101 protein-coding genes, 1 pseudogene and 3 riboswitches (1 of these 105 only partly in view) are annotated in these 114,530 nt (G+C 64.7%); of the genes and pseudogenes, 63 read left to right on the top strand and 39 right to left on the bottom strand.

Annotation, left to right across the window (positions count from 1 at the left end; genetic code table 11):
• Positions 1-114 precede the first annotated feature (114 nt).
• From P6U29_RS27100 to P6U29_RS27085, 4 genes are all read right to left on the bottom strand, one after another.
• Positions 115-1,467 carry a transposase gene (locus P6U29_RS27100; protein WP_407113144.1) on the bottom strand — a complete coding sequence of 451 codons (1,353 nt, stop codon included), beginning with the start codon at positions 1,465-1,467 and terminating at the stop codon, positions 115-117.
• 147 nt (positions 1,468-1,614) lie between these two features.
• The gene (locus P6U29_RS27095; protein WP_407113142.1) at positions 1,615-3,387 is read right to left on the bottom strand and encodes an adenylate/guanylate cyclase domain-containing protein; all 1,773 of its coding nucleotides are present in this window, start codon (positions 3,385-3,387) and stop codon (positions 1,615-1,617) included.
• A 395-nt stretch (positions 3,388-3,782) separates the two neighbouring features.
• Positions 3,783-4,373, bottom strand: coding sequence for a GNAT family N-acetyltransferase (locus tag P6U29_RS27090; protein ID WP_407113141.1), 591 nt, complete (start codon positions 4,371-4,373; stop codon positions 3,783-3,785).
• Positions 4,374-4,541: 168 nt separating this feature from the next.
• Positions 4,542-4,964, bottom strand: a complete 423-nt coding sequence (locus tag P6U29_RS27085) for a hypothetical protein (protein WP_407113140.1) — start codon at positions 4,962-4,964, stop codon at positions 4,542-4,544.
• Positions 4,965-5,147: 183 nt separating this feature from the next.
• Here P6U29_RS27085 and P6U29_RS27080 point away from each other — a divergent pair, with 183 nt between their 5' ends.
• From P6U29_RS27080 to P6U29_RS27060, 5 genes are all read left to right on the top strand, one after another.
• Complete coding sequence (locus P6U29_RS27080) at positions 5,148-5,357, top strand: hypothetical protein (RefSeq protein ID WP_407113139.1); 210 nt, start codon at positions 5,148-5,150, stop codon at positions 5,355-5,357.
• Between the two features lie 295 nt (positions 5,358-5,652).
• The gene (locus P6U29_RS27075; RefSeq protein ID WP_407112507.1) at positions 5,653-6,528 is read left to right on the top strand and encodes a tyrosine-type recombinase/integrase; all 876 of its coding nucleotides are present in this window, start codon (positions 5,653-5,655) and stop codon (positions 6,526-6,528) included.
• Between the two features lie 10 nt (positions 6,529-6,538).
• Positions 6,539-7,732: an IS91 family transposase gene (locus P6U29_RS27070; RefSeq protein WP_407112508.1), complete on the top strand. Its 1,194-nt coding sequence runs from the start codon at positions 6,539-6,541 to the stop codon at positions 7,730-7,732.
• 558 nt (positions 7,733-8,290) lie between these two features.
• Positions 8,291-9,181 (top strand): tyrosine-type recombinase/integrase, encoded by an 891-nt coding sequence (locus tag P6U29_RS27065; protein WP_407112448.1) that lies wholly within the window; start codon positions 8,291-8,293, stop codon positions 9,179-9,181.
• 11 nt (positions 9,182-9,192) lie between these two features.
• Positions 9,193-10,389 (top strand): IS91 family transposase, encoded by a 1,197-nt coding sequence (locus P6U29_RS27060; protein ID WP_407112447.1) that lies wholly within the window; start codon positions 9,193-9,195, stop codon positions 10,387-10,389.
• Between the two features lie 797 nt (positions 10,390-11,186).
• On the opposite strand, the gene P6U29_RS27055 is transcribed toward P6U29_RS27060, so the two are convergent.
• From P6U29_RS27055 to P6U29_RS27045, 3 genes and pseudogenes are all read right to left on the bottom strand, one after another.
• Complete coding sequence (locus P6U29_RS27055; protein WP_407113138.1) at positions 11,187-11,318, bottom strand: hypothetical protein; 132 nt, start codon at positions 11,316-11,318, stop codon at positions 11,187-11,189.
• 131 nt (positions 11,319-11,449) lie between these two features.
• A pseudogene (locus tag P6U29_RS27050) lies at positions 11,450-11,551 on the bottom strand (IS5/IS1182 family transposase); the annotation flags it as partial.
• A gap of 437 nt (positions 11,552-11,988) precedes the next feature.
• Positions 11,989-12,234: a nuclear transport factor 2 family protein gene (locus P6U29_RS27045; protein WP_407113136.1), complete on the bottom strand. Its 246-nt coding sequence runs from the start codon at positions 12,232-12,234 to the stop codon at positions 11,989-11,991.
• A gap of 151 nt (positions 12,235-12,385) precedes the next feature.
• Between P6U29_RS27045 and P6U29_RS27040 the strand changes: the two genes are divergently transcribed.
• On the top strand, positions 12,386-16,549 hold the full coding sequence (locus tag P6U29_RS27040; protein WP_407113135.1) for a LuxR C-terminal-related transcriptional regulator: 4,164 nt from the start codon (positions 12,386-12,388) through the stop codon (positions 16,547-16,549).
• Positions 16,550-16,597: 48 nt separating this feature from the next.
• On the opposite strand, the gene P6U29_RS27035 is transcribed toward P6U29_RS27040, so the two are convergent.
• A complete protein-coding gene (locus tag P6U29_RS27035) occupies positions 16,598-17,224 on the bottom strand; it encodes an alpha/beta hydrolase (RefSeq protein WP_407113133.1) in 627 nt (208 codons plus the stop codon).
• Entirely contained in the window at positions 17,221-18,159 is a 939-nt protein-coding gene (locus P6U29_RS27030) for a ring-cleaving dioxygenase (protein WP_407113132.1), read from the bottom strand. Before P6U29_RS27030 ends, P6U29_RS27035 begins: the two co-directional genes overlap by 4 nt.
• Positions 18,160-18,286: 127 nt before the next feature.
• Between P6U29_RS27030 and P6U29_RS27025 the strand changes: the two genes are divergently transcribed.
• Positions 18,287-19,210, top strand: a complete 924-nt coding sequence (locus P6U29_RS27025; protein WP_407113131.1) for a LysR substrate-binding domain-containing protein — start codon at positions 18,287-18,289, stop codon at positions 19,208-19,210.
• 353 nt (positions 19,211-19,563) lie between these two features.
• Entirely contained in the window at positions 19,564-20,040 is a 477-nt protein-coding gene (locus tag P6U29_RS27020; protein ID WP_407113130.1) for a hypothetical protein, read from the top strand.
• 145 nt (positions 20,041-20,185) lie between these two features.
• Here the strand turns inward: P6U29_RS27020 and P6U29_RS27015 are convergent, their stop codons facing one another.
• The 7 genes from P6U29_RS27015 to cobU all read right to left on the bottom strand — a co-directional run bounded on the left by P6U29_RS27015 (position 20,186) and on the right by cobU (position 27,487).
• Positions 20,186-21,145, bottom strand: coding sequence for a c-type cytochrome (locus P6U29_RS27015; protein ID WP_407113129.1), 960 nt, complete (start codon positions 21,143-21,145; stop codon positions 20,186-20,188).
• 177 nt (positions 21,146-21,322) lie between these two features.
• A complete protein-coding gene (locus P6U29_RS27010; RefSeq protein ID WP_407113128.1) occupies positions 21,323-21,481 on the bottom strand; it encodes a hypothetical protein in 159 nt (52 codons plus the stop codon).
• A 267-nt stretch (positions 21,482-21,748) separates the two neighbouring features.
• On the bottom strand, positions 21,749-24,388 hold the full coding sequence (locus P6U29_RS27005; RefSeq protein ID WP_407113127.1) for an ATP-binding protein: 2,640 nt from the start codon (positions 24,386-24,388) through the stop codon (positions 21,749-21,751).
• Positions 24,385-25,416 carry an ABC transporter substrate-binding protein gene (locus P6U29_RS27000; RefSeq protein ID WP_407119430.1) on the bottom strand — a complete coding sequence of 344 codons (1,032 nt, stop codon included), beginning with the start codon at positions 25,414-25,416 and terminating at the stop codon, positions 24,385-24,387. Before P6U29_RS27000 ends, P6U29_RS27005 begins: the two co-directional genes overlap by 4 nt.
• Positions 25,417-25,567: 151 nt before the next feature.
• Entirely contained in the window at positions 25,568-26,200 is a 633-nt protein-coding gene (bluB, locus tag P6U29_RS26995) for a 5,6-dimethylbenzimidazole synthase (protein ID WP_407113125.1), read from the bottom strand.
• A gap of 4 nt (positions 26,201-26,204) precedes the next feature.
• Positions 26,205-26,987 (bottom strand): adenosylcobinamide-GDP ribazoletransferase, encoded by a 783-nt coding sequence (gene cobS / locus P6U29_RS26990; protein ID WP_407113124.1) that lies wholly within the window; start codon positions 26,985-26,987, stop codon positions 26,205-26,207.
• Positions 26,984-27,487 (bottom strand): bifunctional adenosylcobinamide kinase/adenosylcobinamide-phosphate guanylyltransferase, encoded by a 504-nt coding sequence (gene cobU, locus P6U29_RS26985; RefSeq protein ID WP_407113123.1) that lies wholly within the window; start codon positions 27,485-27,487, stop codon positions 26,984-26,986. Before cobU ends, cobS begins: the two co-directional genes overlap by 4 nt.
• Positions 27,488-27,607: 120 nt before the next feature.
• Here cobU and cbiB point away from each other — a divergent pair, with 120 nt between their 5' ends.
• Both cbiB and cobD read left to right on the top strand, forming a co-directional pair.
• Positions 27,608-28,549 (top strand): adenosylcobinamide-phosphate synthase CbiB, encoded by a 942-nt coding sequence (gene cbiB / locus P6U29_RS26980; protein ID WP_407113121.1) that lies wholly within the window; start codon positions 27,608-27,610, stop codon positions 28,547-28,549.
• An 11-nt stretch (positions 28,550-28,560) separates the two neighbouring features.
• Positions 28,561-29,529 (top strand): threonine-phosphate decarboxylase CobD, encoded by a 969-nt coding sequence (gene cobD, locus P6U29_RS26975; RefSeq protein WP_407113120.1) that lies wholly within the window; start codon positions 28,561-28,563, stop codon positions 29,527-29,529.
• A 192-nt stretch (positions 29,530-29,721) separates the two neighbouring features.
• On the opposite strand, the gene P6U29_RS26970 is transcribed toward cobD, so the two are convergent.
• Positions 29,722-31,170, bottom strand: coding sequence for a cobyric acid synthase (locus P6U29_RS26970; RefSeq protein WP_407113119.1), 1,449 nt, complete (start codon positions 31,168-31,170; stop codon positions 29,722-29,724).
• Between the two features lie 7 nt (positions 31,171-31,177).
• Positions 31,178-31,813, bottom strand: a complete 636-nt coding sequence (cobO, locus tag P6U29_RS26965; RefSeq protein WP_407113117.1) for a cob(I)yrinic acid a,c-diamide adenosyltransferase — start codon at positions 31,811-31,813, stop codon at positions 31,178-31,180.
• Positions 31,814-31,851: 38 nt separating this feature from the next.
• Positions 31,852-32,074: riboswitch (cobalamin riboswitch) on the top strand.
• Between the two features lie 93 nt (positions 32,075-32,167).
• Between cobO and P6U29_RS26960 the strand changes: the two genes are divergently transcribed.
• The 7 genes from P6U29_RS26960 to cobJ are packed head-to-tail and all read left to right on the top strand — an operon-like array spanning position 32,168 to position 40,090.
• The gene (locus tag P6U29_RS26960) at positions 32,168-32,542 is read left to right on the top strand and encodes a DUF1636 family protein (RefSeq protein WP_407113116.1); all 375 of its coding nucleotides are present in this window, start codon (positions 32,168-32,170) and stop codon (positions 32,540-32,542) included.
• Positions 32,539-33,588 carry a cobalamin biosynthesis protein CobW gene (cobW, locus tag P6U29_RS26955; protein WP_407113114.1) on the top strand — a complete coding sequence of 350 codons (1,050 nt, stop codon included), beginning with the start codon at positions 32,539-32,541 and terminating at the stop codon, positions 33,586-33,588. Before P6U29_RS26960 ends, cobW begins: the two co-directional genes overlap by 4 nt.
• Positions 33,588-36,836, top strand: a complete 3,249-nt coding sequence (gene cobN / locus P6U29_RS26950; RefSeq protein ID WP_407113113.1) for a cobaltochelatase subunit CobN — start codon at positions 33,588-33,590, stop codon at positions 36,834-36,836. The genes cobW and cobN overlap by 1 nt, the downstream gene beginning before the upstream one ends.
• Positions 36,833-37,996, top strand: a complete 1,164-nt coding sequence (gene cobG / locus P6U29_RS26945) for a precorrin-3B synthase (RefSeq protein ID WP_407113111.1) — start codon at positions 36,833-36,835, stop codon at positions 37,994-37,996. The genes cobN and cobG overlap by 4 nt, the downstream gene beginning before the upstream one ends.
• Complete coding sequence (locus tag P6U29_RS26940; protein ID WP_407113110.1) at positions 37,996-38,625, top strand: precorrin-8X methylmutase; 630 nt, start codon at positions 37,996-37,998, stop codon at positions 38,623-38,625. The genes cobG and P6U29_RS26940 overlap by 1 nt, the downstream gene beginning before the upstream one ends.
• A gap of 2 nt (positions 38,626-38,627) precedes the next feature.
• Positions 38,628-39,359 (top strand): precorrin-2 C(20)-methyltransferase, encoded by a 732-nt coding sequence (locus P6U29_RS26935; RefSeq protein WP_407113109.1) that lies wholly within the window; start codon positions 38,628-38,630, stop codon positions 39,357-39,359.
• Positions 39,356-40,090: a precorrin-3B C(17)-methyltransferase gene (cobJ, locus tag P6U29_RS26930; protein WP_407113108.1), complete on the top strand. Its 735-nt coding sequence runs from the start codon at positions 39,356-39,358 to the stop codon at positions 40,088-40,090. Before P6U29_RS26935 ends, cobJ begins: the two co-directional genes overlap by 4 nt.
• On the opposite strand, the gene P6U29_RS26925 is transcribed toward cobJ, so the two are convergent.
• Positions 40,066-40,812: a cobalt-precorrin-6A reductase gene (locus tag P6U29_RS26925; RefSeq protein WP_407113107.1), complete on the bottom strand. Its 747-nt coding sequence runs from the start codon at positions 40,810-40,812 to the stop codon at positions 40,066-40,068. The two genes, cobJ and P6U29_RS26925, sit on opposite strands and share 25 nt — an antisense overlap.
• Between P6U29_RS26925 and cbiE the strand changes: the two genes are divergently transcribed.
• From cbiE to cobT, 8 genes are all read left to right on the top strand, one after another.
• Entirely contained in the window at positions 40,811-41,992 is a 1,182-nt protein-coding gene (gene cbiE / locus P6U29_RS26920) for a precorrin-6y C5,15-methyltransferase (decarboxylating) subunit CbiE (protein ID WP_407113106.1), read from the top strand. The genes P6U29_RS26925 and cbiE overlap by 2 nt on opposite strands.
• Positions 41,989-42,357: a cobalamin biosynthesis protein gene (locus tag P6U29_RS26915; RefSeq protein ID WP_407113105.1), complete on the top strand. Its 369-nt coding sequence runs from the start codon at positions 41,989-41,991 to the stop codon at positions 42,355-42,357. The genes cbiE and P6U29_RS26915 overlap by 4 nt, the downstream gene beginning before the upstream one ends.
• Complete coding sequence (gene cobM / locus P6U29_RS26910) at positions 42,354-43,136, top strand: precorrin-4 C(11)-methyltransferase (RefSeq protein ID WP_407113104.1); 783 nt, start codon at positions 42,354-42,356, stop codon at positions 43,134-43,136. The genes P6U29_RS26915 and cobM overlap by 4 nt, the downstream gene beginning before the upstream one ends.
• The gene (locus P6U29_RS26905) at positions 43,136-44,446 is read left to right on the top strand and encodes a cobyrinate a,c-diamide synthase (RefSeq protein WP_407113103.1); all 1,311 of its coding nucleotides are present in this window, start codon (positions 43,136-43,138) and stop codon (positions 44,444-44,446) included. Before cobM ends, P6U29_RS26905 begins: the two co-directional genes overlap by 1 nt.
• Positions 44,443-45,174: a uroporphyrinogen-III C-methyltransferase gene (gene cobA, locus P6U29_RS26900; protein ID WP_407113102.1), complete on the top strand. Its 732-nt coding sequence runs from the start codon at positions 44,443-44,445 to the stop codon at positions 45,172-45,174. Before P6U29_RS26905 ends, cobA begins: the two co-directional genes overlap by 4 nt.
• A 45-nt stretch (positions 45,175-45,219) precedes the next feature.
• Positions 45,220-45,440: riboswitch (cobalamin riboswitch) on the top strand.
• Positions 45,441-45,476: 36 nt separating this feature from the next.
• Positions 45,477-46,154, top strand: coding sequence for an energy-coupling factor ABC transporter permease (locus P6U29_RS26895; protein WP_407113101.1), 678 nt, complete (start codon positions 45,477-45,479; stop codon positions 46,152-46,154).
• A 46-nt stretch (positions 46,155-46,200) separates the two neighbouring features.
• Positions 46,201-46,950 carry a precorrin-6A synthase (deacetylating) gene (gene cobF, locus P6U29_RS26890; RefSeq protein WP_407113100.1) on the top strand — a complete coding sequence of 250 codons (750 nt, stop codon included), beginning with the start codon at positions 46,201-46,203 and terminating at the stop codon, positions 46,948-46,950.
• 6 nt (positions 46,951-46,956) lie between these two features.
• Positions 46,957-48,009, top strand: coding sequence for a nicotinate-nucleotide--dimethylbenzimidazole phosphoribosyltransferase (gene cobT / locus P6U29_RS26885; RefSeq protein ID WP_407113099.1), 1,053 nt, complete (start codon positions 46,957-46,959; stop codon positions 48,007-48,009).
• Here the strand turns inward: cobT and P6U29_RS26880 are convergent.
• Complete coding sequence (locus P6U29_RS26880) at positions 48,002-48,574, bottom strand: histidine phosphatase family protein (protein ID WP_407113098.1); 573 nt, start codon at positions 48,572-48,574, stop codon at positions 48,002-48,004. The genes cobT and P6U29_RS26880 overlap by 8 nt on opposite strands.
• Positions 48,575-48,646: 72 nt before the next feature.
• A riboswitch (cobalamin riboswitch) is annotated at positions 48,647-48,848 on the top strand.
• Between the two features lie 112 nt (positions 48,849-48,960).
• On the opposite strand from P6U29_RS26880, the gene P6U29_RS26875 reads away from it, so the two are divergent.
• The 9 genes from P6U29_RS26875 to P6U29_RS26835 all read left to right on the top strand — a co-directional run bounded on the left by P6U29_RS26875 (position 48,961) and on the right by P6U29_RS26835 (position 63,232).
• Positions 48,961-51,318 carry a TonB-dependent receptor gene (locus P6U29_RS26875; RefSeq protein ID WP_407113097.1) on the top strand — a complete coding sequence of 786 codons (2,358 nt, stop codon included), beginning with the start codon at positions 48,961-48,963 and terminating at the stop codon, positions 51,316-51,318.
• Positions 51,319-51,330: 12 nt separating this feature from the next.
• The gene (locus tag P6U29_RS26870; RefSeq protein WP_407113096.1) at positions 51,331-52,764 is read left to right on the top strand and encodes a PepSY domain-containing protein; all 1,434 of its coding nucleotides are present in this window, start codon (positions 51,331-51,333) and stop codon (positions 52,762-52,764) included.
• Between the two features lie 172 nt (positions 52,765-52,936).
• The gene (locus P6U29_RS26865) at positions 52,937-54,370 is read left to right on the top strand and encodes an NAD-dependent succinate-semialdehyde dehydrogenase (RefSeq protein WP_407113095.1); all 1,434 of its coding nucleotides are present in this window, start codon (positions 52,937-52,939) and stop codon (positions 54,368-54,370) included.
• Between the two features lie 243 nt (positions 54,371-54,613).
• The gene (locus tag P6U29_RS26860) at positions 54,614-56,140 is read left to right on the top strand and encodes a PLP-dependent aminotransferase family protein (RefSeq protein WP_407113094.1); all 1,527 of its coding nucleotides are present in this window, start codon (positions 54,614-54,616) and stop codon (positions 56,138-56,140) included.
• Between the two features lie 448 nt (positions 56,141-56,588).
• Positions 56,589-58,598 carry a hydantoinase/oxoprolinase family protein gene (locus P6U29_RS26855; protein ID WP_407113093.1) on the top strand — a complete coding sequence of 670 codons (2,010 nt, stop codon included), beginning with the start codon at positions 56,589-56,591 and terminating at the stop codon, positions 58,596-58,598.
• Positions 58,595-60,175: a hydantoinase B/oxoprolinase family protein gene (locus P6U29_RS26850; RefSeq protein ID WP_407113092.1), complete on the top strand. Its 1,581-nt coding sequence runs from the start codon at positions 58,595-58,597 to the stop codon at positions 60,173-60,175. Before P6U29_RS26855 ends, P6U29_RS26850 begins: the two co-directional genes overlap by 4 nt.
• Positions 60,176-60,186: 11 nt before the next feature.
• A complete protein-coding gene (locus P6U29_RS26845; protein WP_407113091.1) occupies positions 60,187-61,482 on the top strand; it encodes an aminotransferase class III-fold pyridoxal phosphate-dependent enzyme in 1,296 nt (431 codons plus the stop codon).
• A 152-nt stretch (positions 61,483-61,634) separates the two neighbouring features.
• The gene (locus P6U29_RS26840; RefSeq protein WP_407113090.1) at positions 61,635-62,567 is read left to right on the top strand and encodes an N-carbamoyl-D-amino-acid hydrolase; all 933 of its coding nucleotides are present in this window, start codon (positions 61,635-61,637) and stop codon (positions 62,565-62,567) included.
• A complete protein-coding gene (locus tag P6U29_RS26835; protein ID WP_407113089.1) occupies positions 62,567-63,232 on the top strand; it encodes a flavin reductase family protein in 666 nt (221 codons plus the stop codon). The genes P6U29_RS26840 and P6U29_RS26835 overlap by 1 nt, the downstream gene beginning before the upstream one ends.
• Here P6U29_RS26835 and P6U29_RS26830 read toward each other — a convergent pair.
• Complete coding sequence (locus tag P6U29_RS26830) at positions 63,229-63,891, bottom strand: aspartate/glutamate racemase family protein (protein ID WP_407113088.1); 663 nt, start codon at positions 63,889-63,891, stop codon at positions 63,229-63,231. The two genes, P6U29_RS26835 and P6U29_RS26830, sit on opposite strands and share 4 nt — an antisense overlap.
• 56 nt (positions 63,892-63,947) lie before the next feature.
• Between P6U29_RS26830 and hydA the strand changes: the two genes are divergently transcribed.
• From hydA to P6U29_RS26765, 13 genes are all read left to right on the top strand, one after another.
• Positions 63,948-65,417, top strand: coding sequence for a dihydropyrimidinase (gene hydA, locus P6U29_RS26825; protein WP_407113087.1), 1,470 nt, complete (start codon positions 63,948-63,950; stop codon positions 65,415-65,417).
• A gap of 16 nt (positions 65,418-65,433) precedes the next feature.
• Positions 65,434-66,408 carry an NAD-dependent epimerase/dehydratase family protein gene (locus P6U29_RS26820; protein WP_407113086.1) on the top strand — a complete coding sequence of 325 codons (975 nt, stop codon included), beginning with the start codon at positions 65,434-65,436 and terminating at the stop codon, positions 66,406-66,408.
• 1 nt (position 66,409) lies between these two features.
• Positions 66,410-67,159, top strand: a complete 750-nt coding sequence (locus tag P6U29_RS26815; protein ID WP_407113085.1) for an SDR family oxidoreductase — start codon at positions 66,410-66,412, stop codon at positions 67,157-67,159.
• Positions 67,156-68,592 (top strand): NAD(P)-binding domain-containing protein, encoded by a 1,437-nt coding sequence (locus P6U29_RS26810; RefSeq protein ID WP_407113084.1) that lies wholly within the window; start codon positions 67,156-67,158, stop codon positions 68,590-68,592. The genes P6U29_RS26815 and P6U29_RS26810 overlap by 4 nt, the downstream gene beginning before the upstream one ends.
• A 120-nt stretch (positions 68,593-68,712) precedes the next feature.
• A complete protein-coding gene (locus tag P6U29_RS26805) occupies positions 68,713-70,332 on the top strand; it encodes an ABC transporter substrate-binding protein (protein ID WP_407113083.1) in 1,620 nt (539 codons plus the stop codon).
• Positions 70,333-70,351: 19 nt separating this feature from the next.
• Positions 70,352-71,386 carry an ABC transporter permease gene (locus P6U29_RS26800; RefSeq protein WP_407113082.1) on the top strand — a complete coding sequence of 345 codons (1,035 nt, stop codon included), beginning with the start codon at positions 70,352-70,354 and terminating at the stop codon, positions 71,384-71,386.
• Positions 71,383-72,231 (top strand): ABC transporter permease, encoded by an 849-nt coding sequence (locus tag P6U29_RS26795; RefSeq protein WP_407113081.1) that lies wholly within the window; start codon positions 71,383-71,385, stop codon positions 72,229-72,231. The genes P6U29_RS26800 and P6U29_RS26795 overlap by 4 nt, the downstream gene beginning before the upstream one ends.
• Entirely contained in the window at positions 72,228-73,898 is a 1,671-nt protein-coding gene (gene nikE, locus P6U29_RS26790) for a nickel ABC transporter ATP-binding protein NikE (RefSeq protein ID WP_407113080.1), read from the top strand. Before P6U29_RS26795 ends, nikE begins: the two co-directional genes overlap by 4 nt.
• A gap of 141 nt (positions 73,899-74,039) precedes the next feature.
• Positions 74,040-75,644 (top strand): ABC transporter substrate-binding protein, encoded by a 1,605-nt coding sequence (locus P6U29_RS26785; RefSeq protein WP_407113079.1) that lies wholly within the window; start codon positions 74,040-74,042, stop codon positions 75,642-75,644.
• Between the two features lie 17 nt (positions 75,645-75,661).
• On the top strand, positions 75,662-76,603 hold the full coding sequence (locus P6U29_RS26780) for an ABC transporter permease (RefSeq protein WP_407113078.1): 942 nt from the start codon (positions 75,662-75,664) through the stop codon (positions 76,601-76,603).
• Positions 76,600-77,523 (top strand): ABC transporter permease, encoded by a 924-nt coding sequence (locus tag P6U29_RS26775; RefSeq protein ID WP_407113077.1) that lies wholly within the window; start codon positions 76,600-76,602, stop codon positions 77,521-77,523. The genes P6U29_RS26780 and P6U29_RS26775 overlap by 4 nt, the downstream gene beginning before the upstream one ends.
• 18 nt (positions 77,524-77,541) lie before the next feature.
• Positions 77,542-78,531: an ABC transporter ATP-binding protein gene (locus tag P6U29_RS26770; protein ID WP_407113076.1), complete on the top strand. Its 990-nt coding sequence runs from the start codon at positions 77,542-77,544 to the stop codon at positions 78,529-78,531.
• Positions 78,528-79,505: an ABC transporter ATP-binding protein gene (locus tag P6U29_RS26765; protein ID WP_407113075.1), complete on the top strand. Its 978-nt coding sequence runs from the start codon at positions 78,528-78,530 to the stop codon at positions 79,503-79,505. Before P6U29_RS26770 ends, P6U29_RS26765 begins: the two co-directional genes overlap by 4 nt.
• Before the next feature lie 4 nt (positions 79,506-79,509).
• On the opposite strand, the gene P6U29_RS26760 is transcribed toward P6U29_RS26765, so the two are convergent.
• From P6U29_RS26760 to P6U29_RS26710, 11 genes are all read right to left on the bottom strand, one after another.
• Positions 79,510-79,797 (bottom strand): YciI family protein, encoded by a 288-nt coding sequence (locus P6U29_RS26760; protein ID WP_129144264.1) that lies wholly within the window; start codon positions 79,795-79,797, stop codon positions 79,510-79,512.
• A 71-nt stretch (positions 79,798-79,868) separates the two neighbouring features.
• Positions 79,869-80,843, bottom strand: a complete 975-nt coding sequence (locus P6U29_RS26755; protein WP_407113074.1) for a sugar ABC transporter substrate-binding protein — start codon at positions 80,841-80,843, stop codon at positions 79,869-79,871.
• 41 nt (positions 80,844-80,884) lie between these two features.
• On the bottom strand, positions 80,885-81,862 hold the full coding sequence (locus tag P6U29_RS26750) for an ABC transporter permease (protein WP_407113073.1): 978 nt from the start codon (positions 81,860-81,862) through the stop codon (positions 80,885-80,887).
• Positions 81,859-82,809 carry an ABC transporter permease gene (locus tag P6U29_RS26745; protein ID WP_407113072.1) on the bottom strand — a complete coding sequence of 317 codons (951 nt, stop codon included), beginning with the start codon at positions 82,807-82,809 and terminating at the stop codon, positions 81,859-81,861. Before P6U29_RS26745 ends, P6U29_RS26750 begins: the two co-directional genes overlap by 4 nt.
• Positions 82,802-84,325 (bottom strand): sugar ABC transporter ATP-binding protein, encoded by a 1,524-nt coding sequence (locus P6U29_RS26740; protein ID WP_407113071.1) that lies wholly within the window; start codon positions 84,323-84,325, stop codon positions 82,802-82,804. The genes P6U29_RS26745 and P6U29_RS26740 overlap by 8 nt, the downstream gene beginning before the upstream one ends.
• Positions 84,322-85,716 (bottom strand): FAD-linked oxidase C-terminal domain-containing protein, encoded by a 1,395-nt coding sequence (locus P6U29_RS26735; RefSeq protein WP_407113070.1) that lies wholly within the window; start codon positions 85,714-85,716, stop codon positions 84,322-84,324. The genes P6U29_RS26740 and P6U29_RS26735 overlap by 4 nt, the downstream gene beginning before the upstream one ends.
• 57 nt (positions 85,717-85,773) lie before the next feature.
• Positions 85,774-86,658, bottom strand: a complete 885-nt coding sequence (locus tag P6U29_RS26730) for an intradiol ring-cleavage dioxygenase (RefSeq protein WP_407113069.1) — start codon at positions 86,656-86,658, stop codon at positions 85,774-85,776.
• Positions 86,659-86,673: 15 nt separating this feature from the next.
• Complete coding sequence (locus tag P6U29_RS26725; protein ID WP_407113068.1) at positions 86,674-87,576, bottom strand: NAD(P)-dependent oxidoreductase; 903 nt, start codon at positions 87,574-87,576, stop codon at positions 86,674-86,676.
• A 21-nt stretch (positions 87,577-87,597) separates the two neighbouring features.
• Positions 87,598-88,971: an amidohydrolase family protein gene (locus P6U29_RS26720; protein ID WP_407113067.1), complete on the bottom strand. Its 1,374-nt coding sequence runs from the start codon at positions 88,969-88,971 to the stop codon at positions 87,598-87,600.
• Between the two features lie 4 nt (positions 88,972-88,975).
• The gene (locus P6U29_RS26715; protein WP_407113066.1) at positions 88,976-90,055 is read right to left on the bottom strand and encodes a maleylacetate reductase; all 1,080 of its coding nucleotides are present in this window, start codon (positions 90,053-90,055) and stop codon (positions 88,976-88,978) included.
• Complete coding sequence (locus tag P6U29_RS26710) at positions 90,052-90,375, bottom strand: Dabb family protein (protein ID WP_407113065.1); 324 nt, start codon at positions 90,373-90,375, stop codon at positions 90,052-90,054. The genes P6U29_RS26715 and P6U29_RS26710 overlap by 4 nt, the downstream gene beginning before the upstream one ends.
• Positions 90,376-90,482: 107 nt before the next feature.
• On the opposite strand from P6U29_RS26710, the gene P6U29_RS26705 reads away from it, so the two are divergent.
• From P6U29_RS26705 to P6U29_RS26685, 5 genes are all read left to right on the top strand, one after another.
• The gene (locus P6U29_RS26705; protein WP_407113064.1) at positions 90,483-91,406 is read left to right on the top strand and encodes a LysR family transcriptional regulator; all 924 of its coding nucleotides are present in this window, start codon (positions 90,483-90,485) and stop codon (positions 91,404-91,406) included.
• A gap of 13 nt (positions 91,407-91,419) precedes the next feature.
• Positions 91,420-92,865 carry a xylulokinase gene (xylB, locus tag P6U29_RS26700; protein ID WP_407113063.1) on the top strand — a complete coding sequence of 482 codons (1,446 nt, stop codon included), beginning with the start codon at positions 91,420-91,422 and terminating at the stop codon, positions 92,863-92,865.
• Between the two features lie 140 nt (positions 92,866-93,005).
• Complete coding sequence (locus P6U29_RS26695) at positions 93,006-94,529, top strand: sugar ABC transporter ATP-binding protein (RefSeq protein WP_407113062.1); 1,524 nt, start codon at positions 93,006-93,008, stop codon at positions 94,527-94,529.
• A complete protein-coding gene (locus P6U29_RS26690; RefSeq protein WP_407113061.1) occupies positions 94,522-95,562 on the top strand; it encodes an ABC transporter permease subunit in 1,041 nt (346 codons plus the stop codon). Before P6U29_RS26695 ends, P6U29_RS26690 begins: the two co-directional genes overlap by 8 nt.
• 85 nt (positions 95,563-95,647) lie before the next feature.
• Positions 95,648-96,595 (top strand): ABC transporter substrate-binding protein, encoded by a 948-nt coding sequence (locus tag P6U29_RS26685; RefSeq protein WP_407113060.1) that lies wholly within the window; start codon positions 95,648-95,650, stop codon positions 96,593-96,595.
• A gap of 295 nt (positions 96,596-96,890) precedes the next feature.
• Here the strand turns inward: P6U29_RS26685 and P6U29_RS26680 are convergent, their stop codons facing one another.
• The 3 genes from P6U29_RS26680 to P6U29_RS26670 all read right to left on the bottom strand — a co-directional run bounded on the left by P6U29_RS26680 (position 96,891) and on the right by P6U29_RS26670 (position 101,204).
• Positions 96,891-98,426: a hypothetical protein gene (locus P6U29_RS26680; RefSeq protein WP_407113059.1), complete on the bottom strand. Its 1,536-nt coding sequence runs from the start codon at positions 98,424-98,426 to the stop codon at positions 96,891-96,893.
• A 29-nt stretch (positions 98,427-98,455) separates the two neighbouring features.
• A complete protein-coding gene (locus tag P6U29_RS26675) occupies positions 98,456-99,622 on the bottom strand; it encodes a glycosyltransferase family 4 protein (RefSeq protein WP_407113058.1) in 1,167 nt (388 codons plus the stop codon).
• A gap of 235 nt (positions 99,623-99,857) precedes the next feature.
• Positions 99,858-101,204, bottom strand: coding sequence for a polysaccharide biosynthesis C-terminal domain-containing protein (locus P6U29_RS26670; protein WP_407113057.1), 1,347 nt, complete (start codon positions 101,202-101,204; stop codon positions 99,858-99,860).
• 437 nt (positions 101,205-101,641) lie between these two features.
• On the opposite strand from P6U29_RS26670, the gene P6U29_RS26665 reads away from it, so the two are divergent.
• Complete coding sequence (locus P6U29_RS26665) at positions 101,642-102,859, top strand: FAD-dependent oxidoreductase (RefSeq protein WP_407113056.1); 1,218 nt, start codon at positions 101,642-101,644, stop codon at positions 102,857-102,859.
• 27 nt (positions 102,860-102,886) lie between these two features.
• On the opposite strand, the gene P6U29_RS26660 is transcribed toward P6U29_RS26665, so the two are convergent.
• Positions 102,887-104,023, bottom strand: a complete 1,137-nt coding sequence (locus P6U29_RS26660; RefSeq protein WP_407113055.1) for a GNAT family N-acetyltransferase — start codon at positions 104,021-104,023, stop codon at positions 102,887-102,889.
• 353 nt (positions 104,024-104,376) lie between these two features.
• Here P6U29_RS26660 and P6U29_RS26655 point away from each other — a divergent pair, with 353 nt between their 5' ends.
• Positions 104,377-105,369, top strand: a complete 993-nt coding sequence (locus tag P6U29_RS26655; protein WP_407113054.1) for a Bug family tripartite tricarboxylate transporter substrate binding protein — start codon at positions 104,377-104,379, stop codon at positions 105,367-105,369.
• Positions 105,370-105,376: 7 nt separating this feature from the next.
• Here the strand turns inward: P6U29_RS26655 and P6U29_RS26650 are convergent, their stop codons facing one another.
• Positions 105,377-105,499 (bottom strand): hypothetical protein, encoded by a 123-nt coding sequence (locus P6U29_RS26650; protein ID WP_407113053.1) that lies wholly within the window; start codon positions 105,497-105,499, stop codon positions 105,377-105,379.
• Positions 105,500-105,588: 89 nt separating this feature from the next.
• Positions 105,589-105,825 (bottom strand): hypothetical protein, encoded by a 237-nt coding sequence (locus P6U29_RS26645; RefSeq protein WP_407113052.1) that lies wholly within the window; start codon positions 105,823-105,825, stop codon positions 105,589-105,591.
• Between the two features lie 490 nt (positions 105,826-106,315).
• On the opposite strand from P6U29_RS26645, the gene P6U29_RS26640 reads away from it, so the two are divergent.
• Positions 106,316-107,605 (top strand): c-type cytochrome, encoded by a 1,290-nt coding sequence (locus tag P6U29_RS26640; RefSeq protein ID WP_407113051.1) that lies wholly within the window; start codon positions 106,316-106,318, stop codon positions 107,603-107,605.
• A 40-nt stretch (positions 107,606-107,645) separates the two neighbouring features.
• On the opposite strand, the gene P6U29_RS26635 is transcribed toward P6U29_RS26640, so the two are convergent.
• The gene (locus P6U29_RS26635) at positions 107,646-109,616 is read right to left on the bottom strand and encodes a 4Fe-4S binding protein (RefSeq protein WP_407113050.1); all 1,971 of its coding nucleotides are present in this window, start codon (positions 109,614-109,616) and stop codon (positions 107,646-107,648) included.
• A 179-nt stretch (positions 109,617-109,795) separates the two neighbouring features.
• Between P6U29_RS26635 and P6U29_RS26630 the strand changes: the two genes are divergently transcribed.
• The 8 genes from P6U29_RS26630 to P6U29_RS26595 form a co-directional block, all read left to right on the top strand.
• Complete coding sequence (locus P6U29_RS26630) at positions 109,796-110,521, top strand: biotin/lipoate--protein ligase family protein (RefSeq protein ID WP_407113049.1); 726 nt, start codon at positions 109,796-109,798, stop codon at positions 110,519-110,521.
• Positions 110,518-111,057 (top strand): DUF6505 family protein, encoded by a 540-nt coding sequence (locus P6U29_RS26625; protein ID WP_407113048.1) that lies wholly within the window; start codon positions 110,518-110,520, stop codon positions 111,055-111,057. Before P6U29_RS26630 ends, P6U29_RS26625 begins: the two co-directional genes overlap by 4 nt.
• On the top strand, positions 111,054-112,061 hold the full coding sequence (locus P6U29_RS26620) for a DUF6352 family protein (protein WP_407113047.1): 1,008 nt from the start codon (positions 111,054-111,056) through the stop codon (positions 112,059-112,061). The genes P6U29_RS26625 and P6U29_RS26620 overlap by 4 nt, the downstream gene beginning before the upstream one ends.
• Positions 112,058-112,573 carry a DUF3305 domain-containing protein gene (locus P6U29_RS26615; protein WP_407113046.1) on the top strand — a complete coding sequence of 172 codons (516 nt, stop codon included), beginning with the start codon at positions 112,058-112,060 and terminating at the stop codon, positions 112,571-112,573. Before P6U29_RS26620 ends, P6U29_RS26615 begins: the two co-directional genes overlap by 4 nt.
• A complete protein-coding gene (locus P6U29_RS26610; protein WP_407113045.1) occupies positions 112,570-113,181 on the top strand; it encodes a DUF3306 domain-containing protein in 612 nt (203 codons plus the stop codon). The genes P6U29_RS26615 and P6U29_RS26610 overlap by 4 nt, the downstream gene beginning before the upstream one ends.
• A 131-nt stretch (positions 113,182-113,312) precedes the next feature.
• Complete coding sequence (locus tag P6U29_RS26605; protein WP_407113044.1) at positions 113,313-114,092, top strand: molecular chaperone TorD family protein; 780 nt, start codon at positions 113,313-113,315, stop codon at positions 114,090-114,092.
• Positions 114,093-114,121: 29 nt separating this feature from the next.
• Positions 114,122-114,340, top strand: coding sequence for a twin-arginine translocation signal domain-containing protein (locus P6U29_RS26600; RefSeq protein ID WP_407113043.1), 219 nt, complete (start codon positions 114,122-114,124; stop codon positions 114,338-114,340).
• 2 nt (positions 114,341-114,342) lie between these two features.
• A protein-coding gene (locus P6U29_RS26595; protein ID WP_407113042.1) for a formate dehydrogenase subunit alpha crosses the window boundary here: on the top strand, positions 114,343-114,530 show its 5' portion. 2,755 nt of this gene lie beyond the right edge of the window; only the first 188 of its 2,943 coding nucleotides appear in the window; it begins with the start codon at positions 114,343-114,345; the stop codon falls past the right edge of the window.

Below are 114,530 nucleotides of genomic sequence, written 5' to 3'. Positions count from 1 at the left end.
GCTCCAGCGACCGGACAACCCAAGGGGCGGTCTCGAATTCGCGTGCGGGCCGATTCCGTTGAAAAAGGCCGCAGTAATTCATTGTATTGGCGCGCGCACCAGTTTTGCCAGCTTCTATGATGGCCTTAGAGTTGGCATCGGGATCAGCTTGGCCATCTTACGAAGGTTCTGGGCGGTGGCTGCGAGGGTGAACTCGTCGCGCGCGCCGTTTGGGCCTCGTAACCGTAAACGGTCGAGCTTGAGAATGCGCTTGAGATGCGCAAACAGCATCTCGATCTTTTTGCGGAGCCGACGCGAAGTACGGCCCTCCCAGGACCTTGCGATCTGGCGCGCCATGTCGCGAGCGCCTTCGTAGATTGAGCGCGGTACCCTCCGTGAAGGCTGCTTGGGGCAACACCGGGACTTCAATGCGCATCGATCACAATCGCGCTTGCTGGCGAGGTAAAGCATCGTGGCGCCATCGTTCACCAGCGCTCCGGTCGTGGTAAGAACCTTGCCGCTGGGACACCGGTAGACGTCACCTGCACGGTCATAGGTGAAGTCCTCGCGCGAGAAGATCCCATCTGTGCGGGCCGACTTGTCGAACACCGTAACGTGTGGCTCGATCCCGTGCTCGTAGACCAACCAGCCGAGCATCTCGGCCGAACCATAAGCGCTGTCGCCGAGAAGGCGGCTCGGATAAAGATCGAACCGTTCGAGCGAGCGCTCAATCATGCGCTTGGCGGCCAACACTTCCGCCTGACGGATCGCCGTGGTCGCCTCGACATCGACGATGATCGCGTTCTCGACATCGACCAGGTAGTTCGTCGAATACGCAAAGTAGGCTTGTCCGCCGTGCGCTCCCGTCCAACGCGCGGCAGGGTCGGAGGGCGACACGAACTTCGGGGTAACCTCAGTCGCCGCTCCGAAGGCGGCATCATCAAGGACAGCCAGATACTCATCGATCGCTCGGCCCGCGGCCTCGGGTGGAAGCCCCTTGTCGCCTTCGATCCCCTTCTGCCGATTGGCGTCGGCCTTGATCAAACTCGCATCGACTGCGAAGCCTTCACCGCCGACCAGCCGCTCCTCGATGCAGCGACGCAAGACACTCTCGAAGACGCGACGGAAGAGATCGCTCTGCCGGAAGCGGCCATGCCTGTTCTTGGAAAATGTCGAGTGATCCGGCACCGCCCCGTCCAGACCGAGCCGACAGAACCACCTGTAGGCCAAATTGAGGTGAACCTCATCGCACAGGCGTCGCTCCGATCGGATGCCGAAGCAGTAACCGATCAGGAGCATCCGGATCGTCAGCTCGGGATCGATCGAAGGCCGACCGATGCTACTGTAGAAAGGCGCCAAGTCCTGCCTGACCTGTTCAAGGTCGACAAACCTGTCGATCGACCGGAGCAAGTGGTCGGCGGGGATATGCCTTTCCAGCGAGAACTCATAGAACAACGCAGCCTGGTCGACTTGCCGATGCCCCATCATGATCTTCAGTCCTGCCAACTAGACAGACTGAATCACTGATATCTCTGCGTCGCAACAGCCGCCTTTTTCAACAAAATCGGCCAGCAACAGACATTAAGAACCAACGAAATCCGGTCCCACGTTCACGAACCGTGAGAAGATAGACGATCACTCTGGCAAGCCCGCCTTTCGCAGAGCCTCGACAAACTTCGCGAAATCTTCTGGAGGATACGGACCGATCCGATCCTTGAGGTTAGAGATGCGTTGCCCGGGATCGAGATGAAGCGCACGAGCAATGAAGCGTCGTGCTTCGTTCAGGCGCCCGGTGAGGACGTTGCATGCCGCGGCCATTCGCAAACTGGCCACCCAATTCGGCCGTTCGCGGCATATCTTTTCAGCCAACAGCCGGGCTTCGTCATATCGGTCAGCACGGAAATGAGCCACTACGGTAAGGGCCCGCATGAAAAACATCGGATCGAGAGGGCTCAGCCGCATGGCGCGTTCCAGGTGCTCGATAGCCACATCCGGAGCGTCGAAATATGCTCGTAGGCCTCCGCTGGCGTACCAAGCGACCGCTAGGTTTGGATTGAGCGCGAGTGCGCGATCGACGAGCGCAACACCGCCTTCGAGGTCACCGGCGACGAGACCGAGCGCTATCCCTCCGAAAGAGAGCGCGACCGCATCCTCGTTCCCGAGCTGCGCAACCTTACCTGCCAATCGATTAACCTCTGAGACCTCCTCCTGACGGCCGGTCGTCCAACCGTTTGTCATGCGCCAGTAGTAGCACCAGGCGGCGATGCCGTACGGCGACGCGAAATCGGGGTCAAGCTCGATCGCTTTGTGGAATAGCTGCAACGCTTCGCCGACATCTTCCTTGGCCCCGCGATAGGTGCTCGCCATCCCTCGCAGGTAGTAGTCGTAGGCGTCGAGGTCTTTGGTCGGCTTCCGCTTGGCGCGCTCGATCTCCGCATGCTCCAACTTCGGCGCGATGGCACCGACCACGCTCGAAGTCACCTGGTCTTGCAGCTCGAATACATCTTCGAGGGCGCCGTCGAAACGGTCCGCCCAGAGATGGGCACCCGTCAAGGCGTCAATGAGCTGGCCCGTGATGCGTAAACGATTCGCCGCCCTGCGCACGCTACCTTCGAGCACGTAGCGCACGCCCAACTCGCGGCCGACCTGCTTCACGTCGACTGTTCGACCTTTGTAGGTGAACGAGGAATTGCGGGCGATCACGAACAGCCATCGCATGCGAGAGAGCGCCGTGATGATCTCCTCGACGACGCCATCGCTGAAATATTCCTGTTCGGGGTCACCGCCCATGTTCTGAAATGGCAGAACCGCGATCGACGGTCTGTCCGGTAGGGCGAGCGCCCGCTCTTGGGGCCGCGGCATCCCTTGCCGTCGGCGGGGATCAATAATGATGCTGTAAACGTGGACGGGTCGGGCAATGTTCTTCAGCGCTCGTTCGCCTGCGTCTTCAACCTCGAAAGACACCCTATCACGCGCGTGGTCTAGGACCGTCCCGGAGATACAGATCCCGCCGGGCTCCGCAAGTGCCTCGAGCCTCGCCGCGATGTTGACGCCGTCGCCGTAGAGATCGCGGCCCTCGACTATTACGTCGCCGAGGTTGATCCCAACACGAAATTCGATCCGCTTGTCCTCTGGTACCTCTGCATTACGCTCAAGCATGCCCTGCTGCACCTCGATTGCAAAGCGCACCGCTTCCACCACGCTCGGAAACTCGATCAGGATTCCATCACCCGTCGTCTTCACGATGCGGCCGCGGTGCTGTTTGTTTTTGGGGTCGATCAGCTCGCGGCGATGGGCCTTGAGGCGGGCGAGCGTGCCTTCTTCGTCTGCGCCCATCAGCCGGCTATAGCCGGCGATGTCGGCGGCAAGAATGGCGGCAAGCCTGCGTTTGACCGGTTCCGAAGCCATTGGGGTGGGTTTCCGCTCAAGACGCATCCTCCCTGGATCACCCCAGATGCAGCAAAGACTATATCACATCCGGGCGTCCGCGGCAGGAAGGTTCCGAGTCCGGCGGCTACAGGCGATGATCCGGTAACGCCGTGTCCAATGAGACTTTTCGTCGAAAGGCCCAAGCGTCGGCTTCCCGACTTTCTGCGACCTCGACACACTGCGCCGGAAATGACCGCTCTGGGTCAAAATGCGAAGAACTCAGCGTGAGCAAATCTAGTCAGCTATGCCCCACTAATCTGACTTCAAGTAGGGGCATCGCCACTTCGCTGACGGGCCACCTGCGGACGCAGTCAGTTTGAAGCGAAGGTTATGCCGATATATCCTGTTGGAAGGAGAACCGGCCGCCATTCCGCTCAAGAAACCGTCCGCAACATTGGCGTCATCATCGGCGAAGAACCGTGTTGTATCTCACCGATGATCCTGAAGCCGTGGCGCTCATAAAGGGAAATGTTTCGCGGATTCGAACTTTCAAGGTAGGCGGCGATGCCCTCCTCGTCACATCGCCGAAGAGCGTGTTTCATCAGCAATGTGCCGAGGCCTTGGCCGATCCAGTTCGGATCGGCGGCAATGAGGGGCAGATACCAATGTGGCTCGTGGGGATGATGTTCGGCCATTCCTCGGAGCAGGTGTGGAATATCGTCGGCGATCTCCGGACGCAGGGACTGCGCCATGATTGCGCCCATGGCCGCTTCATCAGGCTCGACGCCGGGCGGCAGCCACAGGGCGGCCGCGCGAGCCCCGTCCGTGATGTAAGCTGTGCCATGCTCGAATGCCCGTCCGCCAAATGCGTTAACGAACTCAGGCATAATCCTGAGATATTCGGATGAGTCGGGCCAAACCCAACGGGCCATTGGATCGGCTGCAAAGCCGAGCACAATGGTGCTGATCGTGCTTGCCTGAATGTTTGCGCCCGCAGATTTGACTTCCGACTCAGCTGCCATCATGCCGTCTCCCAGTCGGCCAAATTTATCAGATGCCTGTTTCCAAACAGAGCAGAACGGCTGTACCAACGAGCCTTCGCGGCTGCGACCCAATGTCCATTCCGGGTTCAAAAGGTGCTATCGCGGGCCTCGCCGACATCGCTCCAATCAAGCGGCGATACTTGTCATTCCTTAGCGGCCGTAGGGGAAGCAGCGGTTGCGATCGAGTGTGAGACCGAAATGCGCTCCCAGTGCAGCGATGGCCGCGTCCTGCTGAGGATAAGGATCGGCATTGGATGCGGCAACGATGATGATCCGGAACCCGGCGCGGTCCTTGCCGCCCGGTGGCAGCATCGCTGTAGTCAGTGCATTGCCCTCCCTGTCGCGCAGCGTGAGGAAAAGCGGCATCTCTCGCTGTACATGGGCCTCGAGGCCGATGTCGCGCTCGATCGCGTTGGGCCGCTCCGGACGCCAGGACTGGACTGCCTTCTCCCGCTCGCGGCGGAAATATTTCTCAACTGTGTGGCCCATCAGGCGCGACTCATGCACCGCTTCACCTTCCGTCTCGATACGGAACCACGTTTTGCCCTTCGGCGCGTCGCAAACATACTGCATTTCGCCCGTCCTGCGATCGCCGCAATTCTAGGGCGGCGGGCCTGCAAAGCCAATATGAGACTCGCTCCCGTGTATAGCGCTGCACGATCAGAGGGGCTAAGAGTTCTTGATTGGACGTTGAAGTTCTAGTGAGCCCAAACAATACTAGGTCGACCGGAATAATCCTCTTCAAGGAGCGTCCCGATGCCTGACGTAAGGGAAAACCAACGCGAAGCCCGCCGGAAGATCATTCGCCAATGGGCGAAGCTTCCGAAGGATAAACGGCAGTCTATGGAGGGGATTTCTGAATTCGCCAGGACCGCCGCTCAGCAGAACGAGAACGCATTCGTCCGCAGTCGTCGCGATCCGTATCAGAAGATCATGGGATGGCTATTGCCGCGTGCTCATCTCTGAACGACCGAGTCCTCTGCACATCCTTCGAAGGCGACACCGGGTTCTTCAGCTTGACCCCATGTGGCGAACGGCCCGCGCGATTTAGGGAGCAAACCACGCACCTTGTCGCAAACCACATTGAGCGGGATTTTGTGAATCCGATCAGGCGACGCCCGATTTCCGTTTAGGGTCACAGGACTAAACCGCTCGCGCGGTAGGGCCCGGGGCTGGCGACACAGCCAAGACGATAGCGCGACGGGGCGTCCTGTCTTGAGATGAGGGGTTCGCAACCTTCACCCAAGACAGGAGCATCCCCATGACCGACGAGGCAATGAGCCCGTTGCGCCGGCGCATGATCGAAGACATGACGATCCGCAAGCTCGCGCCGAAGACCCAACATGACTACGTGCAAAGAATCAAGAACTTCGCCGCGTTTCTCGGGCGATCACCGGATACGGCGACCTTCGAGGACGTGCGCCGCTATCAGCTACATCTGACGGCAAGCGGCGTTGGCGTGCCGACCATCAACCAGACCGTCTCGACGCTGCGGTTCTTCTTTCGGGTCACACTCAAGCGCCACGAGATCGTCGAGCATACCCATGTCATTCACGAGCCGCGCAAGCTGCCGGTGGTGCTCAGCGTCGAGGAGGTGGCGCGACTGCTCGATGCTGCGCCGGGGCTGAAGTACAAGGCGGCCTTGAGCGTGGCCTACGGCGCCGGCCTGCGCGCCACCGAGGTGGTCTCGCTCAAGGTCTCCGACATCGACAGCCAGCGCATGATCATCCGCATCGAACAGGGCAAGGGCGGCAAGGATCGTAACGTCATGCTCTCCCCATACCTGCTCGACCTGCTGCGGACCTGGTGGAAGGCGGCGCGCCCCCAGGGCTGGCTGTTCCCGGGCCGCGATCCGGCCCAGCCGATGACCACGCGCCAGCTCAACCGCGCCTGTCATGCCGCTGCGCAAATGGCGGAGATTAACAAGCGCGTCTCGCTGCACACCTTGCGGCATAGCTTCGCCACCCACCTCTTGGAGCAGAACATCGATGTCCGCGTGATCCAGGTGCTGCTCGGTCATGCCAAGCTCGACACCACGGCGCTGTATACCCGCGTCGCTACCAAGACGATCAGCGAGGTCATGAGCCCGCTGGAGCACATCGCGCTCAAGCTCAAGGAGATCCGGCCGCCCGGCTGACGCCAAAGCGGTGTCGCGCCCGGCTTTGGAGGTTGCGGATATCTTCCACGACCATGGCCCGGCATGGCGCAAGGCCCATGCCGGCCATGTCAGCCTCCACCAGCTCAAGGTGATGTCGGCGATCGAGCGCTGCCGCACGGCAGCCCTCGGCGGCCATGTCGCGCGCTGTGAGGACTGCGCCTATACGACCATCGCCTACAACTCCTGCCGCAACCGGCACTGCCCGAAGTGCCAGGGCGCCGCCGCGAAGGACTGGCTTGCCGACCGCGAGGCCGAGCTGTTGCCCGTGCCGTACTATCATGTGGTGTTCACGCTCCCAGGAGCGATCGCCGACATCGCCTACCAGAACAAGGCCGTCCTCTACGACCTGCTGTTCAAGGTCTCGGCCGAGACCATGCTGACGATCGCCGCCGACCCCAAGCATCTGGGCGCCAGGATCGGCATCACCTCGGTGCTGCACACCTGGGGCTCGGCGCTGACCCATCATCCCCACGTGCACATGATCGTGCCGGGCGGTGGCATCTCGCCCGACGGCCAGCACTGGGTGTCCTGCCGGCCGGGCTTCTTCCTCCCCGTGCGCGTGCTCTCCCGCCTGTTCCGGCGGCTGTTCCTGGAGAAGCTCGTCGCCGCCCATCAAGCGGGCCGCCTGACCTTCTTTGGCGATGACGCTCATCTCGCCGAGGTGCAATCCTTCGCAGCCTTCCTGGCGCCGCTGCGCAAAGCCGAGTGGGTCGTCTACGCCAAGCGTCCGTTCGGCGGGCCCGAGGCCGTGCTGGCCTATCTGTCGCGCTACACCCACCGTGTTGCCATCGCCAACAGCCGCCTGATTGCCTGCGACCAGCGTGGCGTCACCTTCAGGTGGAAGGACTACCGCATCGAGGGCCGCGATCGCTACAAGCAGATGACGCTCGGGACCTTCGAGTTCATCCGCCGCTTCCTCATCCACGTGCTGCCACGCGGCTTGCATCGCATCCGCCACTACGGCCTGTTCGCCAAAACCTCCTGCGCCGACAACATCGCCCGCGCGCGGCAGCTGCTCGCCGTTGCAAGACCTGAAGGCAAGCCTGCCGCCGTCGATCAAAGCAAGCCGACGTGTCCATGCTGCGGCGGCCGCATGATCATCATCGAGGTGTTCGCGCGCGGTGCAACGCCGCGGCATCGGGCGACAGCTCCAACGAACCGCACCAGGATCGACACCTCATGACCGCGTCTCAATCCTGCAAATCAGCTCATCGCGCTCGCCGCCTCTCGACCGGCCACGGTGGAGCGCGCTCAGACATCCGCCTGCCGACGCAAATCCTCGGGCGACCTGTCGAGTTCGATGCCATTCGTCGCGCATTCGTCAGCCGCTTCACCGTCGCACAACTCGTTGCAACGGCTCCATCCAAATCAGCCAGCTCGCCCGCGGCGCTCAAATCCCCATAGCGCCCGCCGCAACGCCTTACGTTCCCTCAAGCGCGGTTTCCTCCTTGGAGGCTTTCGGACGCCGACCGCCGAATACGCGGCGCCGTCCCTCATGCGGCCGGCATCCGAAACCCTTCACAACATCCGAAGAACTCGCATTGAGCAAAACGAGTCCGCTCTTGCCTTGAATGCAGACGTGTGAGCAGACATGAATTTCGGTCGCTGAGGGCCAAAGGACTAAACCGCTCGCGCGGTAGGGCGCTACGGCAGGCGGGGCAGCCAACAGGATAGCGCAACGGGGCGTCCTGTCTTGAGATCGAGGGGTTCGACAACCTCACTCAAGACAGGAGCATCCCCAATGACCAAGCAGGCCATCAGCCCGTTGCGCCAGCGCATGATCGAAGACATGGCGATCCGCAAGTTCGCTCCGAAGACCCAACATGACTACGTGCAAAGGGTCAAGGATTTCGCGGCGTTCCTCGGCCGCTCGCCCGACCAGGCCCAGCCGGAGGACGTGCGCCGCTTTCGGCTTCATCTGGCGTCGATCGGCGCCCACGCGCCAAAGATCAACGCCACGGTCTCGGCGCTGCGCTTCTTCTTCAATGTGACGCTCGATCGGCCCGAGCTTGCCAAGCACCTGTCGTTCATGCACGAGCCGCGCAAGGTTCCGGTTGTGTTAAGCCCGGAAGAGGTTACGCGCTTTCTGGAGGCAGCGCCAAGCATCAAATACAAAGCTGCGCTCAGCGTCGCTTACGGTGCGGGACTGCGCGTCTCTGAGGTCGTTGCGTTGAAGGTGTCCGACATCGATTCCGAACGCATGATGTTGCGCGTCGAGCAGGGCAAAGGCCGCAAGGATCGCCACGCCATGCTGTCTCCGGTGCTGCTCGCGCTCTTGCGCGACTGGTATCGCATCGGCCGCCCGCAAGGCTGGCTGTTTCCGGGACTGAAGCCGGCCAGCCCGATGACGACACGCCAGCTCACGCGTGCCTGCCATGCTGCGGCGGACATGGCCGAGATTGCCAAGCGGGTGACGCCGCACACCTTGCGCCACAGCTTCGCGACCCACCTGCTCGAGCAGAACATCGATATCAGAGTGATTCAGGTCCTGCTGGGCCACGCTAAACTCGAGACGACGGCGCTCTACACCCGCGTCGCCACCAACACCATCCGCGAGGTCATGAGCCCGCTGGATCGCCTCACGCCGCTGACGTCCAAGAAGAATGAGTCCAGGGACACGCCACCGGCCTAAGCGGAAGGCACGTGGCGCGTCCAAGATTGGAGGTCGCGGACATCTTCCGCGGCCATGGTCCGGCGTGGCGTCAGGCCAACGCCGGCCATGTGAGCCTCCAGCAGTTGAAGGTGATGTCGGCGATCGAGCACTGCCGCACGGCGGAACTCGGCGGCCATGTCGCGCGCTGCGCGGATTGCGCCTATACGACCATCGCTTACAACTCTTGTCGCAACCGCCACTGCCCGAAGTGCCAAGGCGCCGCCGCGAAGCAATGGCTCGCCGAACGCGAAGCCGAGCTGTTGCCGGTGCCGTACTATCACATCGTGTTCACACTGCCGGCGGCCATCGCCGACATCGCCTACCAGAACAAGGCCGTCGTCTACGACCTGCTGTTCAAGGTCTCGGCCGAGACCATGCTGACGATTGCCGCCGACCCGAAGCATCTCGGTGCCAGGATCGGCATCACCTCCGTGCTGCACACCTGGGGCTCGGCACTGACCCATCACCCGCACGTGCACATGATCGTGCCGGGTGGCGGCATCTCACCAGATGGCCAGCGCTGGGTATCATGCCGACCGGGCTTCTTCCTTCCGGTGCGCGTGCTCTCCCACCTGTTCCGACGGCTGTTCCTGGAGAAGCTCATCGCGACCCACCGAGCCCGTCGCCTGAGTTTCTTCGGCGATTACGCGCATCTGGCTGACGCACAGTCCTTCGCAGCCCATCTCGCGCCGCTGCGTAAAGCCGAGTGGGTCGTCTACGCCAAGCGTCCATTCGGTGGCCCCGAGGCGGTGCTGGCCTATCTGTCACGCTATACTCATCGCGTTGCCATCGCCAACAGCCGCTTGATCGCCTTTGACGAACAGCTCGTCACCTTCAAATGGAAGGACTACCGCATCGAGGGCCGCGACCGATACAAGCAGATGACGCTCGCCATCGCCGAGTTCATCCGCCGCTTTCTCATCCACGTGCTGCCGAAGGGCTTGCACCGCATCCGCCACTACGGCCTCTTCGCCAAGAGTGCTTGCGCTGACAACGTCGCCCACGCGCGTGAACTGCTCGCCGTCGCAAGACCTGAAGGCCAGCCCACTGCCGCCGCCGATCCCGGCAAACCGAGTTGTCCATGCTGCGGCGGTCGCATGATCATAATCGAAGTCTTCGAGCGCGGTGCAATGCCACGGCATCGGCCGACAGCTCCAACGAACCACATCAGGATCGACACCTCATGACCGTGCCGCAATCCCGCAAATCCGCTCGCCGCGCTCGCTGGCCCTCGACCAGCCACGGCAGAGCGCGCCCAGATATCCACCAGCCGTCGCAAATCGTCGGACAACTTCTGGAGTTCAAGGCCATCCGCCGCGCATTCGTCAGCGACTTCACCGTCGTGCAACTCGTTGGGCCGACTCGATCCCAATCAACGAGTTCGCCCGCGGCGCTCAAAACCCCATAGCGCCTGCGGCCCGACCTTACATCCCTTACCCGCGGTTTCCTCCCTTGGAGGCTTTCGGACGCCGGCCGCCGAACACGCCGCGCCGTCCCTCATGCGGCCGGCATCCGAAACCCTTCACAGAAGCGGACTATCTAACCGGGATCGAAGCTTGTTGGCCAGCCCCGTCAACGTGTCATGTAAAACAGTACAAAAAACACCAGTACAATGAAAAGCAGATCGATACTGGAAACAATTTTGTCAAATGTCGTATATGCCTTCGGGAAGCGCTGTCTGGCCCATTGCCCAAGCCATAGAGCAGCCGTCGCAAGCCCGACGAAAATGCAAAGGCCGATTAAGAAGGTCCACATCCTCTTCTCGCCACTCACCGCGACGGTGCACCGATCCGCGCACTTTTTCAGGGATTCTATATCCGAACGGAGGCCAAGCAAGCCCGTTCAAGAAAGTCAGCATGGGGTCACAATCGGCGGTCCAGACCTCTGCAATCCGCTTCCGCTCTTCACCCGACAGCCGAAGCCCAGAGGAGCATCCAACTGAGCGGCGATGGGCCACTTCCTGGCGCTTGAAACGGACAGGGAGCTAGTTATCGAAATCAATACGGCGTGCAATGTAGAGGTGAGTTTCATAGTCCAGTTCGAGCTCTCCTCCATGAGCGTCGATTGCTTTGGAAATTTCGCCAAGCAACTCTTCGCGTATGGTCGGCGTGAGCATCCGAATGTCCGAACGCGTACTCAAGAAATTTGTGTAGCTTAGTTGGTATGCTGCCATTTCCATGGATAGCACTTGTGCTCAACAGGACCAAACAATCCCGACTCGTCAAACCAGCCCTTGAATGGACCACCGGGTAAGTACCAAGCCTCCGGTGGAGGTCCCCAGTTGCCCGTATGACGCAGGACCCGTCGGTCGTTCACCCGAGGAACGCCACGCGGCTTGTTCGGCAACATCGGCCTGATGGCAACGGGTCATTTTCGACGGATTCAGCGGGGTTGGTCAGAGATTGATGTCCGCTTCTGCCCGTAAGCGCCGAAGCGGGGCCGGGCTAGAAGCGTTGCGTTTTGCCGGACCTCTATGATTCAAAGTCCCAGACCGGGGGCCGAATCATGGCGCCGATTGGATCAGAGAGCCTGCCATGACGCAGGGCGCCTGGGCTGGCGCAGAGCCGGGACCCGGAAGGCCACACGGATCGCTGATGCATGGGCCCCGGCTCGGCAGTGCATCACTTCGTGCTGCGCTGCGTCCGGGGGCGGGAGGACGTTCGTTTCCCGGGCGTTGCTCTCAAAGATTGGCGTCGCACCCGCGGCTCTAGTGTGAGGGACCGCAGTTCAGCTCCTTAATCCTCCCGGCGGCGTCAAACGCAAAATTCGCAGTCATGACACCGCTACTAGTGCTGTACGAGATAATGATCCCATCCTGCGAGAGATTGAGATCGTTCAACGTGCCGGCCGGATTCTCGGAGGCGATCGAGCCAATAGGCACGAAGTGCCTCGCGGCCGCTAATGGTTTTGACGCCGCCGCAGCCGCAGTGAACCACGGCATCTTCGGCATACATATCCAGGATCGCTTCGATATCGCCCGCGCGGTAGGCATCGAGCCAATCGATGGCAACGGCCATCGGGTCAAATGACATATTTCTCACCTGCAGGCGGTCAAACCTTGCCACTTTAGGTAGGGTTAACCTCACTAAGCCTCTTTCTCCGATCGATTAATTGTATTTTAATACCCTCACCCGGCCCCGGCCATATGCCGAAGCACATAGATGCCGGGCCGAGGCAGAGTCCATGTTAGACGTGACTGCCAAGCAGGGGGTATCCGCGCGCATCCGGCTCGTGATCGGAGATCGACAACCGATCGTGCTACAGGGGCTGAGATCGGTACTCGGGGCACAGCATGACTTCGACGTTGTCGCATCGTCCAGCGATGGGACGAGCTGTCTCGAGGCAATCCGGAACTTGACACCCGACGTTGCGCTTCTTGCTGACACCCTGCCAGATCTGACGGTAACCGAGATCCTCGCGGTTGCGAAAGCTGAGAATCTTTCCACGCGCCTGGTGTTCTTTACCGAGTCCGAATCCGACCACGATCTAACAGCAGCGATCGCTGCCGGCACCTGCAGCGCAATTTCGAAGTATGCCTCCCCCGACACCATGCTGCGATCACTGCGGCTGATGACGAAACGCAGTGTGTCAACCGAGCAGTTCGATCTGTTGCCAACCGGCAAGGACGCCGACGGCGGTGGCAAAATTGAAAAGATGCTGGAGCTCTTGACGCACCGGGAACGTCAAATCGTACGACTAGTGTCGGAAGGAATGTCGAACAAGGAGATCGCGCGCCAGCTGGACGTTTCCCCAGGCACGGTCAAAGTACACCTCTACAATATATTTCAGAAGCTCGAGATCACCAACAGAACTGTGCTCGCGACCCTCGCGTTGCTGCAGCGCCCCTCCGGCTTCGGTACGCTCGCGCTGGCCTTTCTGGCGATCACCATTGCGGACGAACTCAAGGCGTCGGAAGCGAAGGACATGCTTCCGAATGACGACAGTATCGGCCACGCGGGAGAGCACGCCGAATATGAGCCCTGGAAAAAGGCCATCCTCCGGCACCTCATCGTCTGGGAATCCTCCGAGACGCCTCCGCTCACCCAGAGAGATTTTTCTGCCAAACTGGACCAAGTCACGAGCCCGGCGGCGGCGATGGAAGCGCTGCACGCAGCCGAGCAATCCGTAAGCTCGAAACCGTGGAAAGACTTCGGTTCTATCGGATCGAGCGCGCCCAGTCTTGCTGCGCATTCGCTGCGAGGAATGAACGGCACACAGATTGGAGGTAACCCGACCCCGGAGCATCAAGTCCCGCGGCCCGCGTCCAATCCGACGTCGGTTCACGGAGAGTATGGCACCTTCGCCGCTGTCGCCGGCGCGCTGATCTACGCGCTGCACGATCCCCATCTCGCCGTCGCACGGACGCATGACGCGGGTCATGCTTCGATCGACAGCTTGCAGGCCGTCACCGGAGAGAATGCCACCACAAAACTGGCCGCGATCAACAATGCTGACGCTCATCATGCCGACAAATCAGTCGCGGGGTTCCCTTCGCACGATGCCCACCTGCCTTCCGCGTTCCTGACTACTGGGAGCGATGGTGTCGCCGGAGAAGGCGCTCGGGGCCAAGCAAGCGATGGCGCCGCGGGTGACAACCTCCAAAAGACTCTTGGCGTGTTGGACTTTGGTCACGACGCCGGTATTGGCGGACATAGCCACGGTCAACTGATTGGCGGCAACGTCGTTGAAAACGTTGTTCATCGCTCCTCGATCGATTCTACGTTATCCTCCTCGGTCTTCGATTTCGCATCTGGGCCGAGCAGGATCAATCTTGCAGCTTTCGGAGCGCTTGCCTGGTTGCATATGACGGCGGCAAGCAAGTCCATACCGCCACATACCCTCGCCTGGATCTACGACTCCGCAAGCAATGAAACGATCGTCTATGTGAATCCGACCGATCATGTTCTTGATATCGGGGATCGAAGCCTGCTGGAAATCCATCTGCAGGGGATTGTGTCCATTGCGGAGTCGGATTTCGTCCACCAGCCGGAAGGCACGGCGGTCGCGATCACCTTGGAGGAGCTCGAAGCAGCGCTGATATCGGTGGCCGCAACCGATGAGACTGTTCTGAGTGCGGATAGTGTCCATACAGTTGTCGGCGAGAGCGCAACCGGGACGGATGGAGTCTGGAGCAGATTGGCCGACGATGGCTTGAGGTTTCAATTCGGGCAGACTCGCGCCGGCTCAGGGACCTCGACGCGGTTCAGGACCGTCACCAGTGATTCGGCGGCTGCAACGGAAGAGAGCGATGGTGCCTCTCACGTCTCGATCAGCGTTTCATCAATCGAGCCTGCTCAAAGCGCGACGGCTGCGGCAGTTGGGAATCTCACGTTCAAGAGCGAGCCGATCAAGACGGATACGGACATTTTGTCGGCTGGGCCCAACGAGGTGGTCGGACCTAGCGTCGCAACGGCCGCTAGCGCGAGCCCCGGCAACTCGCAGCACGCTTCGGAGCCAGAGTCTGCAAAGGCGGCAGCCGCGCAGTCGGCTAACGCCGGCTCCAAACCGGACAACGGCGTCGGCAATGACGCCGAGCATCACACTCCGGCTTCGAAGGCTACGCCGGGGTCGGCGAAGGCAGAACCAGGTGACGCGGAACACGGGAAACCCGGGCACTCAGCCGCTGCAAGCGCACCGGAAGCAGCTGAGATCGATCAGGGCGTGACAACGGCCGCTAGCGCCGACCGCGGCAACTCGCAGCATTCTTCGGAGCCAGGGCCTGCAAAGGCGGTAGCCACGGAGTCGACTGAAGCCGGCGGCAAGCCGGGCAACGGCGTCGGCAATGGCGCCGAGCATCGCGCTCCGGCTTCGGAGGCTTCGCGAGGATCAGCGAAGACGGCAGAGCAAGGTGACGAGGAGCACGGCAATTCGGGGCACAATTCACACTCACCCGCTGCAAACGCACCGGAAGCAGCCGAGAGCGGCGAACCGAGCGTCGCAAAGGCAGGTAGCGCGGGCCGTGGTAATTCGCAGCACGGTTCGGAGCCAGGGCCGGCAAAGGCGGTAGCCACGGAGTCGACTGAAGCTGGTGTCAAGCCGAGCAACGGCGTCGGCAATAGTGCCGAGCATCGCGCTCCGGCTTCGGAGGCTTCGCGAGGATCAGCGAAGACGGCAGAACAAGGTGGCGAGGAGCACGGCAATTCGGGGCACAATTCACACTCACCCGCTGCAAACACACCGGAAGCAGCCGAGACCGGCGAACCGAGCGTCGCAAAGGCAGGTAGCGCGGGCCGTGGTAACTCGCAGCACACTTCGGAGCCAGGGCCTACAAAGGCGGTAGCCACGGAGTTGATTGAAGCTGGTGTCAAGCCGGGCAACGGCGTCGGCAATGGCGGCGAGCATCGCGCTCCGGCTTCGGATGTTTCGCGAGTATCAGCGAAGACGGCAGAACAAGTTGGCGTGGAACACGGCAATTCGGGGCACGATTCACACTCAACCGCCGCAAATGCACCGGAAGCAGCCGAGATCGTCGGACCGAGCGTCGCAACCGTCGACGGCGCGGGCCACAGTAACTCGCACCACGCCGAGCCAAGCTCTGCGAAGGCGGCCACAGAGATGGCCGAAGCGGGGTCTGCACCGGACAGCGGCGCCGGCACTGACAATGAGCATCATTCCTCTGCATCGGACGGTTCACGAGGTGCAGCGAAAACGGCAGAACCAAGCGGCGTCGAACACGGCAACTCGGGGCACGATCTCCACTCAAGCTCTGCAAACGCACCGGAAGCAGCCGAGGTCGTCCAACCGAGCAACGCAACGGCCGACAGCGCGAGCCGCGGTAACTCGCAGCACGCTTCGGAGCCAGGGTCTGCAAAGGTGGCGGCCACGGAGTTGAGTGAAGCTGGTTTCACACCGGGCAATGGCGCCGAGGATCACGCTCCGGCCTCGGACGCTGCGAGCGCGTCAGCGGCAGTGGCGACGGCAGAACCAGGCGTCGCGGAACACGGCAACTCGGGGCACTCACGCTCTGCAAACACGGCGCAAACAAGCGAGATTGGCGAACCGAGTGTTGCAGCCGGCCGTGAGGCTGGAGGCGGAAACTCGCAGCAGGCTACGCAATCTGCGGCAACCGCATCAGAAGCCGCACAGCCGGCCAAAGCTGCATCCGAGATCGACGGCGCACATCAAGAACTGGTGTTCCGCTTCGATGGCGAGACAGCTCCTTCCACTTCCGTCGCGCCAGTCGAGCTTAAAGGACTTCATGATCCGCTCGATCCGCACGTTCCGCCCGGTCAGGAAGCGGACCTCGAGATGATCGTCAAAATGGCACCTCATGAACACGCGGCCAACCACGGCAATGATGGGCCACATCACGGCATCGCACCTACGCCTCATGACTTGCTGATTTGAAGCGTTGGATCGCGGCGCACCGTTCTAGAGCGATGCGCCGCTGTTTGATCACGCCGCCTTGGCGTCGACGTTCCCGATCCAGTCGCGGGCCAGCGTCACGTCGGCTTGCGACAATTGATGGCCTGCCGGCAGGATCCTGTGGGTCACGCTCGCTCCTGCTTGCGAAAGCAGAGCCGCTAGCCGTGCCGAATTGCTTGCCGGCACGATCGGGTCGCGCTGTCCCGAGAGGAGCAGAACGGGCTTGCCTTCGAGATCGGCGTTCGGCGGATCCGACAGCGGCACCATGGCGCGCAGCAGGATTGCGCCGGACAACGCCTCCGGCTTCAGCAGCAACAGCGCGGCTGCAATGTTGGCGCCGTTGGAGAAGCCGACCGCGACCGGCGCGGCGAGGCCGTATTGCTTCCGCGCCTCCGCGACGAACTCGCCGAGCTCGATCGCGCGTCGGCGCACGTCCGCCTCGTCGAACACGCCTTCAGCCAGACGCCGGAAGAAGCGCGGCATGCCGTGCTCGAGCACGCGGCCGCGCGGCGAGAGCAGGGCGGAGCCAGGCGAGATCATCTTGCCGAGCCCGAGCAGGTCGTTCTCGTCGCCGCCGGTGCCGTGCAGCAGCAGCAGTGGAGGGGAGCCCGCATTGATCGCGGGCTCGAAGCGATGGATGAATGCGGTTTCGGTCATGACGCGGTCTCTTCCAGATTTGGCAGAACGCCCTCGATCTGCTTGCGATGCTGTTCGAGGAAGCTCGGCAGCTTCAGGTCACGTCCCAGCGTCGCGACGGGCTCGTCGACGGCGAAGCCGGGGATATCGGTCGCGATCTCGAACAGCACGCCGCCGGGCTCGCGGAAGTAGATCGAGCGGAAGTAGTTGCGGTCGCGCTGCTCGGTCGGGTGCAGGCCGTGATTGCTCACGAGCCTCGCGGCCATGTTGCCCTGTTCGGCATCGTCAGCCGCGCGGAAGGCGATGTGGTGCACCGAGCCGCCGCCTTGATGGCCGCGCAGGAAACCCTTGGCCTCGTAGATGTCGACGATGCTGCCTTCGGCATCGCCCGCTGCCTTGAAGCGGATCACCGAGCCTTCGCGTCCCGTTTCCTTGAAACCGAACACGTCGGTGAGGATGGCAGCCGTCTTCGCCGCGCTGTCGAGCAGCAGGGTCACGCCGTGGAAGCCGCGGATCGCATGCTCGGCCGGCACGTCGCCATTGCTCCAGCCGGGCTCGTTCTCCGCGCCGGGAATGCCGACGAGGGCCAGCGCCATGCCGTCAGGATCGGTGAACGGCAGCACGGGCTCGCCGAAGCGCTTCTCCAGCGCCTCGTACCGAATGCCCTTCTCGGTAAAGCGCTGCGTCCAGTAGCCGAGCGAGCGCTGCGGCACACGGAAGGCGGTCTGATGGGTCTCGCCGACGCCGCGCCGCCCGGCCGAGACGCCTGCCCAGGGGAAGAAGGTCAGGATGGTGCCGGGGCGGCCGGTCTCGTCGCCGTAATAGAAGTGATAGGTGCCGGGATCGTCGAAATTGACCGTCTTCTTGACAAAGCGCAGGCCGAGATCCCGGGTGTAGAAGCCGAAATTGCGGATGGGGTCGCCGGCGATCGCGGTGACATGGTGCAGTCCAGACATTGTCGTCCTCCAGATTTGGGGAGCGGTCTTGCTCTGGCCCAAATATCGTTCCGCTTTGGATTGGGGACAATCCATGCAAATATGACGGCTATGTCTACGATTTGGAAACAATCCTCGGGGTGGCCGCTTGGATAAGCTCGGCAGCCTCCGCGCCTTCGTGAAGGTGGTCGAAAGCGGCAGCTTTGCCGAGGCGGGACGACAGCTGCGGCTGTCGCGCTCGGCCATCAGCAAATACATCGCCGATCTCGAGGAAAGCCTCGGCGTTCAGCTGTTGAAGCGGACCACGCGGCACGCGAGCCCGACCGAGAACGGCCAGCGCTACTTCGAGCGCGCGCTCGTGATCCTCTCGGAGATCGAGGCGGCCGACCAGGCGGTGGCGCAGGCCCAGTCGGCGCCGCGCGGGCTGTTGCGCGTCAACGCGCCGATGTCGTTCGGCACGATGCGGTTAGGTCCCGTGCTCGCCGATTTCATGGCGCGTTATCCCGAGCTTCAGCTCCAGATCGTGCTCAGCGACGATCTGCTCGATCCGGTCCAGGACGGATTCGACGTGACGTTGCGGATCGCGGAGCTGGAATCGTCCAGCCTGATCGCGCGCAAAATCATGCCAGTGGCGCGCATGATCTGCGCTTCGCCGGATTATCTCGCGCGGCATGGCACACCAACACATCCGCAGGATCTGCGCGAGCACGCCTCGCTGACCTATGGCTTCCTGCTCACGGGCAACCAGTGGAAGCTCACCGGCAGTGATGGCGATCACTGGATCCAGCCGGCCTGGTCGCTCTGCGTCAACAATGCCGAGGTGCTGCGCGACGTCGCGATCAAGGGTAGGGGGCTGGCGCTGCTGCCGGAGTTCATCGCTGCCAATGCTTTGAGGAAGGGCGAACTGCGCACGGTGCTGGACAACTATTTTGCGCCGCCGCTCGCGCTCTATGCGGTGTATCCGCCGACGCGGCATCTGTCGGTCAAGGTGCGGCTGTTCATCGACTTTCTGGTCGAGCGGTTTGGGCGCGACGTGGACAAAGGCGGCGGGCGCGAGGCGACGACTCGCTAGAGGGAAGAGGTCAGCGGTCTTGCCGGAAAACGCGAGACAGGTCGACCTTGGCCAGATGCGGAAGCGCGCCTTCGAAGCAGGTTTTGGTCAGCTCAATTAGATCGCCCGTATCGATCCACTGAGGGACCTACGGAGATGGTTGGACACTATTATACCGCAACGGAAGCTGAACTTTCTTCCGATTGCTCCGGACTCATACTTGCGTCCCGGCTTCGCGCCTTAGGACCAAAGAGCTTCAGCCGCTGCCGGGGCGTCGCCGGGGGCTCTCTTTCTTGCCGCAGCGAAAAGCGGCGGCACGATGTGTGGCTCGCCGGCACTTCTCGACTTGATTTCAACAAGCGCAGGAGGAGCCTATGCGGAAGTCTCTCACCCTTTTCCTTTCTGGCCTGATGTTGGCCGTCGTGGCGTCACCCGCCGTAGCCGGCGAGCGGGTGCTTGAGTTCAAGCTGATCACGAAGCCGATCGACCTCAAGGTCATCGAGGCCGCAAACGTCGAAGGACAGACGGTTGTGTCTGGCAAATTCTTCGGCGTCGCCGTCTTCAACGATGGCCGTATCGGAGTGAAAGAGTTCGTCAATACTTCGGACTTGCTTAAAGGGTCGGGCCCCTTCTTCGGCTATAGCACTTACACGTTCGAGGAAGGTTCGATTACGGCGCGCTACACCGGTTTGGCCAAAGACGGCAAATCAACGGGCGAATACACGATCCTCTCGGGCACAGGTGCTTATGCAAACGCCACGGGTACGGGAACAATCGAAAGCGCGCCGAACCCGTTCAAGGGCGTCAACCTGCTAAATATAAAGCTCGTCGTCAAAACGTCCGGCTCATGACAGCGCAATGGTCATAGATCCCCGGCACGAAGGAAGCCGGCCGGCGGCACATTGCCGGCCGGGCACCTGCTGAAGAATCGACCAGAGTCGTAAAATTGATCTCGCTCGTGGCCAGCTGGCCGTCCCGGACAGCGCCCGAAGAATGTTAGTGCTTGAGCGACGCCGAAAAGGCGACCAGGGCGATCATGTCGTCGATGCTGAGATTCTCGACAACCGGTTTCATGAGTTCGCTATTGGCGCCTTTGCGCGCTCCCGATTTGAAATCATAGAGCTGCCGAAACATATAAGTGGGCGAACGGGATGCAATCCCCGGCGCGATGGCAGTCCCGTTGAGGTCAGCACCGTGACAGACCCCGCACTGGATGCGCGGATCGCTGTTCGCTGCGAGCGCTCGTCCTTTCTGAACGCTGCCTGGCGGGACATAGGCGATGAAACCAGCGCGCGAGTCCCGGCTGACAAAGTGTTCAACGTTTTCCGGTATCTCGATGATGCGCTGACCGATGGGTTCTTTCTCGGTGCCGTCCAACGGAGCCAAGAACAAGTCTCTCACCTGCGTTTTTGGCACCAGCTCGGTCTCTACGACGGCAATATTCGATCTCGGCTTGATGGAGGCGAAGTAGGCGGCGGCCTCGCTGAGTTCCTGATCAGTCACCGCTTTGGACAACTTGATCATCAGGTCGGTGGCGACGCGAGGCGCCGAGTTCGTGCGCAGACCCAGCTTGAACTCCGTGGTTTGCTGAATGATGTATTCCGCAGAGAGCCCAAATAGGCTGGCATTCTCAGGACCGCCCGGTCCGTCCGCCCGGTGACAGACGCCGCATGCGAACACCTCTGGCTTTCTCCCCTTTGCCACGATTTCCGGCATTGGTGGATGATCGTCCGGATGCCAGTCAGGCGCGGCGAACAGATCGCGCACTTGCGTGAGTGTAAAACCGGCGGCACTGTCAGGAACGTGCCTGATGGTACCATCGTCAGGCGTGCGTTGAAAATTGGGCGGGTTTACTGGGTAGGCCCATGCCGGCGGGCCCTCCTGGGTTTGCGCACGCGCCCCTGCCGCGGTGAGCAATGCCATCGAGAACGCCCATAGAACAATCGGAAATCTCATGGCTCTCGACCTCGCAGCGCGTCGGTGAAGCCAGACTGTATTTTCCGAAGGCGAGGATCAGGAGCGGCTAACCGACTGCTTGTCGGGCGGCGGGACGCTTCAGCTCCTCCGCCACATCGAAAACGCCATTCAACGCCTGGGTCTCGCAGACGTCAATGTGCAATTCAGCTGTCGGGGTCAGCGGACGGAGTGGTCTCGATCGTAGGCCTGCAGGATGCGGACAAAATCGGCCATGCTGGATTGATCCCGGTTCTCGGCCATAGCCGCAACCTGAGTATCGGATGCAGGCTGGCTTCCTTGCCAAAACCGTACGAGGAGATCGGCGATGTGTCTCATGGCGTACTCTCTGCAGCCAAAGTGTGACAGTAGACACCAAGTCCTGGAGCGGCGTTGCGCCGTTCGATCAAGAGACAGGCCGGCGGGCGTTACGCCGCCGGACTTGCCCTGCAACTGCCGGCTCGCGGGGCCGGTTCCGTTGCTTCTCACTGTGCTTTCATAGGTAGCACGGAGCACTTGGTCGTCGCCATTGTGCGCGGGTATGACGTGACCATACTGAGGTAGGGTCAGCTCCCCGAACGCTGCTCGGCCGGCTGAAGCAGATCGTCAAGCGCGCTCATCGACGTTTCCCGCAGCGCAGCGAGTTCGCTGGCGGTGAGGGGACATCGCGGCCGCCGTCAACTCGATCTCGCGGCAGCGTTCGAACAGGCGGACGAGACCGAGCGCGCTCGCCGCGCTGCCGAGCTGGTGCGCGGATCGCGCGAGCTGCACGTGATCGCCAATCGCCGCAGCCTTGGTGATGTCCTCGATCAGCTTTTCGCCGGTCTCGTCCAGCAGATGGTGGAGCTTGTCGATTTGCGCGGCGCCGAGCAGCTCCCGCTGGTCGTCAAGAAAGTGCCGGTCGATCAATGCGCCGGCCGCGAATTGCGCTGCTGCCGGCGGAGCCTGGATATCGCCCTCGATCGCCTCGCGCAGCGCGTTGATCAGGATCGGTTTGCTGACGACCTTGGTGATGCCGGCGCCTGCAAGCCGTTCTCGGGCGCTGTGCGACACGTCGGCCGTGACGGCAATGATGCGCGGCATCTTGGCAAGACCGAGCTTGCCGATCCGCGAGGCCGCCTCCACGCCGTCCATATCGGGCATGTGCAGATCCATCAGGGTGACGTCGAACGCCTGATCGCGGGCGAGCTCTATGGCCGACGTGCCGTTCCCGGCGATCGTGGGGTGATGGCCGAGCCGGTTCAGGATCGCTGCGCCGACCTCGCAATTGACAGGGTCATCGTCGACCAAGAGCACGCGGAGCTGCCGCGACGGCGGCGGAAGCGCGCCTTGCGCGATGCCGCTTGCAGCGAGGCCAAGCGGCACTTCGAGCGTGAACGCGCTGCCCGCGCCCGGCGCGCTCTCAACCGTCAGCTCGCCGTGCATCAGGCGGGTGAGACGGCGCGCGATCGCCAGGCCGAGACCGGTGCCGCCGAACCGCCGCGCGATGCTGTCGTCAGCCTGGACGAAGTCCTCGAAGATCCGCTCGTGCAGCTCCGGCGCGATGCCGATGCCGGTGTCGCGAACCGTGATGTGCAGGAGGATGTGATCGTCGCGCCGATCGGCCACCGCGTTCACGCAGATCCAGCCGCTCGGGGTGAACTTGATCGCGTTGCCGATCAAATTGAGCAGGATGCGATTGAGCCTGACTGGATCGCCATGCGCGGCGGTATTGACTGTCGCATCGCAAGCGAGGTCGAAGGTCAGACCCTTGCCTCGGGCTTGCGGACGCATCAGGTCGGCAGCGGCCTCGATGAGCTGGTCGGGACGGAAGTCGCGCGTCTCCAGTATTTCGGTGCTGGCCTCGAGGCGCGCATATTCCAGCACAGCATCGACCAGCGCGATCAGCGTTTCGCCCGATGCCGCCGCGGTCGCTAGGTGGCGGCGCTGGACCTCGCTGAGCCGGCCGTCGTCCAAGAGTTGCAGCACGCCCATGACGCCGTTCAGCGGCGTGCGCAGCTCGTGGCTCACGACGGCGAGGAAGCGCGACTTGGTCTCGTTGGCTGCGACCGCCGCGCTGCGCGCGCGCTCGGCGGCGTCATGCTCGGCGAGGGCCTGATCGCGGGCCTTCTCGAGCTCGGAGGTGCGCTCGGCCACCTTGCGCTCGAGCGTTGCGTAGGACTCGCGCAAATGCGCAGCCATCAGGTTGAATTGGTCGCCGAGCGCCTCCAGCTCGTCACCGGTCTTGATCGCGAGCCGCTGGCCGAGGTCGCCGCTGCCGATCCGCTTGGCTCCTTGCGTCAGCATCTGGATCGGCACGGTCATGCGCCGGCTGAGAACGAGGGAAACCAGCACCGCACAAACCAGCAGGATGACGAGGAGAAATGTCGAGCGGCCGATCGACGCATAGATCGGCGCGTAGGCTTCGGTGAGCGGCAGCTCGACGAACACCAGCCAGCCGAGCGAGGGCACCGTCGCATAGGTCGACAGCACGCGCTGGCCGGACAGATCCTTCCTGACCAGGCCACCCGACGGCGGCCCGACGCCGTCGAGCGCGGCACGGATCTCTGCATGGCTGGAGAGGTCGCTGCGCTGTAGTGCCCGCCACAGGTCCGGATGCGCGATCAGCACGCCCATGCGGTCGACGACATAGGCCTTGCCGGTGTTGCCGACCCTGATCCCGGCAACCAGGTCCCAGATGAAGCGCAGATTGACCTCGGCGACGATCACATCGGGAGCGCGGCCGGTGCCGCGCGTCGCGAGCGTCATGAACGGCTCGGTGTCGCCGAAGAAATAAACGGGTCCGTAATAGGCCCGGCTGTCATTGGCGCCGCGGAAGGCGGGCGAGTTGGAGAGGTCGGCGTTGCTGCCGACCTTGTCGGCGACACGGCGCGACACGCGCACCTGCTCGCGGCCCTGCGCATCGAGCTCGGCGATTTCCGCGATCGCAGGCGACAGGCGCAGGAGACGGATGGCGTTCAGCCGCTCGTCCTCGTTGCTCGACAGCTCCGGCGGCAGGCGCGCGAGCCATCTGATCTGGTTTTCGATCTGGCCGATGAACTGGCCGATCTGTATGGCTGCGGAGGCCGCCTGTTCGCGCTGAGTCGCCGCCAGCAGCTGCTTCTGCTCGCGATAGGAGAACCAGACGTCGAAACCGGTGTTGATGGCGAGCGCGGCAAAGGCGAGGGCGACGATCGCGTAGAGATATTTTCTGAACAGCCGGCCGGGAGGCGTCCGCAATGCTGCCTGGTCGATCGGCTCGTTCACTCGCGGATCTCGTCGGCGCGCGCGAGCAGCGTAAACGGGATCGCCAAGCCCAGCGTGCGGGCGACCGTGCGGTTGATCAGCAGCTCGTATTTGCGCGGCGATTGCACCGGCAGATCGCCGGCCTTGGTGCCGCGCAGGATGAGATCGACATAATCGGCCGAGCGCACCTCGAGCGTCGGCCCGTAGCTCATCAGCCCGCCGGCATCCATGAAGTAGTGGAACGGATAGATCGTCGGCACGCGGTATTTGGCGGCTGCCGCGACGACCGCCTGCCGGTTGACCACCAGAAAGCTGTCGACCAGCGCCAGCATCGCCGCCTTGGGCGGTTCGGAGAAGCGCCTGACGGCTTCGTCGATCTCCGTTGGCGCGTCGACGGGCGCGGGTACCGCGGACACGCCGCACGCTGCGGCCTCCTGCTCGATCGATTCGAGAAAGAAGCGCCCGCCGCGCGGCGTGGTCGCCGGGTTGAACAGGATGCCGACACGGGCGACATCGGGCACGGCTTCGTGGATCAGCTGAAGCCATTTGCCGCCCATCTCGGCGGTGCTGTTGGTGAAGCCGGTCACGTTGCCGCCGGGGTGCGCGAGGCTTTCGACGAAGCCGTTGCCGACGGGATCGTTCGCGGTGGCGAATACGATTGGGATAGTCTTGGTGGCGGCGAGGACGGCTGCGGTCTCGACGGTCGATCCGGTCAGGATCACGTCCGGCTTGAGGTCGACCAATTCCTGAACGGCCGTCTTCAGTTTGTCCGGTGCGCCGAAGGTCGAACGGACTTCGAGGCGGAAGTTGACGCCTTCGACCCAGCCTCGCAGCCGCAAGCCGACGATGAGGCCGCCCAGACGGGAAGTCGGGCTGTCGATCATGCTCCGTCTGGTCAGCTCATCGTCGAGCGGCAATGCCGTCAGCGAGGCGACGATCCGCATCCGATCCGGCGTCGCGCCGAGCGCGATCCATCCGGCGGCGGTTGCGCCCGCGACCCGAATGAAGCCGCGGCGATTGATCGCCACGGACACGAAAGACCGCCCCATCATGGAATGCGTTGCACGATCGCCTGATTTCGCTGGATGCTTAGCGCGAAAGCCGGGTGCCCACAATCGACGAAAGGCGCATGTGAATGTTCATTCGCACGCTTTCGCCGGTGCGGCACCCGTCGATCCGCAAGCCGTTCGAGCGCTGGGCTTAGCGGCGCAGAGTGAACTCGTCGGCGCCCCGCCGATGCTCCCACTTCGCCTGCTCCAGCTCGGGCCGGTCGCATTCGGCTTCCGGATAGCCGATGCAGAGATAGGCTATGAATTTCCAGGATTGCGGCACATCAAGAATGGCGTGGATCCGATCCGGGCTCAGGATCGACACCCAGCCGATGCCGATACCGTCGGCGCGCGCGGAAAGCCACATCGCCGTGATCGCGGCGACCACGGAATATTCTGTTGTCTCGGGCATGGTCGCGCGGCCGAGGCCGTGACCGACGCTGCTGGTCTTGTCCGCGAATACGGCAAGGTGACCTGGGGCCTGTTCGAGGCCCGACAGTTTCAGCGTGGCATAGCGCGCGGCGCGCTCGCCAGCATAGGCGCTCAGCGCATCGGCGTTGCATGATTTAAAGTCGTCGGTCACGGCCCGCCGCCGTGCGGCGTCATCGACAGTGACGAAGCGCCAGGGCTGGCTGAGGCCGACCGAAGGCGAGAGGCAAGCTGTCTCGATCAGGCGTTCAATTGCACCGTCCGGCAAGGGATCGCTGCGAAAGCGGCGCACGTCGCGGCGCCACACGAACAGCTCGCGCAAGTGCTGGCGGAAGTTATCGTCGAACTCGATCATGAGGTCAGCGTCCCATCTGGAAGGCGGCGGCCACCAGCAGGACAAGGATCTCGCCCGTCTGCTCGAACGCGCCGAGGACGTCGCCGGTCTGCCCGCCGATCTGGCGGATGGCAAGCCGCGCCAGCATTAGGCCGGCGAGCGACAGCAGGACCAGGCCGACCAGCGCCTTGCCCGGCCCCAACGCCAGAGCAAGCGCGAGCGTTCCAACAGCGAAGGCAATCGCGACGCTGCGGCCCGGCGGCGAACCGGCGCTGGCCGACAGGCCGTCAGGCCTCGCCGGCGGCACCAGCGACATGAAGGCCGGCACGCCGGCGCGGGCAGCAGTGTGCGCAGCGCACAGCGCGAGCATGACGGCCGATGGATTTGCGATCGCTGCAAGCGCACTCCAGCGTAGGCCGAACGACAGGATCAGTGCGCAGACGCCATAGGTCCCGATCCGGCTGTCGCGCATGATCTCGAGCTTGCGCTCACGCGTGTGGCCGCCGCCGAATCCGTCCGCGGTATCGGCAAGCCCGTCCTCGTGCAGCGCGCCGGTGATGAAGGCGGTCGTGGCCAGCGCGAGCAGGGCGGCAAGGCTTGGTGTCAGTCCGATCCGAATGGAGATCTTGTAGATCAAGGCGCCGGCGAGGCCGACCAGCAGTCCCGCGACGGGCAGCGCCCAGGTTGCGCGCGCGATCGCACCGTCACCGGCGGGCTTCGACGATGCCACGGGCAGGATCGTCACGAACGATGCTGCGATTCGAAGATCGGCGACGACGTCCCGCAAGAGTTCGGTGCCTGGCATCATTTCAGTTTCATCGGCAGGCCGGCGACGACGAACTCGACCTCGTCGGCGACATCGGCAATGATCTGATTCATGATACCGGCGGCATCGCGGAAGCTGCGCGCCAGTGCGTTGTCGGGCACGATGCCGAGGCCGACCTCGTTGGTGACGAGAACAGCCGGGCTCTTCAGCCGGGGCAGGACGCCGGCAAGCGCATTCACCTCGTGCTCCCAGTCGCGCTCCGCATGCATCAGGTTGGAGAGCCAAAGCGTCAGGCAGTCGACCAGCCGTGCGCCGCCACCATCGGTTGCGAGCAGCGCGGGCACGACATCGAGCGGCACCTCGCGCTCGATCCAGTCGGTTCCGCGCCGCGCCCGATGTCTTGCGATGCGTTCCGCCATTTCGCCATCGAGCGCCTCGGCCGTCGCGATGTAGACGGGCTGGCCGGGAAAGGCGCGCGTGCGCGTTTCCGCACGCTTGCTCTTGCCCGATCGCGCTCCGCCCGTGATCAAGATGATGGTCATCAAGGTCTCCCGTGAGCCTGACTAACCATCAATCGTGACCAAAGACAAAGCCGAAATCAGGGGGCGAGGGGCTTGCGCTCCGCCCTCGCTTTGCGCAACAGGGGCGGACAGGAGGCGGGTGTGGGCTTTGCGGGTGCGATGTTGGTGGCGATGGCGGTGGATGCCCTTCTGGGCTGGCCCGCCCCGCTGTTCGCGCGGATCGGCCATCCCGTCACCTGGCTCGGCCGGCTGATTGCCGCCATCGACACGGCCTGGAATCGCGCAGCTGATCCGCCGTGGCTTCGCCGCGTCGTGGGCGTTGCTGGAGCACTTGTGGTGATCGCGCTCTCCGTCGCGCTCGGTTGGATCGTTCAATCGGTGCTTTCGCTGGGCTGGATCTCGATCATGCTGATTGGCATCCTGGCCTGGCCACTGGTCGCGCTGCGCTCGCTCCATGATCACGTTGCCGCCGTCGCGACGCCGTTGCAGGCAGGCGACATCGCCGCCGCACGCGAGGCGGTGTCGCGCATCGTCGGCCGCGATCCCACCGCGCTCGATGAAGCCGGCATCGCGCGCGCGGCGATCGAGAGCCTTGCGGAGAACGCCTCCGACGGCATCGTCGCGCCGGTGTTCTGGGGCGCGCTGTTCGGCTTGCCTGGAGTCCTCGGCTACAAGGCCATCAACACGCTGGACTCCATGATCGGCCATCGCAGCGAACGACATGAAGCCTTTGGGTGGGCGGCGGCGCGCATCGACGATGTCGCCAATTTCATTCCGGCGCGCCTGACCGGATTCCTGTTCGTGCTGCTGGCGCCAAGGCGATCGGAGGCGCTGTCGTGCATGACGCGCGATGCGCGCCGGCATCGTTCGCCGAACGCCGGCTGGCCGGAAGCGGCGATGGCGGGCGCACTTGGCGTACGGCTCAGTGGCCCCCGCATCTATCATGGCAGCGCGACCGACGAGCCCTGGCTGAACGAAGGCGCGCGCGATCCGCTCGCCGCCGACATCACCGAGGCACTGACCGTCTACCGCCGCGCCATGCTGCTGCTCGCCGGCCTCCTTGCGATCCTGGCCTTCGCGTGACAGAACGGGGCATGCGCGAGCACGGTGGAAATCTCGATCTGGCCCAGCAGCGGTTTGGTGGCCGCGCGGACGATTGGATCGATCTGTCGACGGGGATTAATCGGTTGCCTTATCCCGTGGGCGAGGTGAGCTCGCGCGCGTGGAGCGCGCTGCCGTCGCGCGCCGAGATCGATGCCTTGCATCAGGCCGCGCGGCAGGCCTATCGCACGCGTGCACCGGTCGTTGCGATGGGAGGCGCGCAAGCCGTCATTCAGTTGCTGCCACACCTGGCGTCACCCGGTCGCGCGCGCATCCTTGCTCCGACCTACAATGAATATGCAGGGGTGCTGTCGGCTGTAGGCTGGGATGTCCAGGAGGTGGCGGAGCTCGATGCGCTGGCGGGCGCGGATCTCGCCATCGTCGTCAATCCCAACAATCCTGATGGCCGGTGTCATGCGCCAAAGGATCTGCTCGCACTGCTGCCGCGTGTCGGCCGTCTGGTGATCGACGAGAGCTTTGCCGATGGCGTTCCGCAATTGTCGCTCGCGCCGGAAGCGGATCGGCTGGGACTGTTGATCCTGCGGTCCTTCGGAAAATTTTTTGGGTTGGCCGGCCTGCGGCTCGGGTTCGCAATCGGGAATGCGGCGGACATCGACAGGCTTGCCGCGATGTCGGGTCCATGGCCTGTTTCGGGCGCAGCGATCGCAATTGGCTGTCGCGCCTTGCGCGACGACACCTGGGCCGAGGTGACGTCCGAACGGCTCGCGCGCGACTGTGTCCGGCTCGACGAGATGGCACAAGCGCAGGGGTGGCGACTCGTCGGCGGCGCGTCACTCTTTCGTCTCTACGAGACGCCTGACGCACAGGCCGCGCAGGAGAAGCTCGCACATGGCCACATCTGGTCGCGCGTGTTCGCGCAAGAGCCGACCTGGCTGCGGCTCGGGCTTCCCGGCCACGAAAGCGAATGGACGCGGCTCGGCGAGGCCCTAGAACGTAATTAACACGAGCTTGATCGCTGCAACACGCTGCACTCCCTCTCCCGCTTGCGGGAGAGGGTCGGGGAGAGGGTGTTTCCGCAACGGGACAATCCCCAAGAGGAGAAAGCCCTCACCTGGCGTTTCGCGCCGACCTCTCCCGCAAGCGGGAGAGGTGAACGAGCCGTGGCCATCGGTTCCACCTAAAGCCATTCCGCTCTAGCGCGCTAGCGCGAGCAGGCCTTCGACGTCGAGATGCTTTTCGATGTGATCGGCCAGCGCCTCGAGCGCGCTCTCGACCCGGGCGTGATAGGGCTCGTCGCCTGCGGGAATGTCGAGCTTGGCCAAAAATGCCTTGCGGAAGTCATCCGACGTGAACAGGCCGTGCAGATAGCTGCCTTGCACGCGCCCATCCGGCGAGATCGCGCCTTCGGGCTCGCCATTCAGTTTCGCGAACGGGCGGCCGCGATCGGGCCCGTCAGTGCGGCCGATGTGGATCTCATAGGCCTCGATCGGCTGATCCGTCGCGGCGTGCACGGCTGCAACCCGCGTCAGCGTTTTCTGCGGGCTCATCACCGTCTCGACATCGAGAAGCCCAAGGCCCGGCGTGTCGCCCGCAGGTCCCTCGATGCCGTCGGGGTCGGCCACGCTGCGTCCCAGCATCTGATAGCCGCCGCAGAGGCCGAGCACATGACCGCCCCGGCGGTGGTGCGCGAGGAGATCGATGTCCCAGCCCTGCGCGCGCAGGAAGGCGAGATCGCCGCGGGTGGATTTTGAGCCGGGGATGATGACGAGCCTGACATCGCCGGGAATCGCCTCGCCCGGACGGACCGTGATGAGATCGACGCCCGGCTCGAGCTTGAGCGGATCGAGATCGTCGAAATTGGCGATCCGCGACAGCGCGAGGCACGCGATCTTGCACTGGCCGGGCTTGCGCGCGTCACTCAGACCCAGTGCATCCTCGGCGGGCAGCTCGCCGGCGCGCGGAAACCAGGGCAGCACGCCAAGGCCGCGCCACGACGTCTTTTGCTCGATCAGCTTGTAGCCATCGTCGAACAGAGTGGGATCGCCGCGGAACTTGTTGATGACGAAACCACAGATCATCGCGGCATCGTCGGGGTCGATCACCGTCTTGATGCCGACGAGCTGGGCGATGACGCCGCCGCGATCGATATCTCCGACCAGCACGACCGGAACGTCGGCCTTGCGGGCAAAGCCCATATTGGCGATATCGGCCTTGCGCAGGTTCACCTCGGCCGGACTGCCGGCGCCCTCGACCAGCACGAGATCGGCACGGGCCTTCAGCCGCTCAAAACTCTCCAACACCGCGCCCATCAGCGAGGGCTTCATTGCGGCATAGTCGCGAGCTCGCGCAGTTGCGATGCGCTTGCCGTGGACGACGATTTGTGCGCCGACATCGGTCTCGGGCTTGAGCAGCACCGGGTTCATGTCGGTGTGCGGCTCGACCCCGGCGGCGAGCGCCTGCAGTGCCTGGGCGCGGCCGATCTCGCCGCCATCGACGGTGACGGCGGCATTGTTCGACATGTTCTGCGGCTTGAAAGGGAGCACGCGCAAGTCCCGCCGCGTGAAGGCGCGCGCGAGGCCGGCGACGATGAGCGATTTGCCCACGTCCGAGCCGGCTCCCTGGATCATCAGCGCGCGTGCCATCGTGCCTTCAGAACTCGACGCCGGCCTGGGCCTTGATGCCGGAACGGAACGGATGTTTCACCAGCGTCATCTCGGTAACGAGATCGGCGATCTCGATCAGCTCGTCCTTGGCGTTGCGCCCGGTGAGCACGACGTGCGTCATCGCAGGTTTCTGCGTCGTCAGGAATTCGACCACTTCGGCGATGTCGAGATAGTCGTAGCGCAGCGCGATGTTGATCTCGTCGAGCACGACCATGCGCAAGCGCTCATCTGATATCAGCTGCTTGGCCTTCTCCCAGCCGGCGCGCGCGGCGGCGATGTCGCGGGCGCGGTCCTGCGTTTCCCAGGTAAAACCTTCGCCCATGGCGTGGAACTGGCAGAGGTCGCCGAAATGGCCGGTGAGCAGGCGTCGCTCGCCGGTATCCCAGGCGCCCTTGATGAACTGCACGACCGCGCAAGGGAAGCCATGGGCGACGCAGCGGACGATCATGCCGAAGGCAGAGGAGGATTTTCCCTTGCCGGCGCCGGTGTGGACGATGATGAGGCCCTTTTCGCCGCTCTTGGTCGCCATGATCTTGTCGCGGGCGGCCTTCTTCTTCGCCATTTTCTGGGCGTGCCGGGCGTCGGTTTCCTCGGCTGTGTGGGTATCCGGTTCAGGCGTCATCGGTCCCCGGTCCTTCTTGACAAGTGGCGGCCACCGGCAAATGGTGGCCCGGCGTTGGTTCCTGTCCTATGACAGGCGAAGAGGGAATGCGATAGGGTCCGAATCGGCAAGATTTGGGTCCAAAATGCAGCCGCCCCCGCGACCGTGACCGGAGAGATGCCCGAAGCCACTGATTCCCCCGGGGAATCGGGAAGGCGGGGATCGAAGGGCCAAAACCCTGCTCCGCAAGCCGGGAGACCTGCCAGCGCGGACGAGTTTTGGACCGGCGGACGGGGTGTTCCGCGACGGGGAAACGGCCTCTCAAGTCGGGGTCCGTGTGCCTCCATCGCCTCCCGCTGTTATCTGGAAGAGGCGATGACCGTCACACTTCACGTCTGCATTACCTGTCGCGCCGGCCAGACACTGGGCGAGGGCGAGACGACGCCCGGCAAGCGCCTGCATGGCGCGATCGTCAAGGCGGGCGTGCCCAAGGGCATCAATGTAGTTCCCGTCGAATGCCTGTCGGCTTGCAGCCAGGGCTGCTCGGTCGCGCTCAGCGCGCCCGGCCGCTGGTCCTATGTCTATGGCCGCCTGTCGGATGCAAATGCGCGTGACGTGGTCGCAGGCGCTGCGGCCTATGCCGCCGCGCCTGATGGCATCGTGCCCTGGCGCAGCCGGCCCGAAATCTTCCGCAAGCAATCGCTTGCCCGCATTCCCCCCATTACCGCCGTGCCGGAGGCCGCCGAATGAACTCGCTCGCAAAGGTCCCGGTGACGGTGGTCACTGGTTTTCTCGGCTCCGGCAAGACCACGCTGATCCAGCATCTGCTCAGCAATGCGAACGGCAAGAAGCTCGCCGTGCTCGTCAACGAGTTCGGCAGCGAGGGGGTCGATGGCGAGATCTTGAAATCCTGCGCGGATGACAATTGCCCGGAAGAGAACATCATCGAGCTCGCCAATGGCTGCATCTGCTGCACCGTGGCCGACGATTTCATTCCGACCATGGAGCAATTGCTGGCGCGACCGGTGCGGCCCGATCACATCCTGATCGAGACTTCTGGTCTGGCGCTGCCAAAGCCGTTGCTCAAGGCGTTCGACTGGCCGGAGATCCGCTCGCGCATCACCGTCGATGGCGTGATCGCGCTGGCCGATGCCGAAGCTGTCGCGGCCGGCCGTTTCGCGCCCGATCCTGACGCCGTCGAGGCGCAGCGCGCGGCGGACGAGAGTCTCGATCACGAGACGCCGCTGTCGGAGGTGTTCGAGGACCAGATCGCCTGCGCCGATATCGTGCTGCTGACCAAGGCGGATCTGGCGGGTAGCGCTGGGATCGAAGCCGCAAAGGCCGCGATCACTGCCGAGATGCCGCGCCGCGTTCCGATGCTCCCGGTCACCGACGGCGCGATCGATGCCCGCGTCATCCTCGGCCTTGGCGCTGCCGCCGAGAACGATCTTGCCGCGCGCCCCTCGCATCATGACGGCGAAGAGGAGCACGAGCACGACGATTTCGCGTCCGTCGTGATCGATCTTCCGGAAGTGGCGGACGTCGAGGCGCTGGTCGCATCGGTCCAGAAGCTGGCGCGCGAGCAGAACGTGCTGCGCGCCAAGGGCTACATCGCGGTCGCCGGCAAACCGATGCGGCTGTTGCTGCAGGCCGTCGGCGAGCGCGTGCGGCACCAGTTCGACAAGCCCTGGGGCGCAGGTCTCAGGCAGTCGAAGCTCGTCGTGATTGGCGAGCATGCTGACATCGATGAGGCCGCGATCAGGTCAGGACTCGGACTTTCAGGATCTGGCATCTGATGCACGTCGTTTTCCGCGAGAGCCGCGGTCTGGAGGAGACCGCGACGCCAAGAGACATCGGCCAGGACCCGGCCGATCTCGTGGTGCTCTCGTATTCGGATTCCGACCTTGCGGCGTTCGCGGCCGGCTGGCGCCGCGGCCGCGACAGTCTGCCGTCGCTGCGGCTCGCCAATCTCGCGGAACTGCGTCATCCGCTGTCGGTCGACACCTATATCGAGCGCACGCTGCCGCAGGCGCGCGGCATCCTGGTGCGCCTGATCGGTGGTGAGTCCTACTGGCCGTACGGGCTCGCAGCCCTGCAACAGCTCGCCAAGGACCGGAGCATCGAGCTGGCCGTGCTGCCGGCCGATGGGCGCGACGACACACGGCTCGATGCATATTCGACGCTACCAGTCTCGACGCTGCGTCGGCTCAAGGTGCTGTGCGATACCGGCGGCCCGGTCGCAGCGCAGGCGGCGATTGCACAGCTCGCATTGGCTTCGGGACTCTATGCAGGCCCGGTCGTCGGCGAGATGACCGTGCCCGAGATGGGCTTTTACGATCCCGCGCGCGGTGTCATTGCGGCGCCGGTCGGTGCCGAGAAGAAGCCGCGCGCGCTGGTGACGTTCTATCGCTCCTATCTCACCGCTGCCGACACCGGCCCGGTCGATACCCTGATCGCGGCGCTTCGCGAGCGCGGCTTTGACGCTTATGGCGCGTTCGTCACTTCGCTGAAGGCGCCAGGCGTTGCCGATTGGTTGCGCCCGCATCTGGCGCAACATCCAGCGGCGGCGATCGTCAACGCGACGGCGTTCTCGGCCCTGGGCGAAGACGGCACGACGCCGTTCGATGCCGCATCGTGCCCGGTGTTCCAGGTCGCGCTCTCCACCGCACGGCGTGAGGACTGGGCGGAGTCGCTGCGCGGCCTCTCTCCAGGCGACCTCGCGATGCATGTGGTGCTGCCGGAGGTCGATGGCCGCCTGTTCGCGGGAGTGGTGAGCTTCAAATCGGCCGCTGAGCGCGATCCGGAGTTGCAGTTCTCGCATCTGGCGCACAGGCCCGACGAGGAGCGTGTGAAGGCCGTCGCCGCGCGCGTCGCGGCCTGGCGCGAACTTGCCGAGAAGCCGGCCGGCGAGAAGCGGCTGGCGATCGTGCTCTCGAACTATCCCGGCCGTCCGCACCAGATCGCGCACGCCGTTGGCCTCGATGCGCTCGCCTCCGTCGAGGTCTTGGTATCCGATCTCGCGGAAGTGGGCTTCGAGGTTGCGGCGGTCGACGCGCTCGGCGAAATGCTGCTGAAGCAGAAGTTGACCTGGCGTGTTGCCGATTATCGCGCGGCGCTCGCGCGCATGCCGCAATCCTTGCAGGACGATCTCGCCCAGGCCTGGGGCGCGGTGGAGGATGATCCGAGCTGCCGCGACGGTGCGTTCCACTTCGCCGCCATTCAATGCGGCCGATCGATCATCGCGGTCCAGCCCGAGCGGGGCGATGCGGCCTCGCGCGACGCCGACTATCACGATCTCGCCCGCACGCCGCGGCACGCCTATGTCGCGTTCTACCTCTGGCTCCGCGAGCAGGGCGTTGATGCCGTCGTGCACATGGGCGCACATGGCACGCTGGAATGGCTGCCCGGCAAATCCGTGGCGCTGTCGCAAGCGTGCTGGCCCGAAGCTTTGATCGGCGATCTCCCCGTCATCTATCCCTTCGTCGTCAACGATCCCGGCGAGGCCGCGCAGGCCAAGCGGCGCATTGGCGCTGTCACGATTGGCCATCTGCCGCCGCCGCTCGAACAATCTTCCGTGCCCGAGGGCCTGCGCCGACTCGAACGCCTGCTCGATGAATATTCGACGGCCGACGGTCTCGATCCCGCCCGCCGCCAGCGGCTGATCGCGGCGATCCGGGATGAGGCCCGCGCCGCCGGATTGGAAGATGATCTCGGTCTCGATGCCTCGGCCGCGCCGGCCGAAGCGATCCCGCGGATCGATCGTTTCGTTTGCGACCTCAAGGAAAGCCAGTTCGGCGACGGCCTGCACGTGTTCGGCCGCGGCGCTTGCGGCGAAGCGGAGCGGGATTCATTGCGCGCGGCGCTCGCAGGCTGTCGCGTTGCGCCGGGGCCGTCGGGCTCTCCGTATCGCGGCCGTCAGGACGTCTTGCCGACCGGACGCAATCTCTTCGCCGTCGATCCGCGCGCGGTGCCGACGCCATCGGCGCATGCGCAAGGTATCAAGCTTGCCGAGGAGCTGCTGCGCCGCCATTTGCAGGATCACGGTGACTGGCCGAAGGGCCTCGTCGTCGATCTCTGGGGCTCGGCGACGATGCGCACCGCCGGCGAGGAGTTCGCGATGGCGCTGCATCTGGCCGGCCTTGCGCCGCGCTGGGATCACGCCTCCGGCCGCGTCACCGGTTACGATATCATCGCGCCGGCCGAGCTCGGCCGTCCGCGCATCGACGTCACGCTGCGGGTGTCGGGCCTGTTCCGCGATGTCTTCGCAGGCCTTGCGCAATTGTTCGAAGCCGCGTCCGAGGCGCTCGCGGCGCGCGACGATGAGGGCGACGAGAATCCGTATCGCCACCGTGCGTCCCGCGTGTTCGCGCCGCGGCCTGGACAATACGGCGTCGGCCTTTCGGCGATCCCGGATGCCTTCACGCCCGAGACGCGCGAGGCCGCCGGCGAAGCCTGGTTGTCGGCATCGTCCTGGGCGTTCTCGGTGGATGGTACAATGCAGCCGGATCGCGCAGGCATCGAATCGCGGCTCGCGTCCGCAGATGCTTTTGTCCATATCCAGGATTTACCCGAAACCGATTTGCTGCTCGCCGCGGACTACGCCGGGCATGAAGCAGGCGTCGCTGCGGCTGCAGCTCACCTCGGTGCCGGCGCGCCGTCCCTCTATCATCTCGATGCGACACGGCCCAACGAGCCGCATGCGCGCACGCTGACGGAGGAGATTTCACGTGTCGTCCGGTCACGCGCGGCCAATCCGGCCTGGATCGCCGGCATGATGCGCCACGGCTTTCGTGGCGCCGCCGAGATCACCGCGACGCTGGAGCACATGGCCGCCTTCGCCCATCTCGCCGGCGCCGTGCCGCCGCATTTGTTCGACCTCTATTACGACGCGACACTCGGCAACGACGACGTCCGTGCCTTCATGGCCCGCGAAAATCCGTCTGCACTCGCCGCCATGGAGACCTGCTTCACACGCCTGCACGAAGCCTCACTGTGGCGAACGCGCCGCAATTCGATCGCGGCGGCACTGCGGGAGGCCTCATGAGCACATCTGCGGTGAAAGGCTGGTGTCCCGGCGCGCTTCGCCCGATGCTGTCCGGCGACGGGCTCGTGGTCCGCGTGCGTCCGTTTGGCGGGCGCCTTGAAGCACCACAGATATCCGGACTTGCGGAACTGGCCGAGCGCTTCGGCAATGGCCTGATCGACGTCACAAGCCGGGCCAATCTCCAGATCAGGGGCGTCAAGGAGGATGGCCATCGGTCGCTGCTCGATGGCCTTGCGCAACTGGCGCTGCTCGATCCCGACGCCGATATAGAAGCCAGGCGCAACATCCTGGTGACGCCGTTCTGGAGCAGCGGCGACGAAACGCAGTCGCTCGCCGCGGAGCTCGAGGAGGCGCTTGCCGATGCCGGCCTCGCGCTTCCCACCAAGTTCGGCTTCGCCATCGATGACGGACGATCGCGCGTCCTGGCTGGCGATTCCGCCGACATCCGCATCGAGCGCGACCACTCGGGCCGTCTCCTTGTGCGGGCCGACGGCGCAAGGCTCGGCCGCTGCGTCGAACGCGGACAGGTCGTGAGCGCGGCACTGGCGCTCGCAAGCTGGTTCCTCATCTCCGGCGGCGCGAGGGGTGGGCGAGGGCGCATGGCAGCCCACATCGCATCCGGCGCGGCATTGCCCCAATCGCTGCGCGGCGAGACCGAGCCCGCGCCCGTGATGGCCGCGGCGCGGCCCGGGCACTATCCGCAAGGCGCGATGGTCGGCGTTGCGTTCGGTCAGATGCTGCACGCGACCCTCCATCAGTTCTCCAGCGGCGGACATGCGCTGCGCATGACGCCCTGGCGAATGGTGCTCAGCGAAGGCAAGCGCGAGATGCCGAGCTTGGCGGGCCTCATCACCGAGCCGTATGATCCGGCGCTGCGCGTCATCGCCTGCAGCGGCGCGCCGCGCTGCCCGGAAGCCCATGCCGATACGCGCGCGCTCGCAGCAGCGCTGGCGCCGCGCATTGCCGCCGATGGGCGGCTCCACGTCTCCGGCTGTGGCAAAGGCTGCGCCCATTCCGGCACGGCTGCGGTCACGCTGATTGCGACGCGCGCCGGATTCGATCTCGTTCGCGACGGCTCGACCCGTGACGAGCCGGTCCTGCGCGGGCTGAGCGGCGCCGACATTGTCAGCGATCCCTCCATCCTGGTCGGAGGGAACTGATGCCGCACATCTACGAGACCGACGGCGCGGCGATCTACCGGCAATCTTTTGCGACCATTCGGGCCGAGGCTGATCTTGCGCGCTTTGCGCCCGACGAGGAGCCGGTGGTGGTGCGGATGATCCACGCTGCCGGCATGGTCGGCCTCGAGGCGCATATCCGCTTCACCCCTGGCATGGCGACCGCCGCGCGCGCGGCCTTGCAGAAGGGCGCGCCAATCCTGTGTGATGCGCGCATGGTTTCGGAAGGCATTACGCGTGCAAGATTGCCTGCGGCCAATGCCGTGATCTGCACGCTCGGAGACGAGTCCGTTCCTGCGCTCGCTCACTCCATGCGCAACACACGTTCGGCCGCCGCGCTGGAGCTGTGGCGGCCGCATCTCGATGGTGCGATCGTCGCGATCGGCAATGCGCCGACAGCGCTGTTTCATCTGCTCAACATGCTGGAGGACCGCGACTGCCCGCGGCCGGCAGCGATCATCGGCTGTCCGGTCGGCTTCGTCGGCGCCGCCGAATCCAAGGCCGCGCTGATGGCCGATCCGCCGGCGCCAGCGCTGACGATCGAAGGCCGCCTCGGCGGCTCCGCGATCACGGTTGCTGCCGTGAACGCGCTGGCGAGCCGGAGCGAATAGTCATGGGACGTATCATCTGCTGCGGCCTCGGCCCAGGCGATCCCGATTTGATGAGCGTGCGCGCCGATCGCGCGGTGCGCGGCGCGCAGCATGTCGCTTATTTCCGCAAGAAGGGCAGGCCGGGTCAGGCGCGACGCATCGTCGAGGGCATGCTCGCTGCCGACGTCACCGAATATCCCATGGAATATCCGGTCACGACCGAGATCGCCTTCGACAGTCCCGACTACGTGCAACTGCTCGCCGGCTTCTACGACGAATGGGCCGAGCGCCTGGCGCGGCTTTCCCGCGCGGTCGATGTCGTCGTTCTCTGCGAGGGCGATCCCTACTTCTATGGCTCCTTCATGCATCTGCACACGCGCCTGCAAGGCCGCGTCGAGATCGAGGTGATCGCCGGAATTCCCGGGATGGTCGGCTGCTGGAACGGCATCGGACAGCCAATCGCGCTCGGTGACGACGTGACGACTGTGCTGATGGGGACGCTTGCCGAAGACGAGCTCGAGCGGCGCATGCGCGATTCCGATGCGCTCGTCGTCATGAAGACCGGCCGTAATCTCGCAAAGGTGCGCCGCGCGCTCGCGGCCGCCGGGCGGCTGGACGATGCCTGGCTGGTCGAGCGCGGCACCATGCCGGGCGAGCGTGTCGCGCGGCTCGCCGAGATCGATGCCGCCGATTGTCCTTATTTTGCGATCGTGCTCGTGCACGGCAAAGGCCGGCATCTGGACGCTGCCGAATGACGGGCACCCTGACCATCGCGGGCCTCGGGCCGGGCAGCGACACGCTGGTGACGCCGGAAGTCTCCGCGGCGCTTGCAGCCGCCACCGACATTCTGGGCTACGCGCCCTATGTCGCACGCGTGCCGCCGCGGGCCGGCCTCAAGCTGCATCCATCTGACAATCGCGAGGAGCTGCAGCGTGCACGCGAGGCCCTAGGGCTCGCCGCGGAGGGCGGGCAGGTCGTGGTCGTTTCCTCCGGCGATCCCGGCGTATTCGCGATGGCGTCCGCCGTGTTCGAGGCGCTCGAGCAGACGCCGCAATGGCACGACCTGCCGATCCGTGTTCTGCCCGGCATCACCGCGATGCTGGCGGCGGCCGCCCGCGCCGGCGCGCCGCTCGGCCATGATTTTTGCGCGATCAATCTCTCCGACAATCTCAAGCCGTGGACGGTGATCGAGAAGCGTCTTCGACTTGCCGCGGAAGCCGATTTTGCCATCGCGATGTACAATCCGCGCTCGGCGAGCCGGCCGGAAGGATTTGGCCGCGCGCTTGCGGTGCTTCGCGAAGCCGGCTGCGGCGAGCGCCTGGTGATCTTTGCGCGTGCGATCAGTGCTGCCGACGAGAAGATCGAGACCGTGACGCTGAACGGGGCCCGGGCCGAGATGGCCGACATGCGCACGCTGGTGATCGTCGGCAATTCGCAGACGCGCCGCGTCGGCCGCTGGGTCTATGCGCCGAGGCAGATCCGATGACCGAGCCACTGCACCACTTCGCCGACGCTCTCGACCCGCAACCGCACGGGCAGTTCTGGCCGCGAGATCATGATCACGGGCAGGCCGAGCAGGCGGGCGGCGTCGATCTTGGCGCGCGCGCCGTCGCCGCCGGAATTACGGGCGACGATCCACGCGATGCCGCGTGTGCGCAGCATCTCCAGCTCTCCGTCGAGGGTGAAGGGGCCACGCGACACGATCACATCGGCCGCGAAGGGCAGGGGCGCTTCGGGCGGGTCGACGAAGCGCAGCGTGTAAGAATGCTGCGACTTGGCCGCGAACGGCGCGATGTGCTGGCGGCCAATGGCGAGGAACACGTTTGCCGGCGCGTCGGGCAGCGCGGCGACGGCAGCGTCGACGTTGACGACCTCAATCCAGTTGTCGGCGGACGCTTTGATCCAGGGCGCGCGCTCCAGCGCAATCAACGGCGTGCCCGTCTCTGTGCAAGCCTCGACCGCGTTGCGGCTCATCTCGGCCGCGAAGGGATGCGTCGCGTCGATGACATGCGTGATGCCCTCACGACGAATATAGTCGGCAAGACCGCTCGCGCCGCCGAAGCCGCCGATGCGGGTCGGCAGCGGCTGGTCGGCGGGCGCGCGGGTGCGGCCGCCGTACGAATACACGGCGTCAATACTGGCGCGCGCGATCGCCGCTGCGAGCACGCTCGCGTCGCTCGTTCCGCCCAGAATGAGGGCGCGCGTCATGGCTGATTCCTGGCTGACGATCATCGGTATCGGCGAAGATGGCCTTGCTGGCCTCTCCGAGGCAAGCCGAAAGGCGCTTGCCTCGGCAGAAACCGTTTTCGGCGGCGAGCGTCATCTTGCGTTGGCGGGTGTCGGCAGCCGCGGCCGACCTTGGCCGGTGCCGTTCGACGCAAATATCGTGCTGAGCTGTCGCGGCCAGCCAACAGTGGTGCTGGCATCCGGCGATCCGTTCTGGCATGGCGCCGGGGCAAGTCTCGCCGAGAAGCTCGATGGCGACGAGTGGATCGCGCACCCGGCGCCGTCGACCTTCTCGCTTGCGGCGGCGCGGCTGGGATGGCGCCTTGAGTCCGTGACGTGCCTCGGTCTCCATGCGGCGCCGTTCGAGCGTCTTGTGCCGCATTTGGCACAAAATGCACGCATCATTTGTCTGGTGCGCGACGCAGCGGCCGTGGACAAACTCGTCAAATGGCTGACGGAACGCGGATGGGGCGCCTCACTCCTGTGGACACTCGAGGCGCTTGGCGGTCCACGCGAATACATCAATCAGCATCGCGTCGACCTGTTTGCCGAGGACATTGCTGGAGATCTGGTCGCGGTCGCGGTGCTGGCGAGGGGGACGCAGGGCATTCCCCGCAGCTCGGGCCTGTCAGACGACCTTTTCGTCCATGACGGCCAGATCACCAAGCGGCCGGTCCGCGCACTGGCGCTCTCGGCGCTGGCGCCGCGTCCGGGGGAGCGGCTGTGGGACATCGGCGCCGGATCGGGATCGATCTCGGTCGAGTGGGCACTCTGCGGGGGAATGGCGACTGCAGTCGAGGCGCGTGAGGATCGCGTGGCAAACATCGGCCGCAACGCGACGGCCTTTGGACTTTCGCACCGGATCACCATTGTCACGGGGAAAGCGCCCGAGGCGTTCGCTACGCTGGACGCGCCGGACGCCGTCTTCATCGGCGGTGGCCTCGATAGCACAATGTTCGACGCGATCTGGTCGCGCCTCTCAGGTGGTACACGGCTCGTGGCGCATGCGGTGACGCTGGAGACGGAAGCGCTGCTCGGTGAGCTGCACCAGCGCCATGGCGGCGAGCTGATGCGGGTCGAGATCGCACATGCCGCTCCGCTCGGCCGCTACCGGTCGTGGGAGGCCGCGCGGCCCGTGGTGCAGTGGAGTACGGTCCGATGAAGGTTGCCGGGCTCGGGTTCAGAAAGGACGTCACGCTGGCTTCGCTGCGCGAAGCGCTTCTGGCGGCGGGCGGCCCCGAGGGGCTTGCGGCGATGGCAACCGTCACCGACAAGGCCAACGCCGAGGTGCTGAAGCAACTCGCGCGTGAGTGCGGTGTGCCGATCATGGCGGTTCCGGCCGATAGGCTGGCGGATATCGACACGCTCACGAACTCGAATCTCGTCGCGGAGAAGTTCGGCACGGGATCAGTCGCCGAAGCCGCGGCGCTCGCTGCAGCCGGTCCTCGCGCGCGGCTGATTGCGACGCGTGTGGTCTCGCAGGATCGCACCGCGACCGCCGCGATCGCGGAAGGAGACGGCGCATGACCGTGCATTTCATCGGCGCCGGGCCGGGCGCGCCCGATTTGCTGACGCTGCGCGGCCGCGATTTGATCGCCGCCTCTCCGGTCTGCCTCTATGCGGGCTCGCTGGTGCCGGCGGGCGTGCTGGCGCATTGCCCGCCTGGTGCGCGCATCGTCAACACCGCGCCGCTGTCGCTCGACGAGATCATCGCGGAGATTGCGGCTGCGCATGCCGAGGGCAAGGACGTCGCGCGGCTGCATTCCGGCGATCTCTCGATCTGGTCGGCGATGGGCGAGCAGCTCCGCCGTTTGCGTGCGCTCGGGATCCCCTACACGGTGACACCCGGCGTGCCCTCGTTCTCGGCTGCCGCGGCGGCGCTAGAGACCGAACTGACTTTGCCCGGCTTGGCTCAGACTGTGGTGCTGACGCGCACGCCGGGACGCGCCAGCGCGATGCCCGAAGGCGAGAAGCTCGCCGCGTTCGCCGCGACCGGCGCGGTGCTGGCGATCCACCTGTCGATCCATCTGCTCGACAAGGTCGTGGCCGAGCTGACGCCTCACTATGGTGCGGACTGCCCCGTCGCGATCGTGTGGCGCGCGAGCTGGCCGGATCAGCGCATGGTCCGCGCGACACTCGGCACCCTCAATGCGGCCGTGGGCGGCGAGATGGAGCGCACGGCGTTGATCCTGGTCGGCAGGACGCTTGGTGCTGAGGATTTTGACGAGAGCCGTCTTTATGCCGTCGATTACGACCGCCGCTACCGGCCGGTCGGAGCAGAGCCGCGCTTTCCGGAGGCGTCGTGATGGCGGCCGGTCTCGTCATCTCCGCACCTGCCTCCGGCGTCGGCAAGACCACGCTGACGCTGGCGCTCGCCCGCGCCTGGCGCAATCGCGGCCTGAACGTGCAGTGCTTCAAGAGCGGACCCGACTATATCGATCCCGCGTTCCACGCCGCCGCCACGGGGCGCGCCTCCGTCAACGTCGACAGCTGGGCGATGGATCGCGTGAGCATTGCGCATCTCGTCAGCCGCGGTGCCGATGCCGACGTCGTGCTTGCCGAGGGCTCGATGGGCCTGTTCGACGGTGTTGCCCCGCGTGGTGTCTCCGGCACCGGCGCCACCGCCGATATCGCGGAGATGCTGGGTTGGCCGGTGGTGCTGGTGATCGATCCCTCTGGGCAGGCGCAGACTGCGGCCGCGATTGCCGCGGGCCTTCGCGACTATCGCCCCGGCGTGCGCCTTGCAGGGATCGTGCTCAACCGCGTCGCCAGCCCGCGTCACGAAGATCTCGTGCGGCGCGCGCTGAACGATGCCGGCATTGCCGTGTTCGGTGCGCTGCCGCGCCATGCCGAGATCAGCCTGCCGAAGCGGCATCTTGGCCTCGTACAGGCCGAGGAGCAGGCGGAGATCGGCAATCTGATCGACGAGGCCGCGCGCTTCGTTGCCGAACATGTCGATCTTGACGCAGTCCTGCGTTCGGCAGCGAGCTGGTCGCCGCAAGCTGCGGCGAACGGCCTGAACGTGACGCCGCCCGGTCAGCGCATTGCCCTCGCCCGCGATGCGGCATTCTCCTTCGTCTATCCGCACATGCTGGAAGCCTGGCGCGCGGCCGGCGCCGAGATATTGCCGTTCTCGCCGCTGGCCGATGAAGCGCCCGACGCAGGCGCCAATGTGTGCTGGCTGCCGGGCGGCTATCCCGAGCTTCATGCTGGCAAGATCGCGGCCAATGCACGCTTTCGCAGTGGCCTTCGCGGCTTCGCGGAGACGCGGCCGGTGCATGGCGAATGCGGGGGCTATATGGTGCTGGGTGCCGCTTTGACCGATGCCGACGGCGTCCGCCATGAGATGGCGGGGCTGCTCGGCCTGGAGACCAGCTTTGCCAAGCGCCGCATGCATCTGGGCTATCGCCTCGCCGAACTGGCTGCGCCGATGCCGGGGCATGAGGTCGGCGCGCGCCTGCGCGGCCACGAGTTCCACTATTCGACCATCCTTGCCCAGCCTGATACGCCGTTGGCCGTCGTGCACGATGCAACCGGCACCGTCATTGCCGAGACCGGCTCGCGCCGCGGCCATGCCACTGGCACGTTCTTTCATCTGATCGCGGAGGACCGGTGAGCGGTTTTGTCTCCTTCGTCTCCGCCGGCCCTGGCGATCCCGAGCTCCTCACCGTGAAGGGCGCCGCGCGGCTGCGCGAGGCGGACGTCGTGCTCTATGACGACCTTGCCTCGGGCGCGATCCTCGATCTTGCCCGGCCCGGCGCCAATCTTGTCGCGGTGGGAAAGCGGGCCGGGCGTCCTTCGACCAAGCAACACCACGTCAACCGTCTCTTGGTCGACTATGCCGCAACCGGCGCGCGTGTGGTGCGGCTGAAGTCGGGCGATGCTGGCATTTTCGGCCGGCTCGAGGAAGAGATCGAGACGCTGCGCGAGGCCGGCATCGGCTACGAGATCGTTCCCGGCGTCACCTCAGCTTGCGTCGCCGCGGCGCAAGCAGGAATTCCGCTGACCCGACGGCACACCTCGCGACGGGTACAGTTCATCACCGGCGCTGATGTCACCGGCGAGCTGCCGCCCAACCTGAACTGGGCGGCGCTGGCAGACCCTGAGGCGACGACTGTGGTCTATATGGGCCGGCGCACCTTTCCGGCGCTTGCCGCAAAATTGATCGCGCATGGCCTCGCGCCAACCACCCCGGCACTGTTCGCTGAATCCCTCGGACGACCCGACGAACGGCTGGTCCGCACCACGATTGTCGAGCTCGCCGAGCAACTTGCGCGCGGCGGCGCCGCTTCCACTGCGGCCGTGATCCTGTTCGGCGCGCTGGCGGGGGATTATCCGTCATGACGGCTCCCGCAGCCGTTCGCCCCTTGACGCCGGCTCCGCGAAAGGGGCACACAAGAGAGGCATGGTGCTCAACGCGGCGCAAAGCGCCGGAGCATAATCGGGAATGGGGGTGGGCGGACCCAATTGCGGCGCCCAAAACCCCAGCCGCCCCCGCGACTGTAAGCGGTGAGGGGCTCCGATCAGCCACTGGGCCGCAAGGTCCGGGAAGGCCGGAGAACCCCAGTGAGCCGCGAGCCAGGAGACCGGCCCTGCACGTTTTGAGGCCAACGCCGTCGGGTGTGACGGCAGGAAGGAATTGAGCCATGCATATCGAACCCGGGGTCGTGACGGGCGCCAAGCTCGTGTTGAGTTATGCAACCGGCATCGCCGCAGGCGGCGTTGCGTTGAAGCTGGCGGCCGAGACCGTCCGCGAGCAGGGCGTCGGCTCGTTCGCGGCACGCACGCTCGCCACCACCGGCCTTGTCTTCACCTTCTTCCAAATCCTGCCGCACTTCCCGGTCGGCGTGTCCGAGGTGCACTTCATCCTCGGCTCGACCCTGTTCCTGCTGTTTGGTGCTGCGCCCGCGGCCTTCGGCCTCGCGTTCGGCCTATTGCTCCAGGGCGTGTTGTTTGTGCCGACCGATCTGCCGCAATACGGCATGAACGTCACCACGCTCCTGGTGCCGCTGTTTGCGATCCAGGCGCTCGCGACGCGGATCATTCCGCGCAATACCGCTTACGTCGATCTGCAATACCGCCAGGCGCTGGCGCTCTCGACCGCCTATCAGTCCGGCATTGTCGCCTGGGTGGCGTTCTGGGCGCTCTATGGCTCCGGCTTCGGTGCGACCAACCTCGCCAACATCGCGGCGTTTGCCGGGTCCTATGCGCTGGTCGTCGTGATCGAGCCGCTCGCCGATCTCGCCGTGCTGGCGCTGGCGAAGTCGCTGCGTGGCGTCACCGCGCCCGGCCTCGTCACGCCGCGCCTGCACAACGCGGCCTGAGAGACCAGCGAAAGGGCGGCCGCTGCGGCCGCCCATCGCGCTCGCGATGCTCACGCTCTCTCTGATAGGTATCGGTTGCGGCAATCCCGAGCAGCTCACGCGCGCCGCGATTCAAGCCATCAACGCGGCCGATCTCGTCCTGATCCCGCGCAAGGGGGCTGCGAAGTCCGATCTTGCGGATCTCAGACGGATGATCTGCGCGGACGTGCTCACCAGCGACAAGACAGTCATCGCCGAATTCGATCTTCCCGTGCGCGATGCCGGTGAAGCTGATTACCGCAAGGGCGTCGACGATTGGCACGATGCGGTTGCCGCGACCTGGTCGCAGACCATTGCGAGGCATCTCGCAGGCGAGGGCAAGGTCGCGCTGCTGATCTGGGGCGACCCGTCGCTCTACGACTCCTCGTTGCGCATCGCGCGGCGGCTCCATCCGTTGCCGCATATCGAAGTTGTGCCAGGCATCACCTCGATCCAGGCGCTGTGCGCCGCGCATGCGCTGCCACTCAATGACATCGGCGAGCCGTTCCTGGTCACGACGGGGCGGCGCTTGCGCGAAGGCGGCTGGCCGCAAGGCGTCGATACCGTGGCGGTGATGCTCGACGGCGGCACGGCGTTTCAGTCGCTCGACCCGGCCGGGCTCCACATTTGGTGGGGCGCCTATCTCGGCATGCCCGATCAGATCATCATGTCCGGCGCACTGGCCGAGGCCGGTCCGCGCATCGTCGCGTTGCGGCAAGAGGCGCGCGAGCGGCACGGCTGGATCATGGACAGCTACATTCTCAAGCGAAGGCGTTGAGGCAGCATGCTTCCCGAATGGGCTTACCGGAACTGCCCCGAGATCTCCGCAGTCCATCGCGACGCGGCCGTTGCGCGGCAAGCGCAACTGACGAAGCCGACCGGCGCGCTCGGCCGGCTCGAGCAGCTCGCGATCGAGCTTGCGGGCCTGCAAGCGACGGAGCGGCCTCGCGCCGGGCGCGTGCCGATCATCGTCTTTGCCGGCGATCACGGTATCGTCGCTCAGGGCGTGTCGGCCTATCCGCAAGCCGTGACCATCGCGATGATGGCGAATTTTGCCTCCGGGGGCGCCGCGATCTCGGTGCTGGCGCGCGAGCTGGGCTCGAGCCTGGAAGTGGTTGATGCCGGCACGTTGGCCCAGGAGCAGATGGCAGGCGTCGTCACCGACAAGCCGCGCAGCGGCACGAACGACTTCAGCGTCGAGGCTGCGCTCACGCCGGCCGAATTGGCCTTCGCCTTCGAAGCCGGCAAGCGCGCGGTGGTGCGCGCCGAGGCCAGTCAGCCCGATCTGCTGATCTTCGGCGAGATGGGCATTGGCAACACCACGACATCCGCGGCGATCGCGGCGAGCCTGCTTGGTGTGAGCGCCGAGGAGATCGCGGGCAGCGGTACCGGCGTCGATGCAGCCGGTCGGGCGCACAAGGCGCGGGTGATCGATGCGGCGATCGCACGCCACAGCGTTGCCGGAGCTTCGGCCGAAAAGATCCTGTGCGCGGTCGGCGGCCTCGAGATCGCGGCGATCTCAGGCGCGATCATTGCGGCCGCGCAGCGCCGCGTTCCCGTATTGATCGACGGCTTCATCGTGTCGGTCGCGGCGCTGGCGGCGGCGCGTCTCAATCCGTCCTGCCAGCCGTTTCTGTTGCCGTCGCATCAGTCAGCAGAGCAGGGGCATCGGTTGGTGTTGCGCGCGCTCAACGTGCAGCCGCTGATCAGCCTCGATCTCAGGCTTGGCGAGGGATCGGGCGCCGCCATCGCGCTGCCGCTGGTCCGCTCGGCCTGTGCGCTTCACAACGGCATGGCGACGTTCGCACAGGCCAACGTACCGGATCGGCCTAGCTGATGCACTGATTGACGGAGACGACGCGCCAGCCGCCCGCGAGCCGGTCGATCCGGGTGAGCGACAGCGGGTCGATCACGAAGCGCAACGCGGCTTGCGGTGTCAGGTCCAGCGCGATGCAGAGCGCGGCGCGGATGGTGCCGGAATGTACGACCAGCGCTGCGGAGCCGGCGCCAATCCGCGACAGACCCAGCCGCACGCGCGCGACCTGATCCGCAAAGCTTTCGCCGTTCGGCGGCCGTCCGCACGCCGGATCGCGCCAGAACTGCGCATAGGCATCGCCACCGGTCGCGGCGAGCTCGTCATGACGATGGCCGGTCCAGTCGCCGAAATCCTGCTCGCGGAATTCGCTGACCAACTCCGGTGTGAGCCCCAGTGCGCGCGCCGTCTCGACGGTGCGCCGCGACGGGCTGGCATAGCTGGCGGCATCCGGCGGCAAGTGCTGCCGCAGAGCCGCCAATGCCGCGTGATCGCCGAGATCCGCCGGCGCATCGGCTGCATGGATCGTCCCGGCGACGCCCTCGACGGCCGCATGCCGTATCAACCAGAGGAAGGTCTCGCCTTCCATGCTCATCTCCAAGGAAGTTGGTTGCCGTGGCCACAACGCCGCAACTGCCACATTGACTCTGTCTTGGTGGTAATCCTAGATGCTCGCGACGGTTTTCCCGAGAGGGAATGAAAAGGGAATGCGGTGCGGGGCGTTGTCCCCAATGCCGTGGCTGCCCCCGCAACTGTGAGCGGATAATCCTTCGTCACGAGCCACTGGGTCCTCGGTCCCGGGAAGGCGACGAAGCGGTCATGACCCGCGAGCCAGGAGACCTGCCGTCAGCCGTGGTCACACGCGAAGATGTCGGTCGGGGAGTACAGACATTCGGCTTCATCGGACGGCTCAAGGCCAAGGGTGAGACCTCGTTCGCTGTGACGTGCCACTGACGTCATACCGAGGTTTGTACCGTGTCTTCCATCCGTATCGCACGACCGCGCCGCTTCCTGCTTGCCTCCCTGGCCTTTGCATCGTTTGCAGCCGCCGATCTGCCCGTCGCGCTGGCGCAGCAGGCCCGAGAGCCGCTGCCGCCCGTTGAGGTGTCGCCCGCTAAATCGCGCAAGCAGGCGAGACCGGTGGGCCGGGAGGCGCAGAGCGCACGTCGTGCGGTTGCACACAGGCCAGCACCCGCATCCGCAGCGCCCAGACCCGTCGTGCCGATCGCGGCAGCGCAGACGCCGCTCAACAGCAACGCGGTGGCCGAAAGCGCCTCGCGGCTCGGCCTGACCGTGCGGCAGACGCCCGCGACCGTCGAGGTGATCTCGGCCGAGACCATGCGCGAGCAGGGCTTTCGCACCGTGTCCGAGGTGGCGCAGGGGGCGGTCGGCGTCACCTCAGGGGACAATCCCGCCGAGCCTTCCGCCTTTTCCATGCGCGGCTTCACCAACAGCCAGATCAACACGCTCTACAACGGCATCAAGATCGGTCCGCAGAACATGACCTCGCGGATCGTCGACACAGCCAATCTGGAGGCCGTGGAATTCCTGAAAGGCCCGGCTTCGCTGATCTCAGGCGAGGGCGCCGCGGGCGGCGCGATCAACTTCGTCACCAAGCAGCCGCACACCGGAGCGATCCGCAACGAAGCCGATTTCTCCTGGGACTCGCTGAACTCGTTCCGTGCGCATTACGGCTCCGGCGGCAGCACCAATGTGCAGGGGCTGGACTATCGCTTCGATATCAGCCGTTCCATGCTCAACGGCTTTGCCGACGATACTAATATCAAGACGTTCGGCACGTCCGGCCAGCTCAATTACCGTGTCTCCGACAGTCTCAAGATCTGGGGCGCGCTCGAGTACCGGGAGGATCGCTCGAAAGCCTATTGGGGCGCGCCGCTGGTGCCGGTCGCCTTCAGCGGTTCGCACGCGACGAGCGGGATCGTGTCCGGCAATTACATCTCCAACTACAACGGGACCAATCTCAGTGCCGTCACGATCGACGACCGCACCTTCAACACCAACTACAACGTCCTCGACAATCGTAACGTCGCCCAGGAGGTGTGGCTGCGCGGCGGCTTTGAGCTGAAGCTGGCGCCTGATCTGACGCTGAAAAGCCAGGCCTATGGCTACGGTGCGGAACGGAGCTGGTTCAACAACGAGATCGAAGCCTTCAATTCCACCACGAACCTGGTCGATCGCGAACGCTTCTATGTCGCACACAGCCAGCGTCTGGTCGGCAACATCACCGACCTGATCTGGGACACGAATATCGCGGGCTTGGACAACCGGCTGGTCACGACGCTCTCGTCGAGCTATCTCGATTTTATTAGGCCCGGCGCGGCAAACTTTCCCGGCGATTCCGTTTCGCTGGTCGATCCCAACCGCGGCTTTTACGGCCTGCTCACGACGCAGCAGCAGACGGCGCGCATCGACAACGAGGCGCTGTCGTTCGAGGACCGTCTGAAACTGACGCGCAGCTTCGCGCTGATCGGTGGCCTGCGTGTCGAGCACATCGGGCTCGACCGCAACTCGACCGACAAGAACGGGTTAGAGAAGGCCGGCTTTCCATTCACCAAGGACTGGGCGCCGGTGACGGGCCGCATCGGCTACACCTGGGAGGCCGTTCCTGGCTTGACCTTCTTCAGCCAGTACGCCACCGGCGCCGACATCGCAGCCAACAACATCTTCCTGCTCGGTCCGACCCAGCCGCTCGACCTGACCACCGCGCGCACCTATGAGACCGGGGTCAAGCACCTGTTCTGGGACAACCGGGCGGAATGGTCGTTCTCGGCCTACGACATCCTGCGCAAGAACGTCTATGCGGCGGCCGGCGGCATGCAGTTGAATATCGCCGGACGGCAGGAGTCCAAGGGCGTCGAGCTTGCCGCCTCGGTGCGTCCGATCGAGCCGCTGCGGCTGTGGGGCAACATCGCCTATGTCGATGCGCGCTATGCCGACTACAATTTCGTCGGCGGCTCGTTCTCCGGTAACACGCCGCCGAACGTGCCGCGCATCGTTGCGAATGCCGGCGCGTCCTGGCGCTTCTTCACGCCCTGGCCGGTGGAGCTCGGCATCACCGGCCGTCATATCGGCGACCGCTACAACACCGATGCCAACGTCGTGACGATGAAGTCCTACACGGTGGCCGACGTCTATGCCTTCGTCGACATCCCCAAAACGGTGTTCAATGCAGTCGACCAGGCCCGCCTGACCTTCCGTGTCCGCAACATCACCGACAAGCGCTACGCCATCTGGGGCGATCCGTTCTATCCCGACCAGATCCTGCTGGGCGCGCCGCGCACCTACGAGATCTCGGCGGCGTTCAAATGGTGAGGCCGGGAGCGTATGATGGGCGCGATCGTCCTCTTGCACCGCTGGCTCGGGATTGCGTTCTGCCTGCTGTTCGCGATGTGGTTCGCGAGCGGAATCGTGATGCAATTCGTTCCGTTTCCGTCGCTGACGGAAGCGGAGCGATTTGCCGGACTCATGCCGGTGCATGGAGAGACGAGGATTTCGGTCGCGGACGCCGTTGCTGCGAGCGGGATCGCGGATGCCACGCGCGTTCGGCTGATCCAGCGGAGCGACGGCGCGGTCTACATTGTCTCGGGTCCCTCGCGTCAGCGCGCGATCCGCGCGGCCGACGGGAACGACGCGTCGGTGAAATCCGCTGATGTCGCACTGGCCGTTGCGCAGGCTCATGCACGCCAGCGCGAGATCGATGCCTCGCATGCGACGATTGTCGGCCGTGCGGATTACGATCAGTGGAGCGTACCGAACGGCTTCGATCGTCATCGACCCCTGTTTCGCGTGGCCCTCGGCGATACCGCCGGGACGGAAGTCTACGTCTCGTCGCTCACCGGTGAGATCGTCTTGGATACGACGCGGCGCGAGCGCGGCTGGAATCTTGCAGGCAGCGTGCTGCACTGGATCTATCCGACTGTTCTGAGAAGCAACTGGGCGCTATGGGATCGGCTGGTGTGGTCGCTATCGCTGCTGGCCCTGATCGCGGCTGTGCTGGGCGCTGTGCTCGGGATCGTGCGGATCAGGATTCACAAGCGGCAAATCTCCTCGCCTTATCGTGGCTGGCATGCCTTGCATCACCTGCTCGGCTTGGCAGCGATGGCCTTCGTGCTGACCTGGATCTTCAGTGGCTGGCTCTCGATGGATCACGGGCGGCTGTTCTCGCGCGGGCAGTTGACCGCGACGGAGGCCAGCGTGATGAACGCCGTGCCGGATTGGAGCGAGGCCTCATCGCTCGATCGCCAGCCATTATCCTCCTCGGCTGGCGAGGTCGAATGGTTCGCCTTCAACGGCTATGTCTATCGGCGCGATCGCGTTGCCCTTGACCGTCAGGCGTTGGTCAGGAGAGGCGATGCGCCGCGGGATGGACACACGGGATTCCTTGATGTGCACGAGATTCAGGCTCTGACGGGGCGGCTTACGGTCGGCTGCGGCCCACCGTCCGTCCTTCCTGATAACGACGACTACCCCGCGCTATCCGCAATGCCGGGTGCACCAGTCTACCGCTCGCGCTGTGGCGGCGACCTCTGGTTCGACATTGATGGCGCCGATGGCGGCATGCTGCAAAGACTGGATCCGTCGCGGCGCGCCTACCGCTGGCTTTACAGTGGGTTGCACAAACTCGATTTTCCGGTCTTGGCGGCCCACCCGCGGTTTCGTGATGTCGTGATCGTCGGCCTCTGTACGCTCGGGCTGGCGTTCTCCATCACCGGCATCATCATTGGCTGGCGGCGCTTGCGGTCGTCGCTGGCAGCCTGAATTGAGGCGCAACTGCGGCTCGATGCAGTCGGGTCAGCAGATCAGCAATGCCCTTGCGGCCTGTCGTCATTGACGCCTTTTCGCCGGCCGCCTTTCGGTGTAGCTCTGCGCTCGCTCGAAACGGCGGCAGTAACCCCGTTGATGACCGAAAACCATGCAGGAGGCAGCAAGGATGTATCCGAAAGTTCAGATGTTCATCGCCGGCGAGTGGACCGATGGGTCGTCCGGCAAGTCGGAGGACATCCTCAATCCCGCCACCGGCCAGCCGATCGGCAAGACCCCGCACGCCTCGCGCGCGGATCTCGACCGCGCGCTGGAAGCGGCCAAAGCCGGCTTCGACATCTGGCGCAAAACCTCGCCGTTCGACCGTTACAAGCTGATGCGCAAGGCCGCCGACATCATCCGCTCGCGCGCCGCCGAGATCGCACCCGTGATGACCATGGAGCAGGGCAAGCCCGTAGTCGAAGCGCAGGGCGAGACCATGCTGGCCGGCGACCTCATCGACTGGTTCGCGGAAGAAGCGCGCCGCGCCTATGGCCGCATCGTGCCGCCGCGGATGGGCAACGTCTCCCAGCTCGTGACCAAGGAGCCAGTCGGCCCGGTCGCAGCCTTCACGCCCTGGAATTTCCCGATCAACCAGGCGGTGCGCAAAATCTCGGCCGCGCTCGCCGCGGGCTGCTCGATCATCGTCAAGGGACCGGAAGAGACGCCCGCGAGCTGCATGGAGCTGGTGCGCGCCTATGCGGATGCCGGCATTCCCCCAGGCGTCGTCCAGCTGGTGTTCGGCGTGCCGGCGGAAGTATCGGAATATCTCATCCCGCACCCGATCATCCGCAAGATCAGCTTCACCGGCTCGACCGCGGTCGGCAAGCATCTGGCCGCGCTCGCCGGCCTGCATATGAAGCGCGTCACCATGGAGCTCGGCGGCCATGCACCGGCGATCGTGTTCGCGGATGCCGACCTCGACAGCGCCGCCAAGATTCTGTCGGCCAACAAGTTCCGCAACGCCGGCCAGGTCTGCGTCTCGCCGACGCGCTTCCTGGTGCATGAGAGCGTCTACGAGCCCTTCGTCGACAAGTTCGTGGCGGCGGCCAAGAGCCTCAAGGTCGGCAATGGCCTCGACAAGGATACCCGCATGGGGCCGCTGGCGAACCCGCGCCGGGTCGACGCCATGGAGGGCTTCGTCTCCGACGCCGTCCAGCGCGGCGCCAAGGTCAAGGCCGGCGGCAAGCGCATCGGCAACGAAGGCTTCTTCTTCGAGCCGACGGTGCTCACCGACGTGCCGCGCGATGCCCGCATCATGAACGAGGAGCCGTTCGGCCCGCTGGCGCCGGTCACCTCCTTCCGCAGCTATGACGAGGTGGTGGCCGAGGCCAACCGTCTGCCATATGGTCTGGCGGCCTATGCCTACACCACCTCGACCAAGACGATGCAGGCCATCGGTGCCGACATCGAGAGCGGCATGGTCTCGATCAACCATCACGGTCTCGCGCTGCCTGAAGTGCCGTTCGGCGGCATCAAGGATTCCGGCTACGGCTCCGAAGGTGGCCTTGAGGCGATCGAAGGTTATCTCAACACGAAGTTCGTCACCCAGGCGAGCGCGTAAAGAAAGACGCGATGTCATTCCGGGGCGCGCGAAGCGCGAGCCCGGAATCCATCGCACAGCACGTGACGCGGACAAATGGATTCCGAGCTCGCGCCAATTGGCGCGCCCCGGGATGCCGATGAGTGGTGGTGTTCACGTAGCCCGGATGAGCGAAGCGACATCCGGGAATCCAGTCGCGGTTGTCCCGGGTATCGCTTCGCTCACCCGGGGCTACGATCTTCTGCGTTGCCTGACGGGCGAGACATGGACAACAGCCGTCACCCGAGCAAGCGCGTATCCCTTGCGGGAATGCATATCGACCGGAGCTCGGCCGTACCGCTGCATTTGCAGATCGCGGCTCACATCCGCAATAGCATCCTGCGTGGCGTCTTTCCGGCTGGGATGCAATTTCTGGGATCGCGCGAGATCGCGCGCGAACTGGGCTGTTCGCGCACAGTGGTGCTGACCGCCTGGGATCTGCTCTACGCCGAGGGCTATCTCGCATCGACGCCGCGCGGCAGTGTCATGGTGGCTTCCGTTGCGGCTTCGCATGTGGAGCCGCCGTCCGCCGCGTCGCCCGCAACCGAGCCCGCCCAACATGTCGGAGCGTTGGCGCTCGCTGCTCGGCCTCGATTACGAGACCATTGGCCGTCCGTGTTCGCTCCCGGCGCGCCAGACGTTTCAACTTTTCCGTTCAAGGACTGGTCGCGCCTGCTGCGCCAGGCCTGGCAAAATCCAAGAGAGCAGGAGTGCCTCGATCTTCCGCCCGAAGGCCATCCGCGATTGCGGAGCGAGATCGCGAGCTTCCTCGGCTCGGTGCGCGGTCTCGTTTGCTCGCCGGAAGAGGTCGTCGTCACCTCCGGCACATCGGGGGCACTGGATTTTTGCAGCCGGATGATCCTCGATCCCGGCGACGAGGTCTGGGTCGAGGAGCCCGGCTTCGTCGAGGCGCGATGGGCGCTCACCGCGGCCGGCGCAAAGCTGGTTCCCATACCGGTCGACGACAAGGGGCTGGTCGTCTCGGAAGGAGTACGGCGCGCACCACGCGCGCGGCTGATCGTGGTCACGCCGTCGCATCAATATCCGCTGGGCGTCAGCATGGGGCTGGAGCGGCGGCTCGAGCTGCTCGACTGGGCGAACAAGAAGGACATCTGGGTGATCGAGGACGATTACAATTCGGAGTTCAGGCATCAGGACAGCATGACCGCCGCGCTGCGCTCGCTCGATCGCGAGGGCCGGGTGATCTATTTCGGCACCTTCTCGAAGATCATGATGCCGAACCTGCGGCTCGGATACCTCGTCGCGAACAGGCATTTCATCGAAGGATTCGCCAAGGGCCGCGCGCGCATCGACGTGCACACCTCCGGCATCGGACAGCTCGCTCTGGCAGAATTCATGCGGGAAGGGCATCTGCTGCGACACCTGCGCGCAATGCGGCGGGTCTATGCTGCGAGGCGCAGGGCGCTGATCGACGCGATCGGAGCCCTGATGCCGGATGATCTGACCGTGTCTTCCGCCGTCACCGGCCTGCACCTTGTGGCGCTGTTCACCGATGTAATGCAACGGCGGATGAGCGATCGCGAGGCGGCCGCGATCCTGAAGGGAGCCGGCATCCACGTGCAACCTCTGTCGCAGAATTTTCTGGAACGGCCGACGCGGCAAGGCCTGGTGTTCGGCTACGGGCGGCTGCGCGTCGAGGACGCTACTCCGCTGCTTACGAGAATCGCAGCCTGCATCGGCGGCACTTCTCTCAACGCATCATCCGATGCTGCCAAGACGCTCTCTTACTGATCGTACAATAAAGAGGGGCTGAGCCGACTGCCGTGCATAGCTGATAGGCACCCTGGATATCCCGCGCTGCCGATTGATCGCCTGCAAATTAGACAGCTGATCTTGATCGCTTGGATTGCGGTGCAATAGGCATCGCGATTTGCTGAGAGAAATCCGTGTTGCGCTGCACGTTTCTAGCGTGGAACGGCGCGCGCTCGCGTGCTGTCTAGGCAGGCACGACTGCACCAAAACGTGCATCAGGTTGTGCGGTGCGCCGCGCCGGCTGCTTGCTGGCCCAGCGAATTGCGGCAACTCTGGCCCTATCGGAGGCCACCGCTCTGTCGCACGCTCGCAGACGATGGCATGACAGGGGATGCATGATGAGCGCTCTCGGTTCGGCATTCGACGTGGCGATGAACGGGAAGGACCCGGCGTCCGGTTCGGACGTCGCGTGTAGCTGACCCCAGACATGAGCGCTTACGAAAATTACTGGGAAGTCGGCACCGATATCGGTGGCACTTTCACCGACATCATCGCCATCAGGCGCGACTCCGCGGAAGCCCGGATCGCAAAGGTGCCGTCGCGCCCACAGGCGCCGGTTCAGGCAATGCTGGAGGCGATCGAGGCGGTGGGCCTGCGCAAGAGCGAGGTCAAGCGCTTCGTCCATGGCACCACGCGCGTCACCAACGCCATCGTCGAGAACCGGCTGCCGAAGGTGGCGCTGGTCGCGACCGAAGGCTTTGCCGATGTGCTGGAGATCGCGCGCTATCGCCGGCGCGACCTCTATCGGCTCGACATTCCGCCGAAATCGCCGCCGTTGGTTCCGCCGGAACGCTGCTTCGGGCTTGCCGAGCGCCTCGATCACGAGGGCCGGGTGCTGAGGGCGCTGGAGGAAACGGAGATCGAGCGTCTGCTGGCCTGGCTGAAGGAGACCGGCGTTCAGAGCGTCGCGGTCGCTCTGCTTCACGCTTATGCTAATCCGGCGCATGAAAAGATGCTGGGTGAGCGGCTCAAGGATGTCGTCGCTCATGTTTCGCTCTCTCACGAGGTCAACCCCGAGGCTCGCGAATATGAGCGGACCTCCGCGACCGTATTCAACGCCGCCGCGATGCCGATCGCGGTCGAATATCTCAGCGAGCTCGAGCAGCGGCTGCCGATCGGCCCCGGCTTGCAGGTGTTTCATTCCGCTGGCGCGATGGTCCCGATTTCGGCGGTGAAGCGACGGCCGCTGGTGATGGCGATGTCGGGCCCGGCCGCTGGCGTCTCGGCTTCCGTCAGCATCGCACGCCAGCTCGGCGCCTCGCGGATGCTGACGTTTGACATGGGCGGCACCACGACCGACGTCTGTCTCATCGTGGATGGGCAGGCCGAGATGACCGACGGCCGCATGCTCGGCGACAAGCCGTTGCGCCAGCCGATGCTCGCGGTTCATTCCATCGGCGCCGGCGGCGGATCGATCGTGCGTAACTGTCCCGGCGGCCTGACGGTCGGGCCGGAGAGCGCCGGCTCCGAGCCCGGCCCGGCCTGCTACGGCCGCGGCGGCACGGAGCCGACAATCACCGATGCCAACGCCGTGCTCGGCTATCTCAATCCCGAAACGAAACTCGGCGACCGCATCGGGATCGACATTGAGGCCGCAAAACGCGTCATCGAGCCGATCGCGCACGCGCTCGGACTGAGCCTCACCGAAACTGCGCTCGGCATCATCAAGGTCGCGAACGCGACCATGGCCCGTGCGCTCCGCCGCGTCACGGTCGAGCGCGGCATCCACGGACGCGACTGCACGCTGCTCGCCTTTGGCGGCGGCGGCCCGATGCATGCGGCCGGTCTCGCCGATCTCTACGGGATCGCAGAGGTCGTCGTGCCCAGCGCGTCGAGTGCGTTCTCGGCGCTGGGCTGCCTCATCGCCGATTTCAGCTTCCTGCAGCAGCAGACCCTTCGCGCCGCCCTCGACGGCATCGATTTCGCGCGCGTGTCGGAGCGGATCGAGGCCTTGATTGCCGATGCTTCGGCACCGCTTCTCGCCAACGGCGTTGCGAAGGCGGAGATTCAGGTCGAGCTGGTAGCCTTGATGCGCTATGCCGCGCAGAATGACGCCATTCCGGTTCCGTTCGTGCTGCCGCTCGATGTCGCCAGGCTGAAGCAGGATTTCCTCGCGCGGCATCACGCGCTGTTCGGCTATGCGACCGGTGAGCCTTGCGTGATTAAATCCGTGCGGGTTCAGGCCCGCCGCCCATCGACGACTATCGTGAGGCGGCCGGCGACGGCAGCGAGGGCGGTGTCTACGGGTACGCGCAGCTGCTCGTTCGGCGGCTTCCACGAGATCGCGACAGCAATCATCGACCGCGCCGCGCTCACGGAGACCGTCAGCGGTCCGGCCATCATCGAAGACGCGTGGTCGACCGTGGTGGTGCCGCCGGGCTGGCAGGTAAAGCCTGATACCGCCGGCAATCTATTCCTGACGCGGGGGGCAGCATGAAGCTCGATCCGTTCGTCGTGGAGGTTATCAGACACGGGCTGTCCGCCGCGGCCGAGGAGATGAGTTTGGTGATGACGCGCTCGGCGCGCTCGCCGCTGCTGCGCGAGGCCGGCGACCTGTCGTCGGCGATCACCGATGGCTACGGCGACCTCGTCGGGCAGGGCCGCGACATTCCGATCCATCTCGGCGCGATGGCCTACACCATCCCCGAACTCTTAAAGGTGATGCCGCGCGACAGCCTGAATGACGGCGACGTCGTGATCTACAATGTCGGCGCACTCGGCGGCAATCATCTCAACGACGTCAAGGTCGTGCGGCCCGTCTTCTTCGAGGGCGAGATCGTGGCCTTCGCGGTCAGCCTCGCGCACTGGCCTGATATCGGCGGCACCTGGCCCGGCAGCTACTTTGCCAAGGCCATCGACACGTTCCAGGAGGCGATGCGGATTCCGCCGGTGCTGATCGCGACCGCGGCCGGCGTCAACGCGCCGATCGTGCAGCTCCTCAAGGCCAATGTTCGCGACGCCGAATCTTGCGAGGGCGATCTTCTGGCGCAAATCGCGGCGACCAAAGCCGGCGAGAAGCGCATCATCGAGCTCTGCCGTGAGCATGGCAAGGCCGTTTTCATGGCGACGCAATCGCGCCTGCACGATCTCTCTGAAATCGAGATGCGCGAGGCGCTGCGCGACCTGCCCGACGGCGTCTACGAGGGCGAGGATTACCTCGATGACGGCAGCGCGAACAACGCGCCGGCGCGTATCCACGTCAAGATCACCATTCGCGGCGACGAGGCGACCTTCGACCTCTCCGGAAGCTGTGACCGCGTCTCCAATTTCTGCAACACGACGCCGTTCATGGCGCGTTCGGCTGTCGCTTATGCCGCGCGCATCATGAGCGGACGCGACATGCAGCAGAACGCCGGCGCGCTGCGGCCTCTGACCATCATCACGCGCCCGGGCTCGATCCTCGAGCCCGGATGGACCGCCTCCGTTGCCGCCGGCAACCACGAGACCTCCATGCGCATCGTCGACGCGATTTTCCGCGCGATGCAGCACACCATTCCTGAGCGTCTGTCGGCGGGCGGGGCGACCACCGCGGGCGTGCTGTTCTTTGCGGAGCCGCGGCCGAGCGGATCGTGGAAGATGCTCTACGAGGTCCATGGCGGCGGCGAAGGCGCGCGGCACGATCGGGCCGGCACTTCCGCAACCCGCGTGCATCTGTCCAACACCTCGAACACGCCGGTCGAGGTGATCGAGGCGAACTACGCGATCCGCCTCGAGCAACAGGCAATTCGCCGGCAGTCCGGCGGTGCGGGCGCTCATCGCGGCGGTGACGGTTCGGTCCGCACCTATCGCATCCTTGCGCCCTCGATGCACCTGACCACTTGCATCGAGCGGATGGTGATTGCGCCCTGGGGCATGCAGGGCGGCGAATCCGGCAGGCCCTGCCGCATCTCGCTGGTCAGGCAGGGCGCGAACATCGCTATCGACGGCAAGTCGAACCTGGTGTTGCAGCAAGACGATCTCGTCACGATCGAAATGTGCGGCGGCGGCGGTTACGGCGCCGTGGCCGCAGAGTGAGGGGACCCGCGATGAGCAGATTGTTGCGAACCGGGCTGAATGCGGGCGAGGCCGCGCCGATGGCTGTGGTCGGCGGCGAGGGCGTCTACTTCCATCTGTCGAACGGCCGCAAGCTGATCGACGGCAGCAACACCGGCGGCGGTCTCGGCCATCGTCATCCCGCGATGGTGGAGGCGATCCAACGCGCGGCGGATACGCCTGTCGTCAACGAAGGCTGGACCTGGGTCGGACGCGAGCAGGCCGCGGACGACCTGATGACGACGGCTTTCAAGGGCGAGGAGGACTGGGTCGGCGCGGTGCGCTTCTGCATCAGCGGCAGCGAGGCCAATGACATGGCGCTGTCGCTGTGCCAGGCGCTGACACAGCGCTCGGCGCTCGCCACGCGCGAGCGCGCCTATCACGGCATCACCGGCCTATCGCGCAGCATGACCGTGCAGCCGCAATGGCACGGTGGCCTCGCCGTGCACGCAGGCGGCTCGAAGCTGCCGGCGCCGATGGCGCCGGTGCGGATCCTGCCCGCGCCGGATGGTGCGATCTATGGCGCGCCGACCAACAATACGCCGCCGAGCGAGTATCTGGCGGACGCCACGCGCCTGCTCTCGGATACCGCGGCGACGATCATCGATTACACGCAAGGAGGCATCTATTACGACAGCGCGTATCAGGACGAGGTGGCGCGCTGTGCGCGGCAGACGGGCTCGTACTGGATCGCCGACGAGGTCGTCACCGGCGCCGGCCGGGCCGGCCGCTGGTTCGCGTTCCAGGGCGCGCAGAGCCGCCCCGATATTGTGACGCTCGGAAAATCGCTCGGCGGCGGCGCTGCCGCGGTAGCTGCGGTGGTCGTGTCCAAGGACATCGTCGAGCGGCTCAAGGGCACGAGTTGGCAGAACTACGGTACGCTGCGCGGCCATCCGATCAGCATGGCGGCCGTCAGCGCCTACCTGAAGGTCGTCAGCGGAGACAAGATTCTGGAGCACGTGCAGAATCTAGCGAAGATGTTCGCCCGACGCCTGCTCGCGATCGCGCAAAAGCATCCGAGCGTGCGGCGCGTGGCGGGCCAGGGGCTGCACTGGACAGTGGAGCTGCACGGCCCGGACTGGCGCACCTGGCATGCCGACACGACCGAAGTGCCGATCGCCTCGCGCGTCGCGGAGCGCGCGCTGGAGGCGGGTGCGGTGATCGGGACCAGCGGCGAGCAGACCTCGCTGTTCCTGGCACCGCCGCTGGTGATCTCCGAGCGCGAGGCTGCGCTGCTGCTCGACGCGCTTGACCACGGCCTCGATATTGCCGACGAGGAGCACGGGTGAATGCAGGTCATGCAACGCATACCTGGCCGTCTCGCAGGCCTCCGGCTGGAAATTCCGGGCGATGCTGCGTTAAGCTGCGCGCGCCGGCACATCGTTGAAATTGTGGCTTCTGCCAAGACATCTTCTGTAAAGACATCACCAGGAATTCGCTGATGCGTATCGTCAATGTCGCCGCCGCCCAGATGGGCCCGATCCAGAAGGCCGATAGCCGCGAGGCCGTGGTCAAGCGCATGATCGCGCTGATGGACGAGGCGAAAGCTAAGGGCGCCGACCTGATCGTCTATCCCGAGCTGGCGCTGACGACGTTCTTCCCGCGCTGGTACGTGGAAGATCGCTCCGAGTTCGACATCTGGTTCGAGCGCGAGATGCCGAACGCGGCGACGAAGCCGCTGTTCGAGCGTGCGGCGCAGCACGGGATGGCGATGAATTTCGGCTATGCGGAGCTGACGCCGGACGGCCATCACTTCAACACCGCTGTTCTCACCGACAAGTCCAGCAAGATCGTCGGCAAATACCGCAAGGTCCATTTGCCGGGCCACGTCGAGTACGACACCAAGCGCTCGCATCAGCACCTGGAGAAGCGCTATTTCGAGCCGGGCGATCTCGGCTTCAACGTCTGGCGCACGCTGGGCGGCATCATCGGCATGGCCATCTGCAATGACCGCCGCTGGCCGGAGACTTATCGCGTCATGGGCCTGCAGGGTGTCGAGATGGTGCTGATCGGCTACAACACGCCGTCGGTCAACGCGGAGAAGAGCGAGGAGGGCGTCGAGAAGCGCCTGTTCCACAACCGCCTCTCGGTGCAGGCCGGTGCCTATCAGAACGCGACCTGGGTGGTCGCGGTGGCCAAGGCCGGCGTCGAGGACGGCCACCCACTGTTCGGCGGCAGCCTGATCGTCGATCCCAACGGCGAGATCGTCGCCGAAGCAAAGACTGAAGACGACGAGGTTCTGGTGTACCCTTGCGACCTGGATGCGACGACGTTTGGCAAGACCACGATCTTCGATTTCGCCCGGCACCGCCGCATCGAGCATTACGGCCTGATCACCAGTCAGACCGGCGCAGTGCCGCCGCCGGAGAGGTGATGCCGATGGTGGACAAGGGCATCTCACTGCGTGAACTCGATCCGCGCGATCGCTACAAGCTGCTTTGCGGCGTGGTCGTGCCGCGGCCGATCGCGCTGGTGACCACGCTGGACGAGAATGGCGCGATCAACGCCGCACCATTCAGCTTCTTCAACGTGTTCTCCGAGAACCCCGCGCTGATCGTGCTCGGGCTCCAGCACAAGCCGGATCACTCGCCGAAGGACACGACCCGCAACATCCATCGCGACGGCGAGTTCGTCGTTCACATGGTGGACGAGGCGCTGTCGGTGGCGATGAACGACTGCGCGGTCGACTTCCCGTCCGGCGACAGCGAGGTCGCCGCGACCGGGCTTGTGACGCTTCCCTCGATCGACGTGAAGGTGCCGCGCCTCGCCGCCGCGCCGTTCGCGCTGGAATGCCGGCGCCACGTCGTGCTGAACTTCTCTCCGGATCGCGAGCTTCTGGTCGGCGAGGTGCTCAGGATGCACGCGCGTGAGGGTCTCGTCGATACCGCCAACATGTATGTCGATCTCGACGCCTACCGGCCGGTCGGTCGCATGTTCGGCAATCTCTACACCACGCAGCGGGACACGTTTGCGCTTGTCCGCGAGAGCCATGCGCAATGGCTCGCGCGCCAGGAAACTAAAGAGCTGAAGGACGCCTAGTGAGACGAGAATTGCACCGTACCCAGCGCCATGGTGGCGGCCGCCTGTGTCGGGTCGATCACGGGAATGCGGAGCGTGTCTTCGAGCGGGCGGCGGTGGCGCGCCATGCCGGCGCAGCCCATCACGATGGCGCGGGCGCCGTCCTCGTCGCGCAGCGCGCGACCGACCTCGATCATCTTGGCCAGCGTGCCTTCACCGGAGGCAGTTTCCGCAACGCTCATGTTCAGCGGTCGCTCGCCGGCAAGGCGCTCCGTCAGTCCCATCTGCCTGAGATAGCGCATGTGACGCGGGATCGAGCGCTGGGCGATCGCAATCACGCCAAAAGTTTCGGCGCGGGCGAGCGCGGTCAGCACGCCGCACTCGGCAATGCCGAACACGGGGCGATCGGTGCCTTCGCGGCAGACCTGAAGCCCGGGATCGCTATAGCAGGCGATGACGAAGGCGGCCGACCTGTTGTCGCTTTCGACCAGCTTTCGCAGCGGCATCGCAACGCTATCGACGTCGGCCTGACTTTCGATGCCGAAGGGACCCTCTGTCAGCGTCTGGCAGACCACCTCCGGCCCGCCCTCGAAACCGAGCGGCCTCAACGCATCCTCCAGCCCTTGCGTGACCGCAGGATTGGAGTTCGGATTGATGACGAGAATGCGCGGCCGGGACATCATGGTCTTCCTGCGAAATTGCGAATACGTGCCTTGAGCCTATCACGGAGTGCCTCATGACTGAACCCGCTTACGACCTGATCATCCGCGGCGGCCGTGTCGCCACCACGACCGACGTCTTCGAGGCCGACGTCGCCATATCAGGCGAGATCATCGCGGCCATCGGCCGCGGGCTTGCCCCTGCCAAGCGCGAGATCGACGCACGCGGCAAGCTGGTGCTGCCCGGCGGCGTCGACAGCCACGCCCATATCGAGCAGTTGTCGGCCGCCGGCATCATGAACGCCGACACTTTTGAGAGCGCGACCGTCTCGGCCGCTTTCGGCGGCACCACCACGGTGATTCCGTTCGCGGCCCAGCATGTCGGCATGAAGCTGCCGCAGGTGGTGGAGGATTATCACGCGCTGGCGAAGAAGGGCGCGGTGATCGACTACGCCTTTCACATGATCATTGCGGACGCGACCAAGGAGACGGTCGAGGAGCACATTCCGGCCCTGGTGAAGCAGGGCCACGCCTCGATCAAGATCTTCATGACCTATGACCGGCTCAAGGTCGATGACGAGCCACTGCTCGACATCCTGCTTGCCGCGCGCCAGTCCGGCGCGATGCTGTGCGCGCATGCCGAAAACCACGGCATCATCGCCTGGATGGTGAAGCGGCTGCTCGCGCGCGGCTACACAATGCCGAAGTACCACGCCGTCAGCCACGCCCGCGTGTCGGAGGCGGAAGCCTTCACCCGGCTAATCGGCATGGCAGCGCTGATCGACCAGCCGATCATGATCTTCCATGTCTCGACCGCCGAAGGCGCCAAGGTGATCCGCGATGCGCGCGGGCAGGGGCTCAAGGTCTTCGCCGAGACCTGTCCGCAATATCTGTTCCTCACGGCCAATGATCTCGACAAGCCTGGCGCTGAAGGCGCCAAATGGATGTGCAGCCCGCCGCCGCGGACGCAGGCCGATCAGGAAGCGCTGTGGCAGGCGCTATCGCTCGGCGATCTCCAGACCATCTCGTCGGATCATGCGCCGTATCGGTATGACGAGACCGGCAAGCTGCGCGCCGGACCCAATCCGAATTTCAAGCAGGTCGCCAACGGTCTGCCCGGACTGGAGCTGCGACTGCCGCTGCTGTTCGACGCGATGGTGTCGAAGGGACGGCTCGGCCTCGAAAAGTTCGTCGAGCTGACCGCGACGGCGCCGGCAAAGATCTACAATCTGCATCCGCGCAAGGGCTCGATCGCCGTCGGTGCCGACGCAGACATCGCGATCTGGGATCCCAACCGCGAAACCGTGATCGCGGACGAGATGATGCACGATCTGGCTGGCTACACGCCGTTCGCGGGTCGCACGCTGAAGGGTTGGCCGGTGTCGGTGCTCTCGCGCGGCCGCGTGATCGTCGACGGCAACAAGTGTCTCGCGAGCCCCGGCAGCGGAAAATTCCTGGCGCGCAGCGGCGGCGAGGCAGCAAAGCCGACCGGCCGGCTCGTCGCCGACATGGATCCGGAACGGAATTTCGGAGCACAACTGCTGTGACGGTGGATGGCGTGCGATGAAGATCGTGATCTTCGGCGGCACCGGGTTTGTCGGCCTCAATCTCGCCGAGGTGCTGCTTGCGCGCGGGCACGAGGTGACGCTGCATGATCGTGCGCCATTGCCTGCGGCTGCGCAGCGATCGCTGGCCGACTACGGCGCACGGCTCGAAATCGTGCAGGGCGATATTACCGACGTAGTAGCCATCGATGCTCTTATTGCAAAGGGCTGCGACGCGATCGTGCTGGGCGCCGCGGTCACCGCCGGCGATGACCTCGAACGGGCATCGCCCGCGCGCGTTCTGGAGATCAACGTGATGGCGCAGATCCCGATCCTGCAAGCCGCGATCCGCCATGGCGTTCGCCGGGTCGTCAATCTGTCGTCGGCATCGGCTTACGGCGCTGCGGGCCAGCAGGTCCCGGTGCTGGACGAGGAAACGCCCTGCGATCCCGTCTCGTTCTACGCCATCAGCAAGTTCACCTCGGAACGATCGGTGGCACGGCACGCTGAGCTTTTTGGCGGTGATTTCCTGAGCGTCCGCCTGAGCGCTGTGTTCGGTCCGTGGGAGCGGCCCGGCTCGGTGCGCGATACGCCCAGCCTCCAGTTCCAGATTCTCGCCGCGTTCGCGCGCGGCGAACCGGCTCTCTTGCCCGAGGCTGGGATGAAGGACTGGACCTACGCGCCGGACGCCGCCGAGGCCGTCGCCGTGCTGATCGAAGCCGAGCGGCCGCGCCACCCGCTCTACAACATCTCCAGCGGCGCGGCCTGGTCCGCGCTGCAATGGGGCGAGGCCTTTGCGGCCCTGCATCCCGGGCTGGAGTGTCGGCTCGCAACGCCGGGAGAGACAACCGTCATCAAGCTCCACGGCGGCGATCGGGCGCCGATGTCGGTCAAGCGGATGGCCGATGAGTTCGGCTGGCGCGCCCGGTTCGGTTGCGCCGAGTCCGCGGCGGCGATGAGCGCATGGTGGAAGCAGCACAAGGAGGGGGTCTGAGATGCGGCTGCGGGGGCGTACGGCCATCGTCACAGGGGCGGGCTCGGGCATCGGCCGCGCCAGCGCAAAACTGTTCGCGGAGGAGGGCGCGCGCCTCGCGCTGGTTGACCGCGATGCTGCGGGGCTGGAGGAAACCCAGCGACTGCTAGGCGAAGCAACCGTGCATGTGGGTGACGTCGGCAATGCCGCGTTCGCCGAGACGGTCGTCGGCGATGTCGTGGCGCGCCATGGCCGCCTCGACATCCTGATGACTGCGGCGGGCTTCTCCTGTGGCGGCACGGTGCTGACCACGAGTCCGGACGACTGGGATGCGGTGTTTCGCGCCAATGTCGGCGGCACCTGGCTGTGGGCGCGGGCCGCGGTGCCTCACATGCAGCGGCAGAACAGCGGCTCGATCATCACGCTGGCATCGCAGCTTGCGATTGCCGGCGGAAAGAGCAACAGCGCTTATATCGCCGCCAAGGGCGCGATCGTCAGCCTGACGCGGACGATGGCGGTGGATTTCGCAACGGACGGCATTCGCGTCAACGCGATTGCGCCGGGCGCGATCGATACGCCGATGCTTCGTCGCAGCTTTGCCCGTCACGCCAATCCAGAGGAGGTACGTGAGGCCTCGCGCAACCGCCACGCCATGAAGCGGTTCGGCCAGGCGGAAGAAATCGCGCAAACCGCGCTGCATCTCGCCAGCGATGCCTCTTCGTTCACGACCGGCACCGTGATGGTGGTCGACGGAGGCTGGCTCGCGGCATGAGTGAGGCGCTTACCCAGCTCGAAGCCGATATTCGGGCCGATCTGGCGATGATCGCGCATCCCGGCGCCGCGTGGCTCGAAGCGAAAACGGGACCCGACGGCAAGCCGGCGCTGGATGTCCTCATCGTCGGCGCAGGCCAGTCCGGCATCGCCATCGGCTTCGGCCTGATGCGCTCCCGCGTCAGCAACATCCTGCTGATCGACAAGGCCGAGGAAGGGAAGGAGGGCCCGTGGCTCACCTATGCCCGCATGCCGACGCTGCGGAGCCCGAAGGACTACACCGGCCCGGACCTCGATATCCCGAGCCTGACCTACCAGTCCTGGCACGAAGCCCGCTGCGGCAAGGAAAGCTGGCAGCAGCTCGGCCTGATCGAGCGCGCCCATTGGGCGGCGTATCTGCTCTGGCTGCGGCGCACGATCGGCTTGCCGGTGTGTAATGCTTGCGAGCTGCTGGAGATTGCGCCGGCGCCCGACGGCCTGCTCGCCGCGCGCGTGAAACGGGCAGGAGAGGTCGAGACGCTCTACGCCCGCAAGATCGTGCTGGCGACGGGGCAGGAGGGCATGGGCGGCTGGATAGTTCCAGAGGAGCTGCGCCATCTGCCGGTCAGTTCGGTCGCAACCGTCGCCGACGATATCGATTTCGAAAGTCTGCGCGGCAAGCGCGTCGCCGTCATCGGTGCCGGCGCCTCCGCTTTCGACAATGCGGCGACCGCGCTGGAGGCGGGCGCCGCTGAGGTGCACCTGCTCTGCCGCCGCGCGCAGATCCAGGTGATCCAGCCCTATCGCTGGCTGACATTCCGCGGCTTCCTGCGCCATCTCAGCGATCTCGACGATGGCTGGCGCTGGCGCTTCATGCGCAAGATCCTCGAAATGCGCGAAGGATTTCCGCAAGCAACCTATGACCGCTGCGCGCGTCACGCCAATTTCACATTGTACGAGGGAGCGCCAGTCGAGACGACGCGCGAGACCGGAAAAGGCCTTGAATTGCAGACGCCGCGCGGCACCATTACCGCCGATTTCGTCATCTGCGGCACCGGTATCGACATGGACTTTGCCGGCCGCAGCGAGCTCAGCCGATTTGCCGGCAACATCGCCACCTGGGCGGATCGCTATCAGCCACCGGAAAACGAGCGCAACGAACGGCTCGGCCGCTTCCCCTATCTTGCCGACGACTATGCCTTCACCGAGCGCGTGCCCGGAAAGACGCCGTGGATCTCCGACATCCATCTCTTCGCCATCGCCTCCACCATGAGCTTTGGTCCCTCGGGATCGTCGATCAATGCGATGACCACCGCCGTTCCAAAGCTGGTCCACGGCCTGACGCGCGGCCTGTTCCGCGCCGATGTTGAACGACACTGGGCTTCGCTCGACGCCTATGACGTGCCGCAGGCGGTGGTCACGCGGCCGGCGCGAAAAATGGAGGAAACGCTGTGATCATCCATGCACCGCCGTAACGATGCGTCCGCAAAAACGCCCCACGAGACTGGCGCGCAACTTGCTTCTTTCTTAAACCTGCCTTGCTGGCGTTCTCGTTCGAAATTCAGGGAAAAACCGATGCGTTTTGTGTCTTTCAGGCCGGTGACCTCAGTCCTCGCTATCGCCGCTCTGTTGCTCATCGCCAACGCGCCGTCGCAAGCGCAAACCAGGGCCGAGACATTGCGCTACGTGACCGGCGCATCGGTCAACACGCTCGATCCCAACATCCCCGGCTCGACCCGCGAGTCCTTCGCGCTGAGCATGAGCACCTATGACCGCCTGGTGGCGTTCGGCCGCAAGCAGCTCAACGGCAAATGGGTGTTCGATCTCGACACGATCACGGGCGAGCTCGCCGAATCCTACGACGTCAGCCCCGACGGCCTGAAGCTCACCTTCCGCCTGCGCAAGGATGCAAAATTCCAGGACGGCTCGCCCGTCACCGCCGAGGACGTCAAATGGTCGCTTGATCGCTGTGTCACCGCGCCGATCCTCGGCAAGGCGCAACTGCTGACGGGCTCGCTGACGTCGGCCGACCAGTTCAAGGTGATCGATCCCCTCACCATCGAGGTGACGCTGCCAAAACCCGACAAGCTCGCGCTGCCGAATCTTGCGACCGTCTATCCCATGATCATCAATTCGAAAGTGGCAAAAGAGCACGCGACGGCGGACGATCCCTGGGCCACGGCGTGGCTGAAGGAGCACACCGCCGGCAGCGGCGCCTACGTGATCGAGACCTTCAAGCCGGGCGAGCAGGTGATCGTCAAGCGCAACGAGGCCTGGAATCGCGGCTCGGCCAACAAACCGGCCTTCTTCAAGCGCGTCATCATACAGTCCGTGCCGGAGCCGGCCACCCGCGCCAACCTGGTCGAGCGCGGCGATGCCGATCTCGTGGTCGACCTCCAGGCCAGCGATGTGCAGGCGCTCGAGGCCAAGGGCAAGCTCAAGGTGATCTCGACGCCGCAGTACAATTCAATCACCTTCGTTTCGATGAACAACCAGATTCCGCCCTTCGACAACGTCAACGTCCGCCGGGCCATCGCTTACGCGCTGCCCTATGAGGACATGTTCAAGGCCGCTCTGTTCGGCCGCGGCGCGCCGTTGTTCGGCGCAACCTGGGCGGATGGCAAGCCGGCCAACGGAATCTATCCGTTCCAGCAGCCGGTGAAGCTCGACCTCGACAAGGCTAGGGAATATCTGAAGGCCGCCGGGCTTCCGGAGGGCTTCTCGACCACCTTCAGCTTCAACGTCGGCCAGGCCTCGACGGCCGAGCCGATGGCTGCGCTGGTCAAGGAATCGCTCGGCAAGATCGGGATCAAGGTCGACATCCAGAAGCTGCCGGATGCGCAGATGTCGACGCAGATCAACGAGAAGAAGCTTCCCTTCTACACCGAAGGCATCGTCGCTTGGCTACCGTCGACCGACTACTTCTACCGCAACTTCTACACCGGCAATCAGCGCTGGAACTACAGTTCGATCAACAACCCGGACCTTGCCGCGATCGCGCAGGAAGCCCGCTTCGAGCCGGATAAGGCCAAGTACGAGGAAGCCGGCCGCAAGCTCAACGCGATGCACTTCGACCTGATGCCGCAGATCATGTTGTGGCAGCCGAACCAGGATGCCGTCATGGCGGCGTCGATCGAAGGCTACACCTACGAGTTCCACCGCCAGGTGGACTATCGCGACGTCAGCCGCAAGTGACATCCAGGAGCTCTGAAAGGTGACGACCGGTCTTGGCGCAACGATGGTGCGGGCGGGCAGGCGACTGCTGTCCTCGCTGCCGGCGTTGTTCGGTGTGCTGGTCTTCACCTTCTTGCTGATGCGCGTCCTGCCCGGGGATCCCGCGGTGTTCTTCGCCTCGGGGCCCAATGCCGGCAAGGAGGAGATCGAGCAGATCCGCAAGCAGATGGGGCTCGACAAATCGGTGCCGGAGCAGCTCGTGTTCTATCTCTCCGACATCGGCCACGGCAATCTCGGCCGCTCCATGATGACAGGACAGCCGGTGCTGAAGGATCTGCGCGAGCGGCTGCCGGCGTCGCTGGAGCTCACCCTCACCGCGCTCCTGATCGCGCTGATTGCGGCGGTGCCGCTCGGCGTCATCGCGGCGTTGCGGCCGGGGTCGGTCATCGATCACGGCGTGCGGCTGTTCTGCGCGCTCGGTGTCTGCGTGCCGACTTTCGTCTCGGGCCTGCTCTTGATCTACGTCTTCTATTATCTGCTCGGGCTTGCGCCTGATCCGACCGGGCGGATCGACGTCTTCACCTCGCTGCCGCCGCAACGCACCGGTTTCCTGCTGATCGATTTCCTGCTTGCCGGCGATCTCGAGGGCTGGTGGACGGCCTGCAAGCAGCTGATCTTGCCAGCGATGAGCATGGCCCTGTTCGTCATTGCGCCGCTGGCGCGGATCACGCGGGCCTCGATGCTGGTTTCGCTCGGCAGCGATTTCGTGCGCACCGCGCGCTCGGTCGGGCTATCCTGGCACAAGGTGGTCGTCACCTATGCATTGAGGAACGCGATCCTGCCGGTCATCACCATCGCCGGCATCGTGTTCTCGACCATGCTGGGCGCCAACGTCCTGGTGGAGAAGGTGTTCTCCTGGCCTGGCGTTGCCTCCTACGCGCTCGATGCGCTGCTGTCCTCCGACTATGCGCCGGTGCAGGGCTTCGTGCTGCTGATGGCCAGTCTGTTCGTGTTGGTCAATCTCGTCGTCGATATCTGCTACGGCATCGCCGATCCCAGGGTGTCGATCGAATGACCAGCGCAACCCTTCGCCATTCGGTCTGGATCCTGCGCGGCAATCCGCTCACCGCCGTTGCCGCGACCGGTGTGCTCGTCTTCATCCTGGTCGCGATCTTCGGACCGTGGATCGTGCCTTACGATCCCGTTGCCTCGAATGTCTCCGAGGCCCTATTGCCGCCGAGCGCTGCGCACATTGCCGGGACGGACCAGCTCGGGCGCGACGTGTTCAGCCGTCTCATCATCGCCGCGCGGCTCGACCTTGCCATCGCAGTCTCCGCGGTCGGGATATCCTTTGTCATCGGCGCCGTCGTCGGCGCGTTCTGCGGCTATGCGGGCGGCCGCCTTGATCGCGCCGTCGGCCGTTTCGTCGATGTGATGATGGCCTTTCCACTGTTCGTGCTGGCGATGGCGATGGTCGCAGCGCTCGGCAACCGGATCGAAAACATCGTGATTGCGACTGCGATCATCAATCTTCCGTTCTACATCCGCTTCGCGCGGGCCGAGGTCAACGTCCGCCGCAATGTCGGCTGGGTCGAGGCCGCGCGCGCCAGCGGCGAGAGCCACTTCTCCGTGGTGCTGCGCTTCCTGCTGCCGAACATCCTGCCGGCGATGGCGGTGCAGATCTCGCTCAATCTCGGCTGGGCAATTCTGAACGCGGCCGGCCTGTCCTTCATCGGCCTCGGCGTCAAGCCGCCAACGCCGGAATGGGGCATCATGGTCGCGGAAGGTGCGCGATTCATCTCGACCGGACGGTGGTGGCTGGTGGCCTTTCCGGGCCTTGCGCTGATGATGGCGGTGCTGTGCTTCAATCTCCTCGGCGATGGCATGCGGGACATTCTCGATCCCCGGATGCGCACATGAGCGAGGATCTGCTCAGGATCGAGGACCTTCATGTCGCGTTCTCGACGCGGCGCGGCATGGTCGAGGCGGTGCGCGGCGTGACGCTCACGGTGAAGGCTGGTGAGATGCTCGGCCTCGTCGGCGAGAGCGGCTCGGGCAAGTCGGTCACGGGCTTTGCGACGACCCGGCTGCTCGATGCAGCCGGGCGCGTCACCCGCGGCAAGATCCTGTTCCGGGGGCAGGACGTCACGAAGCTCAGGGGCGATGATCTCCGACAGCTGCAGGGTGCCGCGATGTCGATGATCTTCCAGAACCCGCGGGCGGCGCTGAATCCGATCCGCGCGATTGGCCTGCAGATCGCGGACGCGATCCTTACGCATAAGCGTGTCTCGAAACAGGCCGCGCACGTCGAGGCGCTGGAGTTGTTGCGCGCCGTCCAGATCCGCGATCCCGAGCAGCGGATGAACGCCTATCCGCACGAGCTCTCCGGCGGCATGTGCCAGCGCGTCATGATCGCGATTGCGATCTCCTGCAATCCAACGCTGTTGATTGCCGACGAGCCGACCACCGGGCTCGACGTCACCACGCAGAAGGTGGTGATGGATCTCTTGGCAGATATTGCTGCCGCGCGCGGCATGGCGACGATCCTGATCACGCACGACCTCGGGCTCGCGGCGCGCTATTGCCGCCGCATCGCTGTGATGGAGCGTGGCCGCATCGTCGAGGAGGCGAGCCCGAGCACTCTCTTCAGCGCGCCGCAGCACGCCTATACGAGGCGCCTAGTTGCGGCGTCGCCGACGGCGACGTCACGAATCGAAGACCTCGTGACGGAGGAGGAGAGGGAGCGTTACACGGCCGTTCTCGGCGAGCCACGGCCGACGGTCACGCACGGCACGCCGCCGCTTTTGGAAGTGCGGAAGCTCGCAAAGCGCTTCGACCAGGGCTCCGCGGCGGTCGCGGACTTCTCGATGACGATGGCCGGCGGCGAGAGCGTCGGTCTCGTCGGCGAGTCCGGCTCCGGCAAAAGCACGACCTCGCGGATGATCTGCCGCCTGATCGACCCGAGCGAAGGCGACATCGTATTCGACGGTCAGTCGATCGGGCATCTGGCGGCGCGCGATTTTCACCGTTCGCCATTGCGCAAAGACATTCAGATGGTCTTTCAGGACCCGAACGAGAGCCTCAACCCGCGCTTTACGGCGTTCGATTGTATCGCCCATCCCTTGATGCGGCTCGACGGCATGCGCGCGGGTGAGGCACTGCGCCAGCGGGTGGAAGAATGCGCGGAGCGCGTGGGACTGCCGCTCGATCTGTTGCCGCGGTTTCCGCATCAGCTCTCCGGCGGCCAGAAAGCCCGTGTCGGCATCGCCCGCGCCATTGCCTGCCGGCCACGGCTCCTTGTGCTGGACGAGCCGACCGCCGCGCTTGATGTTTCCGTGCAGGCGGTGGTGCTGCAGCTGCTCGACCGCCTGCGGCGCGAGAACGACATCGCGCTGCTGTTCGTGAGCCATGATCTCAACGTGGTGCGCATGCTCTGCGATCGCACCATCGTGCTGCGCAATGGCGGCATCGTGGAGCAGGGCGAGAGCCGGACGCTGTTCGATAATCCGAAGACCGACTACACGCGCAAATTGGTCGAGGCGATCCCCCACATCGAGACCGGGCCGGCGCTGGCGGCCGCTCTCTGAGCCCGTATCGGCCGGAATGGCGATGAGATCCCGCTGGCGAAGGCGGATTTAGTGGCATACCATTTGCTTGCAAATGGGCTCGGTTTCACTTGCCCCTTTGCCAATGAACAGCTGGCATCACGGCATTACTGGGAGGACTTCATGGATCGCAGGACCGTATTGAAGGGACTGGCCGGCGCGGGCGGTCTGGCATTGACGGGTGGCCTGTCGGCCCCGGCGATCGCCCAGGGGACGGCGGCACGCACCCTGCGTTTCGTGCCGCAGGCCAACCTTGCCAATTTCGACCCGATCTGGGGCACGCAATATGTCGTGCGCAATGCCGCCGCGATGGTCTGGGATACCCTTTACGGCATCGATTCCTCGCTGCAGCCGCAGCGCCAGATGGTCGAGTCCGAGGAAGTGACCGACGACGGCACGACCTGGACTTTCAAGCTGCGGCCGGGGCTCAAGTTCCATGACGGCGAGCCGGTGCTGAGCAAGGACGTCGTTGCAAGCCTGACGCGCTGGTCGGCGCGCGATCCGATGGGACTGATGATCAAGGCGCTGCAGCAGGAGCTCACGGCCGTCGACGATCGCACTTTCAAATGGGTCCTCAAGCAGCCCTTCCCGAAGATGCTCTACGCGCTGGCCAAGAACAACTCGCCGTGCGGCTTCATCATGCCGGAGCGCATCGCGCAGACCGATCCGTTCAAGCAGATCACCGATTATGTCGGCTCCGGGCCGATGAAGTTCGCCAAGGGCGAATGGGTGCCCGGCGCGAAGGCGGTGTTCGAGAAGTTCGCCGACTATCAGCCGCGGCAAGAGAAAGCATCATGGCTCGCGGGCGGCAAGCAGATGCTGCTCGACCGCATCGAATGGATCGTGATGCCGGATCCGGCCACGGCAGCCGCTGCCTTGCAGAACGGCGAGGTCGATTGGTGGGAAAACCCGATTGCGGACCTCGTTCCGGTCCTGAAGAAGAACAAGAACATCAGCGTCGACATCGGCGACCCCCTCGGCAATATCGGCTCGTTCCGCATGAACCATCTGTTTCCGCCGTTCAACGACGTGCGGGCGCGGCGCGCGGTGCTGATGGCGCTCAGCCAGGAAGACTATATGCGCGCGATCGTCGGCGACGACACCGCGCTGTGGAAGCCGCTGCCCGGCTTCTTCACGCCGGACACGCCGCTCTACAGCGAAGTCGGTGGCGAGATCCTGAAAGGCAAGCGCGACTTCGACGCGGCCAAGAAGCTGCTCGCCGAGAGCGGCTATTCCGGCCAGCCCGTGACGTGCCTCGTGGCACAGGACCAGCCGATCACCAAGGCGCAGGGCGACGTCACTGCGGACCTGCTGAAGAAGCTTGGCATGAATGTCGACTTCGTCGCCACCGACTGGGGCACGGTCGGCTCCCGCCGCGCCCAGAAGACGCCGCCGGGACAAGGCGGTTGGAACATGTTCCACACCTGGCACGCGGGCGCGGACTGCATCAATCCGGCTCCCTACACCGCCATTCGCGCCAACGGCGACAAGGCCTGGTTCGGCTGGCCCAACAGCCCGGGCACCGAGAAGGAGGTCACGTCCTGGTTCGAGGCCAAGAACCTCGACGAGGAGAAGGCCGCCATCGGCCGCCTCAACAAGGCGGCGCTCGATGACGTCGTGTACGCGCCGACGGGCTTCTTCCTGAGCTACACCGCGTGGCGCAAGAACGTCTCCGGCATCACCAAGGGGCCGCTGCCATTCTTCTGGGGCGTGTCGAAGTCTGCATGATCGTACGCTGAGGCCAGATGCTCTCCTACATCCTCCGTCGCATCGTCGCGACCTTGCCAGTCATGGCAATCGTCGCGCTGTTCGTGTTCAGCCTGCTCTACATCGCACCGGGTGATCCGGCCGTGGTGATCGCGGGCGATCAGGCAAGCCCGGAGGATGTGGAGCGCATCCGCCAGAGCCTCGGTCTCGACCGGCCCTTCCTGGTCCAGTTCGGAAGCTGGGTCTGGCGCATCCTGCACGGCGATCTCGGCACTTCGATCTTCACCAACCTGCCGGTCTCGGCGATGATCGGGCAGCGTCTCGGACCGACGCTGTCGCTGATGATCGTCACGCTGCTGCTCACGATCGTGGTGGCGGTGCCGCTCGGCGTGGTGGCGGCCTGGAAGGCCGGCAGCCTGATCGACCGCGTCATCATGGGCTTTGCCGTATTCGGCTTCTCGCTGCCCGTCTTCGTGGTCGGCTACATGCTCGCCTACATCTTCGCGCTCGAGCTCGAATGGCTCCCGGTGCAGGGCTACACGCCGCTTGCGCAAGGCTTCTGGCCGTGGCTGGAAAACCTGATCCTGCCGGCGATCGCGCTCGGCTGCGTCTACATCGCGCTGGTCGCGCGTATCACGCGGGCAGCCATGCTCGAAGTGCTGCAGCAGGACTATATCCGCACCGCCAAGGCCAAGGGGCTCGGGCAGGGCGGCATCCTGTTCCTTCACGCACTGAAGAACGCGGCGGTCCCGATCGTCACCGTGATCGGGATCGGCATCGCGCTCCTGATCGGCGGCGCTGTCGTGACCGAGAGCGTGTTCGCGATCCCCGGTCTCGGCCGTCTCACGATCGATGCGATCCTGCGCCGCGATTATCCGGTGATCCAGGGCATCGTGCTGCTGTTCAGTTTCGTCTACGTCCTCGTCAATCTGATGATCGACGTCGTCTATACGCTCGTTGACCCGAGGATCCGCTATTGACCGACACCACCGTCAATCCGCAATCGCTTCCCACCGGCCTCGTCGTCGCGCCGCAACTGCCGGAGATCCTGCGGCCGGTCAAGATCCGGCGCGGCTTCATCGGTCTGTTGCGTGGCCATCCCACCGTTGCGATCGGCGGCGTGTTGTTGCTCGCACTGGTTTTGATCGCCGTCTTCGCCCCTCATCTTGGCACGGTCGACCCGACCGCGCTTGCGCCCGCGAAGCGCACACGGGCGCCGTCGGCCGATTTCTGGTTCGGCACCGACGTGCTCGGCCGCGACATCTATTCGCGCGTGCTGTTTGGCGCGCGCGTCTCGCTTACGGTCGGCCTGTCGGTCGCCATCTTCGCGTCCGCGGCGGGTCTCGCCATCGGCATGGTCTCCGGCTTCATCCGCTGGGCCGACGGCATTTTGATGCGCTTCATGGACGGGCTGATGTCGATCCCGCCGATCCTGCTCGCGATCGCGCTGATGGCGCTGACGCGCGGCAGCGTCGGCAACGTCATCCTCGCCATCACCATCGCCGAAATCCCGCGCGTCTCGCGGCTCGTGCGCAGCGTGGTGCTGTCCTTGCGCGAGCAGCCCTACGTGGACGCGGCTGTCGCCTGCGGCACGCGCACACCGATGATCATCCTGCGCCACATCCTGCCGAACACGGTCGCGCCGATGCTGGTGCAGGCGACCTATATCTGCGCCAGCGCCATGATCACGGAGGCGATCCTGTCCTTCATCGGCGCCGGCACGCCGCCGACCATTCCGTCCTGGGGCAACATCATGGCCGAGGGCCGTGCGCTGTGGCAGGTCAAGCCCTACATCGTGTTCTTCCCGGCGGCGTTCCTGTCCGTCACCGTTCTCGCCGTGAATTTGCTCGGCGATGGCCTTCGCGATGCGCTCGACCCGCGCATGGCCAAGAGCCTCTGATGCTGCGGGGCTGATCACATGGCGTTGCTCGAAGTCGAGAACCTCCAGACCCATTTCCGCACGCCCGGCGGCATCAATCGCGCGGTCGACGGAGTGTCCTTCCATGTCAACGAAGGCGAGACGCTCGCCATCGTCGGCGAGTCCGGTTGCGGCAAGTCGGTGACATCGATGTCCTTGATGCGGCTGATTCCGGAGCCGCCGGGCAGGATCGCAGGCAGCATCCGCTTTGCGGGCAGGGATCTGCTAAAATTGTCCGATCGGGAGATGCGCGCGATCCGCGGCAACGACATCTCGATGATCTTCCAGGAGCCGATGACCAGTCTCAATCCGGTGCTGACCGTCGGCCGCCAAATCCGCGAGACCCTGATGATCCATCAAGGCCTGGACAAGCAGGCGGCGGAAGCGCACGCGGTCGAGATGCTGACACTGGTCGGTATTCCCGAGCCGAAACGGCGCGTGCGCGAATATCCGCACCAGCTTTCAGGTGGCATGCGCCAGCGCGTGATGATCGCGGTCGCGCTCGCCTGCAATCCGAAGCTTCTCATAGCGGACGAGCCGACCACCGCGCTCGACGTGACCATCCAGGCGCAGATCCTGAAGCTGATGCTGGACTTGAAGCGCCGGGTCGGCGCAGCCATCATCCTGATCACCCACGATCTTGGCGTCGTCGCTGAAATCGCCGAACGCGTCATGGTGATGTATGCCGGCCGCAAGGTCGAGGAGGCGCCGGTGGCCGAGCTGTTCCGCTCGCCGCGTCATCCCTATACGCAAGGCCTGCTCGGCGCGGTGCCGAAGCTCGGCTCCTCGCTCGCCGGGACCGCAACGCGGCTCGCCGAGATTCCCGGGCAGGTGCCTGACCTCCGCAAGCCCATTATTGGCTGCGTCTTCGCCGGCCGCTGTGCGCTTGCGACCGATCTCTGCCGGCAATATGCGCCGGGGCTCGAGGAAAAGGGCCCGCGCCACGTCGCCGCCTGTCATTACGCGGCCAAGGGAGCCGTCGCGGCATGAGCCCCCCGCTGCTCCAGGTCAACGACCTCAAGAAGCATTTTCCGGTGAAGACCGGCCTGTTCGGCCGCAAGTCCGAATTCGTCTATGCGGTGGACGGCGTCTCCTTCGAGATCGCGCGCGGCGAGACGCTGTCGCTGGTCGGCGAATCCGGCTGTGGCAAGTCGACGGTCGGCCGCGCCATCCTGCGGCTGTTCGACATTACCTCGGGACAGGTCATTCTCGACGGCCAGAGGATCGACGACGCCGCGCCGAGCACGATGCGCCAGATGCGCCGCCGCGTGCAGGTCGTGTTCCAGGATCCTTTCTCGAGCCTCAATCCGCGCATGCGCGTGCGCGACATCCTGGCCGAGCCGATCCGCAATTTCGGCCTCGCCAAATCCGCGGAGGATCTCGAGGTGCGCGTCACCGCGCTAATGGATACCGTGCGCCTGCCGCGCGAGGCGCTGAACCGCAGGCCTCACGAATTCTCCGGCGGTCAGCGCCAGCGCATCGGGATTGCCCGCGCGCTCGCGGCCGAGCCCGAACTGATCGTCTGCGACGAGGCAGTGTCCGCGCTCGACGTCTCAGTCAAGGCGCAGATCGTCAACCTGCTGCAGGACCTCCAGCGCGAGTTCGGCCTGGCGCTGTTGTTCATCAGCCACGATCTCGCCATCGTCGAGCATATGACGCATCGGGTCGCAGTGATGTATCTCGGCAAGATCGTGGAAGTGGCACCGCGCCGCGAGATCTTTGCCGCGCCAAGGCATCCCTACACCAAGGCGCTGCTCTCTGCGGTGCCGCTGCCAGAGCCCGGAGCACAGCGCAATCCTATCATTCTTAGGGGTGACGTGCCGAGCCCGATCAACCCGCCGAAGGGATGCCGCTTCCACACCCGCTGCCCGTTCGTCTTCGATCGCTGCCGGACCGAGGAGCCGGCGCTGCGCTCGACGGGAGCCGAGCAGTGGGTAGCCTGTCATCTCGAAGAGCCGCCGTAGGAGCTCAACCCTGCCGGCGCAGGAAGCCCGTGATCGTGACCTTTTCCCAGATGCCGGCCGCGGCAAAGGGATCGGCGCGGTTGAAGGCTTCGACCTCGGCGCGGCCCGGTGCCTCGATCAGGAACAGGCTGCCGATCATCGTCTGGCCATCGTCGGAGACCAGCGGTCCCGACATGACGATCTTGACGCCGAAGCGCGAGGTATCGCTCAGGAAAGCCTTGTGGGCGTCGTAATTGGCAAGCCGGGTCGGCAGCGCGCCGGTGCGGTCGACGGCGTGAATGGCAAACAGCATGATGTCTCCGCTTCTTGCTTCAATTCTTGGGACGGCCGCGGGAGCGGCCGTCCGGACTCGTGGTGCTCGGCTTATTTCACGCTGAGCTTGCCGGCATCCTCGAAGGTCGGGCAGGTCCGCTGCTCCAGCGGCACGTCGAACGGCCCGTAATTGTCCTTGGTGATGACGGTCGGCCTCAGCACGATCTCGCTGATGACAGGCTGGTTGCGCAAGGAGCGGATCGCCATCATGGTGCCGAGGCAGCCTTGCGCGAAGCCATTGTAGTCGCCGCTCGCCAGCAGCTTTCCTGACTTGATCGCGTCGATCGCCTCCTTGGTGCCGTTGATGCCGATCACCTGCGCCTTGCGGTTGGCGCCGTCGAGCGCTTCGATCGCGCCGACCGCCATGGCATCGTTGGCGGCGAGCACGCCGTCGATCTGCGAGTTCGACTGCATCAGGTTTTCCATCACCTGGAGCGCCTGGAGACGTTGATAGTTGCCGGGTTGCGAGGCCAGGAGCTTGGCGCCCGGGCTTTCCTTCAGCGCGTCGTTGAAGCCGCGGACGCGATCGACATTGGTCAGCGAGCCCTTGACGCCCTCGATGATGACGATGTTGCCCTTGCCGCCGAGCGTCTTGAGCAGGAAGCGCGCGGTCTCGAGCCCGAGGCTGTAATCGTCGGCGCCGACGAAGGACAGGAATTTGCCGCCGGCAGACCGGTCGGTGATGTTGACGACCGGGATCTTTGCCTCGTTGATCTTCTCGACGCCGGGCACCATCGCCTTGTAGTCGACAGGCGTGAACACGATCGCGCTCGGCTTCTTCACCACGACGTCCTCGATCTGGCTGAGCTGCTCGGGGATGCTGTCGGGCTTGGTCGGGATGTATTGCAGCGTCTTGGCGTTCAGCGTCTTTGCCATGTTGTCGGCGCCGACCCGCACCGTCTGGAAGAACGGGTTGGTCTGGTTCTTGGTGAAGACGGCGATGGTCTCGCCGTCGGCGCGCGCCTGCGTGGTGAACGCGGCCGCCATCAGCAGCGGCAGCGCCAAATAGTCCAGCCTCAATTTCATATTGCCTCCATCCCTCATTTTGCTTGTTGGATTTCAAGAACTCATTGCGCGCGGCGGCGGGTCTTCATATCGAGCCAGACCGCGAGAATGACGATGATGCCTGTCACCAGCGGCTGCCAGTTGGCGCTGACCGACAGCAAATTCATGCCGTTCAGCACCAAGGTCAGGATCAGCGCGCCGATGAAGGTGCCGAACACAGTGCCGACGCCGCCGAACAGCGAGGTGCCGCCGATCAGCACGGCCGCGATCGCCGGCAGCGTCAGGCTTTCGCCGATGTCGGCTTCGGCCGAATTGAGCCGCGACAGGAAGATGATCGAGGCGAGCCCCGCCATGGTGCCTGATACCGCGTAGACGAGCAGCAGGCGTCGCGCGACGGGAATGCCTGACAGACGTGCGGCGATCGGATTGGCGCCGATTGCGTAGATCTCCTGGCCCCAGATCGTGCGCTGCGCGAACAACGTGCCGATCCCGAGAAACACCAGCAGCAGATAGACCGGGATCGGCAGGCCGAACAGATAGCCGCTGCCGATCTGGCGGAAGCCGGCCGGGAAGCCGTGCAGGGTCTCGCCTGCCATGTACCAATAGGTGAGGCCGTTCAACACCCAGAGCATGCCGTAGGTGGCGATGAAGGAGGGGATGCGGAGTGCGGTGACCATGATGCCGTTGAGGAGACCGACGATGCCGCCGCAGGCAAGTCCGGTGAGGATGCCGAGCGCCGGCGAGCCGGTCTTGTGGATCACGGTGCCGGCGATACAGGCGGACAGCGCGACATTGGCGCCGACGGAAAGGTCGAGGCCTGCGGTCAGCACCACCAGCGTCAGGCCGGAGGCGATGAAGAAGGTCAGGCTCGCCTGCCGGAGCACGTTAAGGATGTTGCCGAGGCTCAGGAAGGAGTCGCTGAGCACGGCGAGCACGGCGCAGATCAAGAGCGCCGCGAGCAGGCGGTAGAACAGCTGGACCGCGTCCTGCGAGAGGAAGGAGCGGGGCGGCGCGATGACGCCCTTGGTGATGTCGGTCATGCGCGGCTCCTGAGGCCATCGAGGAACAGCGCGACGATGACGAGCACGCCGACGCTGGCGACCTGCACCGAGGACGGCAGCGAGATTAGGTTCAGCCCGTTGCGCAAGACGCCCACCGCGATCACGCCGAGCACGGTGCCGAGCAGCCAGCCATTGCCGCGCTCGAACGACGTGCCGCCGACGGCGACGGCCGCGATGGCATCGAATTCCAGACCGAGGCCGGCGGTGGGATGGCCGGAGTTCATGCGTGCGGTCATCAACAGGCCCGCGATGCCGGCCATGGCGCCGCCGATCGCGTAGACCGCGATCAGCAGCTTGTTCGGCGACAGGCCGGCATAACGCAGCGCCTCGCGATTGCCGCCGAGGGCGAAGACGTAGGTGCCGAAGCGGGTGTGATAGAGCAGGCCGTGAAAGGCGGCGTACGTCACCAGCGCCATCACGATCGGAACGGGCACACCGAGCAAAGTCGCCGAATAGATGTCGCGCACGCTGTGTGGGATCCCGACCACGCTCTGGCCGTCGCTGACAATCAGCGACAGGCCCTGCGCCATGCCGAGCGTGCCGAGCGTCGCGACGAAGGGCGGAATGCCCAAGATCGCGACCAGCCAACCATTGGCGACGCCGAAGGCCGCGCCGACCAGCAGGCCGGCACCGAGGCCTAGCAGCATCGACTTGGTCGCGAGCGAGACGATCGCGACGCAGAGTGAGGTCAGCGTCAGCACCGCGCCCATCGACAGATCCAGCCCCTCGGTCATGATGATCAACGTCATCGGCAGGGCGAGCATGGTCAGGATGGTCGATTGCACCAGCACGTTAGAGAGATTGGCGACCGACAGGAAGCCGGGTGCGATCGCGCTGAACAGCGCGATCAGCAGCACCAGCACCATGGCAACACCGGGAATGCGTTGCAGCGGATTGGGTTGCGAAATGACCGCGGCCTCACGCATGATGCATCCCCAATCGCACGATGTTCTCCTCGGTCAGTTCGTCGCGGGTCAGATGGCCGGCAATCCGCCCCTCGCGCATCACATAGGCGCGGTCGCAGACATGGCAGATCTCGACCTGTTCGGAGGAGATCATCAGTGCTGCCGCGCCTTCCGCGACGAGACGGTCGATCAGCGCAAAAATCTCGGACTTGGCGCCGATGTCGATGCCGCGCGTCGGCTCGTCGAAGATGAAGAGTTTTGAGCCCGCTGCGAGCCATTTGCCGATCACGACCTTCTGCTGATTGCCGCCGGAGAGCAGGCCGACGGTTTGTCGCGCGCTGGGCGTGGCAATGCGCAGCTGACGGATCAGGCCGTCGGAGGTGCGCTGCGCGCCGCGCTGGTCGAACAGTCCGCTCGGAAAGAGCTTCTTTAGCGCTGACACCACCAGATTGTCGCCGACCGACCGGAGCAGCGCGAGGCCCTCGCTCTTGCGGCTCTCCGGGATCAGCGCGATGCCGCGGCGGGTGGCGAGGTCCGGCTCGCCGGAAATGGCCTTGCCGTCGAAGATGATCTCGCCTGACGTCACGGGATCGGCGCCGAAGATGGCGCGCGCAACCTCGCTCCGGCCCGAGCCGACCAGCCCGCACAGGCCGACGATCTCGCCCCGGCGCACTTCGATGTTGATGTCGGAGATGCCTGATGGCGCGGTCAGGCCCTTGACCTCGAGCAGCACTTCGCCCGGCTTCTCGGCAAAATTGCGCGGATAGCTCATGTCGACGTTGCGGCCGACCATCATGCGCACGAGCTGATCCGGTGTCACGTCGGCCGGTCGGACACCGTCGATGCGCCGGCCGTCGCGCAGCACGGTGATGCGATCGCCGAGGGCAAACACCTCGGCCATGCGGTGCGAGATGTAGACGATCGCCACGCCATCGACTTTCAGTCGTGCGATCAGAGCGAACAAGAGCTCGGTCTCGCGGTCGGACAGCGCCGCGGTGGGCTCGTCCATGACCAGGATGCGGGCATTCTGGCTGATCGCTTTCGCAATCTCGACCATCTGCTGCTGCGCTACCCCGAGCTTGTCGACGGTGGTGGAGGGATCGATGTCGAAGCCGATGGTGCCGAGCACGCGTTTGGCGTCGGCCAATATCCTGCGGCGGTCGATGGTACCCGGGATGCGCCCCTTCGGTTCCCGGCCGAGGAAGATGTTCTGGGCGATGTCGAGATAGGGGACCAGCGAGAATTCCTGGAAGATCACGGCAATACCGAGCTTCTGCGCATCCGCGGTCGAGGAGATCGCGACCTTCTCGCCCTTGTAGTAGAACTCGCCGGCATCGGCGCGATAGGCGCCGCACAGCACCTTCATTAGGCTCGACTTGCCGGCGCCGTTCTCGCCCAGCAGCATATGAACCTCGCCGGGATAGACGGCAAAGGATACGTCATCCAGCGCCTTGACGCCGGGAAACTCCTTGCTGATGCCGCGCAGCTCCAAGAGCGGTGTGGGCGAGGTGACCTCGATCGGAAGCGCGTCGCTCATATCTTGGCTCCGCTCGCGAAGATCTTTCCGGGATTCATCAATCCATTCGGATCGAGTGCCGTCTTGATGGATCGCATCACATCGACGGCCTCGTCGAGCTCGTCGGCGAGATAGTCGATCTTGCCGAGCCCGATGCCGTGCTCGCCGGTGCAGGTGCCGTCCATGGCGATGGCGCGGGCGACCATGCGGGCTTGCAGCGCCTTGGCGCCTTCGGTCTCCTCGGGCTTGGCCGGATCGATCAGGATCAGCATGTGGAAATTGCCGTCGCCGACATGGCCGACGATCGGTGCGGTAAAGCCGTGCTTGTCCGCATCGCGCCGTGTCTCAGTCAGGCATTCCGCGAGACGCGAGATCGGCACGCAGACGTCGGTGATCACCGCGCGAGCGCCCGGCCGCAGGCCGAGGCCGGCATAGAGCGTGTTGTCGCGGGCGTGCCAGAGCCGGCTGCGGTCCTCCGGCGCCTTGGCCCAGGCAAAGCCATGGCCGCCATGGTCGGCGGCGATCGCCTGCGCGGCCTCGGCCTGCTCGGCGACAGAAGTCTCAGAGCCGTGGAATTCGAGGAACAGTGTCGGCGACTCGCGATAGCTAAGCTTGGCGTAGGCGTTGATGCCCAGCATCATCACGTCGTCGAGCAGCTCGATGCGGGCGACGGGGATTGCGGACTGGATCACGGAGATCGCGGTGTCGACGGCGTCGTGCAGGGTGTCGAAATTGCAGACTGCCGCCGAGATGGCCTGCGGCACCGGGTGTACCTTCAGCGTAATCTCCGTGATAACGCCAAGCGTGCCTTCCGCGCCGACGAACATGCGTGTCAGGTCATAGCCGGCGGCGGACTTCCGTGCGCGCTTCGCGGTCCGGATCACACGCCCGTCCGCGAGCACCACCTCCAGCGCCATGACATTGTCCTTCATGGTGCCATAGCGTACGGCCATGGTGCCGGAGGCGCGGGTGGACGTCATGCCGCCGATCGAGGCGTCGGCGCCGGGATCGATCGGGAAGAACAGGCCGGTGTTGCGCAGTTCGGCATTGAGCTGCTTGCGGGTGATACCGGGCTGCACCACGACATCCATGTCGCTGTCGTGCACCGCCAGAACCTTGTTCATGCGCGCGAAGTCGAAGCAGACGCCGCCCGCGACCGAAGCCGCATTGCCTTCGAGCGAGGTTCCGGCACCGAACGGGACAATCGGCATGCCCGCGCTGGCGCAGAGCTTGACGATTTCGGCCACCTCCTGTGTCGTCTCAGGGAAGACGACGATATCAGGCGGCAAATTGCGGTAATGCGACTCGCTCTGCCCATGCTGATCGAGCACGCCGCGCGCGACGCTCGCGCGCGGGCCGATCATGCCGGTGAGGCGCTCGGCCAATATGCTCGTGCTGAACCGCGGTCCCATCCTTGCTCCCTGTTCGCTCCGATCGCGGACTCTTGCCGGTCCGCGTTGTCGTTCGGCTTAGGCGGCTCTTGCGCTGCTCGCAACCTGCTTCAAGCCGAAATCATAGTTGAGATGAAAATACTCGCGCTCCACCATGCGACCATCCGGCGCACGGCCGGCGGGATGACGGACGAACTCCCGGATCAGGCTGTCCTTCACGCCGAACACGACGTCGCTGTCGAGATATTGGTCGCCGGCAACGAACACGTGCGTCACCAGCTGCTCGAAACCTGGCGCCGAGATCATGAAATGCACATGTGCCGGTCGCCAGGGATGGCGGCCCTGCGCCTCCAGCATCTCGCCGACCGGGCCGTCATGCGGAATAGGGTAGGCCGCGGGCTTGATCGACCAGAAATGGAAGCGGCCATTGGCATCGGTCTGAAAGCGCGCGCGCATCGCGAGATCGCCGATCTGATCGAGCTGCTGCACGTCGTAATAGCCGTCATCGTCGGAGTGCCAGACGTCGACCACGGCGCCCGCCAGCGGCTTGCCGTCGACGGTCGAGACCGAGCCGGTGACCAGCATTGGATCGCCTTCCATCGGGCCGGAGATATCGGCGCCACTGTCCTTCTCCGGCGCGGCCTGGACGAAGAACGGGCCGAGCACCGTGGTTTCGGTCGCGCCCTCCGGCACCGGATGGTTGATCGCATCGACCAGCATGGAGACGCCGAGCGTGTCCGACAGCAGGATGAATTCCTGGCGCTTGTCGTCGCACATGTGTCCGGTGCGGGTCAGGAAATCGATGCCGTACTCCCATTCCTTCTGGGTCGGCCGCACCTCGCGGATGAAGGCGTGCAAGTGCCGCACCAGCGCCTCGCTGACCTCTTTGATCCGTGGGTCGGCTGCGCCCGCGATCCGCGCCAGCACCGCGTCCGTGATCGTGGTCTCGTTGAAATTACGCATATGTGCCTCCCTTGATCACAGCTTCGGCTCGCCGAGGCCGGACAACCGTTCGAGATGCTTGACTGTCGCAATGAAGTCGGTCTCGCCGTCGCCTTGTGCGACCAGGGAGCCATAGGTCTCGCGCACTTGCGCGGCGAGCTGCAGCGGCACGCCGACGGCGTGGCCGGCACCCAAGATCAGGTCGAGATCCTTGGCCATCTGCTTGCAGGAGAAGGTGGACTCGAAATCGCGGGTCCGCAGCGGCGCCGTCTTGTACTTCACCATCGGCGAGGCAACCGCGCTGTCGTCGAGCACCTTCAAGATATCCTGCCAGGCGATGCCCCCTTTGCGCGCCAGCGCCAGGCTCTCCGCCATCATTGCCGCCGACACAGCGATCATCAGATTGACGGACAGTTTTGCATAGCGTGCTTCCTCGGCCTGTCCGAGATAGGTCTGGGCGCGGGTGAAGGCGGCGAAGAGCGGCTTTGTGTTTTCGAAGGCGTCCTTCGGCCCTGAGACGAAACAGGTCAGCGCGCCGGTATGGACGATGCTGGCATTGCCGGAGACCGGCGAACGAAGATAGGCAATGCCGCGCGCCTGCGCGGCGGCTGCAACTTCGGTCGAGGCCTCGACACTCACGGTACTGGTCTCGATCAAGACGGCTCCAGGGGCCATCGCGGCGATGAGGCCGGCAGGACCGAGCAGCGCGCTGCGCAAGGCGGCGTCGTCGGGCAGGGACGTGACGACTGCGGTCTTGCCGCCCACGGCCTCGGCTGGCGAAGCGGCAATTGCAATGCCCTGCGCGCGTGCTTCGGTGATCCGCGCCGCGTTCTGATCGAACGCCGTGACGGCGTAACCGGCCTTGGCGACGAGCACCGACATCGGCAAGCCCATCTTGCCGATCCCGATGAAAGCGACGTGTTTCAGAGCATCAGTCATTGTTCTAGTCCATTGGCGCCCTCAGGCGGCGCGTCCCTGTCGTTCGATGTCCTGCACCAGCCGCCGCCCGGATCGCGCCAGCAGTTCTTTCTTGGTCTCCAGCCCTTCGACCAGCAACTGGCCGCTCCGCTTCTTCCAAGCGCCGCCGATCATGACCGCCTCGATGTTGGCGAGGCTCGTCTGCATCACGACGGTCGCTACGGGATCGTGCACCGGATGGAGATTGAGATCGGAGGCGTTGATAATGACGAGGTCGGCGAGCTTGCCCGGCGTCAGCGACCCGATCTGGTGCTCGCGGCCGAGCATTCGAGCACCTTCCGTCGTGATCCAGCGCAGCGCCTCGCGCACTGGAATCGTGGTCGTTGCCGGGATGGAGTCGCTGGCTTTGCGCGTCTCCGCATTGTCGAGCGCCCGCTGCATCGAGAGTGCGACACGAGCAGCGGAGAACAGATCGCCGGCCAGCACGGATTCCAGATCAATGCCAATCGTCGGCCGCACGCCGCGCTTGAGCAGCCGTCCGGTGATCGGAAAGCCGTGGCCCTGGATCATCTCGTTCTCGGGCGTCATCGAGAACGACACGCCGAGATCAATCATCCGGTCCAGCAACTGATCGGGCAGATCGTTGCCGTGAACGATATTGACGCCGGCGCCGACGAGGCCGGCCTCGATCAGCCTCTCCCAGCCGCCGGGCGTCTTGGCCGGACCGCCGCCCTGATGCATTGACGCGATCAGTTTGAGCTCCCGCGCCAGCCGGAAATCGTGCATGGCGACGTCGATGGTCGAATAATGCGGCCCAAGGATAGCAAGCCCGAGCGTGACGAGGCCGTCGCGGTCGGCGAGGGGGCCAGCCAGGAGTCGTTCGACCTCGCGGCGCGGGTGCGGTACTTCCGAGAAATGCGGCTCGCCCGGCTTCGGCTCGGGTTTTGGAGAGCCGTGGAAGAACGCGGCGCGGATGCCGCTCTCGATCAGCCCGCGAACCGCGGCGTCGGTATGATCAGGCGTCGGATTGTTGTGGCACCAGTCAACCAGCGTGGTGACGCCGTGGTTGATCTGGTTCAGCGCGCCGACCAGCGTCGCGATATGGATGTCCGCGGGCCGGAACACGGTCGCGAGGCCCGCATGCATGCGGCGGAAATATTCGAGCAGCGTCCAGTTCGCGGCAAAGCCGCGCAAGCCCGTCTGCCAGGTGTGCATGTGCGCGTTGATCAGGCCGGGGATGACGATGCGGGCTGTGCCGTCGACGATTTCAGTCTCGGCGGCACCGCTCCCGAGGTCGATCGATGGGCGCACGTCGGCGATGCGGTTGCCCTCGACCAGCACATCGCCGCTCGAAAGGTCGCCGATCGCGTCATCCATGCTGATGACAGTGGCGGATTTGATCAGCGTGCGTCGCATCGCGTCACGCCGCCGCTTTGATGGCGCTCGGCGGCTCGCCGGCCCAGGCGCGCGCGATGAGGTCGCGGATGGCGCCCCGTTCGAGTGGCCGCGGATTCCAGTAGGCATTCGTCACCGCGAGATCAGCCGCCTTGTCGATGCCGCTCTCGGGCATGCCGACATCGCGCAGCGCAAGCTTTGCACCCAACCGCTTCGCAAGGTCGTACAGCCCCTGCGACGCATCGGCCGCGCCGATTGCGCGCGAGATGCGTGCCATCGCATCGGGCACGGCCGGTGCGTTGTAGGCCAGCGCGTGCGGCAGCACGATGGTGTGCGTTTCGGCGTGCGGCAGGTCAAAAGTGCCGCCGAGCGTGTGGCAGAGCTTGTGATGCAGCGCCATGCCGACGGTGCCGAGGCAGACGCCGCACAGCCAGGCGCCATAGAGTGCTTCGGTGCGGGCCTCGCGGTCATCGCTCTTGGCGGCGATGGCGGGAAGGGCGCGCGCCAGCGCACGGATGCCTTCTTCCGCCATCAGCGAGGTCACGGGATTGGCGTCGCGTGCGTAGAGCGCTTCCACCGCATGCGCGATCGCGTTGATGCCGGATGTTGCGGCGAGACTCGCCGGCAGCGTCAGGGTGAGATCGACATCATAGATCACTGTCTCTGGCAGCACGGCGGCATCGCGCACCGTGGTCTTCAGGCCGTTCTCGGTCTGGCCCACGATGGGCGTCATTTCCGAACCGGCGTAGGTGGTGGGGATGCAGAGCTGGTTGACGCCGGTGCGCAAGGCCAGCGCCTTGCCAAGGCCCGTGGTCGAGCCGCCGCCGAGCGAGACCACGCAGTCCGCCTCGCACGCCTTCATCACGGCGAGCGCCCGTTCCGTGACCTCGACCGGCGTGTGCATGGTGGCGCCTGGAAAGATGCCCGCATAGAGCGACCCGAGCGCGGCACCGAGGCCCTTGCCTTGAGCCTCCTGCTGCGGAGTCGTCAGCACCAGCGCGCGCTTGCCGCCGAGCCGCTCGACCTCGGCCTTGGCGGAGGCCAGCGTTCCGCTGCCGAATACGACGCGGCATGGCAAGTTTTCGAAGGTGAACGAACCGATCATGCGCCGGTCTCTTTGATGGGATAATCGACCTGGAAACGCCCGATCCGCAAGTCGCCAAGCGCCTCGCGCACGCGCAGATGTTCGGGGTGGTTGGCGTAGGCGCTGAGCGCGGCCTGGTTGGCGAATTCGGAGAACAGGACCACGTCGCAGGCGTAGTCGACCGCGCTGACGTCCATGCCGACTTCGATATGGGTGAGGCCCTCGATCCGGCCCTTGAGGCCCTCGAACAGGGTCTTGACCTTGAGCCGGGCGGCGGAGCGCTCCTCGGGGCTCTCCCCGCGCAGCCGCCACATCACGATGTGCCTGATCGGGCCCGACATTTCCTGATTTCCTCGCCTGAGATAGTGCTTTGTTGGGGCCATTTTGCCTTGCAGAAATCGGAAATAAAGGTCAAAACTTGTAAGTCTCTTTTCCTCATTTCGAAAAAATGGACCGGCTGCTCCAACTCGAGGTGTTCGCCAAAACCGCTGAACTCGGCAGTCTTTCCAAGGCCGCCGAAATCCTGCGGATGTCGAACGCGGCGGCGAGCCGTCATCTGAGTGCGCTGGAGGAGCGGCTTGCGGTCCGGCTGATCGAGCGCAACACGCGCCGGCAATGGCTGACCGAAGCAGGGCAGGAGCTCCTGCAGCGTTGCAGCACGCTCTTGAACGAACTCGCCGAAGCCGAGGACGCCGTCTCCGATCGCGCGCTGTCGCCAAAGGGCATGCTGCGCGTGACGAGCTCGCTGTCTTTTGCGATGATCTACCTCGCGCCGATGCTGCCCGCCTTCCGGGCGCTCTATCCCAATCTCAGTGTGCAGATCATCAGCGCAAACCGCTATCCTGATTTCATCGAAGCCGGCATCGACGTTGCGATCCGCACGCGGGAGCACGAGCCGGATTCCAACATCATCGTCCGCCGCATCGGCCAGATGCATCGCGTGCTCGCGGCCGCTCCCTCCTATCTGGAGAAGCACGGCCGGCCGGAGCATCCCGCCGATCTCGCCCGGCACAACATGCTGGTCTACAATCTCGCCAATGATCCGTATTCGCTGCGGCTGAGCAAGGGCAGCACGACGCAGACGGTTCGGATCGCGCCGACGCTCGACAGCAATGACGGCCAGATCATCTGTGGTGCAGCGCGCGCGGGGCTCGGCATCCTGATCCAGCCGCTCTACATCGTGCAGGGCGATATCGCCGCCGGCCGGCTGGAGCCCGTCCTGAAGGGCTGGGAGCTGCCGCTGCTCACCATGAACATAGCCTATCAGAACCGCGTCAGGCTGCCCGCCAAGATCAGGGTCTTCTCGGACTTCCTGGTCAGCCACATCCGAGAGCATTCGGAGCCGGGTATCTGGATCGACGCGGCGAAGTGAACGGGACATATCCATGTATCTCGGCATCGATCTCGGCACCTCGGCGGTCAAGACCGTTCTCGTCGACGATGCGCAGCGCGTGATTGCAAGCGAGAGCCGGCCGCTCGCGACGGCCTCGCCGCGATCAGGCTATTACGAGCAAGATCCCGCGCAGTGGATCGCTGCAACCTTTGCCACGCTGGATGCTCTGAAGGCATCGCATGCCGGCGCGTTGGGGGCGGTCAAAGGCATTGGACTGTCCGGCCAGATGCATGGTGCCACGCTGCTCGATGCGAGCTTGAGACCCTTGCGGCCCTGCATCCTCTGGAACGACGGACGCTCGGCCGCGGAGTGCCGCATCCTGGAACAGCGCTGGCCCACCTTGCGTGCGGTGACGGGCAACAAGGCAATGGCTGGATTCACCGCGCCGAAGCTGCTCTGGATCGCCACGCACGAGCCTGACATCTTTGCGGCGACCAAGCTCGTTCTCCTTCCAAAGGCCTATCTGCGCCTGGTGCTGAGTGGCGAGGCCATCGAGGACGTTTCGGATGCATCGGGATCACTGTGGCTCGACGTCGCGCGCCGGGACTGGTCGGATGCGGCGCTGGCGGCGACCGGCCTGTCTCGCGCGCTCATGCCGCGCCTCGTCGAGGGCTGCGCGCCTGCCGGCACATTGCGTAGCGAGCTCGCGCAGCGCTGGGGCATGGCGAGGCCGCCGGTGATCGCCGGCGGCGCCGGCGACAATCCCGCGGGCGCCGTCGGCATCGGCGCGATCCGGCCGGGCACTGCATTCATCTCGCTGGGAACTTCGGGCGCCTTGCTGGCCCCCACCGACCGCATCGCCGCCAACCCCGATCGCGTCGTGCACACGTTCTGTCACGCCATCCCCGGCATGTGGATCGAGGCCGGCGCGATCCTCTCGGCCGCCTCCTGCCTCGCCTGGCTCGCGCGCTTGTTCGGCGTCGCCGAGGTCGAACTGCTGGCGCCGCTTGGCACGCATCCCAAGGCACCGTCGCCGGTGAGCTTCCTGCCTTATCTTGCGGGCGAGCGCACGCCGCACGATGATCCCTTCGCGCGCGGTATGCTCGATGACTTGAGCCATGGCACCGATCGTGGGACGATCGTGCAGGCGGTGCTCGAGGGTGTTGCCTTCGCGCTTGCCGATTGCCGAGACGCGCTCGCGGATGCCGGCATTACAATTGCGGAGGCCGACGCCATCGGCGGCGGCTCGCGCTCCGCTTTCTGGCTGTCGGTGCTGGCGAGCGTCTTGAATGTTCCCATTCATCGCTTCGCCGGTGGCGAGACCGGCGCCGCATTCGGTGCGGCGAGATTGGGGCGGCTTGCTGTCGCCGGCGAGGCAATTGCCGCGGTCTGCACACGTCCTCAGCGCATCGAGACATTCGAACCTGACGCCAGGCTGACGGATGCTTATGCCGAGCGGCTTCCCGCGTGGCGTGAACTGTATCGGCCGCGCCACTAGCTGGGCCAATCTGGTTTGCATACTTCGGTATACTCGCCTTCGGTATTGCCCTGCGTCAACCGCTTTTGTTTAATGACCAAACCGCGCTGACAAGAAGCTTGAGACGCGGGTAGGAAACGCATTGTGCGCCGGGAGGCACGATGAACGATCCGATCCTCGAGATGCGCGGGGTCTCGAAGACCTTCTTCGGCATCAAGGCGCTGCGGGCCGTCGATCTCACCGTCTATACCGGCGAAATCCATGCTTTGATGGGGGAGAACGGCGCCGGCAAGTCGACGCTGATGAAGATCCTGTCCGGCGCCTACAGGCCTGATCCCGGCGGCGAGATTCGCATCGAGGGCAGGGCGGTGCGGATCGAAGGCCCGCTCGGCGGCCGCGCTGCCGGCATCTCCATCATCTATCAGGAGCTGTCGCTCGCTCCCAATCTCACTGTGGCCGAGAATATCTATCTTGGCCGGGAAATCTCGCGATCAGGTTTGCTGGCGCGCGGGACGATGCGCGAGGGCGTCGGCCCCATCTTGACGAGACTGGGCGCGGACTTCCTGCCATCGACCTTGGTGGCGCATCTGTCCATGGGCCAGCGGCAACTGGTCGAGATCGCGCGTGCGCTGCACGCCAGATCAAAGATCCTGATCATGGATGAACCGACCACCTCGTTGTCGGCTGCCGAAAGCGAGCGGCTATTCGCCCTGATCCGCCAGCTTCGCGCCGAGGGGCTTGCCATCATCTACATCTCGCATCGCATGGACGAGGTCTACGCGCTCGGCGACCGCGTCACCGTGCTGCGCGACGGCCGGCTGGTCGGTTCGCTGGACAAGCCCGAGATCCGCGCGGACACCATCGTCCGGCTGATGGTCGGGCGTGACGTCTCCTCGTTCTACAAGAAGGATCATGATCCGGAGGCGGGGCGGGGCCATCCCGTGCTCGCAGCGATCGACATGGCCGATGGCCAGCGCGTCAAGGGTTGCTCGCTCACCGTGCATGCGGGCGAGGTGGTCGGGCTCGCCGGCCTGATCGGCGCCGGTCGCACCGAGCTTGCGCATCTCATCATCGGTGCGGCGCCCAAGACCTCCGGCCGGCTCGAGCTGGAGGGACGACCGGTCGAGATCCGCACGCCGGGCGAGGCGCTCGAGGCCGGCATCGCCTATCTGACGGAGGACAGGAAGGCGCTCGGCCTGTTTCTCGACATGTCGTGCCTGGACAACATCAATCTCGCCGTGCTCGGGCGCGATGCGAAGTTCGGCTGGGTGGTGGATCGCGACAAGGCGCGTGAGCGCGCCGACCGGGCCTTCGCAGGGCTTAGCATCCGCGCCGCCAATGTCGGCGTCGCCGCCGGTGGCCTGTCCGGCGGCAACCAGCAGAAGGTGCTGCTGTCGCGGCTTCTGGCCATTGCGCCAAAGGTGCTAATCCTCGACGAGCCGACGCGTGGTGTCGACGTCGGCGCCAAGTCGGAGATCTATTCGATCATCGATAATCTGGCCAAGGCCGGCACCGCGATCCTCGTCATCTCGTCCGATCTGCCCGAGATCATCGGCATCTGCGACCGCGTCGTCGTCATGCGGTCCGGGCACATCGCCGGCGAGATCAGGCGAACCGAGACGGCGCCACTAAACCAAGAGGATATCATGGCACTTGCCACGGGGATGGAGCATCTCGATGCCTGACAATGGTGCCTCGAAGGCTCAGGTCGCCTCGACGACGACCAACGGCGCTGCCGCGGAGACGAGACGCCAGCGGGTAAGGATGCTGATCAGCGCGCTCGGCATGCTGCCGGTGCTGCTGATCCTCTGCGTCGGCTTTCACGTGCTGTCCGAAGGCCGTTTCTTCACCGGACAGAATCTCGGCATCGTGCTGCAGCAGGCTGCGGTGAACACCGTGCTGGCCGCCGGCATGACCTTCGTCATCCTCACCGGCGGCATCGACCTCTCGGTCGGCTCGATCCTGGCGGCCTCCGCGATGGCCGGATTGACGCTCTCCAAGCTGCCGGAGCTGGGAATGCTGTGGCTGCCGGCCGCGCTGCTCACCGGCCTCAGCTTCGGCGTCGTCAACGGCGCGCTGATCGCGCTCCTACGCTTGCCGCCTTTCATCGTCACGCTCGGCTCTCTCACCGCCGTGCGCGGCCTGGCGCGCTTGCTCGGGGCCGACACCACAGTGTTCAATCCCTCCATTCCCTATGCTTTCATCGGCAACGGTTCGCTGACGCTGGTTCCCGGCGTCGCGTCGATCCCTTGGCTCTCGGTGATCGCCTTGTTCGTCATCCTCGTCTCGTGGCTGGTGCTGCGCCGGACCGTGCTCGGCGTGCATATCTATGCGGTCGGCGGCAATGAAAGCGCGGCGCGGCTTGCCGGCATCAAGATCTGGGCCGTGCTGATCTTCGTCTACGGTGTCTCCGGACTTTTCGCCGGGCTCGGCGGCGCGATGCAGGCGGCGCGGCTCTATGCGGCGAACGGCCTGCAGCTCGGTCAATCCTACGAGCTCGACGCCATCACCGCCGTGATCCTTGGCGGCACCTCGTTCGTCGGCGGCATCGGCTCGATCTGGGGCACACTGGTCGGCGCGCTGATCATCGCCGTCCTGTCCAACGGACTGATCCTCATCGGTGTCTCCGACATCTGGCAATATGTGATCAAGGGCCTGGTGATCATCGGCGCCGTGGCGCTCGATCGCTACCGGCTGCAAGGTTCGGCCAGGACCTGACAGGCTTGGTGCGCCTTGGATGCGAATTCCGTTGCGGCAACTGGTCTGCCGCGCCGGGGACGAAGACAGACCAGGGAGGAAGTCCATGTTGAAGACGATCATGCTCGCCGGCGCCGCGACGGCGCTTATTCTTAGCACTGTGCCGTCCTCGGCGAAGGAGCTCAAATCGATCGGCGTCTCGCTGGGATCGATGGGCAATCCGTTCTTCGTCGCGCTGTCGAAGGGCGCCGAGTTCGAGGCGAAGAAGACCAATCCCAATGTGAAGATCACCACGGTGGGATTCGAATACGATCTCGGCAAGCAGGTGACCCAGATCGACAATTTCATTGCCGCAGGCGTCGACCTGATCCTGCTCAACCCCGGCGACCCCAAGGCGATCGGACCGGCGATCAAGAAGGCGCAGGCGGCGGGCATCGTCGTCGTCGCGGTCGACACCGCGGCCGAAGGCGCGGACGCCACCGTGACCACGAACAACGTGCAGGCCGGCGAGATCTCCTGCCAGTACATCGTCGACAAATTGGGCGGCAAGGGCGACGTCATCATCGAGAACGGGCCGCAGGTCTCCGCCGTGATCGACCGTGTCGTCGGCTGCAAGAACGTGTTCGCGAAGAATCCCGGCATCAAGGTGTTATCCAGCGACCAGGACGGCAAGGGCTCGCGCGAAGGCGGACTCACCGTCGCGCAGGGCTATCTGACTCGCTTCCCCAAGATCGACGCCATCTTCGCCATCAACGATCCGCAAGCGATCGGCACCGATCTCGCCGCGCGCCAGCAGAACCGTAGCGGCATCGTGATCACCGCGGTCGACGGCGCGCCTGATATCGAGGCCGCGCTGAAAGATCCGCAGTCGCCGCAGATCCAGGCTTCCGCTTCGCAGGACCCGTTCTTCATGGCGCGGCGGGCCGTACAGGTCGGCGTCGGTATTCTCAACGGCCAGAAGCCGGCATCGACCGTCGAGCTGCTGCCGTCCAAGCTCGTGACGAGGGGCAACGTCGCCGAGTACAAGGGCTGGACCTCGGATCGCTCTCAGTAACTCGCGCTCCGCTAAAGCGCGATGAGATGAGGCTTGATCGCTGCAACGATGGAAGTGCGCTCCCTCTCCCGCTTGCGGGAGAGGGCTGGGGAGAGGGTGCTTTCGCAATGGGGAGGAGAAAACCCTCACCCGGCGCTTCGCGCCGATCTCTCCCGCACGCGGGAGAGGTAACCGAGCCGCAGCAATCGATCCAACCTAAAGCCATGTCGCTTTAGGACGCGAGACGACGGGCGACGTTTTAATCAACGCCGCCGCCAACCCAGGTGCGCCATCGGCCGTACGAGCGCCGGTGGCTTCAGCGGACAGTATATGGACTGGTGCGCGGAGACAGAATGGCGGAGGGAAATCTGCTCGCGAAGACACTGGTCTTGGGTTGGACGCGCGATCCGTCGATCACCTCGAGCCGGCCGCAGCGGTTCAAGGTGTGCAGCTTCCTGCCGGGCCATGCCGGTCCGGGCTTCAGAGAGTGGCGGACGATCTGCTTGAACGCCGTGGGCGACAGTTCGACCACCTCCGCCAGGGCAAGCGCTGCGCCGTATCCGTCGGTGCAGTCCTGGACCGGTCGCCACAATTTGTCATCGAGGGTGACGAAGTTCCCCGCCGGCCGCGTGCTGGCACGGTCGATCAAGACCGGATTGCTGGCGTGGGGCAGCCAGGGCCCCAAGAGGCGATCGGCGTAATAGATCGCCAGCGAATCCGAATAGCCAGCCGTTCCATCGCGCCAGGCTCCGAACAGATAGTGCAGGCCGTTGTGCCGCGTGATCGTGACGTCAGCCAGCTCGAGACCGGAAAGGAGCGTCGCATATCGCTCCCACTTGTCCGGAAATCGAACGCATTTGTAGAGGGCGACGTCGCCGCGGACCGAGCTCTCCGGGATCATCCACAGCGCGCCATCGTCCTCGATCAGAAACGGATAGGAGAGGTGCCAGGGCTCCTCCAGCACCGGCATCACCTCGCCGACCGGCCCCGCCTCATTAAACTCGATCGCCGAAATGATGCCTTTCCCGACGCGGTGATCGAGATCCTCGAAGAAGACGAATGTCCGTCCCTGCCATTTGATGGGAAAGGGATCGGCGTAGAAGTGGTTTCCAGGATCTCCCAGAACGCTCCAGCTTGGACCCGACAGATCTCGGGTCTGCCAGACGCCCGCGCCGTCATTGAAGCGCCATCCGATATGCCAATGCGGAGCATAGCAGCAGAGGCGATAGATCTCCTTGGCGATCGACACGGCAAGACCGCGCGCGACATAGCCAACGGGTCCGCGCGGCAGGCCATTTGCGGCGGGGCGCGCCAGCTGCGGCACGATGCGCGGACTTCCCGAGACGATCGCCGCCACCATGGTCAGGGTTCGCGCCATGACCGTTTCGAGTGCGCCGCTGAGGCCTGCGGCAATTTCTCCGGATGGATGGCCGCGGTCGAGGACTGAACCGTCGATCTCATTGACGATGTCGATCACGGGCAGGTCGCCGGCGAGAATGGCAGCGAGCGCCGCATTTTCGCCGGCAAGTCCGTTGAACAGCGGCCGAAGATACAGCCGGGCAGAGCGGTTCGGATCCCGCGCGGCACCCGTAAAATCGACGATCACGTCGGCCGTCTCGGTACGAACCTGTGTCCGTTCCGGAACGATCTTCAGCCTGTTGGCGCCGCTATGTTTGCCCTTGTGCAACACCACGCGCTCAAGCTCGAACAGGGCATCGAGACCCGCGGGCCGCGGCTCCGCCGTTGGCACCCATTCGATTTGAAGCGGAACGTCCCGGCCGTCGATCGCCAGTGTCTCGCGGCCCATCCACTGCCGCGCGTACTCGCGTTCACAACGAAACTCGATGATCATGTCGAGCCAATCTATTTCCACGTATCAGGTCAAATGACCTGGTCGAGAATTCGAACGTATTCCTCCACCATGGCATCTACCGAATAGCGCAATCTCAGGCCTTTGGCATTTTGTCGCAGTTCATCGCTCAACTGTTTGTCCGTCAGCAGCTTGGAGACGGCTGCGGAGAGCTTTGCATGATCGGAGGCATCGACGAAGAGTGCAGTCGGTCTCCTTTCGTAGGACAACACTTCACGCAGGACGGGAAGATCGGTCACGACCGAGGGAACCCCGGCGTTCGCGGCCTCGACCGCGGCCAGACCGAAGGTTTCGGCCTGTGTCGGAAAGACGAACACGTCCAGACAGGCCAGGAAGTCCGCCATTCGGCTGGGCGCGATTTCCCCGAGCAAGTGCAGTCGGTCCGAGACGTTCAAGTCGTTCGCGAGCTGCCTCAGCCGGGCCTCGTCGGCTCCCTGGCCAGCGAGCGCAAGGTGCCAGGACGGTTGATCCGGCAGCAGACGTATCGCCATGTCGAGCCGCTTGTGCGGATGCAGCCTGGCCGCGCAGCCCAGCAGGATGCAGTCCGGCGGCAGATTGAACTCATGTCGTGCAGCCTCCTTCGACAGGGTGAGGGCCTTGTCGTCGAAGCCGTGCGGCACATGCACCATGCGCGACCGGTAGGCCGCGGGATAGCGCGAATATTCGCGCTGCATATCCTGCGAATTGAGCGTGATGCGGTCAAAGAAGCCGAGGCTGCCCATGACGATGTCGGCGGTGCGGACCGGCCAGCTCATCGACAGCGCGGATGAGACCTGATTTGCGACAACCGGTGCACGGCTGACGAGGCGCGTCACGCCACCGCCGATGACGTTGCCGAAATGCTGGAACGTCAGGACGGCATCGGGCCTGGTGGTCCTGATATGGCGGCCGAGCGTCCACAGCATCCGCAGCAGCGCCACCGGATTGCCGGGCCGACTCGGCGCGCAGTAGAGCGTATCGGGTGGTTCATCGAACGAGTCCGATTTGCGGAAGAAGAATAGATTGGTGACCCGGTAGCCGCGAGCGGTCAGCCCGGCGCCGAGAAGCCGCGAGATCTCCTGCGCACCGGCGTTCTCGGCCTGGGTTTGTGCGAGCAGCACGTGCAGCTTCGGCCCGCGGCTGTCTGGCCGCGTCGCGCTCGTCTCGCCCAAGTCCTTGTTCGGCTGATAATGGAGCACGGATCCCGACCCGCTAAAGAAACGAAATCTTCACCTTCTTAACTCCGTACCTATCATGCGGGCATCGCGTGGACACCGACTAGCAACAAACGGAGTTAATGCGAGGCTATGGCTGCGACGTTGTTCGCGCAGCATTTCCGCTGGTTCCCGGATGACGCACAGCGCGCGCGTTAACCAATCTGTCTTGCGCACTGCCGGCGCGTGACTGCGGACCTGAACGACGGCGTGATGACATCTAGTCACGCGAGTCGGCACTGCGGACTGCATAGGTGCCGCGCCTCGATGCAGAGAAGCGCAAGAGCACGAGAACGGATGGATCCACCCCGGTTCGCCGGCGGCAGAGGACGTTCAGGGCGATCGTCGCGAGCGCGAGCGACACGGTGGCCGAAATCGCCGCGCCGAGCACGCCGAGCCAGGGAATGAGAACGAGAAATCCCACGAGCCGCAGTGCGACGTTGGCGGCAACGACGGGAACATAGATTCGTTCATGACCGGTCAGCTGCAGGATCGCAGCCGACGGGCCGCCTGCTGCCTGGATGGCGGTCCCGATTGCGAGCACGATCAAGACAGAGTGCTGCGCGGTGAAATGAGGTCCGAACAGGTTGAGGAGATAGGGGCCGCCGATCCAGATCGCGGCGAGACCGGCGATGACGCAGAGCGCGGTCACTTCCGCCATCAATTGCAAAGTCCGCTCGAACTCCTGGTGGTTCTTGCTGAAATACAGCGAAGGAAGTCGGCGCGCGCCGAACGTGTATAGCGCCGCGGATAGCATGGCGAAGATGTTGGCGAGGCGCGAGGCGGCAAAGTAGATTCCTGCGGTCGCCGGATCCAGCATCCAATAGACGAGAATGACGTCGAAATACTGGTTGGCGACCTCAAGGATCGATGCGAGCCAGAAGTGAAGGGCGCTCGATCGCCAGCGGGCCGTCTCGGAGCGCGCCGGCGTGCCGCGCAAATCCGGCAGCACTCGCGCGATCGAAACGATCTGCGCAACCAGGCCCGCCGACATGGCCATCGTCATCGCCGCGAACAATTCGGCGGGATCGAGTTGCCGATGGCCGAGCAGCATGGCGAGCAGGAACAGGACGACGATGACCCGCCAGAAGAACTCGCGATTTCCTTCGCCCATGAGAATGCTGACCAGCGAGCGTGCGATCTGGCTGCCAAGCATCACGCCGGCATTGACGGCGGTATAGGCCGACACCGCAAGGATCAGCAGCCACCAGTCGCCTCTCACGCTCGCCGCGACGGCGATCCCGCCGATCACGATCAGCATTGCGACCGAGGCGATCTTCAAGCTTGACAGGAGGACACCTTTGGTAAGGTCCGGCCGGCCGGCGACCTGGTACTCGTTCAGGAATCGCACCAGCAAGGATTCCTGTCCGACCAGTCCCACGACGGCTGCGATCTGGGCCACCGAAAGCCAGGTCGCAAAGATGCCGAAGCCATCAGGCGACATGGTTCGTGCCGCCAGCGAGAACAATGCAAACGCGAGCACGCCGCTGCCAACCTTGAGAAGGATGGTCCCGACAACACCGCGCGTGACATCGCGCCGCATGAACTGGAGGATGGATTCGATCATGGAAGGGGACATGTTCCGATACAGGCGACAGCCTAGCATGCCGAAAAATCGTGAGTGTTAATGGACGGCTCGCAAGATCGCGCCGGTCGCGACGGTATCGCGGTTACGCCGGTGCTTCACTCTGGAACATCGTCGTCCCCATTGTCCCAAACAATGCAAAGTCCGGCTCGATCGACTGACGGCATAGCGCCGCATCGACGACCGAAAGAGGCGAGATCAGCCGTTTGAGTGCGGAATGGCTCGCGGGGATCGGCCGCCGAGACGGAATCCGGAATTAACAGAGCACCCCGAGCAAGACGCGTGCCGCGATGGCGGCAGCGAGCCCGGTACTTCCGGCGTTAACCTCAATCTCCGGAAATGATCGCCCTTGGCTCTGTGATGCGACATCAGGCGAGAGAATTGCACTGGAAGCGTCGTTAGCCGCGGGAGCAGGAGCCATGACAACGGATAGAACCGGGCCGATCGATGAGGGCGGGACCGCACTGATCGTCTCGGACATCGCTATTGTCGGCGGCGGCCTTGCGGGATCGCTTGCAGCGGCCGTGCTGGCGCGGGCAGGGCATCGCGTTGCTCTCGTCGACAAGCGGGCGGTCTATCCGGACGAGTTCCGGGTGGAAAAGATCGGCGGGCATCAGCTGCAGTTGCTCCGCAAGCTGGGCTTCCTCAGCGCGCTCGACGGTGTCGCTTGCCGATATGATCGGGTGCTCAATATCCGGGAGGGCAAAGTGGTCGATGTCAGCGTCGGCCAGGCTTACGGATTTCCCTATGCCGATCTCATTGCCATGGCGCGCAGCCAGATACCCGATCCATCCAACCTGATCGTCGACGAGGTCACGGCGATTAACAGCAGCGACGACGTCCAGCATCTCGAACTGGCCTCCGGACGGCGCGTGACGGCTCGCCTCGTTGTTCTCGCCACCGGCATGGCGGGAGTCCTGGGTTACAAGCTCGGCATCAGGCGGCGCGTGCTGGCCGAGCGCCATTCGGTTTCCTTCGGCTTCACGATCGCTCGCAAGGACGGTAGCCCGTTCGATTTCGAGGCGTTGACCTGCTACGGCGAACGCACGGCGGACGGCATCGACTATCTCAGCCTGTTTCCCGTCCGTGCTGGCATGCGAGCGAATCTCTTCATGTTCCGAGATCCGACCGATCCGATCATGCGCGAATTGCGTCGTGAACCGGAAGCGACGGTTTTGCGCCTGCTGCCGGGATTGCAGTCCTACCTCGGCGATTTCCGCGTGACCGACCGGGTCCAGAATTGGGTGATGGATCTGACTGTGGTCGAGGGACATCTCCAGCCCGGCGTCGTGCTCATCGGCGATGCGTTCCAGACCAACTGTCCCGCCGCCGGCACGGGCGTCGCCCGCCTGTTGGTGGACGTCGACCGTCTTTGCACCGAATACGTGCCGCGGTGGCTCATGACCGCAGGCATGGGCCGGGAGAAGATTTCGCAATTCTATTCCGATCGCGATAAGATCGCGGCGGATCAGCAGTCGCTGAAGATGGCGCGCTTCCGCCAGGCCCTGACATCCCGCAACGATATCGGCTGGGACGTGCGGCGACGGTTGCACTTCCTGCGGCGCAGTCTTGCACACCGCGTCGATCAAATGAATCCGGGCTGGCTCGGACGTGTCCGCGGCGCGTTACGCGCCTAGGCTCTGCTCCGCTGCGCCTGCCGCCGGTCAGCGCGTCGGAGTTGGGGTGCGGGCGGGCTGGAGCCTCAAATCCGACAGCCGCTTGGCCGCCAGCTTGAGCCAGGGAGCCTGCTTCAGCGCGAAGAGGGCGATGGCGCCTGCGGTGCTGCCGACCTGCGTGACCGCCCACATCGGCGAAGGCTGCCCGCCGAACAATTTCTTGTATGGCTCGTCGCCTATGGTGAAATCGAGCATCTGATCTCCGCGCTCGATACAATCCCGCGCCACTTGTTCGAACATCAACGCGCCGAGGGACTGGCTCTTGTAGCCCGCGATATCGAAGGCGCTCATGATGATGAGGAAGCTGCCCCGGTGGCACAGTCCAAGCACGGCGGCAATCACCTCGCCGTCCATCTTCATGGCATAGACGCGGACGAAGGAGCCCATGCCACGAAGGGCGACGTCGGAATAGAAGCCGTAGTATTCGGGGCGCTGAAGCAGATCTCCGTCGCCCTGTGCGTGAAAGCGCGGGCCGCGAAACTTCTTCATCACGTCCATCGCATCGAGCACGGCGGCGCTGTCGCCGCAGCATGAGAAGCTCAATGCGCCTTTCTTCTGCAGCTGACGATACTTCTTTGCGAGCTCCTTCTGATAGGAGCGATCCATCGCGCTGGCCCGCCATTGCTCGAACGGCGCGACGAGAACCGTGGCGTAGGCATTGGTGTCCATTGATACGCGGCGGGACGTGGCCAGGAGGTTTTCGATCGGAAGCCGTGCGTCGGGCAGCTTGGCTATTCGGAGCAGATCGAAAGGGCGGACGAGGCGCCGAATCTGCGCGCATGCAGCGACGTCATCGAGCAGTTGCGAGAACACGTCCGGGCTGCAAACCGGCGCCAGATAGTCGGAAACGCGGAGGTCGGCGAATTCGACGGTTCGTATCGGACCGCGCCGGATCCGGAGCAGGGGCAGCACCATCGCAAGGACCCCCGTCGCGCGGTAGCGGACCACGACGACTAAAGCTGTCGCACCCGCTTCCGGCGCAAGCCTGGTGTAGAGGCTGTGCAGCCAGATCGGATGCTGGAACGCAGTGGCGGCCGAGCGATCAAACAGCTCTGCATATTCCGGAGACAGAAAGTCGAACGACTGCTCGATGACGATGTCGAACGTGTTGCTAAGCTTGTTCATGCGCAATCAGAGAAACCAAATCATTCGCGAGCGTCGGTCGAGCCGTAGCTGCGCTTATAGCAAGGTCGTTACGGGTCAGACACCGGCAGCGTGCGATTTGCATCAATGCGTTCAACCATGTTCGTATCGTTACCAAACTCTTAAGATAGCTGAGATGGATATACTTGGGGCTTCAAGATCGACTCGCGCCAGCAAACAGTTAGTTGCGGTGGACCGTCGACCTCGGCAAGAATTGCGACGCAGATCGTGCGGCCACTGCTGCCCCCACAGTGCAGGGCAGCGATCTCGTTGCATGGATTTTCGAGACCTCTCATTCATGCAAGATGATCAGGTCGGTCCCGAATACGCAGAAGATGTCCCTTTCACGGCGAGAACTGCTCGATATGGCGGCGTGCCTCGCGGCGCTGGCTGCCTGGCCCGGTGGTGCAACCGCCGACGATTACCCCTCCCGCTCCATCAAGCTGGTCATTCCCTATTCGGCTGGCGCCGCGGGTGATCAGATCGGCCGTCCCTGGGCCGACAAGGTCGCTCCGCTGCTGGGGCAGGTCCATGTCGAGAATATCGGCGGCGCCGGCGGTGCGATCGGCTCCGCCGCGGTGGCGCAGAGCGCGCCGGACGGCTACTCGCTTCTGCTCGGCAATGGCAGCACCCAGGTGACGATTCCGTTGTCGTCGGCGCAGCCTGCCTACGATGCGGTTCGCGATTTCCGCGCCATCTACCGGCTGATTACAAGCACGCTTGCATTCGCCGTTCATCCGTCCCTGCCGGTGAAGGATCTGCGGGAGCTGGCAGCTTTCGCAAAGGCTAATCCGGGCGGGCTTACCTACGGCACTCCCGGGGTCGGCACCGGCAATCATCTCGTCGGAGAGATGTTCAGGCAGCAATCGGGTCTTGCGGCGGATTTGGTCCACGTCCCTTACCGGGGCATGGGGCCCGCGACCAGCGATCTCGTCAGTGGCGAGATCAACTCGGTCATTGCAGTGGTCTCGAGCCAGATCCTGCAATTGCACTCTGCGGGCAAGCTGCGGCTGATCGCCGTGACGAGTGACCGCCGGTTGAGTGGTGCGCCGGAAATTCCGACGGTCATCGAATCCGGCATGCCCGGCCTCAGATATGCCGGCTGGTTTGGCTTGTTTGCCCCAAGAGCGACCCCGGACGCGATCGTGGAGCGGATCGCTGCGGCAACCCGCACGGCGATGGCTGATCCTCAGTTGCAGGAAAGCTATCGCTCGCAAGGTCTGGAGCCGGACATCGATTCAGGCCCCGATAAATTTCAGCGCCTCGTCGAGGACGAACTCACCCGCCTGACTCCCATCGTCAAGTCGATCGGTTTCAAGCGCGACTGAGCGCTTCTCAGAGACGCACCCCGGTCGTAGCAAACGCCTGCGCGACGGGCTCCTGGACGCGGTTCAAGATCAGCATCCCCGCAATCGCAATCACCAAGGCCGCGACGCAGCCAAGCCAAAAAGCCTTCATCCTCAGCCTCCCGATTGGACCAGCAAGCCATCTATACGACACGGCTTGTCGCGAGCAAGCTCGTTGATCGCTCCAAGGCTTCCGCGATCCTATGGGCTCTTGAACACGGGATCGGCGGAAAACGCATCGCCCATCAAGCCAAGGGACTGAAGCCCGGCGCTATTCAAATCGACTTCCAAGATTGCGAGCAGCAGCGCGAGCACGACGGCAACGAGGAGGAGGAAAGGCGAGGCTTCTCGCGCGGCGGGATCTTGCAGGCCATCAATGGCACGAAGAACGCGCAGCCGCGCAATCATCCGCAGAATTGGCCCCATTCGCCCCTGCATGCCGTCTTCCTTGACGTGAGCAGCCAGAATCTAGTGTCCGGGCGATCGGCATTCAAGGCGGAGGATGCGCGAGCCGGCTGTTGCGCTGCACGCTTCGGAACGGAAGGAGGGCTTGCAAGTTCTTGCGAGTGAGTAACCGGATCGGAGACCTTGCGTGAGATTAACGAGAACGATTTTGTGCTTCGCAGCACTTTGCTTTGCTGGGAGCGCCCTGGCCCAGCCCGCGCAAACCAACCCCTCGGCGACGCAAACCCCTCCTGAAACGAAGGGCCAAGCGCAGCCGCAAGGTTGGACGGGCCCGATCAATACAGGTTCGGGTGGTGCGCCGGCGGAAAGCCCCCAGGGCCAGAGTCCGCCTGGAATGCAGGCCGCTCCCCAGGGATCCTCCAAGACCACGACGGCACCGCCCAAGTAGACCGGCCCCGGATATTCATTTCCGTTGCCTGTTCTGGCAATCTTGAGAGCGTGAATGTCAGCAGGGCGGCCAGGAATGAACAAATCGCCTTGGTGCACGAAGGTCGCCGCGGCGCTGTGGGTCATCTTTGCCGCATCGTCCGTGCACGCCGACATGGTCGGACACGGCGGCCCCATACGGGCTCTTGCCATTTCGCCGGATGGGGACAGCCTTCTCTCCGGCAGCTTCGACACGAGGGTCATCCGCTGGTCGCTCAAGACCGATACCGCAGAGCAGGTGCTGCGGTATCATGCTGATGGCGTCAATGCCGTCGCCTTCTTGAAAGACGGCCGCATGGTCACGGCCGGCGCCGATGCCCGAATTGCGGTGTGGACGGCGGGCCGGCTGGAGCCGGACCGGGTGCTGGAGGGACACGTCGCTCCGATCGCGGCGCTTGCTGTGTCGCCCGATGGGTCGCTTCTCGCGTCGGCTTCATGGGATCGGACCGTGCGGCTCTGGTCGCTATCGGACGGCACGTCCCGCGCGCTCGAAGGGCATACGCAGAACGTCAACGGCGTCGCTTTCCTGCCGGACGGCAGACTTGTCAGCGTCGGCTACGATTTTGCGCTGCGAATCTGGCGTCTGTCGGATGGCCAGCCGGAAATCCTGACGTTGCCGGCGGCGCTGAACGCGGTGGCCGTGGCGCCGGATGGTGAAATCGTCACAGGCGCGGTCGACGGCAAGCTGCGCATGCTGAGCACCGACGGCAAGATCAGCGGCGAGGTCGCGGCCAGCCCGACGCCGGTGGTGGCCTTGACGATGCCGGCGGACGGCGCATTGATCGCTGCGGCCGGCATCGGCGGCACAGTTGCGATCATCGATAGCAAGTCGCGCAAGCTGCTGCGCACGCTGGTTGGGCCCGGGCAGCCGGTGTGGTCGGTCGCCTTCCTTCCAGACCGCGAGACACTGATGACGGGTGGTGCGGACGGCAGGATCAGGCGCTGGAATGCGCGCACCGGCGATCCCGTCGGCTCAGGTCTGATCGGTACACCGGCCGATCCGCTCGCGGCCTATGCCGGCGATCATGGCGCCGATGTATTTCGGGCGTGTGTTGCCTGTCACACGCTCTCGGACAAGGAGGTGCAGCGTGCGGGCCCGACGCTTGCAGGACTATATGGCCGCAAGATCGCTTCGCTCCCGGGATATCGCTTCTCCGATGCGCTGAAGAGGATGGATATCGTCTGGACACCGGAGACGGTCGCAAGACTGTTCGAAATTGGGCCGAATACCTACACCCCCGGCACCAAGATGCCGGAGCAACGCATCGGTTCGGCCGAGGACCGCCGTGCGCTGACCGACTTCTTGGGCCGCGCGACGTCGCGATAGCGGCCCCTTCCGACCTTGCGAAGATGTCTGTTCGTCTTGTTTAGTCCTTGCCGTTGCGTTGGCGTAGATAGTCGTCCGTCGTCCGTGGCGGGGTTCGTTCCGGAACGCCCTTGAACGGATCGAATTGCTGTTCGCTCATGACGATGACGCGACAGTCTGCGCACATCCTGAGTGCCTCGATCCGCTTGTCGCCGGCCGGATACATCCAGTGCCGGCCTTCGAGCTTGGCAGCGATGCGGTCGATCGTGCTCTTCACGCCGAATGGCGTGCCGCAGCGGACGCAGAGTGCGGGCTCCTCTTCCTTGACAATCACGGCGGGAGCACGCGCGGCGCGGAAATCGATCTGCGGCTTGAGGCTGATGACCTTTTCCGGGCAGGTGCTCTGGCACAGGCCGCATTGCACGCAGGCATCCTCGATGAATTTCAGCACGGGCCGCTCGGGATCATCGCGCAGCGCGCCGGTCGGGCAGGCGGAGACGCAGGAGAGGCACAACGTGCAGCCATTGGTGTCGACGGTGATTGCGCCCACCGGTGCACCTTGCGGCAGGGGGATCACGTCGACCGGCTGCGGCGCCAGTCGGTGCAACTCGCCGAGGGCGAACCGCAAGAGGTCGCGCCGCTTGCCGACGGTCTTGAAGGTCGCGGGCGTCGCGACCGCGGCGAGCGTGCCGATATCAGTCAAATGCTCGCCGAGTGCATCGGGATCATCCGTTTCGATGGTGGCGAGGCGACGGCCCGCAAATCCAAGGCCGCCGAGGATCGCTTCGGCCATCGCGATCGTCTGCGTTAGTCCGGTCACGTCGTGGCGCGGCTTGGCGCGAAGCAGGAAGCGCACGGCGGATACGCCATAGGCGAAGGCGCCGACGATCGCCTCCAGCCCCACCTGCGTGAGCTCGTTGACGGCAAAGGGGAGCACGTTCGCCGGCAGGCCGTCGCCGTGCCGCGCGAGGGCCTCGATCAGAGGCGTGCCGTGCGATCCGTCATGAAAAAGCAGCACTGCATCCGCGCCACCGGCCTCGCGATAGGCGAGCAGCATGGCGCGAATTTTCTGGAGCTGTGTATCGGCGGGCGGCAGCGCGTAGGAGACCGCGCTGGTCGGGCAGGCAGCCGCGCACTGGCCGCAGCCCGCGCAGATGTTCGGATCGATTGCGACATGATCGCCGGCGGGGGTGATCGCCCCGGTCGGGCAGAGATCGAGGCAGCGATGGCAGCCCGTGCGCTTCGAGCGCGAATGGGCGCAAAGAGCGGGCGCAACGTCGACATATTTCGGCTTGTCGAAGCTGCCGACGAGATCGCGCGCACTCAGCACGGCGCGCAGCACCGCGGCGGGATCTTTCGGGTCGGCGCGAAGATAGCCGTCGCGCAGGTCGTGGGCGGGAAACAGCGGCAAATCGCCGGAAAGATCGAGCACGATATCGCAGCGCGAGGTGACGCCGCTTCGCGGCGGGTCCAGCACGAAACGATCGCGCGAGGAGGGGCGGGGACGCGCATAGTCGTCGATGGCAAGTTCGAACGCGCCGAAATGTCCCTTCGCGGAGCGGATCGTACCCTTCACGATCGGGAACACCGTTGCAGCCGGCGCGACCGCGTCATCGAGCTGCTTCAGCATCACCGTGACGTCGAGGTGATCGGCAAGCAGGCGGCCGGCCTCGATCGCAGCCTCATCGCGGCCGTAGATCAGGATCACGCCCTCACTCGACAAGGTGACGAGCGGATAGTCCGGGGCCGGGATGGAGGCGGCTGCGAGCAGGGCGGCCATTTTTGCGCCAGAGCGCGCGCCGTCGCGCGACCAGCCGGCCGTTTCGCGGATATTGACGAAGTTGATTGCATCAGGCCGTTCGGCGGCCTCGTCCGAAAACTGCGCTGCCTGCTGCGTGCAGCCGACCGTCAACGCGCCTTCTGCCGCGGCAGTCTTGCGGAAATGATCGAGCTCCGCACCGCAAAGGTGGCGAAAGCTCTTGACGTCGCAGTTCGGGCATCCGCGCCGGATCGCAGCCACGTCGAGACGCATCGTGTCTTCGCACGAGCAGATCAAGACGGTCTTCGCTGGCTGCTCCAGGTTAGTCTCTCCGCCATTCGGACGCCGACGACGGACTCGCGCCGGCCCTTCGCCTCGTATAGACATTATCGATCGGGAAGAAAAGGAAAGCGGAGGACGGCCTGCCGTCGACCCCAGTGAGCCATGTTTCCGTGGCGGAACCGATTCACCTGCCGCCGCCGTTCACGTTGGTGCGGCTGCGCGAGAGTGGCGACGCTTTTGCCCATGCATGCCGCATTGCACCGGAGAGCGGCGCCGGAACGCTGGTCTATGTTGGCCGCTTCGACCTGGCAGAGTTCGCCGTGGTGCTCGAGCCGGCCGAGCCGTTACGCAGCGCGCGGCGCGCGTTCTACGCGGGTATGGTCGCGCTCACGGATGCGCTTCGCGCCTATGCGCCGCCGAGCAAGCCCATCACGATCGGCTGGCCGGATGCGGTCAGGGTCGACGGGGGGCTGGTCGGCGGCGGCCGGATGGGCTGGCCTTCCGCCGCCGGCGAGGATGCGCCGCCGCCCTGGCTGGTATTCGGGGCCATGATCCGGACGATTGCCATCAACGATGACGATCCAGGCGTTCACCCGCTGGCCTCGGCACTCGACCAGGAAGGCTTTGGCGAAGCTGGCGCGGCGCAGATCACGGAGAGCTTCGCCCGGCATCTGATGCTGGCGCTGGACGGATGGCGGGTCGACGGCTTTGACAGCGTCGCGCGCGACTATCTTACGCGGGTGCCGCGTGAAAGGCAGGCAGTTCAGCGCATTGATGATTGCGGCGATGTCCTGACGCGCCGCATCGGGACGGACATGATCGAACGAAGCGACCTCGTCCAGGCGCTCGCAAAGCCGTCCTGGCTTGATCCGGCCCTCGGAGGACCACGCCTGTGAAGCTCCTGCGCACCATCGCGCTCGATCCCTCCGACACCTTCGTGTTCGACATGGCGGCGGAGCCAGGCGAATGGGCCGTCTCCGGCGCTTTCCGCTTCTGGGAATGCGACGGCGCGAAGCTCGAGGGCAAAGCGCGGGCGGCGTTTCGCGGTGGTTTCCTCGGGGTGCAATCCTGGGGCTGGTCGACGCTGGCGCAGATCGTTCCGGCGACCGAAGACGATTACCATAACCTGGTCGATCTCCTGGCGAGGCAACTCGTCGATCGTTTCGGCGCGCCCGACATGGCGGCAGCGAAGGCGGCTGCGGAAGAGGAGGTGGCGTTCGCGCAGTCCCTCTGCAGCCATCCGATCAGCTCGCTTATTGCAGTGCATCGCACCTCGATCGATGGCGAAGTCCGCGAGTCCTTCCGCCGGCTGCAACTCCGGGAAGGGCAGGGGCACGGCAAGGCGTTCTCGTTCATGGAAGTTGAAGATGACGTCCAGCCTGACGGCGATCTCAGGCTTACGGATCTGGGCCGGGAGCCGACCGTCAGATGAACGATTTCTGGATCGCCTGTGGCCATCATCTGCTCGATCGCGAAGAGGGCGGTGGGCTCCGTGTCACGGATGAGTTCCTCAAGGCCTATTTCGCCCGTCCCGAGCTGATGCCGCCGGACGATGCCTGCCCGATCGAACGCCGGCTGCACAGCGAATTGCTCGCCGACCCGCGCCAGGCGGTCGGCGCCGGCGAAATCGCCGGGATTGCCGATGCCGATGCCCGGGAGAATTGGCAGTTCGTGCTGGCCTTTCGCGATCTTCTGTTGCGGCATCCGACGCTCGAAGCCGCCTATCTTGCATCGGTGCGATCCGGGGCGAACGATCTGCCGCCGCTGTTCGTCAACCAGCTCGTGCACGTCATCCTGCGGAACGCGCTCGATGGCTGCGACGATCCGTTCGTGCTGCGCGCGGCCGAATTGTTCTTCCGGACCCAGCGCATCCTTCCGCATGAGCACGCCCTGTTGCTCGGCGACGAGGAGATCGTCGGCGGCCGGAGCCCGACACCGGTGCTCTCTCTGATGTCGATGCTGGGCGCCACCACCGATGCGGTGGTCGACGTGTTGAGCGAGGAGAATGCCGAGGCCTATTGGCAGCGCAGCGATCAGTTCGACATGGCCCTCGACCTCACGGCGGGCGGCCGCGGACCGGCTGCGCTGGCGCAGGCGATGACGCGCTGGGTCTCCCATCTGCTCGGCATCGACATCGTGATCGAGCCGCTGCGCGCGCTGCACGAGGCAAAGCTCACCTGGTATGTCGGGCTCGATGCCGATGCCACGAGGCTTGGCGACCGTCTGTGGCACGGCGACGAGCTCGGCGAGCGCGACGCCGATCGTGTGCTCGCGCTGTTCCGGCTGACATTTGCGGATTCAAGACGTGCGCTTGACGACGTCGGGGGTGAACCGGTCTACCTGATCCTGTCGACGACGGCGGATCAGAAGCTCCGGATGAAGCCGCAGAATCTTCTGACCGGGCTGCCGGTGAAATGCCTGGAGATGGTGACATGAGCCCAGCGGCGTTGCCGTCCCTCTCAATTGCCGTCGGTGTCGTGGTCGAGCGACGCAAGGCCGATTCGCCGTGGGTCGATTTCATCTGGCGCGGAATTGCCGTCCTGCCGGACGAGCCGGTGACCCAACCCTGGACCGTTCTTCGCGAGCAGGACGGCACGACCCTGTTCTATGCCGGAAGTGCGACCGTCGATCTCTATCCGTCCGAGACGGCGCGCTATCGCGACAATCTTGCCTCGGGCAGCCCGAGCATCTGGACCGTGCTGTCGCCCTCGGAAGGCCCCTGGCCCTATGCTCTTGCCGCGGTGACCGCCGACCCCGCAGAGGGCGAAGGCTTTACCGAAGCCGCCGACAATCTCGTCGAGGCCGTGCCGATGCCGGAGGTGCTGCGCGAGGTGATTGAAAGCTTCGTGGCCGAGCACCATGTCGAGCGGGAATTCGTCAAGCGCAAGCAGCGCCGCGCCGACCCGGAGGCGCTGGCGCGGCGCGAACATGAAAGCGGACAGGAATGAGTGAGGAGGAATTCCTTGCACGTTGGTCCCGCCGCAAGCGCGAATCGCGCGCGGAGCCGACCAAGCCTGCCGCGGCGCAGCCCACGCCGCCGTCCGAGGCCAAGGACGACGAGAGCGAGTTCGATCTCTCGAGTCTGCCGTCGATCGACGAAATCAATGCGGCGACCGACATCACTGCCTTTCTCAGCAAGGGTATTCCTCGGGAGTTGAGCCGTGCGGCTCTTCGCCGCGCCTGGGCGACCGACCCCGCCATCCGCGACTTCGTCGGGCTTGCGGAGAATGCATGGGACTTCAACGATCCGACGGCCACGCCGGGTTTTGGACCACTGGATTGCTCGTCGGAGGAACTGGCCGCACTGGTCGATCGCATTCTCGGCGGCGTCGGCGAGGTGGCCCAGTCTCTCCCCGAGGCGTCGATCGAAACGGCGGATTCCTCGGCGGAATCGCAGCACGCCGAAGCGACAGTGGTTTCCAATGTCGTTGAACCGCCGGATGAGATGGAGCACCTCGCAATCCCTGTTGCAGTGCAACCGGCAGTGGTAGACAGATCTGCGGAATCTGCCGAGCCCGTCAGGCCCCGTACGCACGGTGGTGCACTGCCGCGCTGAGCGACTCGACCAAAGGCTATAGGCCCAGGCTATGGCAGGCGATTGACGGTCCGTGGAACCGGGATTACGCTGCCTACTGCTTTGTAACAAAAGCGATAATCAAGCAGACGGGACTTGGATGGGAGGTCCACGTGCGTGATGACGGGCTTGATCGCGCGATCGACGCCGCAGGCGGCATTGCTCAGCTTGCGCGCAAAATAGGCATCAGCCAGCCCTCCGTATCCAATTGGACCCGCGTGCCCGCACAACGGGTGGTTGCAGTCGAATCCGCCACCGGCGTTTCCCGGAATGATCTGCGGCCCGATCTCTACGGCGAACAAGCCGGCTCCGCCGAGCTCGTCGACCCCATCGATGCGGCGCGCGCGCAGGAATACGCACTGCTGGCGGTGCTGCTGTCCGCGCCTCCGTCGAAACGTCTGCTCGATCAGCTCGCTGCGTTGAGCGGTGACGCGACGCGCCTCGGGCGCGCGCATGCGGCGCTGGCCGACGCCGCTGCAAGTGCCGTCGCAGCGAAAGTCGAACGGGAATATTTCGATCTGTTCGTCGGGCTCGGCCGCAGCGAATTGCTGCCCTATGCCTCCTATTATCTCACGGGCTTTCTCAATGAACGGCCCTTGTCGCGCCTGCGCGGCGACCTGACGACGCTCGGCATCGAGCGAGCCGCCAACAATTCCGAACCCGAGGATCACGCCGCCATCCTGTGCGAGATCATGTCGGGCCTTGCCGGCGGCCGCTTCGATGCCTCGCCCGAGACGCAGCGCGCCTTCTTCGAAAAGCATGTGTCGCCCTGGATGGGGCGGCTGTTCGCAGACATCGAGAGCGCCGGGGATGCCCGTTTCTATCGAGCGGTCGGCGCGCTCGGCCGTACCTTCATCGAAATCGAGATGGAAGCATTCACATTCGCTAGCTGACCGAGACGCCTCGGTCCGGGAGAGATGCGATGAGTGACGAGATGAAAGCAAAGGTCGGACGCCGCGATTTCCTTCGCAAGGTCGGCTTGGGCACGGCCGGTGTCGGCGCGACGCTTGCGACGCCATTGGTCGGGTCCGCGCAGGCGGACAGCGAAAACAACGATGAGAAGCGCAAGGCGCGCTACAAGGAATCCGATCACGTAAAGGCTTTTTACCGCGTCAATCGTTATCCGGCTAAGGGAGGCTGACCGTGCTGATCAAGCGAACACACCAGCATTCCCCGCGCCAGGGCTCCGTTGTCGAGTCCGTTGCGGGGCAGGCCGGCGGTCTCGACCGCCGCAGCTTCCTGCGCAAATCCGGTGTTGCCGGCGGCGCGCTTGCTGCGCTTGGCACTATGCCGCTCGGAAGCGTGCGCAAGGCGGAAGCGGCTCAGGCCGG

Source organism: Bradyrhizobium sp. LMG 9283, from assembly GCF_045571415.1.
In the GTDB taxonomy this organism is placed as follows: Bacteria; Pseudomonadota; Alphaproteobacteria; order Rhizobiales; family Xanthobacteraceae; genus Bradyrhizobium.
This window is presented reverse-complemented; position numbering and strand designations above follow the sequence as displayed.

Excerpts from the sequence above, each read along its gene's own strand:
- P6U29_RS26640 (WP_407113051.1), top strand. The coding sequence starts at position 106,316 with ATGAACAAATCGCCTTGGTGCACGAAGGTCGCCGCGGCGCTGTGGGTC.
- P6U29_RS27020 (WP_407113130.1), top strand. The coding sequence starts at position 19,564 with ATGCGGAAGTCTCTCACCCTTTTCCTTTCTGGCCTGATGTTGGCCGTC.
- P6U29_RS26810 (WP_407113084.1), top strand. The coding sequence starts at position 67,156 with ATGAGTGAGGCGCTTACCCAGCTCGAAGCCGATATTCGGGCCGATCTG.
- P6U29_RS27030 (WP_407113132.1), bottom strand. The coding sequence starts at position 18,159 with ATGTCTGGACTGCACCATGTCACCGCGATCGCCGGCGACCCCATCCGC.
- P6U29_RS26680 (WP_407113059.1), bottom strand. The coding sequence starts at position 98,426 with ATGATCATCGAGTTTCGTTGTGAACGCGAGTACGCGCGGCAGTGGATG.
- P6U29_RS26690 (WP_407113061.1), top strand. The coding sequence starts at position 94,522 with ATGCCTGACAATGGTGCCTCGAAGGCTCAGGTCGCCTCGACGACGACC.
- P6U29_RS26960 (WP_407113116.1), top strand. The coding sequence starts at position 32,168 with ATGACCGTCACACTTCACGTCTGCATTACCTGTCGCGCCGGCCAGACA.
- P6U29_RS27040 (WP_407113135.1), top strand. The coding sequence starts at position 12,386 with ATGTTAGACGTGACTGCCAAGCAGGGGGTATCCGCGCGCATCCGGCTC.
- P6U29_RS27090 (WP_407113141.1), bottom strand. The coding sequence starts at position 4,373 with ATGATGGCAGCTGAGTCGGAAGTCAAATCTGCGGGCGCAAACATTCAG.
- P6U29_RS26750 (WP_407113073.1), bottom strand. The coding sequence starts at position 81,862 with ATGACCGACATCACCAAGGGCGTCATCGCGCCGCCCCGCTCCTTCCTC.
- P6U29_RS27000 (WP_407119430.1), bottom strand. The coding sequence starts at position 25,416 with ATGGGGCGGTCTTTCGTGTCCGTGGCGATCAATCGCCGCGGCTTCATT.
- P6U29_RS26720 (WP_407113067.1), bottom strand. The coding sequence starts at position 88,971 with ATGCGACGCACGCTGATCAAATCCGCCACTGTCATCAGCATGGATGAC.
- P6U29_RS26715 (WP_407113066.1), bottom strand. The coding sequence starts at position 90,055 with ATGATCGGTTCGTTCACCTTCGAAAACTTGCCATGCCGCGTCGTATTC.
- P6U29_RS27080 (WP_407113139.1), top strand. The coding sequence starts at position 5,148 with ATGCCTGACGTAAGGGAAAACCAACGCGAAGCCCGCCGGAAGATCATT.
- P6U29_RS26725 (WP_407113068.1), bottom strand. The coding sequence starts at position 87,576 with ATGACTGATGCTCTGAAACACGTCGCTTTCATCGGGATCGGCAAGATG.
- cbiE (WP_407113106.1), top strand. The coding sequence starts at position 40,811 with ATGGCTGATTCCTGGCTGACGATCATCGGTATCGGCGAAGATGGCCTT.
- P6U29_RS26650 (WP_407113053.1), bottom strand. The coding sequence starts at position 105,499 with ATGAAGGCTTTTTGGCTTGGCTGCGTCGCGGCCTTGGTGATTGCGATT.
- P6U29_RS26770 (WP_407113076.1), top strand. The coding sequence starts at position 77,542 with ATGGCGTTGCTCGAAGTCGAGAACCTCCAGACCCATTTCCGCACGCCC.
- cobO (WP_407113117.1), bottom strand. The coding sequence starts at position 31,813 with ATGACGCCTGAACCGGATACCCACACAGCCGAGGAAACCGACGCCCGG.
- P6U29_RS26710 (WP_407113065.1), bottom strand. The coding sequence starts at position 90,375 with ATGTCGGGCCCGATCAGGCACATCGTGATGTGGCGGCTGCGCGGGGAG.
- cobN (WP_407113113.1), top strand. The coding sequence starts at position 33,588 with ATGCACGTCGTTTTCCGCGAGAGCCGCGGTCTGGAGGAGACCGCGACG.
- P6U29_RS26970 (WP_407113119.1), bottom strand. The coding sequence starts at position 31,170 with ATGGCACGCGCGCTGATGATCCAGGGAGCCGGCTCGGACGTGGGCAAA.
- P6U29_RS26865 (WP_407113095.1), top strand. The coding sequence starts at position 52,937 with ATGTATCCGAAAGTTCAGATGTTCATCGCCGGCGAGTGGACCGATGGG.
- P6U29_RS26925 (WP_407113107.1), bottom strand. The coding sequence starts at position 40,812 with ATGACGCGCGCCCTCATTCTGGGCGGAACGAGCGACGCGAGCGTGCTC.
- P6U29_RS26685 (WP_407113060.1), top strand. The coding sequence starts at position 95,648 with ATGTTGAAGACGATCATGCTCGCCGGCGCCGCGACGGCGCTTATTCTT.
- P6U29_RS27065 (WP_407112448.1), top strand. The coding sequence starts at position 8,291 with ATGACCAAGCAGGCCATCAGCCCGTTGCGCCAGCGCATGATCGAAGAC.
- xylB (WP_407113063.1), top strand. The coding sequence starts at position 91,420 with ATGTATCTCGGCATCGATCTCGGCACCTCGGCGGTCAAGACCGTTCTC.
- P6U29_RS27035 (WP_407113133.1), bottom strand. The coding sequence starts at position 17,224 with ATGACCGAAACCGCATTCATCCATCGCTTCGAGCCCGCGATCAATGCG.
- P6U29_RS26735 (WP_407113070.1), bottom strand. The coding sequence starts at position 85,716 with ATGGGACCGCGGTTCAGCACGAGCATATTGGCCGAGCGCCTCACCGGC.
- P6U29_RS26780 (WP_407113078.1), top strand. The coding sequence starts at position 75,662 with ATGCTCTCCTACATCCTCCGTCGCATCGTCGCGACCTTGCCAGTCATG.
- P6U29_RS26610 (WP_407113045.1), top strand. The coding sequence starts at position 112,570 with ATGAGTGAGGAGGAATTCCTTGCACGTTGGTCCCGCCGCAAGCGCGAA.
- P6U29_RS27045 (WP_407113136.1), bottom strand. The coding sequence starts at position 12,234 with ATGTCATTTGACCCGATGGCCGTTGCCATCGATTGGCTCGATGCCTAC.
- bluB (WP_407113125.1), bottom strand. The coding sequence starts at position 26,200 with ATGATCGAGTTCGACGATAACTTCCGCCAGCACTTGCGCGAGCTGTTC.
- P6U29_RS26765 (WP_407113075.1), top strand. The coding sequence starts at position 78,528 with ATGAGCCCCCCGCTGCTCCAGGTCAACGACCTCAAGAAGCATTTTCCG.
- P6U29_RS26665 (WP_407113056.1), top strand. The coding sequence starts at position 101,642 with ATGACAACGGATAGAACCGGGCCGATCGATGAGGGCGGGACCGCACTG.
- P6U29_RS26600 (WP_407113043.1), top strand. The coding sequence starts at position 114,122 with ATGAGTGACGAGATGAAAGCAAAGGTCGGACGCCGCGATTTCCTTCGC.
- cobT (WP_407113099.1), top strand. The coding sequence starts at position 46,957 with ATGCTTCCCGAATGGGCTTACCGGAACTGCCCCGAGATCTCCGCAGTC.
- nikE (WP_407113080.1), top strand. The coding sequence starts at position 72,228 with ATGAGCGAGGATCTGCTCAGGATCGAGGACCTTCATGTCGCGTTCTCG.
- P6U29_RS26705 (WP_407113064.1), top strand. The coding sequence starts at position 90,483 with ATGGACCGGCTGCTCCAACTCGAGGTGTTCGCCAAAACCGCTGAACTC.
- P6U29_RS26820 (WP_407113086.1), top strand. The coding sequence starts at position 65,434 with ATGAAGATCGTGATCTTCGGCGGCACCGGGTTTGTCGGCCTCAATCTC.
- P6U29_RS27095 (WP_407113142.1), bottom strand. The coding sequence starts at position 3,387 with ATGGCTTCGGAACCGGTCAAACGCAGGCTTGCCGCCATTCTTGCCGCC.
- P6U29_RS26660 (WP_407113055.1), bottom strand. The coding sequence starts at position 104,023 with ATGAACAAGCTTAGCAACACGTTCGACATCGTCATCGAGCAGTCGTTC.
- cobU (WP_407113123.1), bottom strand. The coding sequence starts at position 27,487 with ATGACCATCATCTTGATCACGGGCGGAGCGCGATCGGGCAAGAGCAAG.
- P6U29_RS26845 (WP_407113091.1), top strand. The coding sequence starts at position 60,187 with ATGAGCAGATTGTTGCGAACCGGGCTGAATGCGGGCGAGGCCGCGCCG.
- P6U29_RS26935 (WP_407113109.1), top strand. The coding sequence starts at position 38,628 with ATGGGACGTATCATCTGCTGCGGCCTCGGCCCAGGCGATCCCGATTTG.
- cobF (WP_407113100.1), top strand. The coding sequence starts at position 46,201 with ATGCTCACGCTCTCTCTGATAGGTATCGGTTGCGGCAATCCCGAGCAG.
- P6U29_RS26635 (WP_407113050.1), bottom strand. The coding sequence starts at position 109,616 with ATGCGTCTCGACGTGGCTGCGATCCGGCGCGGATGCCCGAACTGCGAC.
- P6U29_RS26695 (WP_407113062.1), top strand. The coding sequence starts at position 93,006 with ATGAACGATCCGATCCTCGAGATGCGCGGGGTCTCGAAGACCTTCTTC.
- cobS (WP_407113124.1), bottom strand. The coding sequence starts at position 26,987 with ATGATGCCAGGCACCGAACTCTTGCGGGACGTCGTCGCCGATCTTCGA.
- P6U29_RS26670 (WP_407113057.1), bottom strand. The coding sequence starts at position 101,204 with ATGATCGAATCCATCCTCCAGTTCATGCGGCGCGATGTCACGCGCGGT.
- P6U29_RS26730 (WP_407113069.1), bottom strand. The coding sequence starts at position 86,658 with ATGCGTAATTTCAACGAGACCACGATCACGGACGCGGTGCTGGCGCGG.
- P6U29_RS26620 (WP_407113047.1), top strand. The coding sequence starts at position 111,054 with ATGAACGATTTCTGGATCGCCTGTGGCCATCATCTGCTCGATCGCGAA.
- P6U29_RS26815 (WP_407113085.1), top strand. The coding sequence starts at position 66,410 with ATGCGGCTGCGGGGGCGTACGGCCATCGTCACAGGGGCGGGCTCGGGC.
- cobD (WP_407113120.1), top strand. The coding sequence starts at position 28,561 with ATGCGCGAGCACGGTGGAAATCTCGATCTGGCCCAGCAGCGGTTTGGT.
- cobM (WP_407113104.1), top strand. The coding sequence starts at position 42,354 with ATGACCGTGCATTTCATCGGCGCCGGGCCGGGCGCGCCCGATTTGCTG.
- P6U29_RS26855 (WP_407113093.1), top strand. The coding sequence starts at position 56,589 with ATGAGCGCTTACGAAAATTACTGGGAAGTCGGCACCGATATCGGTGGC.
- P6U29_RS26895 (WP_407113101.1), top strand. The coding sequence starts at position 45,477 with ATGCATATCGAACCCGGGGTCGTGACGGGCGCCAAGCTCGTGTTGAGT.
- P6U29_RS26940 (WP_407113110.1), top strand. The coding sequence starts at position 37,996 with ATGCCGCACATCTACGAGACCGACGGCGCGGCGATCTACCGGCAATCT.
- P6U29_RS26785 (WP_407113079.1), top strand. The coding sequence starts at position 74,040 with ATGGATCGCAGGACCGTATTGAAGGGACTGGCCGGCGCGGGCGGTCTG.
- P6U29_RS26870 (WP_407113096.1), top strand. The coding sequence starts at position 51,331 with ATGATGGGCGCGATCGTCCTCTTGCACCGCTGGCTCGGGATTGCGTTC.
- P6U29_RS26835 (WP_407113089.1), top strand. The coding sequence starts at position 62,567 with ATGCCGATGGTGGACAAGGGCATCTCACTGCGTGAACTCGATCCGCGC.
- P6U29_RS27055 (WP_407113138.1), bottom strand. The coding sequence starts at position 11,318 with ATGCTCACGCCGACCATACGCGAAGAGTTGCTTGGCGAAATTTCCAAA.
- P6U29_RS26805 (WP_407113083.1), top strand. The coding sequence starts at position 68,713 with ATGCGTTTTGTGTCTTTCAGGCCGGTGACCTCAGTCCTCGCTATCGCC.
- cobJ (WP_407113108.1), top strand. The coding sequence starts at position 39,356 with ATGACGGGCACCCTGACCATCGCGGGCCTCGGGCCGGGCAGCGACACG.
- P6U29_RS26905 (WP_407113103.1), top strand. The coding sequence starts at position 43,136 with ATGGCGGCCGGTCTCGTCATCTCCGCACCTGCCTCCGGCGTCGGCAAG.
- cobG (WP_407113111.1), top strand. The coding sequence starts at position 36,833 with ATGAGCACATCTGCGGTGAAAGGCTGGTGTCCCGGCGCGCTTCGCCCG.
- P6U29_RS26830 (WP_407113088.1), bottom strand. The coding sequence starts at position 63,891 with ATGTCCCGGCCGCGCATTCTCGTCATCAATCCGAACTCCAATCCTGCG.
- P6U29_RS27015 (WP_407113129.1), bottom strand. The coding sequence starts at position 21,145 with ATGAGATTTCCGATTGTTCTATGGGCGTTCTCGATGGCATTGCTCACC.
- P6U29_RS26840 (WP_407113090.1), top strand. The coding sequence starts at position 61,635 with ATGCGTATCGTCAATGTCGCCGCCGCCCAGATGGGCCCGATCCAGAAG.
- P6U29_RS26760 (WP_129144264.1), bottom strand. The coding sequence starts at position 79,797 with ATGCTGTTTGCCATTCACGCCGTCGACCGCACCGGCGCGCTGCCGACC.
- P6U29_RS26615 (WP_407113046.1), top strand. The coding sequence starts at position 112,058 with ATGAGCCCAGCGGCGTTGCCGTCCCTCTCAATTGCCGTCGGTGTCGTG.
- P6U29_RS27075 (WP_407112507.1), top strand. The coding sequence starts at position 5,653 with ATGACCGACGAGGCAATGAGCCCGTTGCGCCGGCGCATGATCGAAGAC.
- P6U29_RS26740 (WP_407113071.1), bottom strand. The coding sequence starts at position 84,325 with ATGAGCGACGCGCTTCCGATCGAGGTCACCTCGCCCACACCGCTCTTG.
- P6U29_RS26755 (WP_407113074.1), bottom strand. The coding sequence starts at position 80,843 with ATGAAATTGAGGCTGGACTATTTGGCGCTGCCGCTGCTGATGGCGGCC.
- P6U29_RS26880 (WP_407113098.1), bottom strand. The coding sequence starts at position 48,574 with ATGGAAGGCGAGACCTTCCTCTGGTTGATACGGCATGCGGCCGTCGAG.
- P6U29_RS26850 (WP_407113092.1), top strand. The coding sequence starts at position 58,595 with ATGAAGCTCGATCCGTTCGTCGTGGAGGTTATCAGACACGGGCTGTCC.
- P6U29_RS27010 (WP_407113128.1), bottom strand. The coding sequence starts at position 21,481 with ATGAGACACATCGCCGATCTCCTCGTACGGTTTTGGCAAGGAAGCCAG.
- P6U29_RS27085 (WP_407113140.1), bottom strand. The coding sequence starts at position 4,964 with ATGCAGTATGTTTGCGACGCGCCGAAGGGCAAAACGTGGTTCCGTATC.
- P6U29_RS26795 (WP_407113081.1), top strand. The coding sequence starts at position 71,383 with ATGACCAGCGCAACCCTTCGCCATTCGGTCTGGATCCTGCGCGGCAAT.
- P6U29_RS26915 (WP_407113105.1), top strand. The coding sequence starts at position 41,989 with ATGAAGGTTGCCGGGCTCGGGTTCAGAAAGGACGTCACGCTGGCTTCG.
- hydA (WP_407113087.1), top strand. The coding sequence starts at position 63,948 with ATGACTGAACCCGCTTACGACCTGATCATCCGCGGCGGCCGTGTCGCC.
- P6U29_RS27100 (WP_407113144.1), bottom strand. The coding sequence starts at position 1,467 with ATGATGGGGCATCGGCAAGTCGACCAGGCTGCGTTGTTCTATGAGTTC.
- P6U29_RS26860 (WP_407113094.1), top strand. The coding sequence starts at position 54,614 with ATGGACAACAGCCGTCACCCGAGCAAGCGCGTATCCCTTGCGGGAATG.
- cobW (WP_407113114.1), top strand. The coding sequence starts at position 32,539 with ATGAACTCGCTCGCAAAGGTCCCGGTGACGGTGGTCACTGGTTTTCTC.
- P6U29_RS26745 (WP_407113072.1), bottom strand. The coding sequence starts at position 82,809 with ATGCGTGAGGCCGCGGTCATTTCGCAACCCAATCCGCTGCAACGCATT.
- P6U29_RS26645 (WP_407113052.1), bottom strand. The coding sequence starts at position 105,825 with ATGCAGGGGCGAATGGGGCCAATTCTGCGGATGATTGCGCGGCTGCGC.
- P6U29_RS26655 (WP_407113054.1), top strand. The coding sequence starts at position 104,377 with ATGTCCCTTTCACGGCGAGAACTGCTCGATATGGCGGCGTGCCTCGCG.